This window comes from Streptomyces apocyni (assembly GCF_009739465.1).
Lineage (GTDB): Bacteria > Actinomycetota > Actinomycetes > Streptomycetales > Streptomycetaceae > Streptomyces > Streptomyces apocyni.
In genome coordinates this window covers 238,541-342,607 of sequence record NZ_WHOM01000040.1, presented here as the reverse complement: position 1 = coordinate 342,607, position 104,067 = coordinate 238,541, and the positions used below count along the sequence as shown (strand labels likewise).

Sequence of the window (104,067 nt, the reverse complement as noted above, 5' to 3'; positions counted from 1 at the left end):
GTGACCGGCGCGCACGAGGGGCGGGGTGGTCCGACACCGGCTCAGCGACTGCGGCGGGTGGGGGTGACCGGCGCGCACGAGGGGCGGGGTGGTGCAACACCGGCTCAGCGACTGCGGGCGGTGGGGGTGACCGGCGCGCACGAAGAGGTGGGGTGGTGCAACACCGGCTCAGCGACTGCGGCGGGTGGGGGTGACCGGTGCGCACGAAGGGGTGGGGTGGTTCGACACCGGCTCAGCGACCGCAGGCCGTGGGGGCCAGGGTGTGCACGAAGGGATGGGCGCGTGCTCGCCCCGGCTCGGCGGCTGCGGGCCGTGGGGTGATCCGAGCGCGCCAAGGCCGGGTCGGAGTGTGGTGCCGGCTTGGCGGCTGCGGGCTGGTGGGGTGACCGGGCGCGCGAGCGGCGCGTGGGAGTGGCGCCCGGCCTGGCGGCCACCGGCCGGTGGGGCGGGAGGGTACGTCTGGGGCTGGTGGGATCAGGTCGGGGAGGGAAGTGCGACTTTGGGACACCAAAAGCCGGGCAAAAGGGGCGGCCTGGTGTCCCAAAGTCTCCTTTTACCTCCGACAGGGGTGGGATGGGGCCGCCGAGCAGCCCCCAGCTCGACTCACCGTCCCTGACCCCTGCCCCCGGGCCTCGCTCAGCGTCACGCTGGGCGTGGGCGATGGCCGGTAGCAGACCACCACCCCCTGCCGACCTCCAGTCGGGGCCGCAGACACCGACACCGACAGGCCACACCCCACCACTTGCGCCCCGCAACCAACCGCAGCCGCTTCACCGGGGCAACACCACCTGGCAGGTCGTGGCCCGCGTCGTGGCCGGGGCGTGGATACAGCCGGTCGCCTGAAGTGTCACCGCTGGGTGCATCGCCAGCGCCCTCACCTGGTACCGCCGCTACGCCAACTGTGGCGACCCCTTATTGGCTTGCCGTCGGCGAGCCCGGCCAGATAGGAAGCTTGCATGCTAAAGGGCAGCAAGGTCGGGCTCAGGGCCCGGCACGAGGACGACATTCCGATCCTGCGGACCGAGCTCTACGACGACGTCGTCAACGGCTCGCGGGCCGAAGGCGGGCCATGGCGGCCGATCACGCCCGGCTCGAAGGATCCACGGCTCGTGGTGGACGACACGAACCAGGGGAGCGTCCCGTTCTCGGTGGTGGAGTTGGACGGCGGGACGCTGGTCGGCACCGCGACTCTGTGGGGCATCGACAACCACCACCGGGCCGCGCACATCGGGCTTGGACTGCTGCCGTCCGCCCGCGGCAAGGGCTACGGCACCGACGTGGTCGCGGTGCTGTGCTACTACGGTTTCATCGTGCGCGGCCTACAGCGGCTGCAGATCGAGACGCTGTCGGACAACGCCGCGATGCTGCGCTCCGCCGAGCGCAACGGCTTCGTCCGCGAGGGCGTGCTGCGCTCCTCGGCCTGGGTGCTGGGCGAGTTCCAGGACGAGGTACTACTCGGGCTCCTCGCCCAGGACTGGAAGCCGGACTCGAAGGCCTAGGCTGCCGCCGACACTCGAGGGGGCAGCCGAGGAGCCGACACATCTACGACCGAGCGCCGCGTGGGAGTGGCGACCGGCCTGGCGACCACCGCCGGGTGCGGGCGCGCACGTCTGGGGCTGGTGGGGTCAGGTCGAGGCGCAAAGGTGCGACTTGAGACACCCGAAGTCAGGTAACAGGGACAGCCAACCGTCTCAAAGTCTCCTCTCCGGCGGGACGCCACCCCCTCTGGTTGGGGAGCCACAGGTGCCGACAGGGGCAGGCCGCACCCCACCGCAGCGCGCAGCGACCGCCCCGCTACCGCACTGCCCCCACCCACCGCAGACGCTGAGCCGGTGTCGCACCACCCCGCGCCCCTTTCGCGCGCACCCTTGCCCCCCACCGCCCGCAGCCGCTGAGCCGGCGTCGGACCAACCCGCCCCACTCGTGCGCCCCAACGACCGGTCCGCACCCGGCACTCAAACGCTCACCGCCCCCTACCCGTCCCGCTGCCCTGCTTTCTGGGCCGCCCGGTGTACCTCGCCCTCGCGGGTCCGGGACGGGTGTCAAGGGTGGAGCGACAGCGAAATCGGCGCAGCCGACGCGACCAAAGGGAGCGCCCTTTACACCCGGCCCGGACCCGCCACCATCCGACGAACCGGGCGGCCACCGGCAACCCTCCGGTACTGGCCCACCACAACGCAGCCCCGCCCCGCCAACCCCAACCAACCCGGGGTTCAGAACTGGCGACCTGTAGGCTAGCTACTAGTCGGCCGTCGTCGGCTTCATACACGACGGGCAGCGCATCCTCACACGGGTGCGGAAGTCTCCAGTTGTCAGGAGAACTGCCCTGTCTACCGTCACAGATCCGGCGTCCCGGCACAAGCGTGCACAAAATGGCATGCCCGCACTGTCGGGTTGGCCACGCGGTGCCGCAGCGACCGGCCCGTTCGCATTGGCCATGGCAGGTACTCCCTGGTGGGCGGTGGCGATCTGCCTGGTCCTTACAGTCCTCGTCCCCGCTGCCGTCTTGCTGGTTCAGAATCTCGTCCCGGAGGAGTCCGAGCACAGACTGAATCTGTGGCGTGAAGTCCTTCGCCACCGGGAGCGCAAGCAGGGTCGTCGCCGAGGCGGTCGACGCCGGGCGGGGTGAAGCTGGGCGCCTGGCTGTTGCGCGAGTTCGACGACGCCCACAGCACCAGCGCGGGCAAGCACCCGCCGTTCGCGGACGAGTGGCACACTGTCGGCGGCCGCCGCCCGTACGCCCGCCAGGAGTACCTGGCCTGGACTACCGGACGGACCGCCACGGTAGCGCCCGCGCAATCGGATCGAGTGAAGGTAGGCAGTGTGATCACCGTGTTCGTCTGCACCGGGCAGCACCGGGGTGAGCCCCACAAGAGCCGACGGGTCGGCCGGATGAAGATCATTAATGACCATCACCTCGGCGTGGGTCTCGGAGGCCCTCGTACGAAACTGTGGCGCAGAGTGTCGGACACATCGGCGACCTACATCTTCCGCTGCCCGACGTGCAGGCTCGACATCCGCAAGAGCGGACCATGGATGAAGGCCAAGCTGGTCGGAGGCGTGTCCCGCATCGACATATCCGAACTCCTGTAGGGGCCAGCCGGAGTACGGCGGAAACGTGCCGTTGGGCAAGGGCCCGCAGGCCAGGGAGTGGTGAGCCAGTGTCAGGCTGTCGCGGTAGACCGTGCATTTACCGCGACATCGGTCGTGACGACCCACCGCTACCCTGGCCAGAGGACCCTCACCTCAGGAGAGAGCATCGTGAGACGTGCACTGCACGCATCGCCCGCCCTCAGCCCAGCGGACCGACAAAACCGTGATCAGCTGATTAAGCGTTTTCGTCGTGAGCAAGCGCGCCTCCAGTGGGAGTTCCTACAGGAGCGCAGACCTGCAGCGCCCCCAGGCTGTCGGCCGAACCCGACCGAGGAAGCCACACGGATCTGGCACCTGGAACCCACCGACAAGTCGAAGCCCATGATGCTCATGAAGCTCCTGTGCGGAGAGTGCCCGACTACACGGGCGCGACCTCCAGTCGGCGAGGTCTTCGCGACGGCTCACGGATCGTTGCTGGTGGCGATCTACGGCGGCCCCAACTCGAAAGGGACCGAGTGGTCCGGGAGCCTGCGGAGATTCCGGACGGGTCAATGGCTCGACTGCCCGCCCCGGGCTTTCGCGGCCAGGTGCGGCCGCTGCGGCCGCACCTGCATCGACAGCACAGGACGCCTCGTCGCTGAGGTCAGAGACCGGGTGGACCGGATCAGGCAGGGTGAGAAGGACAAGAAGCTCTGGGTGGTCGATGGGCGGTACTATCTCCGGAAAATGGAAACGCCTGGGCTGTAAGCCAACGCCTCGGACATTGGCACCCCGAGATCGAGCCTCATGAAAGGGGCTGGTCTCCTGTGCCCGAAAACAAGCTGGGCTGCCCGACGCGCACCGCTGTTCCGCAGCCTGCATCCGTAACAGCGGTCACGCGCCTACTGCGCTGGGTTCTGTCCACCTGGAGCCGCACTTTCCGGGTATGCCTCCTCGTCCTCGTCCTGGTCGTCCCAGTCTTGGCTTTCATTGCGTTCATGCCGGTCAAGCTGACACCCGCCGGTCTCGCCCTAGTCGGCGGGATCGGATGGCTCGCGCAGCGGCATCGCCGTGCCAAATAGAGATCAGCCGGAATACGGCCGGAACAGGCAACCGCAGTAAACGCGGACATCTGATCTTGCGAGGGAGACGCGTTCCCGCAGGTCGTCACGACCGGTGTCGCGGTGAATGCGCGGCATACCGCGACAGCCTGACACCGGCCTTGGGGACCATCGGTACAGCGGTTGGCGCCAACCGCTGTACCGATCCAGTAAGTTCCAGGGGTCTAGTCACGCCCCTGGGGCCTCCGCCCTTCTGGTATGTCATCACTCGCAGCCGACGCCGTCATTATCCGCATCCAAGTGTGGTCCGTAACCCGGGTCGCCCCTCCGCACGGGTGCTGCACCAGCCGCACGGGCTTCATCGCAGTTCTCGTAGAAGAAGGTGGCCTCACTCTCCGGGGCGGTCTGCGTCACTGTCTCGGTCACGGTGGCCGCTGGCACTGCCGGCGCGGTCCGTGTCACCGTCGCGGTTGCTGTGGGCGCAGTTGTGCGAGTCACTGTTGCCGTGGCGGTGGCTGTAGGCACCGGCTCGCCCCCATCGGGTTCCTCGTCCTGCCCCGCGAGTCCGATGCCTACACCGATGAACAGGATCGCGAGGCCACCCAGGATGGCCAGCGAAATCTTGAGGGGGCGCGGTGTGTGACGCCGTGGCTCTGGTTCGAGCCGCGGCTGCTGCGGTGGCCAGTCCGGCATGGTGGCCTCCCGGCGTTTGCGGGCAGTACGCCGTTCCCAGCGTGCGGCGGGATGGCTAAGACCGCCATTCGGCAGGAGGGACCTGGGGGCCGATACTCCGCTGGTGATCACAGACGGTCACTGGCAGGCTGGGCTCCGGGGGGAATTGGCGACAGTTGAATACACGAGCTCACCACTATCACACCCCACCCCAACCCCGCCCCACCTCGTCAAGCAGCTTCGCCACGGCGGCGCTTCGCGTAGGTGATGGTCAGGGCGGCGAGTAGAGGGCCCCACAGGAGTAGTGGGGTGTAGCAGATGTGGAACCAGGTGGCCTGCCAACCACCTGTCTCAGTGGGGAAGTTGTCTGGGAGTTGGTCGCCTGTGATCGTTGTACCCATGACCTGAGTGATGGAGGTCAAGACGGTCCACAGGAAGGTGAGAAGTGCGGCTCCGATCGCCGACGGGATGACCACCGCCCTCGTCGGGATATGACGGCCGCGCAGGATCGGCACCCAGCGCGGGAACACCTCGCCCCAGCGTGCGATCAGGCCGACCGCGGTGAAGGCGAGGACCTCGGACAGGACCGACAGGAGGACGACGTACACCTTCTCGCCGATCCCGATCCCGGCCTCGCCGTCGAACACGATGGGAAGGCGCCAGATGCTGGACGGCAGTACGGCCAACGGCACGGCATAGGCGATGAGTTGCGTACGCCGGGACACTCCGGCAACGGGTTCGTGGGCCGACCGCCACGCGGCGCGCAGGCGGGCGGCGGCCGGGGCGCTGGGCTTGGTCGGCTGTTCCGTGTGCAGGGGCGGCGGGTGCATGGGACGTCCTCGGCGTTGATCGCGGCAACTGTGGGCGGTGGGCGCCTTGGTGCCTTGTCCCTACGAAGATCGCAGCCGCCGGGTACCAGCGGATCACACCGTGGGCTGAACTCGCTCCTCCGTAGGGCTGGTGGGCCGTGCGACCGAAGGAGGAAGGGGGAGAGAGGAGAGGAGGGTGGAAGACTTCGCTTTACGCGGGTGGCGTGCGTGGTTCGTCTGGGTGTAGCGCTTCGAGGATCAGGGTCAGGCCGTAGGGGAACTCGTCGGCGTAGTCGTAGCCGGGCTTGAGGGCGTGCTCGGTGGCGAGTTCGGTGAGGTGCGGGTAGGCGTCGGCGGGCATGTCGTTCAGGATGGCGGTCGCGACCTCTTCCAGTTCCGCACCGCCCTTGAACGGCAGGCTCAGCTCCTGGAGTACGAAGCCGTACAGGTAGCTGTCGATCAGCGAGACGGCGTGCGCGGCCATCGGGACGGAGAACCCTGCGCCACGCAACGCGCCGATGACGGCGTCGTGGTGGCGCAAGGTCGCCGGGCCGGGTCGGGTGCGGGAGTCCATCAGGGCGACGGCCCACGGGTGGCGGCGGATTGCGGCACGGGCGGAGTCCGCGCGGTGGCGCATGGCGCTCCTCCAGTCCGTGTCGCGCGGCGGCAGGTCGATCTCGGCGAACACCGCGTCCACCATGCCGTCGAGGATGTCCTCCCGGCCCGCGACGTGGTGGTACAGCGACATCGCTTCGACGCCCAGCGGTTCGGCGATGGCCCGCATGGTCAGCGCGGCCGATCCCTTCTCGTCCGCCACCGCCACCGCCGTACGAATCACGCGCTCGCGACTCAGCGGTGCGCGGGCCTTGCCTGCCTGGCTCATCTGGCTCATCTGGGGCTCCCTCCGGTTCGCTCCCCTTGACCGCCTTACAGCATAAGGTTAGCTTCTTACCTACCTGGCCTTACAAAGTAAGGTCAGGTAGGTAAGTGTCAGTGTCAGTGTCAGCATTCCGGCGAAGGGGCTGCGCAAATGAGCACGGATCGCGCGAAGAAGGTCTGCATCATCGGGGCTTCGGGGAAGCTCGGGCAGTACATGGTCCGGCACGCGCTCGAACGCGGGTACGAGGTCGTCGGCGTGTGCCGGGAGCGCAGCGTGCCGAAGCTGGCCGCGTACGAAGACCGGATGACCATCGTCCCCGGACCCACGAACGACCCGGACGTGATCCGGCGCGCGGTCGACGGATGCGACGGGGTGCTGACGGTGTTGGTGCCCTGGGGTGTGCGGCAGTACGCGTCGGGCACGGCGCAGGCGGTACTCGACCATGCGCGGCCGGGCGCACGGCTGGTCTTCTCCTGCGGCTGGCACATCACGCGTGACGGCGGGGATACGTACTCGCGGATGTTCCGGGCGGGCGTCTGGCTCGCCGCGCGGCTGGGCAAGCTGGTCCGCGCCGTTGAGATCGACGACCAAGTGGAGGCGTGCCGCAGGGTGTTCGCTAGCGACACCCGGTGGACCGTGGTGCGGGGCAGCAGTCTGGAGGAGGGGGCGAGTCAGGGCCTGCCCGTGTGGAGCCGACGTGTGGGCGACCCGGTGCTAGCCAGCGATCTGACTCGGCGTGTGGACTTCGCGCTGTTCATGGTGGAGGCGCTCACCGACGACTCGCTCGTCCAGGAGGCCCCAGCGATCGTCGGCTGCCGCACTCCCAGCGCCCTCGCCCACGGCCACGGCCACGGCCATACGCACGGCCACAGCCACAGCCACGGCCACGCCGAGTCGCACACTCACACCACGGAATGACTGCGTCCGCACGGGCGTACGAGGCAAGCTCCAGGTGGGCAGGACGGGGCCCCCGCCTGTTCTTCCTCCCTCCTCCCTCCTTTTCTCCTGGAGCGTCCGGTGTCGTTGCGAGAAGTCCCCCTCCCCCTCACCCCGCAAGAGGCTGCCTCCGGCACCGTCCGCAACGTCTCGCTAGGGAGCGGCGACACCACGAAGGTCCGTATCCCGCCCGTCCGGCACGGGCAACTCATCCGCGCTCACGTCGGCGGCACCGAGGTGCTCCTGCGCATACAGATCCCCGAGGTCCCGGCCCCGCCGCGCCAGAACGCGGCCGCGGCCTCGCCCCAGGGGACGCAGCGGACACAACAGACGCAGCGGACGCAGAAGAAGGGGTCACGCTTAGCTGGTGTCGGCGGATGCCTGCTGGTGCTGGGAGTTTTCGGCGGCCTGATCTACGGCCTCGTGCAGCTGACCAGCTCGGACAGCTCCACCACCGGCAGCTCGGCACCCTCCGTTACCGGCAGCTCGGCACCCTCCACCACCGAGCCCGCCGACCCAACGGAGACGACGGAACCCACCGACCCCGGCCTCTCCTCCCCCGAGAGCAGCGCGGAAGCCCCCGTCCCAGACGCCCCCGCCCCGGACGCCCCCGCCCCCGACACCTCCAGCGCCGACACCTCCAGCGAGGCGCCCAGCCCCTACGACCAGGGCACCTGCCTCAACGGAAGGCTGCCGGACTCGACGACAGCGCAGAGCGTCAGCGGCGTCGACGAAGTCCCCTGCTCGGCGTCCGACGCGCACTACCGGGTGATCAAGACCTTCCCTCTGACCTCGGACCTGAGCCGCTGCCGGGCCGTCCCCAACACGCAGTACGCGTTCTCGCACCGCTACACCCTCAACGGAGCGACCATCAACGAGTACGTGTACTGCCTAGTCGGCCTCGGCTCCTACGCGCGCTAGCGCTAGCCTTCCAGCGCGCCCAGTTGCCGCATCAGGCCCATGGTGTCCAGGTTCCACCAGCTCTCGGCAATCAGTCCGCCCTCGCAGCGGAAGGTCGCCTGGGCGGGTCCTGTGACGTCCCGGTTGGTGGCCGCGATGCCCTGGAAGTCGCCGGTGTGCTTGCCCTTCAAGGAAAGCCGCACGCACACGAGGTCGCCCTCGGCGATCATGCTCTCGACTGTGGCCTGGGGCGCGAAGGCCCGCAGCGCCTCCTCTCGCTCCGGCTTGACCTGTTCGAGACTGAGGTCGTACGACGACAGGGACGGGTCGTGCTCGCGGTAGTCCGCCGTACACAGCGCGTCCGCGGCGTCCACGTTGCCGCCGTTCAGGACCTCGTCGAAGAACCGCTGCACCATTTCCTTGTTGAGCTGCTCGTCCCGTACGACATCCAGATCCGTGAAGGACGGCATCTCGTCACACAGCGCCACCATCTCTTGGAAGTACCGGTCGGTCTCCGGAAGGTTCGAGTTCCGCATCGCCTCCTCGTACGAGGGGAACTCCACGATCTCCACCACATGCGACATGTCGCTACGGTCCTGGCCCATGATCGCGTGGGTGGCGGTGCGCTTGCCCTTGGTGGCCTCCGCCCAGCTGTCGAGCACACGGTTCAGCTCGTCGAGGCGGCTTGTCTTGCAGTCGATGACCTGCACGAATGTCATGACGCTCATCTCCCATAGTGCTGGAGCGTCCCCGCACTCCTTCAGGCTATGCCCGTCCCTACGCCGTGTCGCGGCGCGGATCAGCGCGGATCAGCGCGGACCGGCCGAGGTGCCTCCGAGGCGGCAGTCGGCTCGTAGGAGCTGGTGCGGTAGCGGCTGCGGAACTCGGCCAGGAGCTCGTCGGTCGCCTCGGCGCCCGCGCTCACGGCGGCGTGGACGTCACGGAAGTAGTCCTCGTAGCCAGCGGGTGTGTAGAGGCAGAGCGCGCGTGCGGGGGCCTGGCCCGCGTTGCGGAAGCCGTGTGGGGTGCCGCGCGTGGCGGCCAGCAGGTGACCGGGACCAGCTGTGATCTCGCCGTCTCCGGTGTGCAGCGTCAACTCGCCCTCAAGGACGTAGAAGTACTCATCGTGTCCGTCGTGCACATGCGGTCTGGCGCCTATGGTGCCGGGCGCGAGGGTGAACTCCTCGAAGGCGAAGTGGCCGCCCGTGTGCTCGCCGGTGAGCCGGAAGAAGTGCTCGACTCCGGCGACGTCGATGAATTCGCCGTCCCCGGGGCGCCGCAGCAGTGGACGGACGGGCTTCTGGGCCTGAGTCTGGGCCTGGGCCTGGGCCTGGACCTGAGTACGGCTACGGGTCTGGGGTTGATCAGTCATGGCCGCATTGTGGCCCAACCCGCCGGGACCACACCCGCAAGAAAGCCAACCCCACAAGCCCCAGAAAGGGTGACATAGAGGGACCATTTAGGTGGGATGGCGCCGTGGGGGTACGGCCAGCGCACGTGCGAGGTAGGGATGCGCTAGCCAGCCATCCCGCCGATCTTGGTCGGCACCCCTCTCTTCACGCGGACGTGCTGCGATGACAGCGACAGCCAAACCCAAACGCAAACCCAAAGCGACAGCGACAGCGAGCAGAACCGAGAAGCGGCCCCGCCACCGGGCCCTCGCCCCCGCCCTCGCCGCAGCGTGCGCGCTCGCCCTCGGCGCGGCGGCGGGTTGCGGCGGCGGCCAGCCACCGGGGACACCCGGCCCGGAGGCGTCAGAGGCGCCGGAGGCCTCGGAGCCAAGGTCACCAGGCCCGAGCACACCAAGCACACCGACCACACCGAAGACGCCCCAGCCGAAAACGACAGAAGAGCCCAGCACACCAGACAAGGCAACGACAAAGACGTCCCCCTTCACGGGCCTGCCCGGCACCCCAGGCCAGGTCCTAGCCGTCAAGTTCGACAACGCGTCCAAGGCCCGACCCCACACCGGCCTCGACAAGGCCGACATCGTCTACGTCGAGAAGGTCGAGTACGGCCTGAGCCGCCTCATGGGCGTGTACGCGACCGGGGCCGAGGCCGAGCGCCCCGCGTCCGTCGGCCCAGTGCGCAGCGTCCGGGAGTCCGACGTGGAGCTGCTCCGCCAGTTCGGGCGGCCCGCGCTCGCCTACTCCGGGGTCCGTAGCGCCTTGAAGGAGTTCCTCAGCAAGGCCCCGATCGAGGCCCGCCCGAACGGCGAGACCCGAGGCGCCTACTTCCGCGACACCAGTCGCCCCGCTCCGCACAACCTCTACGTCCGCCCCGACGCGGTCCTGAAGTCCGCGCCGAACGCCAGCCGCGCCGCCGACATCGGCTTCTGCTTCGACGACGAGGCGCCGGAGGGCGGCACCCCGGCCGCCGAGCGCACGGTGCGCTACCGCTCGGCCAGCCATACGTTCCGGTGGGCGCCGTCCACCGAGCGCTGGCAGGTGTCGTTCGACGGGGCCCCGGCCCGGGACACGGGCGGCAAGCAGCTGAGCGCCCCCACCATCGTGATCCAGCACGTGGACATGCCGCTGTCCAAGTACAAGGACGTCAACGGCGAAGCGACGCCGTACATCAACACCGTAGGCAGCGGCGACGCGACGGTGCTGCGCGACGGCAAGGCGTACGAGACAAAGTGGCAGCGGCCGACGGCGGAGTCCGGCACGACGTTCACGCAGCGGAACAACGGCGAGCGGATGCCGTTCGCGCCCGGCCAGGTGTGGGTGGTGTACGCGGACCGCTGACCCCCGCGCGCACACGAATGCGCCCCACGCACACACGAATGACCCCGCGCACACACGAAGGGGCTGGGCGGCAACGGAAGTCACGGCCCAGCCCCTCTAGCGGCGGCGGCGAGGCCGCGTCACGCGACGGCGGTCCCCTCCAGCTCGACCATCAGGCTGGGGACCGCCAGCCGTGACACCCCGAGCACCGTGCTGGCGGGCCTCACCCCGGCGGCGCCCAACCGCGCCCCCAGCACGCCGTAGTGCTGGAAGAGCAGATCGACGTCGGTGGTGTAGACGTTGAGCCGGACGAGGTTCGCCAGCGACATACCGGCCTCGCCGAGCACGGCCTCCAGGTTGTCCAGGCTCAGCGCCAACTGCGCCGCCATGTCGCCGTCATGCTGGGGTTTGCCGTCGCCGCTGGTCGCGGTCTGCCCGGCGCAGTACAGGGTCCGGGTCTGCCCGGAGACGACCTCACCCTGGTTGAAGCCAAACTCCTCCGACCACGACCACGGGTTGACCGTCGTTCGCTCCACAGCCACATCAGCTCCATTCGATTCATCGACAGCACGCACGTACGCACGTACGCACGTCCATCGGCTCGCTAGCCGTCGATCTTGACGTCGTAGGGAGAGCCTGCCAACAAAGCACGACACCCTCTGTCACGTATTCCGCTAGGGTTTTTGTGTGCGTGCCGACCGGTTGGTCTCCCTGGTGCTGTTGCTGCGCCAGCGCGGGCGGCTGTCCGCGGCCACGCTGGCCCGCGAGTTGGAGGTTTCCACCCGCACCGTGCTGCGCGACATCGAGGCGCTGTCCGCGGCCGGGGTCCCGGTCTACACCGAACGCGGACGGCACGGCGGTTTCGCGTTGTTGCCCGGTTTCCAGACCGAGCTGACCGGGCTGAGCCACGATGAGGCGCTCGCGCTGCTGGTCGCCGGATCGCGGCGCGGCGCGCAGGTGTTCGGCCTTGGCTCGGCGCTCGCTTCGGCCATGCTCAAGGTGGTGGACGCGCTGCCCGAAGGCAATCGGCACACGGCGGCGGGTGCGGCCCAGCGACTCCTCATCGACCCGGAGATCGACCTCCTCTCGCGCCGCGTGGTCGCTGAGGAGGTACCCGACGCGATCGTGGCCGAGGTTCGGCGCGCGGTGTTCACCGGACGCAAGCTGCGCATCCACTACGCGGCCGTGGACCAGACCCCGAAGTGGCGCACGGTAGACCCGATCGGCCTGGTCACCGTACGAGACCAGGGCTACTTGCTGGCTACGAGGTCCGGCGCGGACCGCACCTACCGTCTGTCCCGGGTGCTGGCCGCAAAGGAACTCGACGAACCCGCACAGCGACCGGACCAGGTCGACCTGGACCGGGCCTGGCAGGAACGCAGCACGCGATTTCGGAACGGCGGCGACCAAGTCGCCGTGGTCGTACGGGTGAACCCGGTGCGGCGGCAGGAACTGGCGGGCACTGCACTGGCCGTCCTCGTCGAAGAACCCGAAGAACCCGAAGAAGGCGAAGAAGCCGGGAACGTCGACGCGGACGGCTGGCTGCGGATGCAGGTGACCTTCCAGGATGCACGTCACGCCGAAGGGGTGCTGTGGCAGCTCGCCACGGACGCGGAGGCCCTGGCCCCGCAGTGGTTGCGCGCCGCCCTGCGCGACCGAGCCGCCGCGATCGCCGCCCGCTACGGAGTGCCGTCCTGAGAGAGTCGTCGCCTGGTGCGGACGGACCCCCGCCCCGGGATACCTCCAGCACCGGCCCAGCACCGGCCCAGCACCGGCCCAGCGCCAGGATGACCGTTGGCCGCCGTCAGCAGGTCAGGTCCCTGCCGCGGAGGCTGCGCCACGTCTGCGGGCCGATGATGCCGTCGGCCTTCAGCCTGGCACTGTGCTGGTACATCGTGGTCGCGCCCATCGACCTCTTGCCGAAGATGCCGTCGACCTTCCCGACGGGGCACCTGCGGGCGGACAGCAGGCACTGGGCTTCCCGGGCCGCCGAACCCGTCGACCCGTAGGTGACGGTGGCCGTCATGGTCTTGGTGTAGCCGAACGTCACGAACGGCTTCTTGCTGACGGTGAAGAGGCGAGGCTTGCAGGAACCGGGGCTGGCGCCGTTCGCCAGCACCCGGAGCTCGTCCAGCTCATCGGACGTCGGCTCGCTCGCCTCCCCAGCCGGCTGCTCGGACGTCTTGGTCTTGGCCTTGTCCTCGGCCTTGTCGGCCGCCGTGTCCGCATCGCCGCCGCACCCGGCCAGCACGGCTCCGAGCATGGCAGCGCTCGCGGTGGCGAGTCCGGCGCGCTTGAGTGTGTTGTTCATGAGTCCCCCGAGGTGTGAGATGTGGCCAAGCTGGTTGAACCTTGCATGAACGCATCAACGAAGGTGCCAGCAGGGCCGGTTCACTGGCAAGGGGCAGCAGTCACGCACAACGCAACAGTGACCGCCGTGACGGCCTCGTGACGCCTCGGCGGTCCTCAGTGACGGGTGTCGGAGGTCTCGCGTGCCGCGAGTACCTCGGTGATGTGCTCCTCGGCCCAGTCACCCGAAGTTCACCTCGGTGCGCCTCGGTGCGCCTCGGCGGCAGCACCAACGGGGACCACGCGGACCACATCCAGCTCAGCGAGGGCGACGGCGCGTGGTGGGTCGCCCCTGACAACGCCGACGAGGGCTCCGGGACCGGCGCCCCCACCTCGGACACGAGCAGGCCGTCCTCAAGTCGCCCAGCTCACTTCCGGCCACGCCCTGCCCCCTGCGTGTCACGCCCGGAAAGGACGACCGCTCGCTGTAGCCCGTAGCGGAGTCCAGTGGGGCGGTGCGGCATCAAGGTCCCGTTGGCACGGCCGACGGTTGCCACTCCCGCCTGATCAACCCGAACACCCAGGTGTCGGATACCTCGCCGTTCACGACGCACTCTTCCCGCAACGTCCCTTCACGCAGGAATCCGAGCTTCTCCAGCACCCGGGCAGATGCCCCGTTGCGCGTATCCGTCTCGGCCTGGACTCGATTCAGGTCCAGTGTGGTAAATGCCCACCGCAGCAAGGCATGCGCGGCCTCGGTCGCGTAGCCGTGGCCCCACAGCGCATCGTCGAGGCAGTAGCCCAACGATGCGCTGCGGTAGACCGGGTCCCAGCTGGTCAGACCGCACCAGCCGACGAAGGCCCCGTCAGAAGCACGGTCGATGGCCACCCGCGCCCCGGTGCCTTCGTCCGCCATCTTCCGGCACATCGCGACGAAGCGATCGGCGCGGGCCCGCTCCTTCCACGGCGGGGAGTCCCAGTAGCGCATCACGTAAGCGCCGCTGTGCAGCGCGAACAGGGGGTCCGCGTCGGCGTCGGTGAAGGGGCGCAGGCGCAGGCGAGCGGTGTGCAGTACGGGGGTGGCCAAGGTCATGCACACCATCTTGTGTCCTCATGGACGGGCGGAGCACCGAATATCCGATCCCGGTCCGGTCCGGCATGCACGCGTGTGTCCCGTACGGGCGATCCCCCGTACGGGACACACGACCAAGCCAACCGCCACCCATACCTGAGGGACCTGCCACGGGACGACCGGCGGCCAAGCCCCATACGGGTGGCGGCAGCTGGCTGACGGCCGGATCCCTCCGGGCCAGCCTCCTACGCGTCGGCCGGGCGGTGCGGGGCGCGGCGCATCGCCCACACCGTCGGGCCACCTCCGGGCAGTTGTACCTCCGCGAGCACGGTGAAGCCGAAGTGCTCGTAGACGGGGACGTTGGACGGCTTGGAGGACTCCAGGTACGTGGGCAGACCCGCCGCGTCCGCCTTGGCCAGTCCCGAGCGCAGCAGGGCGGCCCCTTGCCCCTGGCCCTGGACGGCGGGGTCGGCGCCGATGACCGCGAGGTACCAGTGCGGTTCCTGCGGTGCGTGCTTGGCCGCCTCCTGCACGGTGTCCCGGAACAGCTGAGCCCGCTCGCCGAGGATGCTCTGAAGCTCCTGGAGGGTCTCCGCGTCGGGCACGGCCTTGTCCCCAGCCCCCGGGGGTACCCAGAACGCCGCCGCGTCGTCGGTGCGCTCGCACACGCCGTGATGGACGTACTGCCGGGCGAAGATGGTGCTGAAGTAGCGGCCCAACGCGGCCTCGCGCGAGGCGTCGTCGGGGAAGAACCAGCGCATCATCAGGTCGTCGTCGAAGGCGCGGGCCAGGATCTGGCTAACCAGTGGAGCGTCATCGACCGTTGTTGCTATCGGCATCGACATACGCGTCATTCTGCACCCGACGATCTTGAACGGCGGGGCAGGGGGTATCAGACCGCCTCAGTCCACTTCAGTCCACGTCAGTCGAGGAAACGAAGCAGCACGGCAGCCTCCGCGCGCAGCCGCGCGACTCGATCAGCGTGCGCGGGCGAACTCAACTGCCGTGCCGCGTCCAGCCGTTCGGTGGCCTCGGCGCGCACGATCTCCGCCACACCGCACTCGCTCAGCTCACGTCGCGCCGCCTCGGTGGCACCGGCGCCGACCGGTGACTCTTCGAGGGCCACGCCGCGCGACTCGGCTTCACCCACGGGCGCCGCCTCCGCGTTGTCCAGCGCGGCAAGCGTCGCGCGCAGGGCGCTCACCGCGGCCTTGTCGCGGGCGCGCATCGCTTCCGGGAGTGCTTGACGCATACGGACACGTAGGGACATGCCCGGACCCTACGGCCGTACCCCAGGCTCCACAACGGGATATCCCTCCAGCACCAGGTCGCACCAGGGCGCACCAGGGCGCACCCGGTTGGTCACCGCCGGACAGCACGTGAGCTGTGTCGCTTTGACACCGACACCAGCGCCCCCTTCTCCGCCTCCACCCACCATTGGGTCGATCTCCCGGACGGTTCCCTTCTCGACCGGAACCGCACGCTCCGCAACTTGATCAGGTCAAGTGGCCCATGGCTTTCAGACAGCGACGAACCAACACGGCTGTCCGTACATCACCACGTGTAGACACGATCACAACCAGCCGCTCGTCCACCGAAGGAAGCACATGCCCAGACGCATGTTCCGCTTACAGGCCATAGGTGCCGTAGCACTGGCATTCACAGTCGCAGCCATCTCGGCTCCAGCCACCCAGGCGGAAGAGTCCGTAGCGGGGCCATCGGCTTCTGACGTCGCAGAGTTCGCGGAGATCGCGGACACTTATCTACAAAAGCGCGCCGACGCCGTGACCGCAGTCGGCACGAAACGTCGCGTACTCTCCGCACCAACCGACGTCACGAGGTCTCTGACTGAAGAGCTGGAGGACGACTTCACCTCCTTAGCCGATCAGGGCAGAGGTCGACCCCTCTGGTCCCGCCCCGACCACACAGCTCACCGAGCCCATCAATGAGGCTGCGCCGGATTCGGAAGACGAAGGCGGAAAGGAACCTTCGGCTCACACCACTCCCGGTTCTGGGTCGGCGCATGAGATAAAGGCCGACGCCTCGTACAACTACGGCAAGATGGCCGCGTACGCGGACAAGCACTGGAAGAAGTCCAATTCCTCCTACCGCGTATACGGGAATGACTGCACCAATTTCATCTCGCAGGCTATGCGCGCCGGCGGGTGGAAGATGACATCCGGGAGCTTCTCATCCCGCAAGAGCAACAAGAAATGGTTCTACGCAAGCAAGACATGGACGACTAGCTATACCTGGGCTGGGGCAGAGAACTGGTACTGGTTCGCAGTCAAGCATTCCAAACGGACCAAGCCCCTCAACAACGTCTGGAAGCTGCTCAAAGCCGACGTCCTCCAGGCGGACTGGAAGAAGGACGGTACGCACACCGCACATGACCTCCACCAAGGGAGATAAGGCCATGAAGGAGAAGTCTCTTCTCTTGTCTGCGGTGGGGGCCTGTGTTCTGCTTGCAGGCTGCTCCCAGGGCGACACCTCCACTGGCTCCCGCACGGAGCAGGACACTGCCAAGGCGTACGTAGCGGCTCTGAACGCCAGTGACGTTGACGCTCTCGCGAAGCTCGCCCCGACTGGACATCAGGGCGCCACAAGAGAGGCCCAGGAGATCATCGCCGCCGACAGCGGACGGGACCTGAAGATCGAGAGCGTCCGCGTGTCACACGACTTCGGGCCCAATGTGGCAAGCACCCACGTCACCGCCACCGACCATCAGGGCAAACCCTTCAGCACGTACATCCAGATGTCCCGTGACGACGACAATTGGGTCATCGTGCTGGGGCAGGCACCAGGTTTCGGCGAGGACGGCAAGAGCCCCTCATCCACCGACAAGCGGGGGTAGGGCCGGGCCCCCACGGGTCTCCACTCTGGTCAGCCTGACGAGCGCTCCGAACCCGCGAGGTTCGGAGCGCTCACGAGGCGACGTCGCCTCACACGACGGGCATCCTGCCAAGTGGTACGCGCACCGCGTCTGACCGAGAGGAAGAATGGCCCGTGATTCACCGGACCGGGCGGCTCCGCGCCGCCGCTGCACTGACCCTGGTGCTGGGCGGTGCCCTCCTGGTTGGCGCGTGCTCCTCCGGGGACGACGCCCCCTCCGGGGCGAAGTCGCCGCGCGCGGCGGCGGTCGCGTACGTCAAGGCGGTCAACGAGAAGGACGAGAAGGCGCTGCGGGATCTCTACGCCCCCCAGCATTCCAAGGACAGCCGCACCAAGAAGGCGAAGCGCCTGGTCGGCTCCCTCGGTGACGACGTCCAACTGAAGGTCGTCGACGTCAAGCAGGACGTCAGTCCGAAATTCGCCTCGGTGCGCCTCGGCGGCAGCACCAGCGGGGACCCCTACGCGGAGTACATCCAGCTCAGCGAGGGCGACGGCGCGTGGTGGGTCGTCCCGGACAACGCCGGCGAGGGGCTCCGACACCGGCGCCCCTACCTCGGACACGAGCAGGCCGTCCTCCTGACCTGACACAGCGATCGCGGGCTGCCCTGGGGATCTCTCCCAGAGCGGCCCGCTCCGTTTTGCCTGCGTGCGGGACGAGCGCACGGGCTCCGCCCTGGCCCGCATCGGTCCAGGAGCGTGGGCACCTGGCCTGGGCGCGACCTGCCCTTGCCGTACGTGCGGTGGTCCAGCTTGGCGGCCTCGCCCAGGCCGTCGAGCCTGGTCGTCGCCTCACCCCGTGCTCCCCGGAACGCCGCCGCAGGGGCGGACTCGAACTCTGCGGCGACACCGTGCGGTGCGTGGGCGTCTGACCTGTACGCAACGTGCTGCCGGTCCGCCTGAGCCGAGCCCGCTCAGCGATCGGTTGCCCGCTGCTCCTGGGTGAGCTCGTCGCCGCGGCTCCCGTATGGGGCGGAGATGTCCCAGGGCGGCCAAGCCCTGGGGCAACGTTGTTCAGCCTTCGGTGGAGTCGCCGAGATGCTTGATCTTCTCGAACGGGTAGGCCCCTACCGTCACTACGACCAGGCCATAGAGCGCGAGGCCCACGAGCCCCCAGGTGGAGACCGACTTACCGCCACCGCTCAGGATGACGCTCCCGATCGGGACCAGCGGAGCGAAGCTGAGTGCTGCGGCTCCGGCGCACCAGAAGGCCACCAGGCTGTTCGCCCGCTTCCGCAGGGCGGGGTCGGACTTCACTTCCCCGGGGACCTCGTACCCGTCGGACCTGTCGCACACCGCACCCCGGTACCCCACGCGAGCAGCCAGCGAACTGACCACGCCCAGGAGGAGGAAGCAGCCGAAAATGAACATGTAGGCCATGCTTACCCCATGCGCTCGTCGTGCCGGGTGATCCTAACGGGCGTACTTGATGATGGAGGCGATCACCATGTTGATGGCCTTGTTCTTCCCCCGGCCCGGCTGGCCAGCGCCCCCTTCGCGCGCCATGCGGCAGCGCCGGTGCCAGCCGCGGCGATCGGGAACGCACGGGCCTGGATATACCTCCGGAGGGATTCTGGCTCATGGCCTTCTGGAGCTCAGCGAGAGCCTCCGGGCCCATCTCCGCCTCGATGAACTGACGCTGCTCCGGAGTGAGTGCTGGAGCCTGCGACTCAGCCGCGATGGCCACGGCAGTGGTGTCCCCGTCCCCCCGAGTGCGCTCGCCAGCCATGGCGCTGGGAGCCACGGTGGCGAGCAGGGCCGCGCTGGCGACGGCGGCGGTTCCGCCCAGCGATAAGCGGCGCGTGATGCTCTCACGCACGTTGAATCCGCTTGTGGTCGGTACCTCGCCTCCAGGTCAGGGAGATGATCGCGCCCGATACGTACGGACCTCCCGTGATACGCAGCAGGACGAGGGTTGGTCGTCCGTCGGCCATGCGCATGCGCTGTAGGGATGTCGCCCTGGGCGTGACGTCGGTACGTGGGCGGGGACCGGGCCGGGCCGTGAGCGATTCGCGTCCCGGCCTTCGGCGTTGGGGGCCGTCAGGCGGCGGTGTAGGTGGGGGTGTGGGGGAGGGTCGCCCACATGCGGGTTCCGGTGGTGGGGGGTGGGGCGGGGGCGTAGCCCCAGTTGCCCGCGCAGGTGCGGACGAGGCAGCCGAGGAGGCGGAGTTGGGAGCGGCGGCGGGCCTGGCAGTGGTCGGCGAGGCGGGGGTTGGTGTGGGTGGGGTGGTCGTCGTAGACGGTGATGCGGAGTGCGTCGTCGCGGTAGCGGAGGGAGAGGTAGATCTCGGTGCTGTGGGTGGTGAACCTGCAGGCGGTGGCGGTGAGTTCGCCGATGGCCTGGACGGCGGGTGCGGTGAGGTCCTCCAGGCCGTGGGCCTGGAGGAGGGCGCGGGCGCAGGTTCGGGCGAGGGCGGGGGTGGCGAGGGCTGCGGGGAGGGTGAGGCTGTAGGCGAGGGTTTCGGGGGTGGGGGTGGAGGAGTCGGGCGGGGGCGGCGGACAGGGGACGGGCGCGCCGGTCACGCCGGGGCTGGGGGCGAGGGTGAGCGGAAAGGGGGTGGGGGTGGTGAACACGGCAGACTCCCGTGGGGTGAGGGGTTGTTGAGGGTTCGCCCACGCGGTGATGGTGAGGACGGTGGTGATGTGGTGGTGGTCGGTGTGCCTGTCTCCCCGGCGCGGGCCCGCCCCTCCCGGGGAGAGAGGTTCCGGGCAGGCTCGCGCGATGCGCTTCCGGTCACTGGATGCGTGAGCGTTGCGTTACTCACCGTAGAGCGCGGAGAGTCACAGTGTCCACACCTCCGGAGATAATTACCCCCACCGAGGATGGACCGGTGAGACTCGCAGCGGCAGACTGAGCCCACCACCGCACACGAAGGGTCAGCATGGCGACCAGAAGCACGCCCACCGCACGCCAGAAACGGATCGGCGCCGAGCTCCGCAAGATGCGCCTCGCGGCCGACGCGACGACCGAGTACGCCGCTGGCCTCCTGGGCGTCGACCGGACCAGGCTCTCCAACATGGAGTCCGGCATCCGCCCGATCTCACCTGAGCGAATCCGTACGCTGGCCTCCAACTTCAGCTGCACCGACGAGTGTTACGTCGAAGCACTGGTGGCCATGGCGGCGAGCCGGGAACGCGGCTGGTGGGAGGACCAACGAGGCACCCTGTCGGCCGGGCTCCTGGACATCGCCGAGCTGGAGTGGCACGCCGCGCGGGTCCGCACCGCCCAAGTCGCCCATGTTCCGGGTCTCTTGCAGACCGAGGAGTACGCCCGAGCCGTCTTCAGCTCCGTCCTGCCGCCCCTGACCCGACTCGAAGTCGAACTGCGCGTGGCCCACCGAATGGAGCGCCAGCAGGTCTTCACGCGACCGAACCCGTTGCCGTACGTCGCGTACGTCCACGAGACCGCCCTGTACATGCGCTTCGGCGGGCCTGACGTGATGCGGCAGCAGCTCAACCACCTCTGCGCGGCCACCGAGCGCGACACCACCGACGTGCGGGTCATCTCCGCCGAAGTCGACGGATTTCCTGGAGCCGGGCACGCCCTCCTGTACGCCGACGGGGTTGTCCCGCAACTGGACACTGTGCAACTGGACTCGGCCCACGGCCCGGAGTTCACTCACGCCGAAGCACAACTCACCAAGTACCAAGCCCACCTGGGGTGGATGGAGAAGGCGTCGCTCTCGCCCAAGGCATCGCGGGACTTCATCCACAAGCTCGCCCGCACGCTTTAGAGGAGGCCACCATGACCAGCATCACTTGGGAAGAACCGTTCTGCGGCGAAGGCAACAACTGCTTCCGGCTCGGGACCGACGACGACGGCAACGGCTACATCGCCGTAGCCGGACAAGAGGACCGCCACCTCACCGACACCCACGAAGCCCTCCGCACCCTGATCCGCGACATCAAGGCCGGAAAGGCCGACCACCTGCTGTAGCCCGCCCGCAACAGGGACCGCCAACACCGATGCGAAGCCAAGCCCGCCCCTCGCCTGGGCACCGGCCCAGAGGGGCGTCTACGGAAAGCACGCCCATGTGACGGGTAGCGCGATCCACGTAATAGCCTGACGTGGTCCAGTACTGGGGGATGGGACGATGCTTGGTCTACTGGCTCTCGCCCTGGGTGGGACTGCGGCCATCGGCGTGCTCGTCGCTCTCTGCGCCCTCCTTGCCTTGGCGCTACCAGGCCGTCCCCGCCCGTGGACGGCGCACCTCCGGCGCCGGTTGGCGATGCTGGCCGCTTGCCTGGCCGCGGCCGTCTACTTCACGGGCGTGTTCTGGCTTGAGGTCGCGGTGAACGAGTCCAGTCACGGGGCCGGGTCCTCCCCTTCACCTTCGTGCCGCGCGGACGCGCCCGACGGCGACATCTCGCGCATTGCCAGCTACCGGGTCTCGCATCTGCCCTTGCAGTTCGAATGCGTCCTCGATGACGGCACCACCTACGCGAGCAGCGAGTTCCCCGGCTCGCTCACCGCGTTCCCAGCGATCCTCGCCGTGAGCGCCGCTCTGCTCACGGCCAGTGCGCGCTCAGATCAGCCAATCCGGCACCGAACACATAGCCCGAACCGCCAGTTCGACCCGTGACGTCACCACTGGGTTGTCAGAGCACAGCACCGCGTCCGTCATCTACGCCCGCGCGGCCGCAGGGATGGAGAGAGCATCGCTCCCGCCCAGAGCCTCGCGGGAGCTCATCCACAAGCTCGCCCGCACCCTTTGGAGGAGACCACCTTGACCAGCATCACCTGGGAAGAGCCCTTCTGCGGAGAAGGCGCGAACTGCTTCCGGCTCGGGACCGACGACAACGGCAACGGCTACATCGCCATCGCCGGACAAGAGGACCGCCACCTCACCGACACCCACGAAGCCCTCCGCACCCTGATCCGCGACATCAAGGCCGGAAAAGCCGACCACCTGCTGTAGCTCCAGCCCACGGCCCCCGCCAGTCCCTTTCACTCGTACGGGCGAGCACCGCCCGTACGGGACACACCGGGGTATACCTGCTTACGATGATGCTCTCGACACCAGCCACCAGGAGGCCCGCCATGTCTGCCACCGCAGTCGAGCACCCCTGTGACCGCGAGCCGCTGACCTTGCTCGAAGAGGCCAACAAGCTCATGGAACAGAACCCTGGCCACCGCGTCGAGATCATCGGAGGCCTGCTCCTCGTGACCCCGCCACCCGACAACCCACACGCCCGTGCGCTGACGAAGATCATGCGCCCCTTCGTCGCAGCGGGCTTGGACGATGACGACGGGGAGACGGAAATCGTGCAGGGGGTCGGCCTCTGGCTTCCCGACGGCCCGGAGGACTACGCCGTACCCGACTTCGCCGTGGTCGACGCCGACATCGACGAGCACCTCATCGAGAACAACTGCTACGACCCGGCAACCTTCCGGCTAGTCCTGGAAGTCACCTCTAGCAACTACCAGCAGGACCTACGCGCCAAGGTCGCCGCATACGCCATCGCCAAGATCCCGGTCTACGTCATCCTCGACCGCAAGCACCAGCGCCTGCACGTCCTCACCGACCCCATCGCCAACGAATACGACACCCACCGCGTCCACGCGCCAGGCGAGCTAGTCACGCTCCCCGAGTCCATCGGCGCCAAGGTCACCCTCGACGTGACCGCCCTCCTCAAAGCCGGACAACCCCGCACCTGACCCAGACATACGAAGCGGATGCGTCCAATCCAGGGCGAGGGGCACCACCACGACCGAGTACGACCCGAACGGCCCGGCCCCGTCGATCTCCATCCGCATCCCAGCGGCTCACCCACACCCGCCCCGCACGGTCGAGGCGGCTCACCCACCCGCAGGCGCCGCGTCAGGCGGACTCGAAGCCAGGTGCGGACGGCCCGCTGCTAGCCTTCTCGCCTGATCATCGCGGGCTCAGGGAGGGGCAACAAGTGGGCTTCAAGCGGCTGTTCGGGATCGGTGATCCGGACGAGGCGATCGAGGTGGACACAAACATCCTGGGGCCGGTGTTTCCGGGCGGAAATGTGGAGGGCGAGGTCTTCCTCAGAGGTGGGGCGCGCGACACGCCCATACAGGGGATCTATCTGAACTTCACCGTCCAGTGCACGAGCTACAACGGTGAGGAGCGGGACTACGAGTTCGAGAGCTCCGTTGCCGACCCCTCGTACTTCACGCTGCGTAAAGGCGAGGAACAGCGGCTCACCTTCTCCGAACGGCTTTCCTGGGAAGTCCCCGTGAGCGAACTCGGCGGCCGTGCTCTGGGTGTCGTGCTCTCAGTGAAGAGCAGCCTCCGCCGGGACTGGAACGACGACGGCACCGAAATGGACAACGACCTGCTCCACATATCGGCCCTGCCCCTGCACGAGGCCGTCCTGGACGCGTTCGTGGAGGAGGGATATCACTGTGACTCCGCGAATGTCATCGACTCCTACGTTCCGAACATGGAGCAGCACTGGGGCTTCTACCAGAACTTCTACCTCACCAACCGCTCAGCCGGTCCCGGGCAGCCGGAACAGCTCGAAGTGGTCTTCCACATGAACGCCGTTGGGGCTTTGGTCCATGTGCGACGTGCCGTTCCCAGTGTGCGTGACTGGGACAGCAAGCCCCCCGGCCGCCGCTTCCCCGCCGCCCATCACGAGGTCGGCCACGTCGACTGGCGTCCGCAGGTACGCAAGGCTTTGGACGAGCTCGCACTGCTCGACGACCTCTGAGGGAACCACGGCTCCATGGCGGAGCACGGCACGGACGAGGGCCCCGTCCAGTAGGTCTGCGTCTCTATGCCTGCCGGTCGCATCGGGGCGGTCAGGTCAGGTCGCGAAGGAGGCCGAGCCGTGAGGGACTCGCGGCCCGGCTCTCGGGGTGTGGGGCGGCCCGGGGGTCAGGGGTCGGGGTCCGGGGGTCCGGGGGTCAGGTGGACTCGTCGCTGGAGCTGGAGTCGGAGCCGGAGTTGGAGCCGGAGTTGGAGTTGGACTCGTCGCGGGGGAAGGAGATCTCCACTCGGCGGTTCTTTCGACGGCCTTCTTCCGTGGAGTTGTCCGCGATCGGGTAGTCCTCGCTGTAGCCGCGCACCTCGTACGTGACCGACGGGCCGAGGCTCTTCGACAGTTGCTTGTGCACGGTGTCGGCCCGCTGCTTGGAGAGCTTCAGTCCGTGCTGGTACGTGCCGAGGTTGTCCGTGAAGCCGAACACCCGGACCTTGGTGCCGCCCTGGGACTCGATCTCTTCGGCGATCTCCTTGATGCGGGCGTTGGCGGAGGGGTTCAGCTTGGAGCTGTCCTTCGGGAAGAGGACTTCGGCCTGGAGGGAGAACTTGACGTTCTCGTTGGTGTCCTCGCGGCGTTCCTCGCCGCCGAGGTCTTCGACGACCGACTTGATGTCGAGGACTTTGGCGGGGGCGAGGGTGGCGCCGTCGGCCAGTTTCAGGCCGGGGGAGTTGGCGTCCACCTTGGGCGGGGCGCTGGTTGTTGTTGAGCCGGGGGGCGCGCTTGGGTCGTCGTCGGCGTGAGCCATGCCGGTGGTGAGGGTTGCCAGCAGGGCTACGGCTGTGGCGGTGGTTACGGCTAGACCTGTTGGTCGGCGGTGGCGAGGGAGGGTGGTTTGGTGCATGGGTCACTCACCCTCGGAGATCTCGATGGCGGCTGGGGGCATGTCGGCGATCTGGAAGTCGACCTTGTTGGTGCCTTCGGGCGGGGCCGGGAATTGAGCGAAGAAGGGCCGCTCCTCCCCTGCGTTGATCCCACCCTTGAACTGCGTACAGAGGCAGCGCCCCTGGGTGTCGCGCAGAATGAGGTATCGCTTCTTGCTCGCCTTGTCGATTAGGTTGGCGCCAGCCAGCGAAGCCCCGTTCGCCTGCAACTCCTTCTCGTCACCACGCCACGACGTGAAGAGGACCCGCTTAGCCCCACCGTTCTTGACCTTCCCTGTGACAGTGAGAAACCCACCGTCATCACGCACCGCAGAGTTGAACGTCAACGTGACGTTGTCGCCGCCCGTCACCTCGGCTAGGACCTCATCCTCCGCTGGCGTCTGGCTCCCTCCCGACCTGTCCTCGCCCCCCTCCTGGTCCTCCGTAGTGGAGGGAGACGAGGTGGAGCCCGTGTTCTCCTTGTCGCTCTTGTCGTCGTCACCCCCGGAGCATCCGGCTACCGTGAGGGCCAAGCCAGTCGTGATCGCCACTGCGGTCAGTGCCCTTCGGGCCTTCAAGGTGTGCCGCATCCCCATCGTGCTTCCTTCTGTTGTCGTCGCTCGTCACTCAGCGAGTTGCACTGAGAACAGATCCTTGGCCTCCGGGAGATCGAGAGGATCAAGGTCTTCCGGATCAAAGTCCTCTAGATCAATCTCCCAGGAACCGCCGCCATCGCAGCTGAACTTCACGAACTCCGTGGGATCGACGGAAAGGTCGACCTCGCAGCGAGGTTCGATCACTGCCGTCGCGCTAGCGTTGGCCTGCATGTCCTCGGTGCCGGGAACAAGGGAGTCACCCACGGCGTAGTTGGTTTGGATGCTGGCAGTGAAGGACAGCTTCCCGTTGACTTGGCCCTCGTTGAGGCCCTGCAAGGTCGAGTCGTTCGCCGCAGCGAGTGAGGCTGCGGCGGCGAACGGGTCGGACTCCCAAGTCCCGTTGCCCTCAATCCAGTTGACCCAGCCGCCGTCTTGGATGCCGTCCATCAGGCCGTCCACGAACTGGTCCCGGACGTCCTGCGCAGCAGCGAGGGCCGCGGCGTCGGCAGCGGACTGAGCTCCGCTGCGCGCCACGGCCCCTTTGGCGAAGACGAAGAAGACGAACCCAACAAAGAGCAGAATCCCTACCAGCCAGATGTACAGCGGGAGAGTCTGCCCTCTGTCGTCACGCAAGCGAAGAGGCATCAGCCGCCAGTGATCTCGGCAACTGCCCCGTCGATGGCGCCGGAGATGGTGGCGTCCAGCCCCAACGCCACCACAGCCGTAACGATCGCCGCGATCAGCACCAACAACCCCGCGTACTCCACAAACCCCGCGCCCTCGTCCGCCTTCTTGCCCCGCATCCGCGAGACGATGGTGTTCTTCCAGGTGCGGATGCTGCTGTTGTTGCGGTTCGTCATGATGGTGTTCCCCTCCGGGTCCGGTGCCGCTAGCGACCCGAGGAACGTACGTCCGGCCGTGGCTCCTCGCCGAGGGTCCGTGGGCCCAAGCTCGGGCCCAAACCCTGGGGTGCTCACTCATGACTCCCCCGCCCCCGCGCCGTACCCAGCCACACCGCGATGGCTTCGCTGCGGCTGGCGCTGTGCAGTTTTGCGAAGATCCGGTTGATGTGGTTCTTGACGGTCTTCTCGCTGATGAAACAGGTGGCGGCGATTTGCTGGTTGCTCATGCCTGCGGCGATGAGATCCATGACCTCCACCTCCCTCGAACTCAGCCCGAATTCCCGGCGGTTGCGCGCCCCGTGTGGTGCGGGTGCTTGGTGAGCCTGTAACGACTGTCCCATAGCTGATTGCAGATGCGAAGCAGCTGCCGAGCCGAACGGCGAATCCGAGACATCTGGCCCTGGATTGGCGCCCATCGGATGCTGTGCAGTCGCATCCACCCCGGGGTGCGGGACGCCCGTCTCAGCCCCAGCACCCGACCCAGCACGCGACCCACTCCCGAGCCCAGGCCCCGCCCCAGGCCTCGACCTCACCTGCTCCAGCAAGGCCCCCTGCGCGCTGGCCGACAGATACGCGCGGCCCTCCTGTATGTCCCGTACGGCCGCGACGAGTTGCTCCGCCGTGAACTCGCCGTGGACCAGGTAGCCACGGGCGCCCAGTCGTAGGGCTTCCTGGACGATGGCGTTCTCGCGGCTGTAGGTCAGCATCATCACGGGAGCGAGCGGCAGCAGGTACGGCAGGGCGGAGATGCCGTCGACGCCGGGCATGCGGACGTCCAGCAGGACGACGTCCGGGCGGTGTTGCTCGGTTGCCGCCAAGGCCTGGCGACCGTCGCGGGCCTCCGCGACGACCGTGATGTCGTGGCGGCCGTTGAGGAGGGCGCAGAGGCCTGCCCGGACGACGGGGTTGTCGTCGGCGACGACCACGCGCAGGACGCGTAGGGAAGGCTGGGCGGGCGGGGCGGGCAGGGGGGTGTGGGTGCCGCCGTCGTGGTTGGCGTACGGCCTCGGGCTCGGGCTTGAGCTCGGGCCTGGGCTTGGGCTTGGGCTTCGTCTCGGGCTCCGGCTTGGCCTCGGGGTCGGGGTCGGGCCTGCGCTGGGGCTTGGTCTCGGGGTCTGATGTGGCATGGGGGGCCTCTCAGGGAGACGGGAGGGCAGGGGCGGCGGTGGGGGCGGGCCGTAGCGTGGGCTGGCCGTTGCTGCTCGCTGCCGACAGGGGGAGGTCGAGCCGTACTTCTGTGCCGGTCGCGTTGCGGCCCCGGCCGATGCAGATGCGGGCGCCGACGGTCGCGGCGCGTTCGACCATGCCCACCAGGCCGAAGTGTCCGGCCGCTCGGAGGGCTTCCAGGTCGGTGCCGGGGGGCAGGCCCCGGCCGTTGTCGCGGATGCTGATCCGGAGCAGGTCGCCCACGGGCAGCGCGCCCAGGGCAGTGCCGGGTACGACGCTCGCCTCCACCGTGACCTCGGTGGCCTGGGCGTGGCGGTGGGCGTTTTCCAGGGCCTCGGTGGTGATGGTCAGCAGCTGGCGGGCCACGGCGTGCGGGAGTTCCGGGAGGGGGGCCGCCGCCGGGTCGGGGGGCGTGAAGTGGGTGGTGGGGGCGAGTTCGGAACCGGGGCCGGGGCCACAGCCGGGGCCGGGGCGGGGGCCAGGGCGGGGTTCGGGCTCCGGGGCGCCGTCAGTGCTGTGCCGCCCGTACCGCTGGGCCGAGAAGTCCCCTACCCGTGCTGCCAGTTCGGCGGACAGGTCCACTCCCCCGCCCCCCAGGTCCGCCTGTCGCCGCAGGTCCGCCAGGATCTCCCGCGACTCGGCCGCCGCCTTACGCGCGCTCCGCGCCACCAGACCCGCCTGGTGCTTGACCCGTACCGGGTCCATGCGGTCGGCGCCCTCCGCGAGGCCGTCCGCCGCCAGGGCCACGCCGTGCAGGGTCTTGGCCACGGAGTCGTGCATCTCGCGTGCCAGGCGGGCGCGCTCCTGCTCGACCGCGTCGGCCACGGCGAGGCGGGCGGTCGCCTCGGAGAGGGCCTGGGTCGCCGTACCGAAGCGGAACATGAGGTTGCGGAGGGTCACGCCGATGATGCCCGCCGCCACGCAGAAGCCGGTGATCAGGAGCGTACTGGCGGGGCCGCGCATGCTGTCCTGCCAGGCCGTGTACGCGGCGGCCAGCAGCGCGATCTGGATGGCCGTGTAGATCCCGGCGCCGCGCCAGCCGTACAGCAGGCCCGCGAGCAGCGGGGTGCAGACGGCCGCGTAGCCGAGGGTCGAGTCCGGGGACGCGGTGAGCAGGAGGACCGCGCCGAAGAGCAGGTCTACGCCCATCAGCCAGCGGTGCTTGAGGACGAGCGGGCCCAGGGTCTCCCAGTCGCGCAGCATCGCGTACGAGCCCATCAGGCTGAACACGACGGCCGCGCCGACCAGCCAGCTGCCGAGGGTGCCGTCGGCGCGGTTCAGGGCGAAGGGGGCGCCGATGACGATCATCGCGAGGCGGAGGCCGAAGACCTGGCGGCAGAGGGCCTGGAGGGCGCTGAGCTGGATGGGGAGGCTGGGGGCGGGGGCGTCGTCGGCGAGCGCGGATGCGGGCTCGGTGTCCGGGGGCGGGGCTCCGCCGTGCAGCACGCTCTGCACGGGGTGCGCCATGCGGGGCCCGGGCGCGCCCGTGGGCCCCGGCCGCGCGGGGCCCGGGGAGCGCGGGGTGTTGCGCGCGGGGCGGAAGTGGCTCAGGGCGGCCGGAGCTGGGGCCTCGGGGTAAGTGCGGGTGGGTGGGGGTTGAGGTTCGGACAGCTCCCCCACCCCGCCCCTTCCCGAAAGTCCTCGCCGGACGGGCTCAAAAGATGGCCTCAAACGCCGGCCGGGCTGATGCATGTCAGCCTCCCAGGATGGAGCCGAAGTCCGTGTCCGAGCCCAGGAACATGCCGCAGACGATCAGGATCAGGGTCGCGGGAACCATGAAGATGAGCGTGACCATCGTCGTCTTGGGGATGGTCTTGGCGGCTCGGCGGCGGGCGTTCTGGGCGTCGGTGCGGCGCATGTCGTTGGCGATCTGGATCAGGGTCTCGGCGATCGGGGCGCCGAGTTCCTCGCCCTGCTGGAGTGCCGTGACGAACTGCGACACCTGCTCGCTGGAGTTGCGGCGGCGGAGTTCCTCGAACGCCTGACGGCGGGACACGCCCATGTCCATCTGGCGCAGGGTGATGCGGAGTTCGTCGGACCACGGGCCCGTATAGCGCTCCGATACGCGGTCCAGGGCCTGGCGGAAGCCGAGGCCCGCCGAGACCACGACCGCCAGCACGTCCAGGAAGTCGGGCAGGGTGCGTTCGATCTGCTCCTTCCGCTCCTTCATGGCCTGCCAGATCAGGGCGTCCGCCGCGAACGCCCCGAAGGCGAGGGCGAAGAGGGAGAAGAGCGGTACGCCGCCCGCGATCATCGTCACCGCTGATACGAGGCCGAAGACGCCGTAGACGGCGCGGCGGGCGGCGTAGCGGTCGATGGTGAGGCCGCCGGGGTTGCCCGCCTGGTCGATCTTGCGGCGCTTCTCGTCGACCCTCTTGGGCCCCATCAGGCGCAGCACCGTCGGCGCGAAGCGCATGCCGAGGCGGTCGATCGCGGAGGCGGGGGCGGAGACGCGGGTGGCGCCGACCTCCAGGGCCAGGGCGAGGTCGCCGGGGAGTTCGGCGTCGGCGCGGTACATCCGTATGCCGTGGAAGGCGCCCGCGATCGAGAGGGCGAGGAGGAGCGCGAGGGCGAGGCTCAGCATGGGGGCGGGGGCTCCTCTCGGACGTCGGCGATCATCAGACGTCGATCTTGCCGAGGCGGCGGATGACGACGAACCCGGCCGCGTACAGGCCGAGCGAGATCAGGATCAGGGCCTGGCCGAGGGGGGTGCCGGTGACGCGGGACAAAGCGCCGTCGTTCATGGTGTTGAGCATGAGCATGGCGCCTACGCCCAGGCAGGGGATGGTGAAGGCGGTGGCGTTGACCTCGGAGAGCATGGTGCGGACCTCGCGGCGGGTCTCCTTGCGCTCTTCGAGGGTCTCGGTGAGGTTGCGCAGCGAGCTGACGATGGCGCCGCCCGCGCGGTTGGCCAGGATCAGGGTGGTGACCAGGACGACGAGTTCGCGGGACGGGAGGCGTTCGGCGAGTTCGTCCAGCGCGTCCTCCAGGGAGCGGCCTACGGCCAATTGTGCGGAGACTCTTGCCAGTTCGTCGCCCGCCGGGGCTTCGAGTTCGTCGGCGGCCATGGACAGTGACGTACGCAGGGCCAGGCCCGCCGATGTGCCGTTGGCGAGGAGGCGTGCGAGGTCGGGGAGTTGGTTGATGAACGCCTCGATGCGTTTCTGGCGCTGCCAGTTGAGGAACGCGTTGGCGCTCCAGACGCCCACCAGGCCCGCGATCGGGCCGAAGAACGGCGCGAGGACGTTGGCGGCGATCAGCCAGAGCGCGACGACCGACGCGGCCATGTAGACGAAGAATTCGCCGGGGGTCAGGTCCAGGCCGGTCGCGGCCAGCTTGAGCTGGACGCGCTTGCCCAGGCGGGTGGTGCGGACGCGGCGGTCGACGGCGGTGAAACGGCGGTGGCGGCCGAGGGTGTGGGGGCCGGTCGCGGAGAGGCGGTCCTCCAGGGCCCGGCGTTGGGCCTTGCCGGAGAGGTAGACGTGCAGGCCCGCCAGGGCGAAGACGGCGCAGAGGAGGGTGCCGCCCAGGGCGAGGAGGGTGGGGCTCCTCAGGCCTGCCGGGTCCGTGATGTCTGTCAGGCCCGTCAGGTCCACCAGGCGCGTCAGGTCCACCAGGCGTGTGAGGTGCGTCAGGTCCGTCAGATCGACCAGGTGCGTCAGGTGCGTCAGAGCCATCAGCCCTCCGCCTCTCGGGTGTTGCCCATCAGCAGTTCCGCGCCGTTGCCGACGCGGTCGTCGAAGACGCCGAAGGCGGCGGGGATCGGTTCGTTCGCCAGGTAGAGGCGGTCGGCGATCCGGCGCGGCAGCGGGAGGTGGCGGAAGTCGCCCCGTACGACGCGATCGGCCGCCATCGGCTGGGCCTGGAAGGCGGACACCGTGGTGATCTTGAAGCGGTCGCGGCCGTGCGAGACGAGGAGCGCGATCTCGGTGATCTTGCGGGTGCCGTCGGCGAAACGGGACAGCTGGACGACGACGTCCACGGCCGAGTTGATCTGGTCGCGCAGGGCCTCGAAGGGGATCATGACCTCGGACATCGAGCCGAGGGTCTGCAGGCGCATCAACGCGTCCTCGGCGGTGTTCGCGTGGACGGTGGCGAGGGAGCCGTCGTGGCCCGTCGACATCGCCTGGAGCATGTCGAGCGTCTCGCCGCCGCGGACCTCACCGACCACGATGCGGTCGGGGCGCATGCGCAGGGAGTTGCGGACCAGGTCGCGGATGGTGATCTGGCCCTTGCCCTCGACGTTCGGGGGGCGGGACTCGAGGCGGATGACGTGGGCTTGCTGGAGCTGGAGTTCGGCGGAGTCCTCGATGGTGATGATGCGCTCGTTGTCGGGGATGAGCGCGGAGAGGGCGTTGAGGAGGGTGGTCTTTCCGGTGCCCGTACCGCCGGAGACGATGACGTTGAAGCGGGCGCGGACGAAACCGGAGAGCAGCATCAGCATCTGCTCGTCGAGCGAGCCGAGACGGATCAGTTCGTCCAGCTTGTACGGCTTGGGGAAGCGGCGGATCGTGAGGGTCGCGCCGGTCAGGCTGAGCGGGGGGATGATGACGTTCACGCGCTCGCCTGAGGGGAGGCGGGCGTCGACCATGGGGGTCGACTCGTCCACGCGGCGGTTGACGGTGGAGACGATGCGCTCGATGGTCTGCATGAGCTGGTCGTTCGACGCGAAGCGGAGCGGGAGTTGCTCGACGCGGCCGCCGCGCTCTACGAAGATCGCGTCGGGGCCGTTGACCATGATTTCGGTGATGCTGGCGTCTTCGAGGAGCGGTTCGAGTACGCCGAGGCCGAGGGCCTCGTCCACGACGCGGCGGATCAGCTGGGAGCGCTGGGATGTGCTGAGTACGGGGCCTTCGCGGCTGATGATGTGGCCGAGTACGCGCTCCAGGCGGGCCCGGCGCTCGGCCGCGGCGAGGCTCGACATCTCGGCGAGGTCGATCTCCTCTAGGAGCTTGGCGCGGTAGACGGCGACGGTGTGGTCGTCTTCGCGTCCGGGGCCGCCGTGGGATTGGTCCTCGGGGGCGGCGATTCGGGCCCGGAGGCTCATGTCTTGTCTTCGCTCCTCGGTTGGGCGGGCGTTCGGTTGGGCGGGCGGTCGGTTGGGCGGGCGGTCGGTTGGGCGGGCGGTTGGATGGGCGGGCGGTTAGTCGTCGCTGGGCATGGTGACAGTGCGGGTGGCTTCCCAGCCGGTGTCGACGAAGGGGATCAGGGTGGGGATCTCGACGGTCACCGTCGCCGTGACGAGGTCGCCGCCGCCCGGGTCCACGTCCGCGTTCAGCCAGTCGCTCATCGCGGCCGTACCGGCGCCCTCGCCCGTGCCGGGTTCCAGGGACTCGGCGCGGGCCGCCGCGCGGGCGCCTGAGCCCGCCTGCTCGAAGGCGTAGCCGACTAGGCCCAGTTGGATGACGGCGAGTCCTACGAGGAGCAGGATCGGCAGGAAGCCGGTGAACTCAAGGATCGCCGAGCCTCGGTCGCCCCGGAGACGACGCCTGGTGCGGGTGGGTGGGGGCTTGGGTTCAGACCTGTCCCCCACCCCGCCCCTTCCCGAAAGGCCTCGCCGGCCAGGCTTAAAAATGGCCTCAGACGCCGGCCGGGCTGAAATTTGGCCACGCGGCTGCCGCGCCCGCACAGGATCTGCCATCACTCGTCGCCCTCCTGCGCCGCGCCCGCGCTGCCGTCGACCGTCCACCCCGCGTTGAATCCCGGGAAGAACAGCGGAACGTCGACGCTCACGTTCGCCTGATAGACCGCGCCCGCCGGACCGCAGTCCACCGAGAAGCCGCCCGCCCAGGCCCCGGGCAGCCGCTGCTCCGCGGCCGCGTCGCACTCGGCGGCCGGGTCCGCGCCCCGTACCGCCGCCACCGCACCCGCCCGCGCCCCCTCGTCCGCCGCGTTTCCGGCGAGCGAGTAGGTGTACCCGTACAGCACGCACTGCCACAGGATCGCGATCACCGCGAAGATCAGGGGGGCCATCCCGGCGAACTCCAAGGTGATCGCGCCCCGGTCGCCACCCCGGTCGCCACCGCGGTCGCCGACGCCCCGGTCGTCGCCGCCTCGTCCGCGGCGGCGGAAGCCGATCGCGCCCCGGTCGCCCGCCAGCCGTCGGCCGCCGCCCGTCTTCGCGGCGGAGTCGCCGTCCGGTGACTTCACCAGGCCCAGCTCCCCCGCCAGGCGCCACAGCGCCTGCTTGACCGTGCCGCGGCTGTCGAGGTCCTGCATACGGCCCGCGTCCACGGCGGACTGGAGTTCCTTGAAGTTGGCCGGGATGGCGGTGCGGGCGACCCTGGTGCCGGTGATCCGTTCGACCAACGGGGGCTGTATCTCCGTATTGCGGGTGAGGCGGTTGACGACGGTGACCGTCTCCTCCGCCTTACGGATCTGGAGGCGGTCCCACATACGGACCATGCGTTTGGCGGCGCGTACGGCCACGACATCCGGCGTGACCAGGAGCACCGCCTGGTCCGCCATCTCGATCGCCGCCGCGTTCGCACTGGTCATCTGGGTGCCGCAGTCGACCACCACCACCTCGTAGCGGTTGCGCAGGGCGCTGACCGCCTGGCGGGCGACCCGGTCGGTGACCTCCTCGCCGCGCTCACCCTCGCCCGGCGCCAGGAGCAGGCCGATGCCGGTAGGGTGCGCGAAGACCGCGTCCTGGAGGACGCGGGGGGAGATGTCGCTGATTCCGGCCAGGTCGACGATGGAGCGGCGGAACTGGACGTCCAGGTACGAGGCGACGTCGCCGGACTGGAGGTTCAGGTCGAGCAGCGCCACCGAGCGGCCGGAGGCCTTCGCCGCCAGGGCGAGTTGGACGGAGGTGAGGGTTGCGCCCACGCCGCCCTTCGCGCCGGTGACCGTCACGACCGTACCGCCGGGGCCGGAGAACACGTCGGCGCCGCTGGTGAGATGGCGTCGTACGCCGATGGACCAGGCGGCCGCCGTCTGGACGCGGGCCGCCAACTCCTCGTAGCTGAGCGGGAGTCCGATCAAGCCGCGGGCTCCGGAGTCCATGGCGGCGGTGAACAGGCCGGGGCTCGCGTCCACGGTGATCAGGACAACGCCCACGGCCGGGAAGCGGAGGGCGACCTCCCGGATCAGTTCCAGGGCGGGAACCGGGCCGATGCGCTCATGGACCAGGACCACCTCCGGCAGCTCGTCGACCGACTCGCTCGCCAGCCGCGCGAGGGTGTCGAGCAGCGCCGTGGAGTCGGTGACGGGGAGTGCGGGCTCCGCGTCCGGGAGCTGGCTGAGGAGGGTGGTCAGGGAGCGGGCCGCGTCCAGGTCACCTACGGCGGGGAGTATGCGGGTGGTCACCGGGTCCCTCACTCACTTGTCGTCGTCGAGGGTGTAGCTGCGATCACCCGGGCTGACCGGGGTGTCGCCGCCTTGGGCGATCAGGGCTAGACGTACGTGAGTGGCGAACGACTCGGCGTACGCGACGCGTTGGGCGTCGAGGGTGTTCAGGGCGAAGGTGATCGGGACGGCGTCGGTGGGGCGGGCGCGGCGGTTGCTGTTCTTGGGCTCGAGTGGGGTGAGCTTGCCTACGTCCAGGACCTTGGCGTTCTGGACGATGACCTTGGACTGGTCCTCGGCGCCCTTGTTGTCGCCCTTGTAGGTGGCGAAGATGTTGACCGTCGCGCCGGGGGTGATCTTGCCTGCCACGCCCGTCGACGCGTCGATCATGATGGCGATCTCCTGTTCGCCGTCGCCGAGTTCGGGGCGATTGACGATCATGTCGCTCTGGAGGAGCGAGCCCTTACGGAGCTGGGTGACGGCGATCTTGCCGCGGATCTCGGCGAGGTCGGTGACGGCGTTGTCCGAGAGCCAGCGCTCGGGCATCTCGATCTTCTCGAACTGCTTCGCGCTGAGCTCCTTGTACGGCGCCACGTCGCTCTTGAGGCGGTACGCCGAGACCTCGGGGCCGACCTTGGAGTTCACGTCGCGGATCACCGAGATCACTCCGGCGAACGCGCCGATGGCGCAGATGACGGAGACGAGCAGCAGGATGATGCCGCGGCGCTGGCGTGAGTTCATCGGTTCGGGCAACCTCGATCAGGGACGTTAGGGACGCTTGACGCTTGCGGGTCGAGCTGTGCGCTGTGCCGTTCACGATCACGTTCACGTTCGTGCGTAGCTGTCGAGCTTGTTGAGCTTGTCTGGCTTGTTGAACCGGTGTCACGTTCCTGTGGTGAGGGCCTTACGAGAGTTCGCCGCCTGCAGGCGTTTCTCGGGTGGCGGCAGCAGCGGTGCGGAGCAGAAGCCGCAGCGATCGCCTATCAACTCCAGCCCGCACCACCGGCATTCCTCTCGGCGCACGGAGGAGACGAGCTGGTAGAGCACCGTGATGTCAGGGATCGCGGCGACGAACTCGACCAGCTTTCCGGTGGCCCACCAACGCGCCGACTCGGCGGGCAGCGGCACCTCGCCGATGCCCTGCACCTGCCAGGACGGGGCGAGGATCTGGGTGACCCAGTCGCTCTGCAAGTGTCCGTGTGCGGTGAGCAGGTGCGTACTGAAGTCGGGGCCGGTGAGCTCCGCCTCCTGATTGCCGTTTCCGCTGCCGCCGCTGCCGCCGCCCAGCTTCGTGAGCTGCGGCTCAGGGGTGGCCAGTACGGCGAACTGGGTGCCCGGAACCCAGGACTTGGCGTGCGTCTTCAGGCTCACCGGGACCCGGTCCAGCTTGGTGACGGAGCCCAGTACGGCACCCGCGTAGATGTAGTGCGACAGAAGCCGGGCCGCCGAGGCGAGCACGCCGGGGCTGAAGTCGCAGATGGAGAGCTGGCGGAGCTGGAGCGCGAGCGCGGCGACGCCGAGTGGCGGCAGATCCAGGCCGAGCAGGGCGATGCGGTCGGACTCCAGGACGGAGCGGACCGCGTGCAGGCGGTGGACGGCGGCGGCCGGGAGCGAGGCGGGGTAGAGCGTGATGACGTAGCCGTGCTGCTCCAGCAGGCCGTACATCTCGGAGAGTGACTGCTCGAGCGTGCAACCGCCGGGCGACGCCAGGTCCTTGGCTTTGGCCTTGGCCGCTGAATGAGCGCGCTTGTCGGACCTGGGTGAGCGCAGGACGACGGACTGCGGGGTCTGGCGGTCGGGGGACGGCAGGGCCAGCCCGCCCCCGGTGACGGCTATCGCGGTGGGCACGCTGCGCACCTCCTGCATCGCTCTGCCTGCGTCGCTCTGCCTCTGCACCATATCCACGTCGTGCCCCACTCAACACTGGATCGGAGTAACTCCCGGTGTCTTCTTGATCAGTGGAGAGTGAGCGAGGGTGGCCGCGAACCCTTGACAAGACGATTGGCCTAGACCAAATTACAGCGGCACACCCTCCATTACCGCCACCCCCCACATCTGGAGGCAGCCGTGCACCACCACCGCTTCTCCCCCACTCTCAGAAGACCGTGGCCCAGCGCACTGGCCGCCATGGGCACCGCGACGGCACTCATCCTCACTGGCCTGGCAACGGACGCCCGGTCAGCCGCCCCCGTCTCGAAGGCCAACACCAACACCACCGCCTCCGCCTCCGCCTCCGCCGACATCAACGTCGTAAAGAACGCGGGCTTCGAAGCAGGCCTCGCACACTGGACCTGCGCCGGGGGCAGCGGAGCCACCGCCACCTCCCCCGTACACGGAGGCGCCACCGCGCTGAAGGCCACCCCGTCCGGGCAGCAGAACGCCGAGTGCACCCAGACCGTCGCCGTCCAGCCCAACTCCACGTACGCGATGAGCGCCTGGGTCCAGGGCGGCTACGCCTATCTGGGCGCGCGGGGCACCGGAACGACGGACGTGTCCACCTGGACCCCCGACTCCGGGACCTGGAAGCAGCTCACCACGTCCTTCACCACCGGCCCGTCCACCACCTCGGTCACGGTCTACCTGCACGGCTGGTACGCCCAGCCCGCCTACTTCGCTGACGACGTCTCCGTGTTCGGCCCGGACGGCGGAGGCGGCGGAGACGACGACCCGGAGATCCCGGCCACCCCCACCAACCTCACGGCGGGCTCCACCACGACCACCTCAATCGACCTGTCCTGGACGCCAGTCGCCCACGCGACCGCATACCACCTCTACCAGGACGGCACCAGGGTCCTCACCGCGACCGGAGCGTCGGCGACCGCGACCGGCCTGGCCGCCGACACCTCGTACGCCTTCCAGGTCAGCGCGGTCAACGCGGCGGGCGAGTCCGCCAAGTCAGCACCGCTGACCGCACGGACACGTCCGTCGGGTGGCGGCGACGGCGGCCCCGTACCCAAGCACGCCGTAACCGGCTACTGGCACAACTTCGACAACGGCGCGACCATCCAGAAGATCCGAGACGTCCAGGACGCGTACGACATCATCGCGGTGTCCTTCGCCGACTCAACGGCCACACCAGGCGAGATCACCTTCAACCTCGACCCCGCCATCGGCTACGGCTCCGTCGCCGACTTCAAGTCGGACATCCAGGCGAAGCGGAACGCGGGCAAGGCCGTGATCATCTCGGTGGGCGGCGAAAGGGGCAACGTCACCATCAACAGCGACGCCTCCGCCACCGCCTTCGCGACGAGCACGCACGCCCTGATGCGCGAGTACGGCTTCGACGGAGTCGACATCGACCTGGAACACGGCATCAACTCCACCTACCTCACCAAGGCCCTGCGCCAACTGTCCAACCTGGCAGGCCCCGACCTCGTCCTGACGATGGCCCCCCAGACCCTCGACATGCAGTCCACATCAACGGAGTACTTCAAGACGGCACTCAACGTGAAGGACATCCTGACCGTCGTCAACATGCAGTACTACAACAGCGGTTCGATGCTCGGCTGCGACGGCAAGGTCTACTCCCAGGGCTCGGTGGACTTCCTCACCGCTCTGGCCTGCATCCAACTGGAAGGCGGCCTGGACGCCTCCCAGGTAGGCCTCGGCACCCCGGCCTCAACGCGCGGCGCGGGCAGCGGCTACGTCGACCCGTCGGTGGTAACCGCGGCCCTCGACTGCCTCACCAAGGGCACCCGCTGCGGCACCTTCAAACCCTCCCGCACCTACCCCGACCTCCGAGGCGCCATGACCTGGTCCACCAACTGGGACGCCACGGCGGGCAACGCCTGGTCCCGCACAGTAGGCCCCCACGTCCACAACCTCCCCTAACCCCACCCCCCAACCCCACCCTCCAATCCCGCAGCGCCGCCGCTCCCCCGGCGGCGCTGCGCGCACGAGGTCAGGAGGCAGGGCACGCACCGTCATCGACGGAGATATCGACGAAGTCGTAACCCAGCGCCCGCTCACGCTTCATGGCGTACACGCCAAGGCAGAAGGCGTCATCGGTCCCCTCCGCGGTGACCGTGTAGTCAGCCTGCTCGGAACCTCCGTCGTACCCGGCTGACTCCGGCCGCTCCGAGGCAAGCCTGACGGTCAACCTGTCTTTGGCACCACCGTCACCGTGTGCCGCGATGCTGGACCGCAGGATGCCTTCGTAGCCCCCGATGGCACCGGGACCGAACATCGCCTCGCGCGACAGCTCATCGGTCGCCGCAGACACGGCGGACCGCAGTTCACCGCCGTCCCACTCCTTCGAGCGGTCGAGGAGGTCCGGGTGGTGGAGCAAGTACATCCCACCGGCGACGAACAGCAGCGTGCCCACAATGAGAGCAAGGCCGATGGGGTTCGCGGGGTTGTACTTCCCGTGCTTGAAAACCGGCTCGTAATCGTCACCACCTATGTCATTCACCAGCCAGACCCTACGACCTCGCCCCACGCCCCTCGCCCCTCGCCTCCCGCGGGGCAGGTGGAGTGCGCCGGCGAGACCCCCGTGCTCGCCGACGCCTGGCTAGCTTCCGACGCTCTCAGCTGCACATCGACCTGTTTCGGCGTAGCCCGAAAGACGGCGGACCAGCGAGAATCCGGAACTGTGACGCTCCGCATCCACTTCACCGCGCAGGACCTGGCCCGTACCCGGATAGCCAAAGACCCCAGGCCGCTGATGGAGTTGGGGGTCGCGATCCGGTTGCTTCAGGAGCGCAGTCATCCCGCGCGTTTCGGTGCCTGGAGGCGTACGGCGCTGTCGCGGCTGTCCCCGAACACCCGGATGCTCTTCCCGCTGATCCCCTCGACGGGCTGGTCGGTGGACTTCCTCACGCCCGTGGACCAGGGCGATCCGGAGGTCCTGCTCGACAAGATGCGCGCCACCCCCACTTGGCAGATTCGCGAGGAGCTCAGCCTCTGGGCCGCCCACCAGAAGTCCGTTCCAGCGTGGACACGCCACCTGGAGAGCGATGAGGACCTACGGCGACGGGTCATCGACACCGTCGAGAGGGCGCACCGCGAGGTGATCGCCCCGTACTGGTCCGAGATCGTCTCACTGGCCGACGCCGACCACGCGCTGCGGGTACGTCACCTCGCCGAGGGCGGCATGGATCAGGCGCTGGCCGCACTCAACCCCCGGTACATCCGCTGGAACGCGCCGACACTCGAACTGACCATGGCGTCCTGCATCAGCGGCGACCTGCACCTGAACGGACGCGGGCTTCTCCTGATCCCCACCCTCTTCGGCTCCGAGTGCCCCGTGATCCACGACTCCGCCGAGCCGCAGCCGTGGCTGACGTACCCGATCCGGATCGACGACCGTCAGGTACTGACCCCGGTGACGACGGCCTCCACCCTCACGACCGCCCCGCGCTCACTCTCCGCGCTGCTCGGCAAGACCCGCGCGACGGTCCTCTGCGTCATCACCGACCGCCCCGGCTGCACCACCACGGAGCTCGCCGAGTACGTCGGCATCTCCCCGGCCAGCGCCAGCGAACACGCCACGGTCCTCCGCTCAGCCAACCTCATCAGCACAGCCCGCCACCGCAACACGGCGCTGCACACGCCGACGCCGGCGGGGATGACGCTGCTGAACTCAGCTCACGCGGGCGTCAAGTAGTAGCCGATCACCGGGGCTATCTCGGTGAGCCACTCGTGCAGCTGGTCCTGCCGCGTGGCGCGCACCCGGCACTCGTAAAACCTGCCGTCGGTGTGCATGACGCCCACCAGGAGCCAGCCGAACTGCCCGGTGTAGTGGATGGTGCGGATCTCCGCCCAGGTGAAGTCGATGGACAGCCCACGCTGCTCGAGACGCGCACCGTCCTCATCGATGACGACCGCGCTGTGCCGGTCGGAGGCCAAGAAGTCCGGGAAGGGTGCCGGGCCCGCGCCCAGGTCAGGGAGGTACGGGGCGGGGGCCTGGGCGTCTGGCACGTACGAGGGTGGGGGCGGGGGCGTGAAGCCGGGCGGTGGGGGGCCGAAGCCTGGGCTGGGCGGGGGGTGGTGCTGGTCCATGGCGGGACATCGTACGGGGGTGGTGGGACGGTTCGCGTCTACGAAGTCCCGTAGTCGCGACCGCCGCTCAGCGGGCGCGGCCGTCCCCTCCCCGTCCGCACACATGTGCGCGGTGATCGCACGTACGCATTGCCGAACGCAATGTCAGTCGAGCACGGCCAACGCGTCGATCTCGATCAGGAGGCCTGCGGGCAGGCCCACATAGACCGTGGTGCGGGCGGAGGCTGGCGCCTTGAGGTTCTGGGCGGCGAGGTACTCGTCGTAGATCTGGTTCAGCTCTGCGAAGTGGGCGGTGTCGGTGAGGTAGATGCGCACCATCATCACGTCGTCCCACGTCGCGCCGCCCTCTTCGAGGATCGCCTTGACGTTGGCGAGCGTCTGGAGGGTTTGCTCGCGCAGGGTCGGGCCCGCGGGGGTGGGGGGCTGGCCCTCGGTTGCGGGCAGGAAGCCGACCTGGCCCGCTACCTGGAGGATGTTGCCCTTGCGCACGCCGTGGGAGAACTTCGCGGGTGGGGTGGTGTGGGTGGGGGGTGTGAGGGCCGTCTTGGGGGTGGGGGCGGAGTTGGGCGTGGGGGTCGTGTTGGGGGTGGTCATGGTGGTGGGGGCTCCTTTGGCTAGGCGGCAGGTGGGGTCGTGGTGCCCGCGTACTCGCGGGTGATGGCCTCGGCGGTGCGGCGTACCAGCGGGAGGAGGGTGAGGAGTTCCTCCGCCGTGACGACGACATTGGGCGCGGAGACCGAGAGCGCGGCTATCGACCTGCCGTCGGTGCCGCGGATCGGGGCGCCGACGCAGTTGATCGACTCCTCATGGCCGCCCAGGTCGGTGGCCCAGCCCTGTTCCCGTACGGTCGCCAGCTCCTTGAGATACGCCTCGGCGTTCGGGGTCGAACGGGGCGTGTAGCGGGGGTAGTCGAGGCGTTCGGCGATGGCGCGGCGTTCGGGTTCGGAGAGGTCGGCGAGGAGGAGTTTGGCTACCGCTGCGACCGTGATCGCTACCGGTTTGCCGATGCGCGAGTACATGCGTACCGGGTAGCGGCTCTCCACCTTGTCGATGTAGAGGACCTCGTTGTCCTCGTGGATGGCGAGGTGCACCGTGTGGCCGCAGGCCTCGTTGAGGGCGACCAGGTGGGGGTGGGCGATCTCGCGTACGTCCAGGTGCTCGGCGGCCTCCTGGGCGAGGGCGAAGAGGCGGGCGCCCAGGCGGTAGCGCTGGTCGGACTGGCGGTAGACCAGGCCGTGGTCGTGCAGGGTGCGGAGGAGACGGAGGGCTGTTGATTTATGTACGTCGAGGCGCGTGGCGACCTGGCCGAGGTCGGCGGGGCCCTCGGCGAGCAGGGGGAGGATGCTCAGGGCGCGGTCTACGGTCTGGCTCATCGTGGGGCCTTTGCCTTTGCCTTTGCCTTCGTCCAGCCGGGTGTGAGGTGCAGGGCGCGCCAACGGTCGGGTGGGAGCGCGGCCAGGCGGTCCGCGGTGGCGCGGGTGGGCGGGACGGCCAGGTCGCCGGGGACGGTGAGGGCGGCGGCGGCCGTCAGGTGGCCGTGGCGTAGGCGCTGGCGGGCGGGGAGGCCGCGCAGGGTGGCGGAGAGGTAGCCCGCGGCGAAGGCGTCGCCCGCGCCGACCGAGGCGACGACGTCGACGCGCGGGGCGGGTTCGTGTATCGGGCCGTCCGCGTCGCGAGTGAAGAGGGTCGCGCCTGCCGCCGACTGTTTCACGACGAGGGACGCGGGTTCGGGGAGTGCCGCTCGGATGGCCTCGGGGCCGCCGGTGATGCCCCAGGCCGCTTTCGCCTCGTCCTCGCCCACGAAGACGAGGTCGCTGGCGCGCGCGAGGGTGAGCAGGACGGTGGGGTCGGGCTGGCCCGAACTCCACAGAGATGGGCGGTAGTTGACGTCGAAAGAGAGGTGGGGGCGGCGGCGGTGCGGGCCCGCACCGGGGTGGTGGTGGGTGGTGAGGGTCCGCAGCAGGTTCAGGCAGTCGGCGGAGAGGGCGGCCGTGATGCCGGTGAGGTGGAGTACGTGGCCGTCGGCGGGGCCTGCGGGGGCCATGTTCGTCGGGGACATGGCGGACGCGGCGGAGCCCGCGCGGTAGTAGGCGACCTCGGAGAGGGGCTCGGCGCTGTGTTCGGCGCGGGGCTCGGCCTGAGGTTCGGCCTGGGGCTCTCGCGCGCCTGGGGTGCGGAAGTAGATGCCGGTGGGGCGGGTGGGGTCGCGGCTGACGCGGGAGGTGTCGACACCGCACGCGGCGATCTCGGCGAGCAGGTGGTCACCGAAGGCATCCGCGCCCACCCGGCTCAGCCACCGCACCCGGTGCCCGGCGCGGGCGAGGGTGCAGGCGACGTTCGACTCGGCGCCGCCGATGCCGCGTACGAAGGACTCCACGTCAGCCAGACGGCCCGGCCAGCCCACCTCGCCCACCGGCGCGGGGTGGAACGCGACCATCGACTCGCCGAGTGCGACGACCTCGACCAGGTCGGGAGACGACAGTGGTGACAGTGGTTCTAGCGGGGGCGCGGTCACGGTCGGCTGACTCCTCGTGGGTGCGCGGTGCGGCGGCGAGGGTCCGTTGACCCGGCGTTGGGGCGGATGTTAGACACGGGTCAGCGACAGGCGCAATGAGTGTTGCACAGAACGCAACGGGTGCGCAGGGCGGCACGAGGAGGCCCCATGGCAGCAGCAGAGGTATTCCCGGAACTCGCCAGTGAGCGCGTCGACTTCCGCTTCAAGGGGCTGCCACCGGACGCCGACGGACTGACTGTCGGCGAGCTGGCCGCGCAGCGCCGCAACCTCTTCACCGGCGGCTTCACCACGCCCGTACTGGCCCTCTCCGCCGAGCGCGTCGAGCACAACCTGGCGCTCATGGAGACGTACTCCGAGCGGCACGGCCTCGCCTTCGCGCCGCACGGCAAGACCTCCATGGCGCCGCAGCTCTTCGACCGCCAGGTGCGGTACGGAGCCTGGGGGATCACGGTCGCCGTGCCGCATCAGGTACGGGTCGCCCGCGCGTTCGGTGTCGAACGGGTCTTCCTCGCCAACGAGTTGGTGGACGCGGTGGCGCTGCGCTGGCTCGCGGGTGAGCTCGCGGCCGATCCGGAGTTCCGGTTCATCTGTTACGTCGACTCGGTGCGGGGCGTGCGGCTGATGCACACCGCGCTGGCCGACGCCAAGGCGGTCCGTCCGGTCGACGTCGTGGTCGAGCTGGGCGCGGGCGACGGGGCGCGTACCGGAGTCCGTACGGAGGCCGAGTGCCTGGAGGTCGCGGCCGCCGTCGCGGCGGCGGACACGCTACGACTGGTCGGGGTCGCGGGGTACGAGGGCGAGGTGCCGAAGGCCGACCCGAAGCACCCGGAGCGGGTCGAGGCGTATCTGCGCCGCCTCACCGCGCTGGCCGTGGCGCTCGACAAGGAGGGGCGGTTCGCCGACCTCGGGGAGATCGTGGTCAGCGCGGGCGGCAGCGCGTGGTTCGACGCGGTCGCCGAGGTGTTCGCCGAGATCCCCGAACTCTCCGCGCCTGTACTGAAGTTGCTGCGCTCGGGGGCGTACGTCTCGCACGACGACGGTCAGTACCGCCGCCTCACCCCCTTCAACCGGGTGCCGTCGGAGGGCGCGTTGCAGCCCGCCTTCCGGCTCTGGGCGCAGGTCGTGTCCCGGCCCACGCCGGAGCAGGCGTTCGTCAACGCGGGCAAGCGGGACGCGGCCCACGATCTCGACCTGCCCGAGGCGCAAGTCGTACGGGATGCCCGTACGGGCGAGGTCCGCGAGGCGACGGGCGTCACCGTCACCGGGCTCTCCGATCAGCACGCGTGGCTCCGTACGGACCCGGGGGCCGATCTGGAGGTCGGGGACTGGGTGGGCCTTGGACTGTCCCACCCGTGTACGTCGTTCGACAAGTGGCAGATGATTCCGCTGGTGGAGGCGGACGGGACGGTCGCGGACTACATCCGTACGTACTTCTGAGAGCCTGTGACACCACCCATGGGCCTCACCGACCTCGTCATCCGCGATGTCCGCGTCATCGACGGCACCGGCGAGCCGTCGTACCGCGCGGACGTCGCCCTGGCGGGCGGCCGGATCGCCGAGCTCCGCCGGGAGGGCGACGGCCCCCGCCCCAGCGCGCCCGCGCGCCGCACGCTGGACGCCACCGGCCTCGCCCTCTCCCCCGGCTTCATCGACATGCACGCCCACAGCGACCTCGCTCTGCTCCGCGACCCGGAGCATCTCGCCAAGGTCGCCCAGGGCGTCACCCTGGAGGTCATCGGCCAGGACGGGCTCTCGTACGCCCCCGTGGACGACCGCACCCTCGCCCAGGTGCGCCAGACCATCACCGGCTGGAACGGCGACGGTTCTGACATCGACTTCGACTGGCGGACCGTCGGCGAGTACCTCGACCGACTGGACCGTGGCATCGCGGTCAACGCCGCGTACTTGATCCCGCAGGGCACCGTCCGGATGTACGCCATGGGGTGGGAGGACCGGCCCCCCAGCGGCCAGGAGCTGGACCGGATGCGGGAGTTGGTCGCCGACGGCATGGCGCAGGGCGCGGTGGGGCTTTCGTCGGGGCTGACGTACCCGCCGGGGATGTACGCGGGCGACGGCGAACTCGGCGAACTGTGCCGGGTGGTGGCGCGGTTCGGCGGGTTCTACAGCCCGCACCACCGGTCGTACGGCGCGGGCGCGTTGGAGGCGTACGCGGAGATGGTGCGCCTCACCCGCGACGCGGGGTGCGCGCTCCATCTCACCCACGCCACCATGAACTTCGGTGTGAACGAGGGGCGGGCTGGCGAGCTGCTCGCGCTGATCGACACCGCGCTCGACGACGGAGTCGACATCTCGCTCGACACCTACCCGTACACACCCGGCTGCACCACCCTTGTCGCGATGCTGCCCAGTTGGGCGAGCGAGGGCGGGCCGCAGGCGGTGCTGGCGCGGCTGCGGGACCGCGCGGTCGCCGAGCGCATCCGGTACGAGCTGGAGGTGACGGGCTCCGACGGCTGCCATGGAGTGCCGATCGAGTGGGACACCATCGAGGTGTCCGGTACGCAGCGCCCGGAGCTGGCTGCCGAGTGCGTCGGCGAGACCATCGCGCAAGCCGCCGCCCGGCGCGCCGAAGCGCCCTGGGACGTCGCGCGGCGCCTGTTGATCGAGGACCGCCTCGGCGTGACGATCCTCCAGCACGTCGGGCACGAGGAGAACGTGCGGGCGATCATGCGGCATCGCGTGCACACCGGCGGGTCGGACGGGATTCTGCGGGGCGCAAAACCACACCCCCGGGCGTACGGGACGTTCCCGCGCTATCTCGGCCGGTACGCGCGGGACCTGGGCGTGCTGTCGCTGGAGGAGACGGTCGCTCATCTGACCGGACGGCCCGCCGCCCGGCTGCGGCTGCCCGACCGGGGTCTCGTCCGGGAGGGGTACCGGGCCGATCTGGTGCTCTTCGACCCGGCCACGGTCGCGGCGGGAGCCACCTTCGACGCCCCGCGTACGGGGCCCGTCGGCATTCCGTACGTGCTGATCGACGGGCGGTTCGCGGTCGCGGACGGGCGGCGTACGGACGTCCTGGCGGGACGCGCGGTGCGCCGTACGCCGCCAAAGCACTGATCGCCGCCGCCGCCCGGCCGCCCAGCCCGGCCACCACACCCCCAGGTGGCGCACCTCACGTCGCCATCCGTCGCCGTCCGTCGCGTCGGCACTTCCAAGCTGGCGCACCATCCGCGCCTACGTTCCGCGTGCGAGCGCCGACGGCCGCATTGTGATGGAAGGCGCGGCCGGTACGAGGCGGCCCGGCGGGCGGCGCCACGGCACCCGTATGGCGATAAACACGGCGCGCCACCAGGAAACACGCCCGTAAAGTTGGCGTATGCAGGTGATCCAGTCAACGAAGCTCGCCAATGTCTGTTACGAGATCCGGGGCCCGGTCCTCGAGGAGGCAATGCGGCTTGAGGCAGCAGGTCATCGCATCCTCAAGCTGAACACCGGCAACCCCGCGGCCTTCGGCTTCGAGTGCCCGCCGGAGATCCTTGAGGACATGCTGCGCAACCTCGGGTCCGCGCACGGCTACGGCGACGCCAAGGGGCTGCTCGCGGCCCGGCGCGCGGTGGTCATGCACTACCAGACCCTGGGCGTGGAGTCGGACGTCGAGAACGTCTTCGTCGGCAACGGCGTGTCCGAGCTGATCGTGATGGCCATGCAGGGCCTGCTCGACGACGGTGACGAGGTGCTCGTACCGGCGCCGGACTATCCGCTGTGGACGGCGGCCGTGTCGCTGTCCGGCGGTACCGCCGTGCACTACCGCTGCGACGAGCAGTCGGACTGGATGCCGGACCTCGCCGATGTGGAGCGGAAGGTCACCGACCGCACCAAGGCGATCGTGATCATCAACCCGAACAACCCGACCGGTGCCGTCTACAGCGACGAGATGCTGCGCGGGCTGACCGACATCGCCCGCCGCCACAACCTCCTGGTCTGCTCCGACGAGATCTACGACAAGATCCTCTACGACGGTACGACGCACACCCCGACCGCCTCGCTGGCGCCGGACCTGCTCACGCTCACCTTCAACGGCATGTCGAAGGCGTACCGCGTCGCGGGCTACCGCTCCGGCTGGATGGTGATCTCCGGCCCGCGAGCCCGCGCCGCCTCGTACATCGAGGGGCTGACCGTCCTCGCCAATATGCGCTTGTGCGCGAACATGCCCGCCCAGCACGGGGTGGTCGCGGCGCTCACCGGCCGCCAGACGATCAACGATCTGGTGCTGCCCGGGGGGCGGCTGCTGGAGCAGCGGAACACCGCGTACGAGCTGCTGACCCAGATCCCGGGCGTGAGCTGCGTCAAGCCGAAGGGCGCGCTGTATCTCTTCCCGCGGCTCGACCCCAAGGTCTTCAAGGTCAAGGACGACCGGCAGCTGGTGCTCGACCTGCTGCGCGAGGAGAAGATCATGGTGGTGCACGGCACCGGGTTCAACTGGCCCGAGCCCGATCACTTCCGGATCGTGACGCTGCCCCAGGCCAGTGACCTCGCGGACGCGGTCACCCGGATCGGGACCTTCCTGGACGGGTACAGCCAGCCGTAGCGGTGCCGGTACACGGTGACGTCGGTGCGCGGGCGGGTGGGTCACTGCGGGACGACGGCCGCGGCGATCTCGTCGTAGGTCTCCTGGGTGACCAGGCCCGTCTCGTCCAGGACATTCTGGTGATCGAGCACGGTGATGTTGGCCTGGCTGGCGAATGCGCGGATCACCGAGTTCTTGGTGGTGGCGCGGACCTGCGCGATGACGGGGAACACCTTGCCGTGCGGGGCGCGCACCGCGTTGGCGAAGAGCTTGTCGAACTCAGCGCCGCTGGAGTTCTGTAGCTTGCGTACGAGGGCCAGTTGCTCGGGTGTCGCCTCGTCGGGGATGTCCACGTTCAGGGTCTGGGCGGCCTCGCGGACCATCGAGTCCAGCTTGCTGTGCCCCTCCATCAGGTGGACCCCGGCGCGTTTGACCGCTTCGCTCGACGCGTGGGTCTGGGCGAGGCGTCCGGCTGGCGCCTCCCAGAGGTTGGCCTGCCGCACCTTGCGCAACAGGGTCTTGTCCAGCTCGCTGATCTCTCCGGCCGTGGTCACCTCCCCACCGGGTGCGACGGGCGGTGCGCTGGGGAAGTTGGAGCCTATGGGCTCCGCCGCGTTGGCGCTGCCGCGCGTGGCCCACAGGGACGCGGCGGCGAGTGCGGTGACGAGTGCCAGTAGGGCGGCGATGATCAGACTGCGTGGATACCGGGAAGTGAGGCTTCGCGCATGTGAGTTCATGGTGTGACGTACGTGCGCGGCGCGACGCGTGTTCACTGAAGTTCCGTAAAGTTCCGTGAAGTTCAGTGAAGTGAAGTGCAGCGCAGTGAAGATGGCACCCGGTCCGCGCGGCTACGAGGCCAGCGCGGACCGGAGCCGCTCAGTGGGCGCCGGTGAGTTCCCTCGCCGAGCCGATGGCCGCCTCGTGCGCGTCCATCCGTTCGGCCGCGAGGATCGCGGCGGAGGTGTCCGCGCGGGACGCGGCGACGACCAGGGCCCGGCCCGCGAGTGCGTGGGCACGCTGGTGCAGGGACGCGATGTGCGGCTCGTGGACGGCGGCGGCGACGGCCGCCCGTACGGGAGGCACTCCGCCGCGCAGCCGGGCGACCTGCTGGGCCAGCCGCTCGACGGCGGCAGTCAGGTCCGCGGCGCGGTCGGCGTCCGTGGTGAGGGTGCGCAGCTCGTCGGTGAGGGCGAGCAGAGCGGAGAGGTGACCGGCGAGCTGGATGTCCAGCTCCTCCTCGCGGGAGCGGTGCGGATAGGCGCCGGTCGCCTTGTGGACCGACTTGGTGCGGATCGGTTCGTACATGGGACGGCCTCCTGATGATGCGATGAGGCCATCCTACATTAGATTTGGTCTAAAGTTGAGTCGGGTCCGGTAGTGCGTCCGCGCCCGCCCCCATCTACTGATGCGGGCGGGCGCGGATCTCGCGGGCTCAGCCCAGACGCTTCACCAGCGCGCGGTACTCGTCCCACAGCTCCGTCGGCGTGTGGTCACCGAACGTGTTGAGGTGCTCGGGGACCAGGGCGGCCTCCTCGCGCCAGACCTCCTTGTCGACCGTCAGCAGGAAGTCCACGTCGGAGTCGGAGAGTTCCAGACCGTCCGTGTCGAGGGCCTCCTTGGTCGGCAGTACGCCGATGGGGGTCTCGACGCCCTCGGCGCGGCCGTCCAGGCGCTCGACGATCCACTTCAGGACGCGGCTGTTCTCACCGAAGCCGGGCCAGACGAACTCACCCGCGTCGTTCTTGCGGAACCAGTTGACGTAGTAGATCTTCGGGAGCTTGGACTGGTCCCCCTTGGATGTCGCCGTGGCCCCTACCTTGATCCAGTGGGCCATGTAGTCGCCCATGTTGTAGCCGCAGAACGGCAGCATCGCGAACGGGTCCCGGCGCAGCTCACCGACCTTGCCTTCGGCGGCCGCGGTCTTCTCGCTGGCCACGTTGGCGCCGAGGAAGACGCCGTGGTTCCAGTCGAAGGACTCGGTGACCAGCGGGACGGCGGAGGCGCGACGCCCACCGAAGAGGATCGCGGAGATCGGGACGCCCTTGGGGTCCTCCCACTCGGGCGCGATGATCGGGCACTGCGAGGCGGGGACGGCGAAGCGCGCGTTCGGGTGGGCGGCCGGGGTGCCGGACTCGGGAGTCCAGTCGTTGCCCTTCCAGTCCGTGAGGTGCGCGGGCTTCTCCTTGGTCATGCCCTCCCACCAGACGTCGCCGTCGTCGGTGAGCGCGACATTGGTGAAGACGGAGTTGCCCCACAGGGTTTTCATGGCGTTGGCGTTAGTGTCCTCGCCGGTGCCGGGCGCGACGCCGAAGAAGCCCGCCTCGGGGTTGATCGCGTACAGACGGCCGTCCTCGCCGAAGCGCATCCAGGCGATGTCGTCGCCGATGGTCTCGACCGTCCAGCCAGAGATGGTCGGCTCCAGCATGGCGAGGTTGGTCTTGCCGCAGGCGGAGGGGAAGGCCGCGGCGACGTACTTCGACTCACCCTGCGGCGGCGTCAGCTTCAGGATCAGCATGTGCTCGGCCAGCCAGCCCTCGTCGCGGGCCATGACCGAGGCGATCCGCAGCGCGTAGCACTTCTTGCCCAGCAGGGCATTGCCGCCGTAGCCGGAGCCGTACGACCAGATCTCGCGCGACTCGGGGAAGTGCGAGATGTACTTGGTGGTGTTGCACGGCCACGGGACGTCCGCCTCACCTTCGGCGAGCGGGGCGCCGAGGGAGTGGACGGCCTTGACGAAGAAGCCGTCACTGCCCAGCTCGTCCAGGACCGCCTGGCCCATCCGGGTCATGGTGCGCATCGAGACGGCGACGTACGCGGAGTCGGTGATCTCGACGCCGATCGCGGAGAGCGGGGAGCCGACCGGGCCCATGCAGAACGGGACGACGTACATCGTGCGGCCGCGCATCGACCCGCGGAAGACGCCGCCCTGCCCGTCCCTGCCCGTAAAGATGGCCCGCATCTCGGCGGGGGCCTTCCAGTGGTTGGTCGGGCCCGCGTCCTCCTCCTTCTCGGAGCAGATGAAGGTACGGTCCTCGACGCGCGCCACATCGGACGGGTCGGACGCCGCGTAATAGGAGTTCGGGCGCTTGATCGGGTCCAGCTTCTTGAAGGTGCCCTTGGCGACCAGCTCGTCGGCCAGGCGCTCATACTCCGCCTCCGAGCCGTCACACCAGACCACGCGGTCCGGCTGAGTGAGCTCGGCGATCTCGTTGACCCAGGAGATCAGCTCTTGGTGGTGGGTGGGAAGCACAGCGTCGCGCGCCACGATCGCTCCTGTATGAGGGTGTGTTGGACGGACAGCCTGTCCACGCTGTTCACGTTGTCCATGATGTCCGTATCTACTGACGGGTGCCCCATGGGGGCCGCGACCCGGATGCTTCGCTGCGGTGCTTCAGGGCGCTCATCCGGTGTCGACCTCACTCATTTGATCATCCGACGGCCGCGCCCATCTGTCCAGGGGGCATCACATGTGAGCGTAGCCACTTACGTCCCGTGACCTACGGAGCCGTAGCTACCATTAGCGCCATGACTTCTCGCGAGGCCGATGTCCCGACCGTCGCGGCCGAGGCACCTTCCCCACTTTCCCCACCTTCCTCAAGCCCGGCCCCGCACTTCGTCAAACCCCGGCTGAGGGGGTGGCTGCACGCCGGGATGTTCCCCGCGGTGCTGGTCTCAGGGCTGGCCCTGATCGTCTTCACGGACTCCACCCGGGCCCGGATAGCCTGCGGGATCTACGTCCTGACCGCATGCCTGCTCTTCGGTATCAGCGCGATCTACCATCGCGGCACCTGGGGCCCGCGCGGTGAGGCCGTGCTGCGTCGGCTCGACCATGCCAATATCTTCCTGATCATCGCGGGCACTTATACCCCGCTGACGCTGCTCCTTCTCCCCGATTCCACCGGACGAGTACTGCTGTGGGCGGTCTGGGCGGCAGCGGTGGCCGGAATCGCGTTCCGGGTCTTCTGGGTCGGCGCGCCGCGCTGGCTCTACACGCCCTGCTATATCGCGATGGGCTGGGCCGCGGTCTTCTTCCTGCCCGACTTCCTTCGGGTCGGCGGGGTCGCCGTACTCGTCTGCGTGATCGTCGGCGGGTTGCTCTACAGCGCGGGCGGGGTGATCTACGGGCTCAAGAAGCCGAACCCGTCGCCGCGGTGGTTCGGCTTCCATGAGGTGTTCCACTCGTTCACGCTCGCCGCGTTCATCGTGCACTACGTGGGGATCTCGCTGGTGGCGTACCAGCACGCCTGAGCCGCGGCGCTCGGGCCGCGGCTCAGGTGATGGTGCCTGTACTGGCTAGCGCGTATTGACTAGCGCGTGCGCTCCTTCTCTGGCTTCTCTGGCTTCTCTGGCTTCCCCGGCTTCTGTGGCTTCTCCGGCTTCTGCTTCAGGTCGGCCTTCGTGCAGGCCTTGCCGTCGCCATTCGGGTCCAGCTTCAGCGGGTCCTCCTTGCCGTTGACCTTCAAGCGCCCGTAGTCGTGCTTGTCGAGCCACTCACAGCGCGCCGCCGTCGTCGCGGCGACGGACTTCGGGAAGGCCGTCGGTACGCAGACGTTGGCGGTCCCGTAGTGCCGGTCGCACCCCGAGAGCGTCGGACTCACCGGCGCCGACTCGCGCTTCTCCGGCAGCGTCTTCGCCGACATCTCCGGGGACCCCGCGAAGTCGTGGACGTGCGACGAGGACACCTCCAGGGCCGCCGGGCCACCCAGCTTGACCCACTCCGCCACGGACGGGACACCGTTCGCGTCCACCGCGAAGAGCATGTACCAGCCGGGCGGGGCGATGTTCGGGTTCGTCGTCACGTTCAGGTCGATGTTGTTGCCGTCGACCGTGAGCGGCAGGTCCACGTAGCGCTGGTTGGGGTCGGAGGAATGCGTCACGGCCGCGGGCTTGATCAGCGACGCCTTGACGATGGGCCGGTCGACCGTGATGCGCTGGGTGTCGCCGTACTTCCACTCGTTGTTGATGAGTGAGGTGATCTCCGGGCGGTCGCCCTTGAGGAGGTACGGCGGGGTGTAGACGGACACGTTGTGGTTCCAGGAGCCGTTGCCCGGGTTGTCGCCGTTGGTCATCACCCGGCCGTCGGGCAGCAGGAACGCCGAGGAGTGGTAGCCGCGCGGCTCCGGGTCGGCGGGCACCTTCGCGAAGGTCTCCGTCTGCGGGTCGAAGAGCGAGGCCGAGTAGACCGGGTCGGCGCGGTCGTGCAGGGCGCCACCGGTCTCCAGGACGTTACCGTCGGGCAGCAGCACCGCCGACACGTACATCTTGCCCTGGTCACCGCTCTGAGCCACCGGGCCGTCGCCCTGGTCGACCTTGCCCTGCGGGAGCAACGGGCCGTTGCGGTAGGCGGGGTTGGCTTCCTTCAGGTCGATGATGTCGGTCAGCCGGTTAGCCTCGGGGTTGCTCGCGTTGTTGCCGCCCCCCATGATCATGACCTTCTGGTCCTGCGCCGGAGGCAGCAGCACGCTCGCCGACTGGTCCCGCTCGTCCTTGCGCTGGAGGCCGGGTACGTCGGTGATGGTGTTCGCGTCGTAGTCGTAGATGGACGCGCCGGTGCCCGGGAGGCCGTTGCCGAAAACGTGGCTGCCCGAGTAGAAGAGCCGCCCGTCCTGCATCAGGTGCATCGCCGGGTACAGGCCCCAGAACGACCACGTCTGGTTGACCTCGTTCATCGACAGCCAGCGGTTCTCCTCCGCCGACCAGCGATCGGCCGTCACCGAGCCCGACGAGTCCTCCCGCAGACCGCCGAAGGACAGCACGTCACCGTTGCCCATGAGGGTGGCCGACGGATACCAGTGGCCGTCGTTCATGTCGTTGGTCTTGGTGTAGGCCTCGGTCTCCGGGTCGAAGATGTACGAGTCCTTGTAGCCCTGGTATCCCACGCCGGTGCCGGGCTCCTCGTAGCCCTTGGTACCGCTCATCACCAGCACCTTGCCGTCGGACAACTGCACATGGCCCGCGCAGAACATGTCGGCCGGTGTGTCCACGTCCGTGTACGAGCCGTCCTCGGGGTCATACACCACCGTGTCGAAGGTGCCCGCCTCGAAGCGCGTCGGGTCGTTGCCCGAGCCCGCGATCAGCAGGACCTTGCCGTTGTGCAGCACGACCGAGTGCATGGAGCGCACCGGGTTCTTGATGGGCAGCACCTCCCAGGTGCCGCCCGCGCACTCCTCGGGGGTCTCGTCACAGTCGACCGGGGGCGCGGGTGCCTCGACCTCCTCCATCACGTAGTCGTCCGTGGTGACGGAGCCGATGCCGTAGACCGAGACGCCCCAGGTGATTTGGGTGGTGCCGGGGGGAATCGGCGGCGTACGCACCGAGGTCTCGGCGTAACCCTCGCTCAGGGGCAGGGTCTTGAGGTCCGTCCAGTAACCCCAGCCGTCCGTCGCGTCCTTACGGAAGAGGGTGACCGAGGTGTCCGGGGTCGTCGACTTGTACCAGAGGGACAGGTCGTACTGGACGTCCTCGGTCACCTGCGGCGCACACGCTTCGGAGCCCGTGATCATCGCCTTGCGGTCGCCGTCAACGCGGCGGGTCAACTCGACCTTCATGGCCTTGGTGCCGGAGTGCGCGTCCTCGACGACGGCGAAGTCGAAGTCGTTGTCGCCCCAGCCCTCCTGGGACCAGCACTCGGGCATGTCACCGGCGTCGGCCCCGGGGGTCTCGAAGCCGGGGTTCTTGATGAGGTTCGGGGCGGCTGCCGCCTGCTGCTGCGGTACGGAGATCAGCAGGCCACCGGTCAGTACGGCGACCGCGAGCAGGGCGGTGCGGAACCTACTTCGAGATCGTCGAGGTATGGGGCGTTGGGGTGCGCGGCTCGGACTCACTGGGTGTTACCCCCCTTGTGGTGCGCGTTACGTCTTTCTTCTTGCTGCTGTAGCGGGGACTGCGGATGCAGCCGCTGTGACGGGTGTAGCTGGTGTTGCGCTCGTGGTGCCACGGCGGCTCTTACGGCGCGTGCGCGGCAGGTAGATCAGCGCCTCCGTCGCCGCGAACCGCAGCACGAAGGTGGTGAGCAGGGCGATCGCCGTCGCGGGCAGTACGGAGATTCCCCACACCCCGACCAGCAGGGCGATCAGCGGGAGGCGCAGGACGAGATCGGCGTTGGCGAGGAGCGCGAAGCGCGCGGTCCGGTCCGCCCAGTGCCGGTGCCGACGCCGGTCGCGGAACAGCAGGATCTCGATCAGCAGGAAGTTCCAGGCCACGCCCAGTTGGTTGGCGAGCAACTCGGCCGGGAGGTAGTGCATCCCGGCCTGGGTGAGCGCGTAGAGCGCGGCCAGGTTCGGTACGAAGCCGGTGACGCCGATCAGTCCGAAGGCCACCATGCGGGCGAGCGGCGACGCCGTCCGCAGCTCCACCAGGTGGCGGAGGAAGCGCAGGCCTTCCTTCGCGGTTGACTTGGACTCGCCCGCGTACCGGTCCTGGAAGACGAAGGGCACCTCGGCGACCGCGCCGGGGCGGCAGCGCACGGCGAGTTCCAGCAGGATCTTGTAGCCCAGGGGCTTGAGCGCGTCGGCGGTCACCACGCCCCGGCGGATCGCGAAGAAGCCGCTCATCGGGTCGCTGATGCCGCGCAGCGCGCGCGGGAAGAGGCTTTTGGTGAGGTACGTGGCCCCGCGCGAGACCGCGATGCGGTAGCCGCCCGCCAGTCCGGCCCGGCTGCCGCCCTTGGTGTAGCGGCTGGCGACGACGAGATCGGCACCGCGTTCCTCGCCGGTCGCCACCAACTCCGGTACCAGGGACGGCGGATGCTGGAGATCGGCGTCCATCACGACGATCCACTCGGAGGTCGCCGCCTTCAGCCCCTCCACGACCGCGCCGCCGAGCCCGCCTTCGGGGTGCTCCCGGTGGATGACGGTGACGGGGAACGGGCAGGTACGGGCGGCCTCCTGAACGCGCTGCGGGGTGTCGTCCGTGGAGTCGTCGACGAAGACGACCTCACAGGGCAGCCGGGCCGGGACGGACTCGGTGATCTGGCGGAGCAGCTCCGCGACGTTCGCTGACTCGTTGAAGGTGGGGATGATCACGGTGACGGCGCCGGGTTCGGGTACGTCCGGCAGCGTCGCGTCCGGTAGCGCGCCGAGCGCGTTCTCCGCGGGCGTGGGCACGATGGTCATCGGCGTCCCTCGGTCTCGTCGTCGACCTTCTGGGTTTCGACCTTCCGGATCTCTATGCGGTCCGGGCCCTCGCCGAAGACCGCGACGGGCGTGGAGTGCTTGAGCGCGGCGCTGACCGTGGCCAGATCGGGCGAGTCACGTCGTACGGTCGGCGACGACACGACGTAGTCGATGTCCCGCCAGCCGCGCGGCAGCGTCTTGGTCACCGCCGGGTCGAGGTCCGCCTTGTAGAACCAGATCGCGCCGGGTCCTGGCTCGTAGCCCGCGTGCACCAGGTCGAGCCAGAGCGCGTCGTCGACGAGCACCCGCGTGTCGGCCGGGTCCTCGACCTCGGTCTCCATCCAGGCGGCGGCCGCGCGGTAGGGGCCGTTGGCGTCCACGGTCATCGCGGTGCGGTTGCCGTCGTACCAGCGCGGCGCCGCGTACACGAGCGCGAGGCCCGCCAGGGACAGCGCGAGGGCCCAGCGCAGGCCGGTGAACCAGCGCCGTTCGCCGGGGGCGCGCAGCCGTCGCAGGATGCCGTGCGACACGCTGGCGGCGGCACCGGCCAGCACCAGCGCGAGGAACGGCAGCGCCTGGATGATGTACATCGCGGGCAGATAGCCCGAGGGGCGCATCGCGACCAGCGCCAGCACCGCCACCACGAGCGCGGGCCCGGCCAGCGCCCGCGCGGTGACCGACCAGCGCAGTGCGAGCAGCAGGAGCAGCGCCCCGGCGAGTCCGCCCAGTGGCAGGATGCGGTCGTAGTACAGCCAGGCGTCCAGGACGCCGTGCGAGCCGGAGCCCTCGTCCAGGATGAAGCCCGATCCGGGCCGGGTCATCTGGTACGTGATGCCGTCCCACAGGGAGACATGCCCGTCGCCCGACCACAACTCGCCGTTGAGCAGGGCGTACAGCGGATAGCCGATGCCGATGAGCGCGCACGACGTGATCGCGCCGGTGACGGCGAACTTCCTGGTGTCGTGGTGGCTGTGCCGCCACATGGTCACCAGGAGCGCGGGCAGCACGATCAGCATGGTCTCTTTGGTGAGCACGCTGACCGCGGCGACCATTCCGGCCGCGATGTGGTGCCACAGGTGCCGGTTAGGCGAGGCCGCGAGGCAGAACGCCAGCAGCATCCACATCACGGCGATGTTGTCGAGGAAGATCTCGCGCTGTAGCACGACGGCGAGCGGCGAGAGCCCGAAGAGCGCCATGGCCAGGCCCGCCGCCCAGCGCGGCAGCCACAGCCTGCGCGCCAGGACATACAGCAGGACCGCGCTGGCGGCGCTGACCAGCAGCATCGCGATCCGCATGGTGCCGACGGTCATCAGGTCGGGCGAGAGCTGCGCGGGTATCCAGGTGAGGAACGCGATCTGTATCCAGCCGAGCGGCGGATGGTCGTACCAGTACGTGTAGTGGGCGAGCCCCTCGCCCTGCTGGACGGCCCAGGCCTGGGCGAGGTAGGTGCCCTCGTCGTCGCTCAGGGTGGGGTAGGCGGCGATGTTCCAGCCCTGGACGAGGAGGATCGCGGCGACCAGGACGGCGCAGAGCAGCAGGTCGGGGGGTGAGCTTCGGAAGCGTATGACGGGGCGTGAGGTGAGGACGCGCTTGGCTGCCCTGGCGGACTTGCCCGGGGGTCGCTCGGCGGGTGAGGGCGGCTCGCCGGGCCTCAGTGACGCTTCGTGGGTCGGGCTGTCGTGGGACGGACTGTCGTGGGACGGCTTCCGCTGCCGCGGGGGCGCCGGCTGTTCGGGCGCACGCGTACGCTGCCCTGCGGCACCGGAAGTACCCGCCGCGGGAAAGGTGGAAGTCACCTAACGGTCTCCTCGTGACTGAGATGTGCCCCTACATGGCTGGTCAGCTCCCACTCGCTGCGGCCTCGCTGCTCCCGCCAGACCGCGCGGATCGCCGCGCCGGCCAGGAGCACCTGATAGAAGGGGCCGCCGATGATGAGCTTCAGGTAGTGCACGAACCGGACGCGGAGTCCGTACTGCTTGCCGAAGTCGTGGAGTCCGACCACCTCGAAGACGAAGGTGATGATGGCGGTGACCAGCGGCAGGAAGGTGAAGAAGGCGATGCCCACGGGAACGTCGAGGAAGAGGGCGATCGCGATGTTGAATGGGATGATCACGCCCGTGAACGCCTGGAGAAACGGCGTCATCAGGGTGTAGCGGGCCAGCATCCGCTGGCCGCGGCCGGGGAGTTGTTTCCAGTCGTGCTTGCGGTAGACCTGAAGGAAGCCCTGGTTCCAGCGGGTTCGCTGTTTGAGCAGGGATATCAGGCTGCCGGGTGTCTCCTCCCGGGTGACCATGTCACTGTCGTACGCGACGACGACGCGCTTGCCCGTGCTGGACAGCCGTACGCCCAAGTCGCAGTCCTCGGCGAGGCAGTTGGGGTCCCAGCCATCGGCTTCCCTGAGTACGTCCGTACGGACGAAGACGGTGTTGCCGCCGAGCGGGATGAACCCCTTCTGGGCGTGCAGGTGCAGCCGGGAGCGGAACCAGAAGAAATACTCCAGGCAGTTGCGCAGGCTGTACCAGCTGGAGTGGAAGTTGATCAACTGCACCCCGCCCTGGACGACATGGGCGCCGGTGGAGCGGAAGGCGTGGTCCACATGGGTGAGCAGCTCGGGGTGGACCTGGTCCTCGGCGTCGAAGACGCCGACGATGTCGCCCCGGCACTCGGGCAGCGCGGTGTTGAGCGCTTTGGGTTTGTTCTTGATGTCATGGGTGTCGGTGACGACCCGGACCCGTGGGTCGCGGCCCGCCGCGTCGAAGGCGACGGCGGCGGTCTCCGGGTCGTCGTGACCGACGATGACGATGATCTCGAACGCGGCGTGGCTGGACTCCAGCAGCCGCTGGATCGTGTGGTCGAGTACGGCCTGCTCGTGCCGGGCCGGTACGAGCAGCGAGAACGAGAGGCCGACGCCTCCCCTGGGCGGTTCGAAGCGGGTCGCCGCCAGCGTCTCGGGCGTACGCCAGGCATGCATCTGCCACCAGAGCGTGAAAGCCGCCATCCAGAACAGCGTCAGCGAAACGCAAATAATCAGTACGGACGTGAACAACCGAGTCCCCCCAGACCCAGACCCCTGATGCGCGGCCGGACGGCCGCGCCACCCCCATCACTGCACCGATGGTAGGGGGATCATGTGACACACAGACCGCATTCAGAGAAATGCCACGTTTCGCCGTGACACCTGCTAAGCCCCCTCGGCGCGCGTATCAGACTACGACCGGCCCTCTCCCGCGCCCTTAGGGTTGCGCCAGCCGGTCTGTGAGGTGCGCCACACTTGTTACGGGTGCGTCGCAGGTGAAGTTGCGGCATACGTAGGCGGTGGGCCGGTCGTCCACCAGCGGGCGGTCCACGGTCAACGGCAGTTCCCTGTCGCCTGGTTCGCCGACCGCCACCACCGCGCCGGGCGCCGTGGCCAGCAGCGCCGCGCGGTGCAGAGTGCGGGTGGCGGGGTCGTCGGCGTGGCCCACGACGGCGATCTCACGGGGGCCGTCAAGCAGCGCCTCGGCCACCGCCAGGCCGTGGCCGATGAACCGGGGGACGCGCGGCCCGAGCGCGGCCACGACGCCCAGCGCCCGCTCGGCGGCGGTGCGGTGGGGTTCGGCGCCGGTGTGCGCGGCGTACGTCAACAGGGCTCCGGCGGCGGCGCACCAGCCGGAGGGGGCCGCGTTGTCCGTCGGGTCCTGCGGGCGGCGGATCAACTGCTCGGCATCGCGGGCGGTGTCGTACAGCGTCCCGTGCTCCCCCACGAACTGGTCGAGCACGATGTCCAGCAGGAACCCGGCGAACTCCAGCCAGACCCCCTCCCCGGTGACCGAGGCCAGCGCCAGGAACCCCTCGGCGACGTCCGCGTAGTCCTCCAGCACGCCCGCGTTGGCGCCGGTGCGCCCGTCCTTGGAGGTACGGGACAGCCGGGCGTCAGGACCCATGTGCAGCCGTACCAGCAGGTCGGCCGCGGTCAGCGAGGCGTCGATAAGATCCGGCCGCTCGAAGTAGGCGCCCACCTCGGCGAGCGCCGCGATCGCCAGCCCGTTCCAGGCGGCGACCACCTTGTCATCCCGCTCGGGCCGCGGCCGCTCCGCACGCGCGGCGAGCAGCGCGCCCCGTACGCGCGCGAACCGCTCACCGTCCAAGTCCCCCTCACCGTCCGCGAGTTCCGGAAGTTGCAGAACCGAGGCACCCTCCTCAAAGGTCCCTTCCTCGGTCACCTGGAAGCAGGCGGCGGCGAACTCGGCGTCCGCGTCCCCCAGTACGGCCCGCAGTTGCTCCGGCGTCCAGACGTAGTAGGCGCCTTCGACGTGCTTGCCGGTGGCCGGGTCCGTACTGTCGGCGTCCAGCGCGGAGGCGAAGCCGCCCTCGTTCGTGCGCAGCTCCCGCACCATGAAGTCGGCCGTCTCCAGGGCGACCCGCTTGGCGAGCTCACTGCCGGTGGCCCGCCAGAGATGGGCATAGGCCCGGCAGAGCAGGGCGTTGTCGTACAGCATCTTCTCGAAGTGCGGCACGGTCCACTCACGGTCCACGGAGTACCGCGCGAACCCGCCGCCCAGCTGGTCATAGATGCCGCCGCGCGCCATCCGCTCACAGGTGTCCCGCGCCATCTCCAACGCGCCCTCGGCCCCCGTACGGGCATGGTGGCGCAGCAGGAACTCCACGACCATCGACGGCGGAAACTTCGGCGCGCCCCCGAACCCGCCCCGGGCCTCGTCGTACTCCCGCGCCAGCCCCAGCAACGCCTGCGCCAACTCCTCCTCACCCGGCACCTTGGCGTCCCCGTACGCCAGTTCTCGCCCGGCCAGGTCTCGCACGATCTTCCCGGCGACCTCGGCGACCTCGTCCCGCCGATCGGCCCAGGCGGTGTGCACACCCCCGAGCACCTGCCGGAAGGAGGGCATGCCGTGCCGCGGCTCGGGCGGGAAGTAGGTGCCGAAGTAGAAGGGCTCGGCGTCGGGCGTGAGGAAGACGGTCATCGGCCAGCCGCCCTGTCCGGTGGCGGCCTGGACGGCCTCCATATAGACGGCGTCCACATCGGGCCGCTCTTCGCGGTCGACCTTGATGCTGACGAAGTGGTCGTTCATCAGTGCCGCGGTCTGCTCGTCCTCGAAGGACTCGTGCGCCATGACATGACACCAGTGGCACGCTGAGTAGCCGACGGACAGCAGAACGGGTACATCACGCCGTCGCGCTTCCTCGAAAGCCTCCGGCGTCCAGGGCCACCAGTCGACAGGATTGTCAGCGTGCTGAAGCAGATAAGGCGAGGTCACACCAGCCAGCCGGTTCATACGACTCAGCCTCTCACAATGCCCAACCCAGTCGGCGAGGCCCGCACAGGCTCTGCCTCGCTTGGCCGAGCTGCACTTGTGTGCCAAGCACCCCGCCCAGCGAGCCATGTGTGGGGGCTGTGCCTGGGGCGAGACGGGCACGGGCCGAGCACCAAGAACCAAGCGGTGTCGACAAAGGACCCGCGTCGGGGGCCCCGCGCGGCCGCAGGCGTTCCACCAGCCGTGGAGAGTTGTCCCACAGGTGGGTGAAAGACCTGATGGGAGGCGGTGCGTCGGGCCGGGAAGCCATCGGAGCGATTGTATGACGTTCTTACTGGGGCTGGTCGAATACGGCATACACGGCATATACGGCGCACGCCCCGCCGATCCCCGAGCCGTAAGGAGCCCTCCGTCGTGTACCGCCCTCGTTCTCTGTTCGCCTTCCTGACCGTGGCAGTCAGCCGACGACGAAGAGCACTGGTCCCGCTGCTGCTCGCGCCGGTCCTCATGGTCACCCCTCTCGGAGCGGCCTCCGCCGCCACTGCCGACCCGGCGACCATCGCCCCCGCGGCCGTCGTACCCTCGACTGTCGCCCCCGCGACCGTCGTCCCCGCGGCCCGGGCCGGGTCCACCCACACGGCCGACGGCGCTCAGGCGGCCGCTCCTCGGGCAGCCCCCCTGCGGATCGCTCTGAACGGCCAGCGGCTCACCCTGCCGGACATGCTGCACATCGTGCGCGGCGATCCGGTCGAGTTGTCGCTCGCTCCCTCCGCCGCCCGGGCGATGCGCCAGGCCCGGGACGGTGCACTGGCCGCACTCGACGGAGGGCAACGGGTCTACGGCTGGAACCAGGCTCTCGGGCCGCTCAAGGACGAGCCGCTCAGCGACGACCAGCAGCGGGAGTTCCAACGCCGGATTCTCCTCTCCCACGCCGCCGGGGTGGGAGACGACGCCCCGGACGGGGAAGCTCTCCTGGCCCTCGTGCTGCGGGCCAACTCGATGGCGCGCGGCCACATGGGGACACGGCCGGAACTGGTCGAGCGGATGCTCGCGCTGGTCAACGCCGGGGTAGCGCCGGTGCTGCCGCAGGTCGGCTCGCTGGGCACCGGTGACCTCCAGCCGATGGCCGCCGCCGGGCTCGTACTGACCGGAGAGAAGGGACAGGCCCGCTACCGGGGTCGTACGGGGCCGGCGCGCAGAATCCTGGCGGAGGCGAAGCTGCCGGTGTCCTTCCCCCTGGAGGCGGGCGAGGCGCTGCCGATCATCAGCGGGAGCGGGCTGCTGACAGCCCGCTATGTCCATGCCATCGCCCGTGGCACGTCGATGGCCACCCAGTTCGAGTCCGCGTTCGCGCTGTTCCTGGAGGCCACCCGGGCGGAGGCGAGTTCGCTCGACGCCCGTACGCACGCCGAACGGCGCATCCCCGCCGAGGAAGCCGTCGCCAGGCGCCTGCGCGAGCTGGTGAAGGGCAGCGAGTGGATGACGGACGAGGGTCGCGCCCGTCTGGACGAGCACAAGCCGCGTGTCCAGGACGCGGTATCCGTGCGCGCCACGCCGCACATCGTCGGCACCCTGTGGCAGACGCTGGACGAGGCACGCCAGATCGTCGAGCGTGAGGCGAACGCCTCCACCTCCAACCCGCTGCTCTTCCCCCATGGCGGGGGCAGCGGCTACGAGTTCGTGATGGGCGGCAACTGGGACGGCGCCCAGATCGGGCACGCCCTGGACACCCTCAACGCGCAGATCACCGACCTGGCCGTGCTCTCCCACGAGCTGTCCGCGCGGCTGCTGTCCCCGAAGTGGAGCTACGGGCTGCCCGCCAACCTCGCCTCACCGCCGGTGGGTCTCAACTCCGGGATGGTCCAGGTGCAGACCGTGGCGGCGGCGCTCATTCCCGAGATGCAGACCCGAGCCATGCCGTCAGGTGTGCTCTCCCGGCCCGAGAAGGACGGCCAGGAGGACCACAACACCATGGCGATGGCCTCGGCCCGCAATCTGCACGCGAATCTGGACCGGTTCGAGACGGTCCTGGCCGTTCAGCTGCTGATGAGCGCTCAGGGCATCGACCTGATCCGGTCCGACATGGACGGACTGCCGCTCGGGCAGGGAACCGAGCGCATCCACTCGGCCGTCCGGGCGGTGATCCCCCGGCTGACCGACGACCGTCATATGACTCCCGACCTGGAGGAGATGACCAGCCTGGTGCGCGCGGACGCACTCCTGAGTGTGGGCTGACACGCCCATGGATGCCCGTGCCGGGCGGCGGCCGTCCGCCGCCCGGCACGAGCATCACTCACCTCAGGCCGCTCTCGGACTCAACGGGGCAGTGTGGTGGCGTTCTCGAGGAACGGCATGCTGGGTACGAAGAAGTACTCGCCGCCCCGCATGGTCACCGACTCCGCGATGCTCGCCGAGAACGTGGCGCCAGGCACTCCGTACTTCCTGGGCCAGCGAGGCTCGGTGGCGGACTTGCCCTGGCCGACGACCGGGTCCTGGCCCGTCTTGGGTTCGCCCGCCTTCTCGCCGACGACGAAGTCGACGTTGTTGCACCAGCTCTCCTGCATGAACTCGAACTGGTCGAGGATGTTCCGCTGGGCGCACAGGAACAGCAGCCCCACCTTCTTCTCGCCCGTGCCGGTCTTCTGCTCGTAACTGATGGCGCGGCGGGTGATCCGGCGGAGCCGCTCCTTCTCCAGAGGATTTCCGAACCGCCAGCCGGTGTCGCCACGGGGATTGGTCTTACGGGTGTGCGACTGGAACGGGCACAGCGCGCCCTTCTTGTCGTGCAGGTAGTCGAAGTCATTGGGGATCGGGTCGTCGACTCCGTGCGCGTTCGCCGGTTCGCTCACCGGCATGCCGTTGCGGAAGCGGCCGACCATGTACGCACCGGCGAGTTCGAGGTCGCCCTCGTGGGTCTTGTTGCGGCCCTCCTCCTTGGCGATCTGCTCCGCCAGCCGGAGGCGTTGCTGGTTAAAGCGGGCGAGGTCCTGCTCCAGCTTGCGGTAGACGACGTACGTGCCGAAGCCGGTCATCCCGTCGCCCGCGAGGTCGAACGGTCCCTCCTTCGGGGCCACCGGGTCCTTGGCCAGGATGAGCTTGAGCGGAGCGGCCGGGTCCCATCTGCTGGTCCCCTCCTTCTCCTTGGCCTTCTTGATGTCCTTGGTGAGGAAGAGTGGCTCGCTGACGCCGTCGGCGAAGCCGAAGTGCTCGCGCACCGGGCCGTCGGGTCGGAGCCGGAGCACCTTCCCGATCTCCTCGTGCGCGACCTTTCCGCACGGGTCGAGGCCCGTCTCCACGCTTTCGCGGATCGTCTTCGCCATGGCCTCCGCGACTTTGGGACTGTCGTCGGCGATGATGACCAGCGCGTGCAGGTCCTCCTGGAACCCCTTCTCCCACGCCTTCGCGGGCGGGTCACCGAGCTTCTTGCGGATGTCCTCGTCTCTCGTACCGGCCTTGAAGGAAACGTCGGCGGACTGCATCTGGTAGCCGAGGATCTTGTAGCCCTGGTAGGACAGCATCAGGCCGATGAAGGGCGGGCTGGGGTTCGCGGCCAGTTCGAGGCTCAGATACGCCTCAGGGTCCGGCTGCTGGCGCGCGGCGGCGAAGATGCTGGCACGCGTGGCGGACTGGTCCCACTGGGTCTTGGCCGAGGTCACCTTGCCGCTCATGGCCTTCAGCCAGTTCCTGCCCGCCTCCGCTTTCCCCTGGTGGAACCGGATGAAGAGATGGCGACTGTGGTCCCGTCCGTGGCTCTTGAGGATGTTGCCCTGTAGCTCCCGCAGGAACTTGTCTTCCTCGGGGCTGAACTCTCCGCCCCGTTCCTCGGGTCCGATCCCGGTTTCCTTGTGGAAGTCGATCGGGGCGAGTTGCGTGGTCACGCGGCCTCCCTGGCTGTTCGAGATGGGTTGGCGTAGCGCCACCATCTTTCGCCACCCGATCGAGCGATCGACGCTTCACACGTTCGAATTCACTCGACCGCGAGGTCGAGCCACTCGCACGGCTCCCTAGCAGAGAGTTAATACGCCCGGGAAAGTGCACGAAAAGCGGGTCGCGAAACTCCCCTTACCGCACTCCCGACTCGCCGAAAATGCGCGGAAACGTTTCTTGCCGCCACTCGATACGAATATGCGGAAACCTCTCTGACATGCGGTTTCGGCACTGTCACGCGCTCTCCCATTCCCCTGCTAGAGCGCAGCCGAGGACACCGTGAAAACCTGACCGGAGTGCGAGGTTCGCGATGCCACATTCATCTCTGCTGCCCGAAGAGAATCCCCACGACGAAATTCCGGAGACGAGTCCGGTAGGGCGGCGCGTCCTGCTGGCCGGAGCGCTGTCCGTCACGGCCTCCGGGCTGCTTATCGGAGCCGTACCCCAGGCAGCCGCCGCCAGGTCGTTCGAACCCGTCGACGCCGACGGGCCGCAAGCCCTCCTGGGGCGGCGCTGGGTCCACCTGAAGCTGGACGAGAACGGGCGGGGCGCACCCGTACGCGTACCCCTGCGCGTCTCCGGGTCCGCGAGGGCCGAGGCGGCCGAGATCCGGGTCACCAGCACCACCGGGCTCACCCGGATCGGCACCGAAAGGGACAAGCCCGAGGACGGCGGGGTCACCCTGCGCGCCACCCCGGGCAGCCCGACTGAGCTCTGGGTCACCCCACACAAGCTCGGCTCCCCCGGGGTACCCGCCGACCGGCTGGAGATCCGCACCCGCCAGGCCACCACGATGGTGGACGTCTGGATCGAACCGGCCGGGGGACGCTGGCTCGGCGCGGCCCGCGACCACCAGCTCCTGGACCTGGAGATCGTCGCCGTACACGCCGCACTGGTCCGCGAGGGCGACGGCGTCGAGGTCATCATGTGGTCCCCGTCCCGCGAGATGGACGCGGCCGGCAACCCGATCCCGCACCCCGACCGGCCGGACAAGTGGGTGTGGAAGCCGTTCCACATGGGCGCCCTCGAAGCCCGCGCTCTCGACATCGACACCCTGAAGACCCGCAAACGGCCCATGACCGGCGACGACCTGACACCGAAGAACATCTTCTGCGGAGGCCACGCCCACCTGCCGGACGGAAGACTCCTCGTCGCCGGAGGGCACGTCGATCCGAGCCACCAGGGCCTCGAAGACGGCCAGGGCGTGCACCTGTACGACGCCAATGGCGCGAACGGCTGGAGCAAGGGCCCCCAGATGGGCGTCAACCGCTGGTACCCGACCGTCACGACGATGCCCGACGGCCGGATGCTGATCGCCGGCGGAAACCGCACGAACCCCGCCCGCAGGAAGTCCAAGGACAACGCACGGGACGGCTACTGGAACAGCTTCAACAACAACTACCAGGTCTACGACCCCGCGAGCGGCAGCCTGACCCCCCTGGCCCAGGCCAATGAGCTGATCGACCCCACGCTGCTCAAGCAGGACGAACGACTGGCCACCTACCCCAACATCTTCGTCCTCCCCGGCAGGACGACGGCGTCGTTGCCGGTGGTCGCCGTGGTCGAGAGCAACCGTGCCTGGCTCTACCAGTACGACGAGACCATGGACGACACCGTGCTGGTCCCGGAGCGCGTCGTCTACCCCATGCGCGGGAAGGGCTCCCGCAGCTATCCCACCTACGGCTCGAATGTCCTGCTCCCCCTGCGGCCGGGGGCGCCCCGGCACCGGATTCTGGTGGTCGGCGGCCAGCACGAGGAGCAGACGGACCATCGCCTCCTCACCTTCGAGCAGAAGAGCACGGCGACCGCGGAGGTCCTGGACATCGATGTGCACCAGCCCCTGGGCCGCCAGAAGGGCTGGCGGCGGGTCGGCGGTATGAGCCATCCTCGGCAGCTGTGCGACTCGACGCTCATGGCCGACGGCACCGTGCTGGTGAGCGGAGGGTCCGAGGAGGGCTGGGGCGACATGAACCGGCTCCCGGTCCTCGACTCCGAGATCTTCGACCCGGACACCGAGACGTTCAGGCCCGCCGCATCCGCGCTCACTGAACGGCGCTACCACTCGACGGCGCTGCTCCAGCCCGACGGGACCGTGCTCAAGGCCGGCAGCACAGGCGGGTTCGCCGGCGACCCCGACACCGGGGAGTCCCTGGTCGACGAGCACACCACCGCCGAGCGCTACTACCCGCCGTACCTCTGGCGCGGCCCCCGCCCCACCATCACCGCGGTGGCCGACGCCGACACCCCATGGTTCACCCTCGGCTACAACCAGACGATCGGCCTCCAGGTCAGAGGCCCCGGTCTCGACGCCCGGTCCAGGGTGGCGCTCATCCGGTTCGGTTCGACCACCCACGGCAACAACATGGACCAGCGCTACGTGTGGCTGCGCACCCTGGCACAGGACCCCGACGCGTACGAGCGCTGGACCATCCAGTTCCGTACCCCTGAGACCCCCGCGGTGGCCCCACTCGGCAACTACATGCTCGTCGTGGTCGACAGCAACGGCGTCCCGTCTCCAGCACGCTTCGTCCAACTGGCGCACGGCGGCACGCAGTAGCCTCGCGCCGCAGGGCGGCCCCTGGCACCGCACGCGCCCCACGCGCCCCACGCGCCCTCTGTGACCCTCGCGTAAGCACCAAGTCCCTCGCAAACTCGCCCGCGCCGCAGGACACTTGAGTGTGCGACAGGACTCTCAGAGGGGGCGCGCTATGCGGGACAGCCATCGGAGCGAGGCCGAGCGGCTGTTGGTACGGGCGGTGGAGGAGGAGGTACGGCGCTCGGGCGGACAGGTCGACGGGCAGGCGCTGCTGGTCCGGGCCCGCGGGGCGCTGGACTCGATCGGGCGGGCCGCGGGTGAGGAGTACGAGGCGTACACGCGGGCCGTGGACGAGGGCGCTGCGACGGCGCGGTCGTTCGGTGAGCGGCTGGCCGCTGAGCGCGGGACGGCGCTGTCGGTGACGGCGGTCGCGGCCGCGGCGGCGGTCGTCGCGGATGTGGTGCTCGGTACGGGCGCGGGGACCGCGCTCGGTGCCGGGGCCGTCGTGGCGACGGCGGGCGCGCTGGCGGCCGTGGGCCGGGTGGCCGCGGTGCACTGGCCCGCCGCGCATCGGCGGGCCGCGGCGCTGAGTCAGCCCGGCGGGCCCGAGCAGTTGAGGCTCCAGTGGCTCACGGCGCTTGAGGTGCGGGGCATCCGGCCGTTCCTCGACCAGCAGCGGGTGGTGGCCGCGGCGACGGGCTCCGGCGCCAAGCGTCCCCAGCGGCGTACGGACAAGAGCGCGGCGGCCCGGCGGCGGAACGTCCTGGAGAAGTCGTTCGGGCAACTCCCGGAGCCGAGCGGCCCGTTCGCCGGGCGGCGGCAGGAGATGGCGCGGATCGCGCAGTGGGTGCACGCGGCGCGGGCGTCCACCCAGACCCGGGCGACGGTGGTGGTGCTGCACGGGGCGCCGGGATCAGGGCGTACGGCGCTGGCGGTGCGGGCGGCGCGGGAGCTGCGGGACCAGTTCCGGGGTGCCTGTGTGGTGGATATGCGCGGCGGTGACCAGGCGGAGCGGCCACGCTCCACGCGGGACACGCTGCTGCATCTGCTGAACCGGCTCGGTGCGCCGCGCGAGCAGTTGCTGTTCCGGGACCGCTCGTCGAAGGATCAGCAGCTGAAGCGGCTGGTCGAGCTCTACCACCAGCACCTGACGGGCCTGCCGGTGATCGTCGTACTGGATGACGTGAGCGACGCGGCGCAGGTGCGGGCGCTGGTGCCGGAGCGGTCGGACAGCCTGATCCTGGTGACGGCGGCGGAGGCACTGGAGCTGCCGGACGACCTTCCGGCGTGGGTGCACCAGCTGCCGGTCGAGCCGCTGGACTCGGCGGGCGCCGAAGAGCTGCTGCGGGAGGTCGCCCAAGACCCGAGCGGCCCGTATGACGCCGAAGCGTGCGACGAGGTACGGGAGTTGTGCGGCGGGCTGCCGCTGGCGCTGCGCGCGGCGGGGTCCTCACTCGGGCCCCGTACGCCCCGGCAGCTGGCCGGTGATCTGGCGGCGTACGGTCCGGTGGACCCGGTCGAGCGGGTGCTGTGGCTGCGCTACACCGACCAGAGTGAGGCGGCACGGCGGCTGCTCAGGCGGCTCGCGCTGGCGGGCCGGGCCTCGCTGGGGGCGCCCGCGGCCGGGGCGCTGCTGGCCGCGGATGAGGGGGAGGCGGGGCGGCTGCTGTCGGCGCTGGCCGCGGCCGGTCTCGTGATGCCGGTCCAAGGCCACCGCTACCGGCTGCATGACACGGTCCGTGCCTTCGTCCAGGCCCGCCTGCGGGATGAGGAGGACCCCCAGGAACGTACCGCCGCGCAGGAACGCCTGATCGCCCACTACGCGGAGCTCGCGGACTCGGTGATCCGGCTGGTCGACGGCAAGACCTCGACCCGCGCCGACCAGGTGGGCCCGCACGGCTTCACCTCGCTGGACGCGGCGCTGCGCTGGCTGGACGACGAGTCCAGCTTCATCACGGCGGCGCTGCGGCAGGCAGAGGGGGTGCGGCAGCAGACCGTACTGGATCTGCTGGGCGCGCTGTGTGACTACTGCCTGCTGCGCGGCGACCTGTACCGGCTCGGCGAGCTCAGCGAGCTGTCGCAGGCCGTCGGCGAGGGGCTGCTCGGCCGGTCCGTGCAGTGGCGTACGGGCATCGCGGCCCGGCAGCTCGGCGAACTGGACAAGGCGCGGACGTCACTGGCGTCGGTGGTGGACCTGTACTTCGAGGCGCACCACGAGGCGGGGGCGGCCCGCGCGCTGTGCTCGCTGGGGATCACGCTGCACCACCAGGGGCAGTTGTCGCAGGCCGCGGCGAAGCTGAGTGAGGCGCTGGACCTCCAGGCGGCGGAGGAGCTGGCCGGGGACCGGGCGTGGACGCTGCACGCGCTGGGCGCGGTCGAACGCGACCGGGGGCAGGTGGCCGAGGCGCTGAGCCTGCTGGAGAACGCGCTGGTGCTGCACCGCGAGAGCGAGTCGGTACACGGCCAGGCGTGGGCGCACTTCCAGCTCGGGCAGGTGTGCCTGCGGATGGACGACGTACGGCGGGCGGAGGGCGAGCTGCGGCACGCCCTGGAGCTGTACGGGCGGACCCATGACGCCCGGGGCGAGGCGTGGGCGGGGACGCAGCTGGCGCGGGCCCGGCTGGTCGCGGGTGATCCGGGTCCCGCGGCGGACGGGCTGCGGCAGGCGCTGACCCGGCACCGGGACAACGAGGACGCGCGCGGCGAGGCGTGGACCCACTACTACCTGGGCCAGGCCCTGGAGGAGACCGGCGTCCTGGACCACGCGGTACGGGCGCTGGAGCGGGCCCGGACGATGTTCTCGCGGATGCGGGACGTCTACGGTCTGGCCTGCGCCCGGCACCACTCGGGCCGGGTGACCCGGGACCAGAGCGCCGCCCGTACGGGCTCGCTGCGCAACTCCGGGTTCGCCCGGCAGCTCCTGGTCGACGCCCGCGCCGACTTCCAGCGCGTCGGCGTCGCGCACGGCGAGGCGTGGACGTGCCTGGAGCTGGCCGTGGTGGACGCCGGGAACAACCGCTCGCAGCAGGCGCTGACGCTGTGCGACGAGGCGGTGGCGCTGTTCGCCGGGTACGGCGACCGGCGCGGTGAGGACTGGGCCCGGTTCCTGCGCTGCACGCTGCTGCCGTACGCGTCGCCGGGCGGGTCCGAGGTCGGCACGGCCGTCGCGCAGGAGGAGCTCTCCCGGCTCGCCAAGGCCGCGCACGCCGCGCGCGACACCAAGCTGACCTCGCACCTGGCCACGTACCGGCTGGTCCTGGAGCGCGGCATCGACCTGCCCGCGGGATGGCAGGCCTGGCGGCTCGGGCTGGTGCCGGACCGGCACGCCCGCGAGGTCATGGGCGTACGGACCGGGGGCCCGGTGCGCGCGAGGTGAGCGGCGCGCGCGGTCGCCGGGCGCTGGGTGGCCGGCGCTGGGTGGCCGGCGCTGGGGGTGGCCGGGCGCTGGGTGAGCGGGCGCTCACCCAGCGCGTCAGCCCTGCCGCGGCTCGGCGGCGGCGCCCTTCGCGGGCTGGTCGTCACCAGACGCGGACGGAGAGCCGGACGCGGAACCGGACGCGGCGGGGGTCTCCTCGAAGGAGACCCTGCCCATGTGGCGGCTCATCGACTTCATCAGCAGCCACACGCCGCCCGCGAGCGCCGCGAAGACGACAAAGCCGAGGACGCCCGGGGTCACCTTGTTCTTGTCGAACTCCTCGGCGAGTGGGACAAGCTGCGTAAGTGCCAGATTTACGTTCACGCTAGGCATTGTCGCGGATGCCCGCGAAGAGGTCGTCCTCGGGGAGGGAAGTGTCCACGAGCGACTTCGCGAGCTCGTACTCTTCCGTCGGCCAGACCTTCTTCTGGAGGTCCATCGGCACCCGGAACCATCCGCCGTCGGGGTCGATCTGGGTGGCGTGCGCGATCAGCGCCTTGTCGCGGACCTCGAAGAAGTCGCTGCACGGCACATGCGTCGTCAGGGTGCGCTCGACGCGCTCGAACTCGTCCCAGCGCTTGAGCCAGTCCCCGTACGGCGACTCCATACCCTCGTCCAGGAGCGCCTTGTGCAGGGCCTCGGTGCGCGGGCGGTTGAAGCCCTGGTTGTAGTAGAGCTTCTGCGGCTGGAACACCGGGCCGAACTCCGACTCGGGGTACTTCTCGGCGTCCGCCGCGCCGTCGAAGGCCACCATCGTGATCTCGTGGGTCATGATGTGGTCGGGGTGCGGGTAGCCGCCGTTCTCGTCGTACGTCGTGATGACCTGCGGCCGGAAGTCACGGATCAGCCGGACCAGCGCGCCCGCCGCCTTGTCGACGTCCTCCAGGGCGAAGCATCCCTCGGGCAGCGGCGGCAGCGGGTCGCCCTCGGGCAGCCCGGAGTCGACGAAGCCGAGCCACTCCTGCTTGACGCCGAGGATCTCGCGCGCCTCGTCCATCTCCTTGGCGCGGACCTCGTGGATGTTCTCCTCGATATAGGCGTCCCCCTGGAGCTTGGGGTTGAGGATGGAGCCACGCTCACCGCCCGTGCAGGTGGCGACCAGCACGTCCACCCCCTCGGACACGTACTTGGCCATGGTGGCCGCACCCTTGCTCGACTCGTCGTCGGGGTGGGCGTGTACGGCCATCAGTCGCAGCTGCTCAGTCAAGACTCGATCCTCGTATATCGGGCGCCTCGAGTGTGCCCCTCGGTGATTCGGCGCGTTTGGGCGACTCTTATAGTGACCGTAGTCAGGGGCGGATAATTCCCCTGAAGCCCCACCGGAGAGGAACGATCATGAGCGCCGTGCCTGATGGCCGTTACGGGCGCTCGGCCGAAGCCCGCGTCGACCGCAAGCTCAAGATCGTGGGCGCCGCGCTGGGGGTCCTGTTGCTCGGGTTCGTCGGCTGGATCGGGTACCACTACGTCTCGGCCGCCAACGCCTTCAGCGGCGAGATGATCACGTTCAAGGTGCTCTCGGAGGACGAGGTCCAGGCCCGCCTGGAGATCCGCAAGGACCCCGAGACGCCGGGCGTGTGCACCCTGCGCGCGATCGCCGAGAGCGGCGCCGAGGTCGGCCGTAAGGACTTCTCGGTCGACGACCGTGCGTCTCTGGTGGTCGCGGACCTCACCATGCGCACGACCGACGAGGCGACCAGCGTCGAGCTCGTCGCGTGTAACGCCGTCTGACCTGCGTTAACGCGAAAGCAGCGGCTTACCTCCTCCCCCTTTTGCACCGGAATTGTTAGGCTCGTGGTTTCGCCCACCCGTGAGGGAACATCCTTGGGGGTAGGGCGATGCTTGTATTTCCCAGTACCGACGAGGAGCACCTGTGACCCAGACCAGCGACAACGTCACCTGGCTGACCCAGGAGGCGTACAACCAGCTCAAGGCCGAGCTGGAGTATCTGTCTGGTCCTGCTCGCACCGAGATCGCCACGAAGATCGCGGAGGCGCGCGAGGAGGGCGACCTGCGGGAGAACGGCGGGTACCACGCGGCCAAAGAGGAGCAGGGCAAGCAGGAGCTCCGTGTGCGCCAGCTCACACAGATGCTCGAGCATGCCAAGGTAGGCCAGGCACCGGCGGCCGATGGCACGGTCGCCCCCGGCATGGTCGTGACGATCGCCTTCGACGGCGACGAGGACGACACCACGCAGTTTCTGCTGGCCTCCCGTGAGTACGCGTCCGAGGACATCGCGACCTACTCGCCGCAGTCCCCGCTCGGCTCGGGTGTGAACGGCCAGAAGGTCGGCTCGACCGCCGAGTACGAACTGCCGAACGGCAAGATGGCCTCGGTGAAGATCCTCGACGCCAAGCCGTATCAGGGCTGAGGCGCGCAGCGCACGACATGAAGGGGCCCCAGCCGTTCCCGGCCGGGGGCCCCTTCATGTCTGGTCGTGCCGCGTCAGGCTGTGGCGTTGCGGTACTTACGGACCGCCAGAGTCCGGAAGATCACGATGATGGCGACCGAGTAGAGCACCGAGGCGATGACCGGGTGCTCCATCGGCCAGGCGCCGGAGTCTGAGACACCGGGGTTGCCGAAGAGCTCCCGGCAGGCCTGGACCGTGGCGCTGAAGGGGTTCCAGTCGGCGACATGGCGCAGCCAGGGGGTCATCTTGCTGGAGTCCACGAAGGCGTTCGAGACGAAGGTGACCGGGAACAGCCAGATCAGTCCGCCTGAGGTCGCCGCCTCCGGGGTACGGACCGAGAGGCCGATCAGTGCGCCGACCCAGGTGAAGGCGTATCCCAGCAGGAGCAGCAGCCCGAAGGCGGCGAGCACCTCCACGATGCTGGTGTGGGTGCGCCAGCCGACGAGCAGGGCGACCAGGGCCAGGACGAACAGGGTCAGCGCCGTCTGCACCAGGTCAGCGAGGGTGCGGCCGGTCAGGACCGCGCCACGCGCCATGGGCAGCGACCGGAAGCGGTCGATCAGGCCCTTGTGCATGTCGTCGGCGATGCCCGCACCGGCACCGGCGGTGGCGAAGGTGACGGTCTGGGCGAAGATGCCCGCCATCAGGAACTCCTTGTACACGCCGGGGTCGGTGGTGCCGCCGATGTTCATCGAGCCACCGAACACGTACGTGAACAGGATGACGAACATGACCGGCTGGATGAGCCCGAAGATGACCATCTCGGGGATGCGGCTCATGCGAATCAGATTGCGCTTGGCGACGACGAGCGAGTCCCGGACCGACTGGCTGACTCCGCCGCTGGCCACGGGGGTCCGGGGCTTCACGGCTTCGGTTACGGCACTCACTTGGCCTCCTCCTTCGTCTTCTTGCCCGGCCGGGGCTTCGCGTCCTGGACGAGCCCGCCCGCCTCGGTGTCTTCCTCCGCCGTCTCGGCCGTGTGGCCGGTGAGCGAGATGAAGACGTCGTCGAGGGTCGGGCGGCGCAGTCCGATGTCGTCTATCTCGATGCCGCGGGCGTCCAGCTCCCGGATCACCTCGGCCAGCAGCTTGGCGCCACCGGTGACCGGAACGGTCAGCTTGCGGGTGTGCTCCTCGACGGTGGTGGCGCCCTTGCCGAAGCCGCGCAGCACCTCGTCGGCGGGCGCGATCTGCTCGCGCTCGTGCACGACGACCTCGACGCGTTCGCCGCCCGTCTGGGACTTGAGCTGGTCGGATGTGCCGCGGGCGATGACCCGGCCGTGGTCGATGACGCAGATGTCGTGCGCCAGGTGGTCGGCCTCTTCGAGGTACTGGGTGGTCAGCAGCAGGGTCGTACCGCCGCCGACCAGCTCCCGGATGACGTCCCACAGCGCCTGGCGGTTGCGGGGGTCGAGTCCGGTGGTCGGCTCGTCCATGAACATCACCGGTGGTGAGACCACGAGGGCGGCCGCGAGGTCGAGCCTGCGGCGCATACCGCCCGAGTACGTCTTGGAGGGGCGGTCGGCGGCGTCCGCGAGGTTGAACCGGTCCAGCAGCTCCCCCGCCCGCTTCTTCGCGTCCCGTGCGCTCATCTGGTAGAGCTGGCCGACCATCTGAAGGTTCTCGCGGCCGGTCAGGTACTCGTCGACGGCGGCGAATTGGCCGGACAGGCCGATGGAGTGCCGTACTTCGTTGGGGTGCTTGAGGACGTCGATGCCCGCCACGACCGCCTTGCCGCTGTCCGGCGTGAGCAGCGTCGTGAGGCAGCGCACCGTGGTGGTCTTACCGGCACCGTTCGGCCCGAGGAGGCCGAGAACCGTGCCTTCGGGGACATCGATATCGACGCCGTCCAGAGCCTTTACGTCGCCGAAGTGCTTGACCAGCCCTTCGGCGTAGATGGCGCCTGGCATGTGAGTTCTCCCAGTGTTTCGGGTGAGTCTGCGTAGATCCTAGGTGTGACGGACGTGCTCCGCCTGGTGGAACAGCGACACCCACCCAGCCTAACGCGATACATCGCGTCATGCCGGGTAGTTGCGCAGGTCGCGTCGGGTGGTCTCGCGTCAGGTCATGACCGTGTAGCCCGCCTCCCGCAGCGCCGCGCTCACCTCGGCGCAGTGCTCCGGCCCCTTCGTCTCCAGATGCAACTCCACCTCCGCCTCGGTGAGCCCAAGCCGTGGGTCGGTGCGTACGTGGCTCACGTCCAACACATTGGCATCCACCACTGACAACGCCCCCAGGAGCGTGGCCAGCACCCCCGGCCGGTCGGTAAGACGCAGCCGCAGGGACAGATACCTGCCCGCCGCCGCCATGCCGTGCCGCAGAATCCGCTGCATCAACAGCGGATCGACATTGCCACCCGACAGCACCGCGACCACCGGACCCTCGAAGGACTCCGGCTCGCCGAGCAGCGCCGCCACGGGACTCGCGCCCGCTGGTTCGACCACCAGCTTGGCCCGCTCCAGGCAGAGCAACAGCGCGCTGGAGAGCGCGTCCTCGGAGACCGTACGGACTTCGTCCACCAGTCCGCCAATGATTTTGAACGGAACGTCGCCGGGACGGCCGACCTTGATGCCGTCCGCCATCGTCACCGGGTTCTCGATCGCCACCGGGCGCCCGGCCGCCAGCGACGGCGGATAGGCGGCCGCGCCCGCCGCCTGCACCCCGACCACCCGCACATCGGGGCGGAGCGCCTTGACCGCCACCGCGATCCCGGCCGCGAGACCGCCGCCGCCGATGCCGACCACGACCGTGCGCACCTCGGGGCACTGCTCCAGGATCTCCAGGCCGACCGTGCCCTGGCCCGCGATGATGTCGGCGTGGTCGAAGGGGTGGATGAACACGGCGCCGGTCTTACGGGCGTACTCCTCGGCCGCGGCCAGCGTCTCGTCAACGACGTGCCCGTGCAGCCGCACTTCCGCGCCGTAGTCGCGGGTGGCCGCGATCTTCGGCAGCGGGGCCCCGGCGGGCATGAAGACCGTGGACCGTACGCCGAGCAGCGAGGAGGCCAGCGCGACGCCCTGGGCGTGGTTGCCCGCGCTCGCCGCGACCACCCCGGCCGCGCGCTGCTCCGGGCTCAGAGCGGCGATCCGCACATAGGCGCCACGCAGCTTGAAGGAGCCCGTGCGCTGGAGGTTCTCGCACTTGAAGTGGACCGGGGAGCCCACCAGTTGGGTCAGGTGCCGACTGCCTTCCATGGCGGTCACCCGCGCGACCCCGGAGAGCATCTTCTGCGCCTCGCGCACATCGTCGAGGGTCACCGCCTGAACGGGACTGGGGGCGGGACTCGGGGCGGCGTCCGGCGTGGCGTCCGGGGTGACGTCCGGGGTGGGAAGGGAGTCAGGCGTGCCGTAGCTCATGACGCAAGTCTGGCACCGGACGGCTCGCGTGGCGCAGGGGCCAGAAGGGAGCCCCACGGGTTTGGCCCGCGCAGGTACGGGCAAGGCGCGAGCCGCGTACTCTGTCCCCCATCCTCCGTCCTCCCGCCCCTCGCATGAAGTGAGCCCCCGGCCATGCCCACACCTTCGGACATGACGACCGCCGGCAGCCCCGGCCTCCTCGACAGCCTGCAACACGAGGTTGCCGTCTTCGCGCGCCGTGCCGAACAGACCCGGCTCGGTGGAGTCGGTCAGGTGCGCAACTCCATGGACCGCGCGGCGTATCTGCTGCTCAACCGACTCGACACCGAGGGCCCGATGGGCGTCAAGGCGCTCGCGGCCAGCATGGGGATCGACTCGTCGACGGTCACCCGGCAGGTCGCCCCGCTGGTGGAGAGCGGCCTGGTGAACCGCGCCTCGCACCCCGACGACGGCCGCGCCGTGGTCCTGCAGCTCTCGCCGCGCGGGCAGGCCAGGCTGGAGGAGGTGCGGTCCTCGCGACGTGAGCTGATGGCGCAGCTGACCGAGGACTGGGCCCCCAGCGAGCGCGAGGCGTTCTGCACGCTGCTCACCCGCTTCAACTCCGCGCTCTCGGCGCGGCAAGCGGCGGCGTCGACATCGGACGAGCCGTCGTCGGACGCGCCAACGCCGGACGCGTCAACGCCGGACGGGTCGACGCCGGACAGGTCGTCCTCCTAGCCCGCTCGGAGCCGGGTGGTGCCTGCCTCTTGACCTGGGGCCGCTGTCTGGCCTGATGATGAGGTTGGGCCCCGGTACGCGGTTGTCGCGGGCCCGTTGGAGGCTCGGTGCGACAGCGGCAGGCGACTCAGGACGCCCGCCGTGCCCGGGAGTTCGAGGCATTCGTCGCGGGCGCGGCAGGGCGGCTGCTGCATGCCGCGACCCTGCTGACGGCCGAGCCACCGGACGACAGCCCCCGCGCGCGGCGCCTGCTGACCGCCGCGCTGGCCCACACGTACGCCTGCTGGGACCGGCTGCGCGGCGACGACCCGTACGAACACGCCCGCCAGGAGCTGGCCACCCGCTTCGCCCGGGGCGGCTGGCACGCGGAGCTCGCCGCGTCGCTGCGGCGCCGTGGCGGCGGTACGGGGGTGCTGGCGCGGCTGAGTCCGCAGGAGCGGCTGGTCCTGGTGCTGCGGTTCTACGAGGGCGTCGCCGAGGAGCAGACCGCCGCCCAGCTCGGGCTGCCCAGAGAGCGGGTCCGCGCGCTCACCCTGCGAGGGATGTCGGCCCTGCTCAGCGGGCGGCGCTCGGGCCCGCCCGGGCCCGGGGCCGCGGTGCGGATGGCGTCATGAGCCCGCCGGACCGCAAGGAGGTCCAGATCCGGCGCATCCTGGACGGCCCGCCGCCCGCCGTACCGCCCCGGATGTACGCGGACGCGGTACGGCGCGGCGGGCGCCTGCTGCGGCGCAGACGCTGGACACGGCGGCTGGCCTGGGTGCTGTTCACCCTGGCGCTGCTGGCCCTCGTGATCTGGGCGTCGCTCGAACAACCCTGGGTGGTGCCGCCCTCGGAGACGACCCCACCCCTGACGGGCTGGTGAGCGCTCACGCGTACGCGTCAGCCGAGTCGGGTGTCAGCCGGGTTGCGCGTCAGCCGAGCGCCTGCCGCAGGTCAGCCAGCAGGTCGTCGGCGGACTCGATGCCCACCGACAGGCGGATCAGGTCGGCCGGCACCTCCAGCGCCGAACCCGCCACCGAGGCGTGCGTCATCCGCCCCGGGTGTTCGATCAGGGACTCGACGCCGCCCAGCGACTCACCCAGCGTGAAGAGCTTCGCGCGGTCGCAGACCGCGACCGCCGCCTCCTCGCCGCCGGCGACCTGGAAGGACACCATCCCGCCGAAGGCTTTCATCTGCTTGGCCGCGGTCTCGTGCCCCGGGTGCTCCGGCAGCCCGGGGTAGTGAATGCGCGTCACGCGCGCGTGGCTGCTCAGCATGTCGACGATCCGCGCCGCGTTCTCGCTGTGCCGGTCCATGCGGACCGCGAGGGTCTTGATGCCGCGCAGCACCAGCCACGCGTCGAAGGGCCCGGCCACCGCGCCCATCGCGTTCTGGTGGTAGGCCAGCTCCTCGCCCAACTCCGCGTCGCTGACAACGAGCGCGCCGCCGACGACGTCCGAGTGGCCGCCCATGTACTTGGTCGTGGAGTGCACGACGATGTCCGCGCCGAGCGCGAGCGGCTGCTGCAGGTACGGGCTGGCGAAGGTGTTGTCCACGACCAGGCGGACCCCCGCCGTGCGGGCGACGGCCGCCAGCGCGGCGATGTCCGTGATGCCGAGCAGCGGGTTGGACGGGGTCTCGACCCAGATCAGCTTCGTACGGTCGGTCAGCGCGGCCCGTACCGAGGCCGGGTCGCTGGTGTCGGCGACCGAGAAGTCGATGCCCCAGCGCGAGACGACCTTGGCGAAGAGCCGGAAGGTGCCGCCGTAGGCGTCGTTCGGGATCACGACGTGGTCGCCGGGGGTCAGCAGCGTACGCAGCAGGCAGTCCTCGGCGGCGAGCCCGGACGCGAAGGCGAGGCCGCGTCGGCCGCCCTCCAGGGCGGCGAGGTTCTCCTCCAGGGCGGTCCTGGTCGGGTTGGCGCTGCGGCTGTACTCGTATCCGCCGCGCAGCCCGCCCACGCCGTCCTGCTTGTAGGTCGAGACCTGGTAGATGGGCGGTACGACGGCGCCCGTCAGGGGGTCCGCGGTGTTGCCCGAGTGGATGGCGAGCGTCTCGAAACTCTGCCCGCTGTGGCTTTCAGTGGTGTGCCTGTCGCTCATACGCCCCGAGCGTAGTCGTGCTCGGACCCACTCGGGTTCGCCGATTGTCGTAGGCGTCTGGTTCGCTTGGGGGTATGGAGATTCTCTGGGCCCTGATGGCCGCGATGATGCTGGCGGCCGTCCTGACGATGATTCTGCGCAGGCGCGGGGCGGGCGGCATCAAGCTGGCCGCTCCCGGCGCGCCGGATGCCGCCGATCCGTCCGACTACGGCTTCGTACGCCAGGAGGAGCTGGACATCCGGATGCCGGGCCCGGACCAGGATCTGCTGGACGTACTGGACGTGGTGCAGCGCACCCAGGACTGGCGGGCCGCGTCGCAGTTGCTGGCCGGTACGGCGCGGGAGGGCGAACCGCGCTGGCAGCGCGTCCAGGCCTTCGCCGGTGCCGCGTCGCTTGAGCTGGCCGAGCGGCCGGGTGGCGGTCTGGAGAAGGCGGGCGGCCAGTGGCTGCGGAAGTGGCGGTCCGAGGCCCCGGATGACGCGGGCGGCGCGGCGGTGCACGCGGAGTTCCTGGTACAGCAGGCGTTCCGCACGACGACGCCCGGCACCGACGCGTACCGGATCATCCTGGAGGAGGCCCGCGCGGCCTGCGCCGAGGCGGCGCGGCTGGCTCCGGACGATCCCATCCCGTACATCACCGAGCTGGCGATCGCCCGGGGACTGGCCTACTCGCGCGCGGACTTCGACCAGCTCTGGCTGAGAATTCTGGACCGCGCGCCGCAGCACATGGGCGCGCATCTGGCCGCGCTGCCGTATGTGAGCGAGAAGTGGCACGGCTCGCGCGCCCAGGCCTACGAGTTCGCCGAGGCCGCGGCGGCCCGCGCCCCGCAAGGCTCACTCCTCGCCGCCCTCCCCCTCTTCGCGGTGTACGACCACCTCCCCGAGGTGAACCTGGTGCGCGGCTTCTGGGAGAGCGCGGTGGTGCGGGACGCGGTGCAGGGCGCGCAGTTCGCCGTCCACTCCGCCCGCCCGGACGACCCGATGCTGGCTCACGTACGCCACCTGCTGGTCTTCTTCCTGGTCAGCTCCGAGCGCTGGGGCGAGGCCATGGAGCAGCTGGTGGCGGTGGACGGCCATGTGGGCGCGGTCCCGTGGACCCTCTCTTCGGACCCGGCCGCCATGTACACGGTCCACCGCGCGCTGGCGGTAGCGGGCTACGAGGCGAACGGCGGCAGCCCGGCCACGCTGCCGCACTGAGCGGCCCCGAGGGGCGCGGAATCTCCGCCCCCTCGTCGGCGTTGTACGCATACCCGTGCTCACCCGCCCCCATGAGGAGACCCCATGCTGTTCGGCCGCACCCCCGTCCTCCCCACCCCGGAGGAGGCCCTGAGCGGGCGCGCCGAGCCCGCGTTCTCCGTCCCGGACCGCCACACGGTCCTGGGCAACCCCCTCGTGGGCCCCTACCCGCCGCAGCTGGAGGTGGCCGACTTCGCGCTGGGCTGCTTCTGGGGCGCCGAGCGCAAGTTCTGGCAGACCGAGGGCGTCTGGACGACGCTGGTCGGCTACCAGGGCGGCCACACCCCGAACCCGACGTACGACGAGGCCTGCTCGGGCATGACCGGCCACACGGAAGCCGTCCGCGTCGTCTTCGACCCGGCCACGGTCTCCTACACCAGCCTCCTGAAGCTCTTCTGGGAGTCCCACAACCCCACCCAGGGCTTCCGCCAGGGCAACGACGTAGGCACCCAGTACCGCTCAGCGATCTACACCCACACCCCCGAACAGGCCACGGCGGCAGCCGCCTCCCGCGACGCCTACCAGCAGGTCCTGACCGCCTCCGGCCACGGCACGATCACCACGGAGATCCTCCCCGCGGAGGGCCGCCCCTTCTACCCGGCCGAGGCCTACCACCAGCAGTACCTGGACAAAAACCCGGGCGGCTACTGCGGCATCGGCGGCACGGGCGTCAAGCTGACCACCCCGTTCGAGACGAACTGGGGTGCCTCCTGCCCGACTGGCGTCGCACCCGCGCCGGAGGGATGAAGCCGCGAGCGCCCTTCCTCACTCGTTTGAGCGGAGGGAGAGTACTCCTGGTCGATACGCTGACGCATGGGACCAGAATCACGCCCATGGGAGTAACCATGACCACCTCCGCCGCCGGGCAGTCGCTCATCCCCCAGCCTCCTGCCACGGTTGCCGCGCTGCGGCAGGCCATCCGTCAGATCGCGCCTGCCGCGCTACCGGCCTTCACCCGGGAGTTGGACCAGGCGGCCGACCAGTCACGGCAGGGCTCCGATCTGGCACCGCTCCAGCGGTTTATCGCCCAGTGGGCCGTCTACGTGCACATCCAGCGACAGCCAGACCTGGCAGCAGACCTCCGCCGCTGGGAAGACACCGCCGAGGCGGGTGACGCTGCCGAGGCACGGCGGGCCGCCTCTGCGATCGGTCAGATCCTGGACGAAGCGCACGCGGCCGTCGGCCTCCCGAGCCGGTGAGCACGGACGGCTGGCGTTGGGAGTACGACCCCGACCGGGATCATGTGGCGGGTGGTATCCCCCCTCGCGTCGTGACGGAAGTGGAACGTCTGGCCGACCAGCTCGTAGCCCTTGCCGGTATGGACATCGACATCAGCGACCTCGGCAATGGCCCCCGACCGGGCGGTCTGCGCCGCATGGATGCCGCTGGCGGCTGGTTCTACTTTCTGGTGGCACCACGTGACCCACTGATCATCGTTGTCCGCATCGTGCCCCCTTTCGACGCGCTGTAGCCGTAGCCTCAGTTCGCTGTCGGCGGCGCCTCCCGCTCGAAGCCGCTCCTGGTCGGCACCGTCCTGTGGCGTCTCCTAGGCGAATAGGCGAATAGGCGAATAGCGAACCACTGTCCGAAAGTCGTGCGTCACGTCGTGGTGGCCGGACATCGCCCTAGGCGAGGGGCGGGGCGGTCCGTAGCATTCTGCTCGATCCGTTGTGTGTTGGCATGCGCATGCCGTCGCAGTTGCACGAGGCACAGGTAACACCCCCCACCTCAACGCAAGCGATGGGAGACCCCATGTACGGCGGAATTCTCACGAGCGGTGCGGCCATCGGGCTGTTCGCCACGATGCTCGCGCCGCAAGGCACCCCGGTGATCACCGACCCGCCCCCCGACAAGATCGTGATCGAGATCGCGACCGTGAACGGGTCGGGATGCCGCGAGGGAACGGCCGCGATCGCCGTCTCGCCGGACAACACCGCGTTCACCGTGACGTACAGCGACTACCTCGCCCGGGTCGGCGGCAACTCCGACCCGGTCGACTTCCGGAAGAACTGCCAGCTCAACCTGATCGTGCACGTCCCGCACGGCTTCACCTACGCCGTCGCCAGCGCCGACTACCGCGGGTTCGCGTCACTTCAGCCCGGCGCCAAGAGCCAGCAGAAGGCCTCGTACTACTTCCAGGGGTCCCCGGACACGGCGACCCGAACCCACCCGTTCGCGGGGCCGTTCAACGACAGCTGGCAGGCCACCGACGAGACCGACTGGGGGCAACTGGTCTGGGCGCCCTGCGGCGTGAAGCGGAACTTCAACATCAACACGGAGCTGCGCGTCGATCCCGGTACGTCGGACCACACGAAGACCAGCTTCATGACCATGGACTCCACAGACGGTGACATCAACACCATCTACCGGCTCGCCTGGAAGGAGTGCAAGAAGGGCTAAGTCGCGCGCGTCTTCACCGTCCGTGACTGGGTACGGCGAACAATGCCCGCATGTCAGCCTCAATCTCGACCTCAGTCACAGCCTCAGTCACAGAACGTACGCGGGTAGCGGTAACCGTAGAGGGAGCGGCGGCTCGGCGTACGGCTGAGCCGCCGCTACTCGCCGTACTCGCCGCCCTCCTCGTCCTCCTCGCCGCCCTGGGCGGCGCTCTCGCCTCACCGGCCACCGCCGCCACCACCGCCACGTACGGGCCGCGCGCGGTGGCGGCTGCCGCGCCCTGTACCAGCCCCGACCCCGCCGTCTGCCTGATCCGGGAGATGACTCCCGAGGAGCGCGAGAAGGCGCGCGAGGTGCGGATTCGGTACCACGGGCTCCTCGACCAGATGAAGGAGGTGGAAGCCGAGATGCGCGCGCGGTGCCAGTCCGACGAGGAGATCGCCCGGGTGGTGGTCCGGATGCGCAACGAAGCGAAGGACATCACCCGCGCCGGGATGTCCCCGGAGGCGATCGAGGCGCTGGAACAGCGCAACATCGAGAAGTACGGCAACCCCCTGGGCCCGACGGCCGACCAGTTGTTCGCCAAGTACGGGAGCTGGGCGGCGGTCATCGAGGCCGCGGGCCGCAGCAATCCAGCCGTCGACCGCGAACTCGGCCTCGAACCGCACAGCAGTTGAGCCGATGAGTGGTTGAGTGGCGTGGTGTGGGTTCGGGACTATGAGCGGTATGACGTCGTGTGGGACTTGGAGCCGTCGTCGGGGCGTGTCTCGCCGCCCGCCACCGAGCCCGGGCGGCGACGACCGTGCCACGGGTTCGTGTCACTCCCTGGCGATCGGCAGCGGCCCCTGGCCGCCCTCTACGCCGACGCCGGGCGGCTGTGGTTCCAGTACGGGGCGCTGCGCTGGGACTGCGACGCCATGGACGTGGAGGACGTGCGCGTCCGGTGGTCCGAAGGGCCCGACGGGACCGGGCTGTTCACGGTGGACGGGCCGCGCGGCCGGGAGCTCGCCGTCGTCGGCTCCGCGGCCGCGCTGGGGCCGTTCGATCCCGCTGACGACTGGATCGACGCCCTGGAGCGCGACTTCCTGCGATGGGCGGCGGAGCGACTGTCCGATCCCGCCGGTCGGCGCGCCCTGCGCGAGCTTTACCTGCGGGGCTTCGGCTAGGAGCCGCCGCTGCCGTACGGTCGCGTGAAGATCTCCATGGCGTGGCCGTTCGGGTCCTTGAAGTACGTTCCCCGGCCGCCGTCATGCGTGTTGATCTCACCGGCACGCCGGAACCACGGATCGGCGTAGTACGGGATATCCGCCGCCTGGATACGGGCGAAGGCGGCGTCGAACTCCTCCTCCGAGATCAGGAAGGCGTAGTGCTGCGCGGCGATCGGTCCCGGACCGCTGTCGGCGTAGTCGAGGGTGACGCCGTTCTCGGCCTCGACCGGGACGAACGGCCCGTAGGGTTTGCCGACTTCGAGACCCAGCACACCGGCCAGGAACTCGGCGGACGCCTGCTTGTCGTGGGCGTAGACGATGGTGTGGTTGAGATCGATGGACATGGTGCTGCCCCCTCGGCGTATCAGGTCTGGACTGGTCTGGTCCGGTCTGTTCCAGTCCAGTACGGTCCGGTCCGGTCCGGTCCCTTACGACGCTATGCCGCGGCGCCCCTCCACACCATCGCCCTTCCGGCCTAGGACGGCCTAGGACGGGCCTAGGACCAGTCCTAGATCGTGGCCGCGTCGATCACGAAGCGGTAGCGGACATCGCTCGCCACGACCCGCTCGTACGCCTCGTTCACCTGGTCCGCGCTGATCAGCTCGATCTCCGAGCCAAGCCCGTGCGCCGCGCAGAAGTCGAGCATCTCCTGAGTCTCCGCGATGCCGCCGATCATCGACCCGGCGAGCGTCTTACGGCCGCCGATCAGCGAGCCCATGTTGAGCGAGTTCGGCTCCTCGGGCGCGCCCACGTTCACGAAGACGCCGTCCGTCTTGAGGAGCGACAGAAACGCGTCCATGTCCAGCGGCGCGGAAACCGTCGAGACGATCAGGTCGAAGGACGAGGCGAGCCGCTCGAACGTCGCCGGGTCGCTGGTCGCGTAGTAGTGGTCGGCCCCCAGCCGCAGCCCGTCGTCCTTCTTGCGCAGCGACTGGCTCAGTACGGTCACCTCGGCGCCCAGGGCGTCCGCGATCTTGACGCCCATGTGGCCGAGGCCGCCCAGGCCAAGGATCGCGACCTTCTTGCCGGGGCCCGCGTTCCAGTGCCGCAGCGGCGAGTAGAGGGTGATCCCGGCGCACAGCAGCGGCGCCGCGACGTCCAGCGCGAGGGCGTCCGGAATGCGGACGGTGTAGTTCTCGTCGACCACGATGTGCGTGGAGTACCCGCCGTAGGTCGGCTCGCCGTTCTTGTCGAGGGCGTTGTAGGTGCCGGTCATGCCCTTGACGCAGAACTGCTCCAGGCCCTGCTCGCAGTACTCACACGTACGGCAGGAGTCGACAAAGCAGCCGACGCCCACCCGGTCACCCACGGCGAACCGGGTGACCCCGGGGCCGACCTCGCTGACCAGACCGGCGATCTCGTGGCCAGGCACCATCGGGTAGATGCCCTCGCCCCAGCCGTCGCGGGCCTGATGGATGTCGGAGTGGCAGATTCCGGCGTACTTGATGTCGATCAGGACGTCGAACTCGCCGACCGGACGACGCTCGACGGTGGTGCGCTCCAGCGGAGCCTTGGCGGCGGGAGCGGCGTAGGCGGCGACGGTGCTCATGGGGATAGTTCTCCTTTGATCGCCTCAGTTGATCGCCTCAGTTCGGCGTGCCCCAGCCTGCCGCCCGGCGGCCCGGTCACCCAGCCCTCTGCTGTGCCTACGTCTGGCGTGCGTACTACTGGCGGGGTCAGGCTCACCCGCGTACGTCCATCGGCGAGGCGGGATACTGGGTCCATGGACGGTCAGTCGGCGCAGGCCCAGCTAGTCGAGTTCCTGCGCACCCGCAGGGCGCGGCTGAAGCCCGAGGACGTGGGGCTGCCCGATTACGGGCGCCGCCGCCGCGTGCCAGGGCTACGCCGCGAGGAGCTGGCGCAGCTGGCCGGGGTGTCGGTGGCGTACTACACCCGGCTGGAACAGGGCAACGGCCACAACGTGTCCGCCGAGGTGCTGGACTCGATCGCCCGCGCGCTGCGCCTGACAGACGCCGAGCACGAACATCTGACGCGGTTGGCGAAGCCGAGGCAGACCCAGAAGAAGAAGCAGCGCCACGCGGGCAGGTCCCAGCAGGTGCGGGTGCAGGTGCGGCAGCTGATCGACGCGATGGAGGGGGTTCCGGCGTACGTGATCGGGCGGCGGCTCGACGTCATCGCGTGGAACCGCATGGCGTCCGCGCTGTTCGGCGACTTCGCGGCCGTGCCGCCCGAGGAGCGGAACGTGGCGCGGCACACGTTCCTCGACCCCGCCGCGCGCGACTTCTACCTGGACTGGGAGTGCAAGGCGATCGAGGTGGTAAGCGTGCTGCGGCTGGAGGCGGGCTGCTACCCGGACGAACCGCGGCTCGCGGCGCTCGTCGGTGAACTGTCGGTGAAGAGCGAGGACTTCCGGCGGCTGTGGGCGGCGCACACCGTGCAGGAGAAGGGCCACGGGACGAAGCGGCTGCGGCATCCGCTGGTGGGAGAGCTGACCCTCGCGTACGAGACGCTGAAGCTGCCCGACTGCCACGAACACTCGCTGATCGCCTTCCACGCGGAACCCGACTCCGCGGCCCAGGAGTCGCTGCGCCTGCTGGCGAGCTGGGGCACGGACGCGGCCCAGGCACAGGCCCAGGCGCAGGTTCAGGGGACCAGGCTCAACTCGTAGCGCGTGGGTCTGCCGCGACGAACGGCCCGCTGGAGCAGACGCTCCAGCGGGCCGTTTCGCCGAGTGCCCGGCGGCTCAGACGGCGGAGCCCGCCTTCCACTTGGACCAGCTCATGTTCCAGCCGTTGAGGCCGTTGTACGGCGCGATGGTCTCGTCGCCGGTGTTCTTGACGATGACTACGTCGCCGACCATCGAGTTCTCGTAGAACCACGCACCCGGCGTGTCCGGGTCGTCGGCGCCCTGCTTGTCCGACAGGCCGATGCAGCCGTGGCTGGTGTTGACGGAACCGAAGATGGACTTCGCGCCCCAGTAGTTGCCATGGATGAAGGTTCCCGACGTGGACAGGCGCATCGCGTGCGGCACGTCCTTGATGTCGTACTCGCCCTCACCGTCGTCGTCGGTGAAGCCGACCGTCGCGCCGTTCATCCGGGTCTCCTCGAACATCTCGGAGATCACCATCTGACCCTCGTAGGTCTTGTTCTCCGGGGCGCCCGCCGAGATCGGGATGGTCTTCAGCGTCTTGCCGTCCCGGACGACCGTCATCTGCTTGGTCTTGGCGTCGACCGTGGAGACCTGGCTGCGGCCGATCTTGAAGCTGACCGTCTTCTGCTGGACGCCGAACACGCCGTCGGCGCCCTCGACGCCATCCAGCTTCAGTTTCAGGGTCACGGTGGAGTTGGCCGCCCAGTACTCCTCAGGGCGGAAGTCCAGGCGCTTGTCGTTGAACCAGTGGCCGACGACCTCCTGGCCGCTGCTGGAGGACACCGTGATCCCGGACTGCACGGCCTTCCTGTCGCTGATCGGCTTGTCGAAGTTGATCGACACCGGCATGCCCGACCCGACCGTGGAGCCGTCCTCGGGGGTGAAGTTCCCGATGAAGCTGTTGTCCGGCGAGACGGTGGTGAAGGAGGTGTTCTCGTGGGACTTACGCCCCTGGGAGTCCTCCGCCTCGGCCGTGATCTGGTACGAGGTGGCCCGCTCGAGCTGGCCGTCGGGCTGCCAGGTCTTCTTGTCGGCGGAGAGCGTGCCGGGGACTTCGGTGCCCTCGGAGGTCTTCATGGAGACGCTGGTGAGGGTGCCGTCGGACACCGCGACCTTGGTGTCGTTGTTGATGCTGGCGCCCTGGACGCCGTTCTTGGGCGTGATCTTTATTCGGGCATCGGAGGAGTCCTTGGCGGCCGCCTCGTCGGCCTGGGACTGTGACTGCGCCTGCGGCTTCTTCGCAGCATCGGAGCCCTTGTCGTCGCCGTCGCCGGTGTCGCCGCTGCAAGCAGAGAGCACCAACACGCCACCGAGCAGTGCGGACACGGCCGTGAGGCCTCTGCGCCGCTTGCTGTCCGTTATCACACGCTTCTCCATCGTTGCCGATTCCCCAAGAATGCCCGTTGGCGGGCGCTGCCGGTCCCCGAGCCGACACCTCCCGCCAACACCTACAACTCACTTACCGGTTCGTCCGGTTCCACTTCTGGCTGGGATGTGGGGTACGACACGCTGTCCGCGTGGGGGCGGACGCCGAGCCTACGCCCTGCTCTCGACGGGCTCCCCGTCGAGGTCATCGTCGTGGTCTTCGTCGAGGTCACCGTCGACGTCGTCGTCCAGGTCGCCGTCGAGGTCGTCGTTCCAGTCCGGGGCGTCCGGATCGTAGTCGACCGGCTCACTGCTCCACGAGGCCTGCGCGAGGTCCACCCCCGGCACCTCGCTGACCAGGTCGAAGGGGTCCACCAGATACGCGAGTGCCTCGGCCGAGTCTTCACGGACGGCGGAGTCGGCGTGGGCGCGTTCGGTGTCCGGCATCGCCTCGTCCTGCGCGATGCGGCCCAGCGCGGCGTCGGTCAGTTCACCGGAGTCCGTCACCTCCAGCACCAGTTCGACACGAAGTCGGACATAACGGGATGTCTCAGGAGTGCTCATATGACGGAGCGTACGGCGCTTGGCCGCCGCGACTTTCCCACGACCCGCGCCTTTCACTAGCATCGCCCCACACGGCCAAATCGCCAGTTCCGCAAGGGGGATCGATTCCGTGTCCGTAGCACGTCGTCCGTTGCTCACGTCCGCCGCAGCGGCAGCTGTGCTGGGCGCCCTGTGGTTTGTGCCATCCGCCAACGCGACGATGGAAGAGCCGCAGACAGCGCCTGGCGCGAAGTCCGCGGCCACCGGGCCCCGCCTCGCCGAAACCGGCTCCGTGGACACCACGCCGTACGTGGTCGGCGGGGCGGCGTCCCTCGCGGCGGGAGTGGGCTTGGTCGTGTACGCGGTACGCCGCGAGGCCGGTGCGGGCGGAGGGGCTTAGTCCCCCACCCCGCCCCTTCCCGCAACTGGGGGCAAGCCCCCAGACCCCGGATCGCCCTTCGGGCTCGTCCTCAAGCGTCGGACGGGCTGAAGATTTCAGCCCATCCGGGCGAAGTCCCAGCCTGGTCGGCGCTTGAGGCCATCTTTTAAGGGAAGAGTCCCTGGCCTCAGGCCAGCGGGCCCGTTACCGACTCCGCCGCCTCAAGCAGCCCCCCACCCCGTACGAACGCCTCCGCCGCCGCCAGGTCGGGCGCCAGGAAGCGGTCGGGGCCCGGCCCCTGGACGCCCGCCGCGCGCGCCGCCGCGATGACGGCCTGGGACGCCGGGGCGGGCGTGAGACCCTCCCGCAGCTCGATGCCGCGCGTCGCCGCGTACAGCTCGACCGCGACGATCCGGGTGAGGTTGTCGACCGCTGTGCGCAGCTTGCGGGCTGCGGACCAGCCCATCGAGACGTGGTCCTCCTGCATCGCCGACGACGGGATGGAGTCGGCCGAGGCCGGAACGGCCAGCCGCTTCAGCTCGCTGACCAGCGCGGCCTGGGTGTACTGGGCGATCATCAGGCCGGAGTCGACGCCCGCGTCGTCGGCGAGGAACGGCGGCAGCCCGTGCGAGCGGTTCTTGTCGAGGAGGCGGTCGGTGCGGCGTTCGGCGATCGAGCCGAGGTCCGCCACGGCGATCGCCAGGAAGTCCAGAACGTACGCGACCGGGGCGCCATGGAAGTTGCCGTTGGACTCGACGCGCCCGTCGGGCAGCACGACGGGGTTGTCGACGGCGGCGGCGAGTTCGCGGTCGGCCACTACGCGCGCGTGGGCGAGGGTGTCCCGCCCGGCGCCCGCGACCTGCGGGGCGCACCGCACCGAGTAGGCGTCCTGGACGCGCGGCGAGTCGTCCTGGTGGTGGCCGGTGAGGCCGGAGCCCGCCAGTACCTTGAGCATGTTCGCGGCGGCCGCGGCCTGCCCGGGGTGCGGGCGGATGGCGTGCAGTTCGGCGGCGAGGACCTTGTCGGTGCCGAGCAGGGCCTCCAGCGAGAGGGCGGCCGTGACGTCGGCGCTGCGGTAGATCCGTTCCAGGTCAGCGAGGGCCATCACCAGCATGCCGAGCATGCCGTCGGTGCCGTTGAGGAGGGCGAGCCCCTCCTTCTCGCGGAGTTCCACGGGCCGGATGCCGTGCTCGGCGAGCAGCTCACCGGCCGGGCGCAGGGTGCCGTCGGGGCCCTCGGCGTCGCCCTCGCCGAGCAGTGTCAGGGCGCAGTGGCTGAGCGGCGCCAGGTCGCCCGAGCAGCCGAGCGAGCCGTACTCGTGCACCGCGGGGGTGATGCCCGCGTTCAGGATGTCCGCCATGGTCTGGGCGACCTCGGGGCGTACGCCGGTGTGGCCCGAGCAGACCGTCTTGAGGCGCAGGAACATCAGCGCGCGGACGACCTCGCGCTCCACGCGCGGGCCCATTCCGGCCGCGTGGGAGCGGACGATGTTGCGCTGCAGCTGGGCGCGGAGGTCGGGGCTGATGTGCCGGGTCGCGAGCGCGCCGAAGCCGGTCGAGACGCCGTAGACGGGGTCGGGCTTGGCGGCCAGCGCGTCCACGATCTCGCGGGACGCCGCGAGGGCGGACTTGGCCTCGGCGGAGAGTTCGATCCGCGCGTTGTCGCGGGCTACCGCGACAACGTCGGCAGCGGTCGTCCCGAAGGTCCCCAGCACCACAGTTTGCATATCCATATTCAGCACCCTACGGATTGAATCGCCAGGTGTCACGAGGCGATTTTCCCGCCGTACGCGTGGCGTCCGGCGTCATCTACGGAAGCGGCGGCGCTCCGGCGATGGCGGCGGCGGTACGGGGGCGTCCGCGAGCCGTACGACCGGATCGTCCGGCCCCTCCCGCCCGGCCACCACCGGCTTCGCCGCCTGCGCCGCCTTCGCCCGGTACTGGGCCGCGTCCGCGAGGCGGAACAGCCGCCGGGCCGAACGCACCTGGCCGATCGGGTCACCGGTCGAGGCGACCCCGCAGGCCACGCCGTCGCCAGGCTCCAGTTCGGCGGCGCGTACGCAGAGCTCATCGGCGACCCGTACGACGTCGTCGGCCGTCGGGCCCACCGACACCAGGCAGAACTCGTCACCGCCGAGCCGGGCCGCGAGCGCGCCCGGGAGCATCGCGCCGCAGAGCGAGAGCACCGAGCCGAAGCGTTCGAGCAGGCGGTCGCCGACGGCGTGCCCGAGGGTGTCGTTGACCCGCTTGAGGCCGTTCAGGTCGCAGACGACCAGGGAGACCACGGTGCCGTCGGCGCGGTGCAGCTCCACGGCCTCGTCCAGCCGGGCGTCGACCGCGCGGCGGTTGGCGAGCCCGGTCAGCGCGTCCGTGAACGCCAGACGGCGGGCCTCCTCCAGCCGCTCGGTCTGGGCGATCCCGGCGGCGACGACGGCGGCCAGTACGGTGGCGAAGTCCGCGTCAGCCCGGTCGAAGACCGGCGCGCCGACCGGGCGGGCGACGTACAGCTCTCCCCAGGCGCGGCCATGCAGCACGATGGGCGCGACCACGCAGCTGCCGCGGCCGCGGCGGCGCAGGGCGGCGACCCGCTGATGGCAGTAGCCGCCGTCGCCCGCGTCGCCGGGGGCCGGGCCCTCGGCCGTCTCGACCCAGGCGTCTGGTTCGCCGCCGCCCGCCCACCGCTCGTGCAGGAACTCGGTGATCTCCGGGAACTGGTGCACCGGGTAGGCCTCGTCCTCGGGGAACTCCTCCTCCCCTGGCGCGCGCTCCCCCGCGTTGACCAGCACGCGCAGCCGGCTGCGCTCGCGCTCCCATACCGACAGCGCGGCGAAGCTGCCCGCGAGGGCGCGTCTAGCACCCTGCGCGGCGGCCGACCAGGACTCACGCGGGGTGTGCGTCGCGGCCATGGCCTGCGCCAGGGTGACCACGGCGCGCAGCCGGTCTTCCTCAGCCATTCACTTAGGTTAGGGACATTCCCCCCACTTTGGGACATTGATGGGGCGAACAGGGTGTGCGGCGGGGGCGCCGGGAGCGACAGGAGTGCTTCTACTCGCCCGGCCAGTTCGGGGTGCGCTTCTCGTTGAAGGCGGCCACGCCCTCCGCCCGGTCCCCGGAGAACGCCACCGAGCGCCACGCCGCGTCCTCGACCTCAAGCCCGGCCCGCAGATCCAGGCCCTGGCCGAGCCGCAGGGCCCGCTTGGCGGCGCGCAGGCCGACCGGCGAGTTCTTCGCGATCGTCGCCGCGAGCTCCAGCGCGCCGGTGCGGGCGTCGTCGGCGATCTGGTCCACCAGGCCCAGCTCCCTCGCCTCGTCCGCCGCCACCCGGCGCGCCGAGAACACCAGCTCGGCGGCCCGGGCCGCGCCCACCCGCCGCGGCAGCAGTTGCGTACCGCCGCCGCCGGGGATCACGCCGACGGACACCTCGGGCAGGCCGACCACGGCCGTACCGTCCGCCACGATCAGGTCGCAGGCGAGCGCCAGCTCGAAGCCACCGCCGAGTGCGAAGCCGTGCACGGCGGCGATGGTGGGCATCGGCAGGTCCAGTACGCCGGTGTAGGCGGCCCGCGCGGTCGGGCGCTGGCGCACCAGCTCCGCGTCCGAGAACGAGTTCCGCTCCTTCAGGTCGGCGCCGACGCAGAAGGCACGGTCATTGCTGGAGGTCAGGACTACGACGCGGATGTCACGGTCCTGGGCCAGCGCGTCACAGGCGGCGCCGATGGAGCGGGCCATCTCCGTCGAGACGGCGTTCATGGCCTTCGGCCGGTCGAGGACGAACTCGGCGACGTGCCCGGGCCCCTCGCCATGCCGCCGTACGGCGATGAACTCCCCGAAGCGCTGCTCCGTCATGTGCCCCTCCACGCTCTTGGTTAACGACCGTTATCCGGATCATGCCAGGGGGGTGGGGACTGAGGCCAGAGAAGTGTCCCCCACCCCGCCCCTTCCCGTAACTGGGGGCAAGCCCCCAGACCCCCGGATTGCCCTCCGGGCTTGTCCTCAAGCGCCGGACGGGCTGCATTCTCAGCCCGTCCGGCGCTTGAGGACCGGGGTCTGGGGCGGAGCCCCAGTTACGGGAAGGGGCGGGGTGGGGGAGAAATCTGTGAGCTACACCCGACGCGAGAGCATCCACGGTTCGATGACGCCCAGGCCGCGGACCGGGCGCTGCCACATCGGCTGGAGGCCGAAGCGGTACGAGGGAGGTTCCTCGCCCGCCTCCGCCGCCTTCTCGGCCTGTGCCGCCGCCTCCGCCTCGGAGACCGGCGCGTCACCCGTACGGGAGAGCTCCTCGGCGAGCGCGCTGTCGACCAGGACCGCGTCCTTGGGCGCTATCGAGGTGAGCCGACTCGCCAGGTTCACCGTCGTACCGAAGACGTCGCCCATCCGCGTGGTGACCGTCCCGAAGGCGATCCCGACCCGTAGCTCGGGCATCGTCTCGTCGCTCGCCATCGTCTCGATGAGGCGCAGCGAGATCTCCGCGGCGGTTCCCGCGTCGTCCGCCGCGAACAGGACCTCGTCGCCAAGGGTCTTGATCAGGCGCCCGCCGTGCGCGGCGACCAAATCGGCCGCGGTGGTCTCGAAGGCCTCGACCAGCTCGCCGAGTTCCTCCTCCTCCATGCGCCGTGTCAGGCGGGTGAAGCCGACGAGATCGGCGAAGCCGACCGCGAGCCTGCGGTCGACCATCTCCTCGTCGTCGGCGACCTGGACCACCCGCAGGGTCCCGGCCGCGAGCTGGCGGCGCCAGACGTAGACCAGGAACTCCTCCAGCTCGGGCAGCAGGAGTTCGACCAGCGGGTACGTGACCTCGGTGCGGGTCATGCCGGGCTCGGGGGGCTCGGTGAGGCCCTCCAGGAACGAGTCGATCTGCCAGTCGGCGAGGCGGGCCGTGGTCTGGCCGGTGGAGCGGGCCACCTGTACGGCCATCGCCTCACTCAGCAGTCCCGCCTCGACCAGACCCGCCAGGCGGCGCAGCGCGAGCACGTCCGCCTCGGTCAGCGCCTTGGCCTGGCCGATGTCGGGGAACCCCATGGCCCGCCAGAACCGCGACGCCAGCTCCATGGACACACCCGCGGTCCGGGCCGCCTGAAAGGCGGTGTAGCGGCGCTCGGCCCCCAGGATGAGCTGCTCCAGCCGGAGCGCGAGCGGGTCGTCGGCCCGCTCACCCGGCGCGTCGTCAACCTCCCGGGATGCCAGATCCCCACCCCTGGGAGCCGGATCGGTCCCCCCACCCGGGTCGGACGGGGCACCCCCGGAAGCGGGCGCGGGCGGCGGGGAGTCGTCGTGGGGCGTGCCCTCGGCGGGCTGGGAGGCGGAGGGGTGGGAGGCAGCGGCGTCGGCATGCCGGGAGGCAGGGGGTGTGCCCGTGCCGGAGCCCGTGTCGTCGACGGTCACTGCGTATTGCCCTTCCGATCTGCCACGGTCTGCTATCGACCGGGCCCCACGATACGACAGGTGTGCCCTGGCTCACGTATGCCGCTTCCGGCCTCGTCCACCAGGTGGACACCCGGGTGGCCGCCTGGTGGACACGGGCGGCCGAGCAGGCAGGAAAGCGGGCGGGAAGCGGGTGGGAAAGCGGGCGGCCAAGCAGGTGGTAAGGCGGGGGAAAGCTCAGGTCCCGGCTCCCCGTAGGTGCACCACATCCCCGGCCCCGACCGGCTCCCGTACGCCCTCCGCCGTGCCGATGATCAGGCGCCCCTCGCCGTCCACGGCCAGCGCCTCACCCGTCAGCGTCCGCCCCCCGGGCAGCTCCGCCCGCACCTGGCGGCCCAGCGTCGCGCAGCCCGCGACGTACGTCTCCTGGAGCCGGGACGCCGCCGGGTCGCCGCCCGCGTCGCGCCACGTCCCGTACCAGGTCTCCAGCTCGCGCAGGATGGCCCGCAGCAGCGGATCCCGGTGCGTCTCCTTGGCGCCCGCGAGCGCCAGCGAGCCCGCCTCCGGCACCGGCAACTCGTCGTCGCGCAGCGATACGTTGACCCCGATGCCGAGCACCACCGCGTCGTCGCCCGCGCGTTCGGCGAGGATGCCGCCGACCTTGCGCTCCTGCCCGTCGACCATCGCCAGCAGGTCGTTGGGCCACTTCAGTGACAGGTCCGTGCCGATGACCCGGGCCAGCCCCGTCGCGGTGGCCACCCCGGCGAGCAGCGGCAGCCACCCCCACCGCTCGACGGGTACCCCGGTCGGCCTCAGAAGTACGGAGAAGAACAGCCCGGAGCGCGCGGGCGCCGTCCAGCTCCGGTCCAGGCGCCCACGCCCGGCCGTCTGCTCCTCAGCGACCAGCACGGCGCCTTCAGCAGCGCCTTCGGCGGCACCCTCAGCGGCGCCTCCAGCCGTACCCTCGGCCCCAGTGGTCGCGCGCGCGGCCAGGTCGGCGTTGGTGGAGCCCGTGGTGGGCAGGACGTCGAGCGTGGTCCACAACCCGTCGGGCCTGATCAGTGCGCGGCGCAGCGCGGCCGCGTCCAGCGGGGGCCGGTCGAGGTCGGACCAGCGGTTGCCGTACGGCTCTGGTGTCGTCATGCAAGACAGCCTAGGTGTGGCAAACGCCGCACTGCCGAGCCTCGTCCGCGCCATTACGCTACGCACCAGTAGCTCAGCGTTTACCGTCCCCCTTCACACCCCCTCATCGACCCGTGACCAGGCAGGGAGCCGCATCCCGATGGCCGAGCGAGACGCCATGGCAGCAATTGACATTCACACGACCGCAGGGAAGATCGCGGATCTGCGACGCCGCATTGACGAGGCGACCCACGCCGGTTCCGCACGCGCGGTGGAAAAGCAGCACGCCAAGGGCAAACTGACGGCGCGTGAGCGGATCGGCCTGCTGCTCGACGAGGGCTCCTTCGTCGAGCTGGACGAGTTCGCCCGGCACCGCTCGACGGACTTCGGCCTGGAGCAGAACCGCCCGTACGGCGACGGCGTCGTCACCGGCTACGGCACGGTCGACGGCCGCCCGGTGGCCGTGTTCTCGCAGGACTTCACGGTCTTCGGCGGTGCGCTCGGCGAGGTGTACGGCCAGAAGATCATGAAGGTGATGGACTTCGCGCTGAAGACCGGCTGCCCGGTGGTCGGCATCAACGACTCCGGCGGCGCCCGCATCCAGGAGGGCGTCAGCGCGCTCGGTATGTACGGCGAGATCTTCCGCCGTAACACCCATGCGTCCGGGGTGATTCCGCAGATCAGCCTGGTCGTCGGGCCGTGCGCGGGCGGCGCGGTCTACTCCCCCGCGATCACCGACTTCACGGTGATGGTCGACCAGACCTCGCATATGTTCATCACCGGACCGGACGTCATCAAGACGGTCACCGGCGAGGACGTCGGCTTCGAGGACCTCGGCGGCGCCCGCACCCACAACGCCACCTCGGGCGTGGCGCACCACATGGCGGGTGACGAGAAGGACGCCATCGAGTACGTCAAGTCCCTCCTGTCGTACCTCCCGTCGAACAACCTCAGCGAGCCGCCCGCCTTCCCCGAGGAGGCCGACCTCGAAGTCTCCGCCGAGGACCTTGAGCTGGACACGCTGATCCCGGACAGCGCCAACCAGCCGTACGACATGCACACGGTCATCGAGCACGTCCTGGACGACGCGGAGTTCTTCGAGACGCAGTCCCTGTTCGCGCCGAACATCGTCACCGGCTTCGGCCGGGTCGAGGGCCGCCCGGTGGGCATCGTCGCCAACCAGCCGATGCAGTTCGCGGGCTGCCTGGACATCGACGCCTCCGAGAAGGCGGCGCGCTTCGTCCGCACCTGCGACGCCTTCAACGTGCCGGTGATCACCTTCGTCGACGTGCCGGGCTTCCTGCCCGGTGTCGACCAGGAGTACGGCGGCATCATCCGCCGCGGCGCCAAGCTGATCTACGCCTACGCCGAGGCCACCGTCCCGCTGATCACGATCATCACGCGCAAGGCCTTCGGTGGCGCGTACGACGTGATGGGCTCCAAGCACCTGGGCGCCGACCTCAACATCGCCTGGCCGACGGCCCAGATCGCGGTGATGGGCGCGCAGGGCGCGGTGAACATCCTGCACCGCCGCACCATCGCGGCCGCCCCCGAGAACGAGCTGGAGGCCGTACGCGCCCAGCTCATCCAGGAGTACGAGGACACCCTCCTCAACCCCTACACCGCCGCCGAGCGCGGCTACATCGACGCGGTGGTCATGCCCTCCGAGACCCGCCGCCAGGTGGTACGGGGCCTGCGGCAGCTCCGCACCAAGCGCGAGTCCCTCCCGCCGAAGAAGCACGGCAACATCCCCCTGTAAGGAGCCGCTGTGACGATCAAGGTCGTACGGGGCAACCCGACCCCCGAGGAGCTGGCCGCCGCACTGGCGGTGGTCAGAGCACGCGCCGCGGCCGCCGCATCGGCGGAGCCGGGCGCGCCCCGCATCGCCGACGCCTGGTCCGACCCGGCCCGGGTGGCCCGGCACCGGCTGCCCGCGCCAGGTCCGGGCAGCTGGGGCCGTACGTACTGGCCGGGCTAGGCCGGGTCCGCATAGTCCCGAACTGGCACAACCGGGTGGGGCACTTGAGTACGCGTACTCAGGTGCCCCACCCGTCGCGCGCGGCACCATCGAGGGATGCTCTGGTCCGACCCCAAGGATGACGACGGCCCGCCCAAACACCTGCGGGACACCCAGGCCATGCTGCGCCGCGCCAGCGTGGTGCTGGCCCTGGCGATGATCCTGGCGATGCTCGTACTCGGCGCACACTGAGCGCACACTGACGGGGAACTGACCGGGCACGGAGCGAGCACGGACCGGCGGCTGGTTACGCTGGACCTCATGCCTGAGCCCCGCCGCCTCATCCTCGCCTCCCAGTCGCCCGCCCGCCTCGGGCTGCTCCGCCAGGCCGGGCTCGCGCCCGAGGTCGTCGTCAGCGGGGTCGACGAGGACGCGCTGACCGCGCCCACGCCCGGCGAACTCGCCCGCGTACTGGCCGAGGCGAAGGCCTCCGTGGTGGCCGCCCGCGACGAGGCTGCGGACGCACTGGTCGTCGGCTGTGACTCGGTGCTGGAACTGGACGGCCAGGCGCTGGGCAAGCCCGCCGACGCCGAAGAGGCCACCGCCCGCTGGAAGTCCATGCGCGGCCGCGCGGGCGTGCTGCGGACCGGGCACTGCGTCATCGACACCGCGTCCGGACGGTCCGTATCCGCCACCGCGTCCACGACGGTGAACTTCGGTGAGCCGTCGGACGCGGAGGTCGCCGCCTACGTGGCGTCTGGCGAACCGCTGTACGTCGCCGGGGCCTTCACCCTGGACGGGCGCTCGGCACCGTTCATCGACTCCATCGAGGGCGACCACGGCAACGTCATCGGGATCTCCCTGCCGCTGCTGCGCCGCCTGCTCGCCGAGCTGGATGTGTCGATCACCGAGCTGTGGGCTACCACCTCCGCCGAGTAGCCGGGCACACCCGTCAGGTCGGACCCGACCAGTCGAAGGGGATGTGCTTGCTGGACTGGCCTTCCCGGCTCCACTTGAAGCCGAAGGCGTCGGCACGGTCCGCTGTCGCGCGGCCCCAGGTCGCGACCTGGCCCGGGCCGGTCTCCGAGCCCGGCAGGTTGGTCGACTGCACGCGCGCGCCCTCGGGCGTCGTCGGTCCGGTGAGAGCCGTCGCGCTGGCCTCGACCCGGCCCGGAACGGTGGCCCTCCAGCCGCCGAGGTCCTCGTCGACCTGAATGTCGATGGGGGCGAAGTCCATGCCCCGCATCTCGCCGTCGAACAACTTGTTGAACTCAGCGGGCCAGCTGCCGGCCGCACCGCCGAAGATCATCTGGAGAGCCTCGCGCTGCGCCGCGTCGGCCGTCTCGTCAAGGAAGACCGCCCCGTACGAATCGGAGTGCTCGGCCCACACGTTGCCAACGAACGAGGCGACCATCAGCACGTTGAGCCCGTCCAGCGACACATCGCCGTAGCGCCCCTCGCGAATGTGCCAGGCCAGCACTCCCTCGCAGTCACCGTAGGTGGGCTTCTGCGCGAACGAGCACGGGCACGGCACGTCGCACTTACAGGTGTCGAACCAGTCCCCGGTCACATGCCACTTCGGAACGGTCTTCGCTGTCTCAGCTGTCTCAGTCATGTCCTCGCCTCCTCGCGGTCCGCACCACCGGGTGGATCTGGTGGGGGGCGGCGATCTCGCGGGAGACACAACACCGTGGGACACCGCGTCCGCTCCGCTCGGTGACACGGGTCATCACGTCCCATTCTCCCCGTGTTGCCGCAAGGGGCCAAGGTGTCCAGGTCAAACGGCTGCCCGCGCGACCGGCCGCCTTCTGTGGTGGCCTGGAGGGGTGTTCCGCAGCCGACCGCCCCTCTCCGCGCCCCTGCGGCCGGGCAATCTGCTCCCGGCCCGGGCGATGGCCGTCGCCTGGTCGTTCATGCTGCTGCTGGCCGTGCTCGCGTGGGTCCTCGTCGTCGGACAGGCCAGCCCCGACGACGACATGGGCATGGAGCCAGGGACCATGGGTCTCACCCTGCCGTTGTTCCTGCTCTTCTGGGTGATCATGATGATCGCCATGATGTTCCCGTCCGTGGCGCCAGTGGCCGTCACCTGGGTCCGGGGCATCGGCCGTCAGTCGTCGTCCGGTGTGGTCCGCGCGGCTCGGACCACACAGTTCGTGGGCGGCTATCTGATCGCTTGGGCGACATTCGGACTCTTCGTGTACGGGGTCCTCGCCGTAGCGGGCAACCTGGTCGACGGTCACCCCGAAGCCGGGCGCTGGATCGGCGCGGGCGCCTTCCTGCTCGCCGGACTGCACCAGCTCAGTCCGCTCAAGAACATGTGCCTGCGCCACTGCCGAAGCCCCATGGGCCAGCTCGCGCACTACGCCGGCTACCGGTCGGGCGGCGCCCGTGACCTGCGCGTCGGAGTCCATCACGGGCTCTACTGCGTCGGCTGCTGCTGGGGGCTCATGATTGTCCTCATCCCGCTGGGCATGATGAACATCGCGGCGATGGCCGCACTCGCGGGCGTCATCTTCCTCGAGAAGTTGTGGCGGCTGGGACCGCTGCTCAGTACCGCGGTCGGTGTGATCTTCCTGGTCCTGGCCGCGCTGGCCCCGTTCCAGAGCTGGCTGCTGCCGGGCCTGGAGCAGCACACAGGGATGTAGGGACGCAGCGATGCAGGGATGTAAGAGGCCAGAACGGTAAAATCACCCACATGGTGGCGTGGTCACCGCTGGTGGGCCGGGCGGCCGAGAGGGCGATCCTGGAAACGGCCCTCGCGCGGTGCCGGGCCGGTACAGGCGGACTTGTCCTGGTACGTGGGGACGCGGGCGTCGGCAAGAGCCGACTCGTGCGGGACGTCCTCGCTGACTGGGACGGCCGACTGCTGCGGGGCACCGCCACCCCGGGCGCCGGGACGTACGCGCCCCTGTCGGACGTGTTGCGCACCGTCGCCGATGAGCTGGGGGACGACGTGCTGCCGCAGGGCGTCACCGCGCTGCTGACGCCACGAAGCACGGCAGCCGACCACGCGGCCCTGGTAGCGGACATCACGCGGACCCTCCGAGACCTCGGGCGGCGCCGGGAGACCGTGATCGTCCTTGAGGACCTGCACTGGGCCGACGCCGCGGCCGTCGAGCTCCTTCCCACGCTCGCGGCGGCGCTGGCGGCCGAGCGAGTGCTGCTGCTCGCCACGTACCGCGCCGACGGGCTGCCGCGCGCCCACCCCATCCGTCACCTGCGCAGCGAAGTACGCCGCTCGGGACACTTCGCGGAAGTCGCGCTCCGCCCGCTGACCGCCGACGAGACCGGGGAACTCCTGGCCGGGCTCCTGGACGGGACGCCTTCCCCGGATCTGGTCGCGCGGGTGCACGAGCGGGCCGGAGGGCTGCCCTTCTTCATCGAGGAACTCACCGCGGCACTGGCCGAGTCCGGCGCCCTACGCCGCACCGGAACCGGAACGGGAACCAGCACGGGCACAGGCGTAACCCTCGCGTCGGACGCCGTGCTCTCCGTCCCCGACAGCGTCATGGACGCCGTCCTGGTCCGTACCGAAGGGCTGAGACGGCGACACCGGCCGGTGGTGGAACTCGCCGCGGTCCTCGGCATACGGGTCGATCTCCCCGTACTGGCCGCCCTGGTGGAGCCGGAGGGTGCGCAGGGGCTGGAGGGCATCGACGCGTTGCTCGAGTCCGGTCTGCTGGAGGAGGAGGCGGCGCAGGAGCCGGAGGCGGAGGCGGAGGGCCACGGATCGGCGGTGTTCCGGCACGCGCTCGTGCGGGACGCGCTGTACCGGGCCATTCCCTGGGCCCGCCGCCGCGCCCACCACCAGCGGGCTGCCACGACGCTCGAAGCCCGTGGCGCGCCGCCCGAGACCGTCGCCGCGCACTGGAGCGCCGCACACGAACACCAGCGTGCGAGACCGCTGTTGCTCGCCGCGGCCGAGCGGCTCTGCGCGGTGCACGCCTACCGGGACGCCGCGGCGCTCGCCCGGCAGGCCCTGGAGAGCTGGCCCGAAGACGTCGACTCCGAGCGCCGGGTCGTCACGCTGGAGCGCCTGGCGGAGTGCGCCGAGCTCTGCGGGGAACCGGCAGCGGCCGTGACCGGATGGGCCGACGTGGCGGCAATACGGTTCTCGCGGGGCGAGCTCGCCGGCGCGGGGGTCGCGCGGCGGAGGCTGGCCAACGCCGCCGGTCTGACCGGCGACCGGCCGCGCGTGGCCGCCGCGCGGGAGGCCGCGGCCGAGGCGTTCACGGCGGCGGGACGGCCCGACGAGGCGGCGGTGGAGCGTCTCGCCCTGGCCGAGCAGTGGAAGTCGGCGGGGTACCTCACCAAGGCCCTCGACCAGGTGAGCGCGGCGGCAGTGGACGCCGAGGCGGCGGGCCGCACCGACCTGAGGGCCCACGCACTGGCCCTGCAAGGCGCGCTGATCGCGGCGCGGGGAGACGGGCGGCGGGGCGTCGCCCTCGCCCGGTCCGGGCTGGCACTCGCCCTGACCGGCCAGCCGGGGGCGTCGACAGGCGAGACGTACTACGAGTTGGCGGAGGCCCTGGAGTACGCGGCCGACTACGCGGCGGCGGCAGGCGCCTACGAGGCGGCCTTCGAGCTGTGCCGTGACCAGGAAGCCGCCGACCTGGCGCGAGTCTGCTTCACCTGCACATCGCCGGTGGTGCGGCTCATGGGCGACTGGGACCGTTCGCTGGCCATCTGCGCCGAGACCCTCGCCGACGAGCAGGCCACCGAGTTGCTGCACATGGTGGCGCGGGAGGAGTCGGGACTGATCCGCGCACTGCGGGGGGACCGGCGGCGGGCGCGGGGGCCGCTGCGGCGCGCCGCCCTCTTCGGCCACGCGGAGGAGGTCTTCGGCCTGGAGGTGGGCGCGGTCTGGGGCCTGGCCCTGGTCGCCCGCCTCGACGGAGACGAGCCGGGTGCCCGCGCATCCGTGGCGGCCCTGCTGGAACGCTGCCGCGTCAAGGAGGACCTGCACTACGCGCTGCCGGCGCTCCGCTGGAGCGCCACGTTCCTGGCCGAGCGGGGTGCCCGCGACGGCCTGGCGCGCTGCCACCGGGTGCTCGCCGCCGCCGCGACGCGGAACAGCTCGTCCAAGGTCCTCGCGGCCCTGGCCCACGCGGGCGGAGAGCTGGCCCTGGCGGACGGCGACGCGGGGCAGGCGGCGGAGCAGTTCGGCCGGGCCGTGGAGCTCCTGCGCGGCGTTCCGGCGCCGTACGAGAAGGCGCTCAGCCAGCTGCGCCGGGGCACGGCCTTGGCCGCGTCAGGCGATCGGGAGACCGCGGTCTCGCTGCTGACCAGCGCCTATCGCATCGCCCGCAGGCTAGGTGCCAAGCCGCTGGAACGCGACTGCGCGACCGCGCTGGCGGCGATGGGCGAGCGGGTCGACCAGCGGCTCGGCCGCCTCGCCGCCCGCTCGCTTGAGCCCGCCGGGCTCACCCGCCGGGAGAAAGAGGTGCTGCGCCTGCTGGCCAGTGGCCTGACCAACCGCGCGATCGCCGAGGAGCTGTTCATCAGCCCTCGTACGGTCGACATGCATGTCCGTCATCTGCTCGAGAAGCTCGACTGTCCCTCCCGGACGGCGGCCGCCCGCCGCGCCACGGAACTCGGCCTGGCCGAAGAAGTACGGCCATAGCCCGCCAGGAATACGGCAGCACCACGCATGTTCCCCTCCTCCCCGCTCCCTAGCGTGGGAAGCGCTTAGCCGGTACGGGGCGGGGAGAGGAGACAACGGTCATGGAGAAGCTGGCCATCGTCGTCCGGGACGACGCCTACGACAAGATGCTCACCCCACTGACCTTCGCCTGGCTCTACGCGGAGAAGGGCGTTCAGGTCGACATGCTCTTCGTGCTCTGGGCGGTGCGCGCCCTCACCAAGGAGGGAGCCGCCACGCTGGAGATGGAGGGACGGCACGCCGCGGACGCCGACGCGCTGAAGGCCAAGATGACCAAGGACGGCGAGCCCACCGAGATCATCGACTACCTCACCTACCTCAAGGGCACCGGCAACGTGAACCTCTACGCCTGCCGGATCGCCGCGGGCTCGTTCGACGTCGACGCGTCGAACCTGATCCCGGAGGCCGAAGGCATCGTGGACGCCACCTGGTTCCTTGAGGAGAAGGCGACCAAGGCAGACCACTGCCAGTACTTCTGAACTTTCCGACCACGCGTACGGCCCTGGAGCGCCGTGGCGT

The 104,067-nt window shown here is 69.8% G+C and carries 100 protein-coding genes; 45 read left to right on the top strand and 55 right to left on the bottom strand.

Features of this window, described 5'->3' with window-relative positions; genetic code table 11:
- The first annotated feature begins 956 nt into the window (after positions 1-956).
- Positions 957-1,499, top strand: coding sequence for a GNAT family N-acetyltransferase (locus GCN81_RS08905; RefSeq protein WP_156723407.1), 543 nt, complete (start codon positions 957-959; stop codon positions 1,497-1,499).
- Positions 1,500-2,625: 1,126 nt separating this feature from the next.
- Positions 2,626-3,093, top strand: coding sequence for a hypothetical protein (locus tag GCN81_RS08900; RefSeq protein WP_156723405.1), 468 nt, complete (start codon positions 2,626-2,628; stop codon positions 3,091-3,093).
- 1,304 nt (positions 3,094-4,397) lie between these two features.
- Here the strand turns inward: GCN81_RS08900 and GCN81_RS08895 are convergent.
- The 3 genes from GCN81_RS08895 to GCN81_RS08885 form a co-directional block, all read right to left on the bottom strand.
- Positions 4,398-4,826 (bottom strand): excalibur calcium-binding domain-containing protein, encoded by a 429-nt coding sequence (locus GCN81_RS08895; RefSeq protein ID WP_156723403.1) that lies wholly within the window; start codon positions 4,824-4,826, stop codon positions 4,398-4,400.
- A 209-nt stretch (positions 4,827-5,035) separates the two neighbouring features.
- Positions 5,036-5,635, bottom strand: coding sequence for a hypothetical protein (locus tag GCN81_RS08890; RefSeq protein WP_156723401.1), 600 nt, complete (start codon positions 5,633-5,635; stop codon positions 5,036-5,038).
- Between the two features lie 190 nt (positions 5,636-5,825).
- On the bottom strand, positions 5,826-6,506 hold the full coding sequence (locus tag GCN81_RS08885; RefSeq protein WP_407697952.1) for a TetR/AcrR family transcriptional regulator: 681 nt from the start codon (positions 6,504-6,506) through the stop codon (positions 5,826-5,828).
- 138 nt (positions 6,507-6,644) lie between these two features.
- Between GCN81_RS08885 and GCN81_RS08880 the strand changes: the two genes are divergently transcribed.
- Both GCN81_RS08880 and GCN81_RS08875 read left to right on the top strand, forming a co-directional pair.
- Positions 6,645-7,412, top strand: coding sequence for an NAD(P)-dependent oxidoreductase (locus GCN81_RS08880; RefSeq protein ID WP_156723399.1), 768 nt, complete (start codon positions 6,645-6,647; stop codon positions 7,410-7,412).
- 99 nt (positions 7,413-7,511) lie between these two features.
- Positions 7,512-8,351: an LppU/SCO3897 family protein gene (locus tag GCN81_RS08875; protein WP_156723397.1), complete on the top strand. Its 840-nt coding sequence runs from the start codon at positions 7,512-7,514 to the stop codon at positions 8,349-8,351.
- A 2-nt stretch (positions 8,352-8,353) separates the two neighbouring features.
- Here GCN81_RS08875 and GCN81_RS08870 read toward each other — a convergent pair whose 3' ends face one another.
- The gene (locus GCN81_RS08870; protein WP_156723395.1) at positions 8,354-9,049 is read right to left on the bottom strand and encodes an ester cyclase; all 696 of its coding nucleotides are present in this window, start codon (positions 9,047-9,049) and stop codon (positions 8,354-8,356) included.
- Positions 9,050-9,129: 80 nt separating this feature from the next.
- Positions 9,130-9,702 (bottom strand): cupin domain-containing protein, encoded by a 573-nt coding sequence (locus tag GCN81_RS08865; protein WP_197287534.1) that lies wholly within the window; start codon positions 9,700-9,702, stop codon positions 9,130-9,132.
- A 202-nt stretch (positions 9,703-9,904) separates the two neighbouring features.
- On the opposite strand from GCN81_RS08865, the gene GCN81_RS08860 reads away from it, so the two are divergent.
- Entirely contained in the window at positions 9,905-11,077 is a 1,173-nt protein-coding gene (locus GCN81_RS08860) for a DUF3048 domain-containing protein (protein ID WP_156723391.1), read from the top strand.
- A 119-nt stretch (positions 11,078-11,196) separates the two neighbouring features.
- Here GCN81_RS08860 and GCN81_RS08855 read toward each other — a convergent pair whose 3' ends face one another.
- Entirely contained in the window at positions 11,197-11,592 is a 396-nt protein-coding gene (locus GCN81_RS08855; RefSeq protein ID WP_156723456.1) for a RidA family protein, read from the bottom strand.
- Between the two features lie 151 nt (positions 11,593-11,743).
- Between GCN81_RS08855 and GCN81_RS08850 the strand changes: the two genes are divergently transcribed.
- A complete protein-coding gene (locus GCN81_RS08850; protein ID WP_156723389.1) occupies positions 11,744-12,754 on the top strand; it encodes a helix-turn-helix transcriptional regulator in 1,011 nt (336 codons plus the stop codon).
- Positions 12,755-12,860: 106 nt separating this feature from the next.
- Here the strand turns inward: GCN81_RS08850 and GCN81_RS08845 are convergent, their stop codons facing one another.
- The 4 genes from GCN81_RS08845 to GCN81_RS08830 form a co-directional block, all read right to left on the bottom strand.
- Positions 12,861-13,367, bottom strand: a complete 507-nt coding sequence (locus tag GCN81_RS08845; protein ID WP_156723387.1) for a peptidoglycan-binding domain-containing protein — start codon at positions 13,365-13,367, stop codon at positions 12,861-12,863.
- A 501-nt stretch (positions 13,368-13,868) separates the two neighbouring features.
- Positions 13,869-14,438 (bottom strand): GNAT family N-acetyltransferase, encoded by a 570-nt coding sequence (locus tag GCN81_RS08840; RefSeq protein ID WP_156723386.1) that lies wholly within the window; start codon positions 14,436-14,438, stop codon positions 13,869-13,871.
- 224 nt (positions 14,439-14,662) lie between these two features.
- The gene (locus GCN81_RS08835) at positions 14,663-15,271 is read right to left on the bottom strand and encodes a GNAT family N-acetyltransferase (RefSeq protein ID WP_156723384.1); all 609 of its coding nucleotides are present in this window, start codon (positions 15,269-15,271) and stop codon (positions 14,663-14,665) included.
- 68 nt (positions 15,272-15,339) lie between these two features.
- Positions 15,340-15,645, bottom strand: coding sequence for a GatB/YqeY domain-containing protein (locus tag GCN81_RS08830; protein WP_156723454.1), 306 nt, complete (start codon positions 15,643-15,645; stop codon positions 15,340-15,342).
- A 656-nt stretch (positions 15,646-16,301) separates the two neighbouring features.
- Between GCN81_RS08830 and GCN81_RS32955 the strand changes: the two genes are divergently transcribed.
- The 3 genes from GCN81_RS32955 (at position 16,302) to GCN81_RS08815 (ending at position 17,894) form a co-directional block, all read left to right on the top strand.
- Positions 16,302-16,829 carry an amidase domain-containing protein gene (locus GCN81_RS32955; RefSeq protein ID WP_407697953.1) on the top strand — a complete coding sequence of 176 codons (528 nt, stop codon included), beginning with the start codon at positions 16,302-16,304 and terminating at the stop codon, positions 16,827-16,829.
- Positions 16,807-17,271: a nuclear transport factor 2 family protein gene (locus tag GCN81_RS08820; RefSeq protein ID WP_156723380.1), complete on the top strand. Its 465-nt coding sequence runs from the start codon at positions 16,807-16,809 to the stop codon at positions 17,269-17,271. Before GCN81_RS32955 ends, GCN81_RS08820 begins: the two co-directional genes overlap by 23 nt.
- 152 nt (positions 17,272-17,423) lie before the next feature.
- Complete coding sequence (locus tag GCN81_RS08815; RefSeq protein WP_156723379.1) at positions 17,424-17,894, top strand: hypothetical protein; 471 nt, start codon at positions 17,424-17,426, stop codon at positions 17,892-17,894.
- A gap of 426 nt (positions 17,895-18,320) precedes the next feature.
- Here GCN81_RS08815 and GCN81_RS08810 read toward each other — a convergent pair whose 3' ends face one another.
- Both GCN81_RS08810 and GCN81_RS08800 read right to left on the bottom strand, forming a co-directional pair.
- A complete protein-coding gene (locus GCN81_RS08810; RefSeq protein ID WP_156723377.1) occupies positions 18,321-18,686 on the bottom strand; it encodes a hypothetical protein in 366 nt (121 codons plus the stop codon).
- 660 nt (positions 18,687-19,346) lie between these two features.
- Positions 19,347-19,880 (bottom strand): ATP-binding protein, encoded by a 534-nt coding sequence (locus GCN81_RS08800; protein WP_325065097.1) that lies wholly within the window; start codon positions 19,878-19,880, stop codon positions 19,347-19,349.
- A gap of 308 nt (positions 19,881-20,188) precedes the next feature.
- On the opposite strand from GCN81_RS08800, the gene GCN81_RS08795 reads away from it, so the two are divergent.
- From GCN81_RS08795 to GCN81_RS08770, 6 genes are all read left to right on the top strand, one after another.
- Positions 20,189-21,040 carry a helix-turn-helix domain-containing protein gene (locus GCN81_RS08795; RefSeq protein WP_156723375.1) on the top strand — a complete coding sequence of 284 codons (852 nt, stop codon included), beginning with the start codon at positions 20,189-20,191 and terminating at the stop codon, positions 21,038-21,040.
- Between the two features lie 11 nt (positions 21,041-21,051).
- Entirely contained in the window at positions 21,052-21,243 is a 192-nt protein-coding gene (locus tag GCN81_RS08790; RefSeq protein ID WP_156723373.1) for a hypothetical protein, read from the top strand.
- 286 nt (positions 21,244-21,529) lie between these two features.
- The gene (locus GCN81_RS08785; protein WP_156723372.1) at positions 21,530-21,889 is read left to right on the top strand and encodes a hypothetical protein; all 360 of its coding nucleotides are present in this window, start codon (positions 21,530-21,532) and stop codon (positions 21,887-21,889) included.
- A 144-nt stretch (positions 21,890-22,033) separates the two neighbouring features.
- On the top strand, positions 22,034-22,225 hold the full coding sequence (locus GCN81_RS08780) for a hypothetical protein (RefSeq protein ID WP_156723370.1): 192 nt from the start codon (positions 22,034-22,036) through the stop codon (positions 22,223-22,225).
- Between the two features lie 122 nt (positions 22,226-22,347).
- Positions 22,348-22,965 carry a Uma2 family endonuclease gene (locus GCN81_RS08775; RefSeq protein ID WP_156723368.1) on the top strand — a complete coding sequence of 206 codons (618 nt, stop codon included), beginning with the start codon at positions 22,348-22,350 and terminating at the stop codon, positions 22,963-22,965.
- 245 nt (positions 22,966-23,210) lie between these two features.
- The gene (locus GCN81_RS08770) at positions 23,211-23,990 is read left to right on the top strand and encodes a sporulation protein (protein ID WP_197287533.1); all 780 of its coding nucleotides are present in this window, start codon (positions 23,211-23,213) and stop codon (positions 23,988-23,990) included.
- Between the two features lie 196 nt (positions 23,991-24,186).
- On the opposite strand, the gene GCN81_RS08765 is transcribed toward GCN81_RS08770, so the two are convergent.
- From GCN81_RS08765 to GCN81_RS08705, 13 genes are all read right to left on the bottom strand, one after another.
- Complete coding sequence (locus GCN81_RS08765; RefSeq protein WP_156723365.1) at positions 24,187-24,885, bottom strand: OmpA family protein; 699 nt, start codon at positions 24,883-24,885, stop codon at positions 24,187-24,189.
- 3 nt (positions 24,886-24,888) lie between these two features.
- On the bottom strand, positions 24,889-25,500 hold the full coding sequence (locus GCN81_RS08760) for a copper resistance CopC family protein (protein ID WP_156723363.1): 612 nt from the start codon (positions 25,498-25,500) through the stop codon (positions 24,889-24,891).
- Positions 25,501-25,527: 27 nt separating this feature from the next.
- On the bottom strand, positions 25,528-26,133 hold the full coding sequence (locus GCN81_RS08755; RefSeq protein WP_231626509.1) for a pilus assembly protein TadG-related protein: 606 nt from the start codon (positions 26,131-26,133) through the stop codon (positions 25,528-25,530).
- Positions 26,134-26,144: 11 nt separating this feature from the next.
- The gene (locus GCN81_RS08750) at positions 26,145-26,360 is read right to left on the bottom strand and encodes a hypothetical protein (RefSeq protein ID WP_156723359.1); all 216 of its coding nucleotides are present in this window, start codon (positions 26,358-26,360) and stop codon (positions 26,145-26,147) included.
- Positions 26,361-26,473: 113 nt separating this feature from the next.
- The gene (locus GCN81_RS08745) at positions 26,474-27,529 is read right to left on the bottom strand and encodes a response regulator (RefSeq protein WP_156723357.1); all 1,056 of its coding nucleotides are present in this window, start codon (positions 27,527-27,529) and stop codon (positions 26,474-26,476) included.
- 10 nt (positions 27,530-27,539) lie between these two features.
- Complete coding sequence (locus GCN81_RS08740) at positions 27,540-29,036, bottom strand: sensor histidine kinase (RefSeq protein ID WP_156723355.1); 1,497 nt, start codon at positions 29,034-29,036, stop codon at positions 27,540-27,542.
- A 226-nt stretch (positions 29,037-29,262) separates the two neighbouring features.
- A complete protein-coding gene (locus GCN81_RS08735; RefSeq protein ID WP_156723353.1) occupies positions 29,263-30,153 on the bottom strand; it encodes a DUF5936 domain-containing protein in 891 nt (296 codons plus the stop codon).
- Between the two features lie 34 nt (positions 30,154-30,187).
- Entirely contained in the window at positions 30,188-31,123 is a 936-nt protein-coding gene (locus GCN81_RS08730; RefSeq protein ID WP_197287540.1) for a type II secretion system F family protein, read from the bottom strand.
- 122 nt (positions 31,124-31,245) lie between these two features.
- Positions 31,246-32,616: a CpaF family protein gene (locus tag GCN81_RS08725; protein WP_156723349.1), complete on the bottom strand. Its 1,371-nt coding sequence runs from the start codon at positions 32,614-32,616 to the stop codon at positions 31,246-31,248.
- Between the two features lie 96 nt (positions 32,617-32,712).
- Positions 32,713-33,102 carry a TadE family protein gene (locus GCN81_RS08720; protein ID WP_231626507.1) on the bottom strand — a complete coding sequence of 130 codons (390 nt, stop codon included), beginning with the start codon at positions 33,100-33,102 and terminating at the stop codon, positions 32,713-32,715.
- 107 nt (positions 33,103-33,209) lie between these two features.
- Positions 33,210-34,880, bottom strand: coding sequence for an AAA family ATPase (locus GCN81_RS08715; RefSeq protein ID WP_156723346.1), 1,671 nt, complete (start codon positions 34,878-34,880; stop codon positions 33,210-33,212).
- Between the two features lie 12 nt (positions 34,881-34,892).
- Positions 34,893-35,600 (bottom strand): Flp pilus assembly protein CpaB, encoded by a 708-nt coding sequence (gene cpaB / locus GCN81_RS08710; RefSeq protein ID WP_156723344.1) that lies wholly within the window; start codon positions 35,598-35,600, stop codon positions 34,893-34,895.
- A gap of 141 nt (positions 35,601-35,741) precedes the next feature.
- The gene (locus GCN81_RS08705) at positions 35,742-36,758 is read right to left on the bottom strand and encodes a hypothetical protein (protein ID WP_407697951.1); all 1,017 of its coding nucleotides are present in this window, start codon (positions 36,756-36,758) and stop codon (positions 35,742-35,744) included.
- A 228-nt stretch (positions 36,759-36,986) separates the two neighbouring features.
- Between GCN81_RS08705 and GCN81_RS08700 the strand changes: the two genes are divergently transcribed.
- A complete protein-coding gene (locus tag GCN81_RS08700; RefSeq protein WP_156723342.1) occupies positions 36,987-38,690 on the top strand; it encodes a chitinase in 1,704 nt (567 codons plus the stop codon).
- Positions 38,691-38,760: 70 nt separating this feature from the next.
- On the opposite strand, the gene GCN81_RS08695 is transcribed toward GCN81_RS08700, so the two are convergent.
- Positions 38,761-39,297 carry a hypothetical protein gene (locus tag GCN81_RS08695; protein ID WP_197287532.1) on the bottom strand — a complete coding sequence of 179 codons (537 nt, stop codon included), beginning with the start codon at positions 39,295-39,297 and terminating at the stop codon, positions 38,761-38,763.
- A 153-nt stretch (positions 39,298-39,450) separates the two neighbouring features.
- On the opposite strand from GCN81_RS08695, the gene GCN81_RS08690 reads away from it, so the two are divergent.
- Positions 39,451-40,464 (top strand): ArsR/SmtB family transcription factor, encoded by a 1,014-nt coding sequence (locus GCN81_RS08690; RefSeq protein ID WP_156723338.1) that lies wholly within the window; start codon positions 39,451-39,453, stop codon positions 40,462-40,464.
- Here GCN81_RS08690 and GCN81_RS08685 read toward each other — a convergent pair.
- From GCN81_RS08685 to GCN81_RS08670, 4 genes are all read right to left on the bottom strand, one after another.
- The gene (locus GCN81_RS08685; RefSeq protein WP_156723337.1) at positions 40,446-40,859 is read right to left on the bottom strand and encodes a hypothetical protein; all 414 of its coding nucleotides are present in this window, start codon (positions 40,857-40,859) and stop codon (positions 40,446-40,448) included. The two genes, GCN81_RS08690 and GCN81_RS08685, sit on opposite strands and share 19 nt — an antisense overlap.
- A 144-nt stretch (positions 40,860-41,003) precedes the next feature.
- Positions 41,004-41,453, bottom strand: a complete 450-nt coding sequence (locus GCN81_RS08680; RefSeq protein WP_156723335.1) for a RidA family protein — start codon at positions 41,451-41,453, stop codon at positions 41,004-41,006.
- Positions 41,454-41,473: 20 nt separating this feature from the next.
- Complete coding sequence (locus tag GCN81_RS08675; RefSeq protein ID WP_156723333.1) at positions 41,474-42,232, bottom strand: IclR family transcriptional regulator; 759 nt, start codon at positions 42,230-42,232, stop codon at positions 41,474-41,476.
- On the bottom strand, positions 42,229-43,374 hold the full coding sequence (locus GCN81_RS08670; RefSeq protein ID WP_267904568.1) for a sugar kinase: 1,146 nt from the start codon (positions 43,372-43,374) through the stop codon (positions 42,229-42,231). The genes GCN81_RS08675 and GCN81_RS08670 overlap by 4 nt, the downstream gene beginning before the upstream one ends.
- Before the next feature lie 147 nt (positions 43,375-43,521).
- Between GCN81_RS08670 and GCN81_RS08665 the strand changes: the two genes are divergently transcribed.
- From GCN81_RS08665 to GCN81_RS08655, 3 genes are all read left to right on the top strand, one after another.
- Positions 43,522-44,811, top strand: a complete 1,290-nt coding sequence (locus tag GCN81_RS08665; protein WP_156723332.1) for an amino acid deaminase — start codon at positions 43,522-43,524, stop codon at positions 44,809-44,811.
- An 18-nt stretch (positions 44,812-44,829) separates the two neighbouring features.
- Positions 44,830-46,452, top strand: coding sequence for an N-acyl-D-amino-acid deacylase family protein (locus GCN81_RS08660; protein ID WP_156723331.1), 1,623 nt, complete (start codon positions 44,830-44,832; stop codon positions 46,450-46,452).
- A 259-nt stretch (positions 46,453-46,711) separates the two neighbouring features.
- Positions 46,712-47,923 (top strand): pyridoxal phosphate-dependent aminotransferase, encoded by a 1,212-nt coding sequence (locus GCN81_RS08655; protein ID WP_156723329.1) that lies wholly within the window; start codon positions 46,712-46,714, stop codon positions 47,921-47,923.
- Positions 47,924-47,964: 41 nt separating this feature from the next.
- On the opposite strand, the gene GCN81_RS08650 is transcribed toward GCN81_RS08655, so the two are convergent.
- From GCN81_RS08650 to GCN81_RS08640, 3 genes are all read right to left on the bottom strand, one after another.
- Entirely contained in the window at positions 47,965-48,639 is a 675-nt protein-coding gene (locus tag GCN81_RS08650; RefSeq protein ID WP_156723327.1) for a DUF4142 domain-containing protein, read from the bottom strand.
- A 139-nt stretch (positions 48,640-48,778) separates the two neighbouring features.
- Positions 48,779-49,207 carry an SCO4983 family protein gene (locus GCN81_RS08645; RefSeq protein ID WP_156723325.1) on the bottom strand — a complete coding sequence of 143 codons (429 nt, stop codon included), beginning with the start codon at positions 49,205-49,207 and terminating at the stop codon, positions 48,779-48,781.
- Between the two features lie 127 nt (positions 49,208-49,334).
- Positions 49,335-51,167 (bottom strand): phosphoenolpyruvate carboxykinase (GTP), encoded by a 1,833-nt coding sequence (locus GCN81_RS08640; protein ID WP_197287531.1) that lies wholly within the window; start codon positions 51,165-51,167, stop codon positions 49,335-49,337.
- 260 nt (positions 51,168-51,427) lie between these two features.
- Here GCN81_RS08640 and trhA point away from each other — a divergent pair, with 260 nt between their 5' ends.
- The gene (gene trhA / locus GCN81_RS08635; RefSeq protein ID WP_267904567.1) at positions 51,428-52,150 is read left to right on the top strand and encodes a PAQR family membrane homeostasis protein TrhA; all 723 of its coding nucleotides are present in this window, start codon (positions 51,428-51,430) and stop codon (positions 52,148-52,150) included.
- A 59-nt stretch (positions 52,151-52,209) separates the two neighbouring features.
- Here the strand turns inward: trhA and GCN81_RS08630 are convergent, their stop codons facing one another.
- The 5 genes from GCN81_RS08630 to GCN81_RS08610 form a co-directional block, all read right to left on the bottom strand.
- Complete coding sequence (locus GCN81_RS08630; protein WP_156723445.1) at positions 52,210-54,642, bottom strand: glyoxal oxidase; 2,433 nt, start codon at positions 54,640-54,642, stop codon at positions 52,210-52,212.
- Positions 54,643-54,753: 111 nt separating this feature from the next.
- Complete coding sequence (locus GCN81_RS08625; RefSeq protein WP_156723321.1) at positions 54,754-56,016, bottom strand: glycosyltransferase; 1,263 nt, start codon at positions 56,014-56,016, stop codon at positions 54,754-54,756.
- Complete coding sequence (locus tag GCN81_RS08620) at positions 56,013-57,671, bottom strand: ArnT family glycosyltransferase (protein WP_156723444.1); 1,659 nt, start codon at positions 57,669-57,671, stop codon at positions 56,013-56,015. The genes GCN81_RS08625 and GCN81_RS08620 overlap by 4 nt, the downstream gene beginning before the upstream one ends.
- Positions 57,672-57,808: 137 nt before the next feature.
- Positions 57,809-59,062: a glycosyltransferase gene (locus GCN81_RS08615; protein ID WP_156723319.1), complete on the bottom strand. Its 1,254-nt coding sequence runs from the start codon at positions 59,060-59,062 to the stop codon at positions 57,809-57,811.
- 187 nt (positions 59,063-59,249) lie between these two features.
- Positions 59,250-61,289, bottom strand: coding sequence for a thioredoxin domain-containing protein (locus GCN81_RS08610; protein WP_156723317.1), 2,040 nt, complete (start codon positions 61,287-61,289; stop codon positions 59,250-59,252).
- A gap of 393 nt (positions 61,290-61,682) precedes the next feature.
- Between GCN81_RS08610 and GCN81_RS08605 the strand changes: the two genes are divergently transcribed.
- Positions 61,683-63,503: an HAL/PAL/TAL family ammonia-lyase gene (locus GCN81_RS08605; protein ID WP_197287530.1), complete on the top strand. Its 1,821-nt coding sequence runs from the start codon at positions 61,683-61,685 to the stop codon at positions 63,501-63,503.
- Between the two features lie 80 nt (positions 63,504-63,583).
- On the opposite strand, the gene GCN81_RS08600 is transcribed toward GCN81_RS08605, so the two are convergent.
- Positions 63,584-65,146, bottom strand: coding sequence for a Dyp-type peroxidase (locus GCN81_RS08600; protein WP_197287529.1), 1,563 nt, complete (start codon positions 65,144-65,146; stop codon positions 63,584-63,586).
- A gap of 359 nt (positions 65,147-65,505) precedes the next feature.
- Here GCN81_RS08600 and GCN81_RS08595 point away from each other — a divergent pair, with 359 nt between their 5' ends.
- Both GCN81_RS08595 and GCN81_RS08590 read left to right on the top strand, forming a co-directional pair.
- Positions 65,506-67,752 carry a glyoxal oxidase gene (locus tag GCN81_RS08595; RefSeq protein ID WP_156723313.1) on the top strand — a complete coding sequence of 749 codons (2,247 nt, stop codon included), beginning with the start codon at positions 65,506-65,508 and terminating at the stop codon, positions 67,750-67,752.
- A 151-nt stretch (positions 67,753-67,903) separates the two neighbouring features.
- Complete coding sequence (locus GCN81_RS08590) at positions 67,904-71,107, top strand: tetratricopeptide repeat protein (protein ID WP_156723311.1); 3,204 nt, start codon at positions 67,904-67,906, stop codon at positions 71,105-71,107.
- A 96-nt stretch (positions 71,108-71,203) separates the two neighbouring features.
- Here GCN81_RS08590 and GCN81_RS08585 read toward each other — a convergent pair whose 3' ends face one another.
- Positions 71,204-71,479 carry a hypothetical protein gene (locus tag GCN81_RS08585; RefSeq protein ID WP_156723309.1) on the bottom strand — a complete coding sequence of 92 codons (276 nt, stop codon included), beginning with the start codon at positions 71,477-71,479 and terminating at the stop codon, positions 71,204-71,206.
- Positions 71,472-72,353, bottom strand: coding sequence for a mycothiol conjugate amidase Mca (mca, locus tag GCN81_RS08580; RefSeq protein WP_156723307.1), 882 nt, complete (start codon positions 72,351-72,353; stop codon positions 71,472-71,474). Before mca ends, GCN81_RS08585 begins: the two co-directional genes overlap by 8 nt.
- A gap of 128 nt (positions 72,354-72,481) precedes the next feature.
- Here mca and GCN81_RS08575 point away from each other — a divergent pair, with 128 nt between their 5' ends.
- Together GCN81_RS08575 and greA are read left to right on the top strand one after the other, a co-directional pair.
- Positions 72,482-72,874: a DUF4307 domain-containing protein gene (locus tag GCN81_RS08575; protein ID WP_156723305.1), complete on the top strand. Its 393-nt coding sequence runs from the start codon at positions 72,482-72,484 to the stop codon at positions 72,872-72,874.
- Positions 72,875-73,016: 142 nt separating this feature from the next.
- Positions 73,017-73,514: a transcription elongation factor GreA gene (greA, locus tag GCN81_RS08570; RefSeq protein WP_156723303.1), complete on the top strand. Its 498-nt coding sequence runs from the start codon at positions 73,017-73,019 to the stop codon at positions 73,512-73,514.
- 74 nt (positions 73,515-73,588) lie between these two features.
- Here the strand turns inward: greA and GCN81_RS08565 are convergent, their stop codons facing one another.
- From GCN81_RS08565 to ilvA, 3 genes are all read right to left on the bottom strand, one after another.
- Entirely contained in the window at positions 73,589-74,440 is an 852-nt protein-coding gene (locus tag GCN81_RS08565; RefSeq protein WP_156723301.1) for an ABC transporter permease, read from the bottom strand.
- Complete coding sequence (locus GCN81_RS08560) at positions 74,437-75,462, bottom strand: ATP-binding cassette domain-containing protein (protein WP_156723299.1); 1,026 nt, start codon at positions 75,460-75,462, stop codon at positions 74,437-74,439. Before GCN81_RS08560 ends, GCN81_RS08565 begins: the two co-directional genes overlap by 4 nt.
- Positions 75,463-75,612: 150 nt before the next feature.
- Entirely contained in the window at positions 75,613-76,776 is a 1,164-nt protein-coding gene (gene ilvA / locus GCN81_RS08555) for a threonine ammonia-lyase (RefSeq protein WP_231626534.1), read from the bottom strand.
- A gap of 285 nt (positions 76,777-77,061) precedes the next feature.
- Between ilvA and GCN81_RS08550 the strand changes: the two genes are divergently transcribed.
- The 3 genes from GCN81_RS08550 to GCN81_RS08540 all read left to right on the top strand — a co-directional run bounded on the left by GCN81_RS08550 (position 77,062) and on the right by GCN81_RS08540 (position 78,487).
- Positions 77,062-77,625 carry a MarR family winged helix-turn-helix transcriptional regulator gene (locus GCN81_RS08550; RefSeq protein ID WP_231626505.1) on the top strand — a complete coding sequence of 188 codons (564 nt, stop codon included), beginning with the start codon at positions 77,062-77,064 and terminating at the stop codon, positions 77,623-77,625.
- A gap of 107 nt (positions 77,626-77,732) precedes the next feature.
- Positions 77,733-78,239: a sigma factor-like helix-turn-helix DNA-binding protein gene (locus GCN81_RS08545; RefSeq protein ID WP_156723297.1), complete on the top strand. Its 507-nt coding sequence runs from the start codon at positions 77,733-77,735 to the stop codon at positions 78,237-78,239.
- Positions 78,236-78,487: a hypothetical protein gene (locus GCN81_RS08540; RefSeq protein WP_156723295.1), complete on the top strand. Its 252-nt coding sequence runs from the start codon at positions 78,236-78,238 to the stop codon at positions 78,485-78,487. The genes GCN81_RS08545 and GCN81_RS08540 overlap by 4 nt, the downstream gene beginning before the upstream one ends.
- Positions 78,488-78,536: 49 nt before the next feature.
- On the opposite strand, the gene GCN81_RS08535 is transcribed toward GCN81_RS08540, so the two are convergent.
- On the bottom strand, positions 78,537-79,706 hold the full coding sequence (locus GCN81_RS08535; protein ID WP_156723293.1) for a cystathionine gamma-synthase: 1,170 nt from the start codon (positions 79,704-79,706) through the stop codon (positions 78,537-78,539).
- A 74-nt stretch (positions 79,707-79,780) separates the two neighbouring features.
- Between GCN81_RS08535 and GCN81_RS08530 the strand changes: the two genes are divergently transcribed.
- The 7 genes from GCN81_RS08530 to GCN81_RS08500 all read left to right on the top strand — a co-directional run bounded on the left by GCN81_RS08530 (position 79,781) and on the right by GCN81_RS08500 (position 84,504).
- Positions 79,781-80,902 carry a hypothetical protein gene (locus GCN81_RS08530; protein WP_156723291.1) on the top strand — a complete coding sequence of 374 codons (1,122 nt, stop codon included), beginning with the start codon at positions 79,781-79,783 and terminating at the stop codon, positions 80,900-80,902.
- Positions 80,903-80,986: 84 nt separating this feature from the next.
- On the top strand, positions 80,987-81,688 hold the full coding sequence (gene msrA / locus GCN81_RS08525; RefSeq protein ID WP_156723289.1) for a peptide-methionine (S)-S-oxide reductase MsrA: 702 nt from the start codon (positions 80,987-80,989) through the stop codon (positions 81,686-81,688).
- A 98-nt stretch (positions 81,689-81,786) separates the two neighbouring features.
- Positions 81,787-82,140 (top strand): DUF6247 family protein, encoded by a 354-nt coding sequence (locus tag GCN81_RS08520; protein WP_156723287.1) that lies wholly within the window; start codon positions 81,787-81,789, stop codon positions 82,138-82,140.
- A 71-nt stretch (positions 82,141-82,211) separates the two neighbouring features.
- Positions 82,212-82,412 (top strand): hypothetical protein, encoded by a 201-nt coding sequence (locus tag GCN81_RS08515; protein WP_325065096.1) that lies wholly within the window; start codon positions 82,212-82,214, stop codon positions 82,410-82,412.
- A gap of 281 nt (positions 82,413-82,693) precedes the next feature.
- Positions 82,694-83,341 carry a DUF4360 domain-containing protein gene (locus tag GCN81_RS08510; RefSeq protein ID WP_156723283.1) on the top strand — a complete coding sequence of 216 codons (648 nt, stop codon included), beginning with the start codon at positions 82,694-82,696 and terminating at the stop codon, positions 83,339-83,341.
- A gap of 50 nt (positions 83,342-83,391) precedes the next feature.
- On the top strand, positions 83,392-84,015 hold the full coding sequence (locus GCN81_RS08505; RefSeq protein WP_231626502.1) for a hypothetical protein: 624 nt from the start codon (positions 83,392-83,394) through the stop codon (positions 84,013-84,015).
- Positions 84,016-84,153: 138 nt separating this feature from the next.
- The gene (locus GCN81_RS08500) at positions 84,154-84,504 is read left to right on the top strand and encodes a hypothetical protein (RefSeq protein ID WP_156723281.1); all 351 of its coding nucleotides are present in this window, start codon (positions 84,154-84,156) and stop codon (positions 84,502-84,504) included.
- Here the strand turns inward: GCN81_RS08500 and GCN81_RS08495 are convergent.
- Together GCN81_RS08495 and GCN81_RS08490 are read right to left on the bottom strand one after the other, a co-directional pair.
- Positions 84,501-84,890 carry a VOC family protein gene (locus GCN81_RS08495; protein WP_156723279.1) on the bottom strand — a complete coding sequence of 130 codons (390 nt, stop codon included), beginning with the start codon at positions 84,888-84,890 and terminating at the stop codon, positions 84,501-84,503. The two genes, GCN81_RS08500 and GCN81_RS08495, sit on opposite strands and share 4 nt — an antisense overlap.
- 164 nt (positions 84,891-85,054) lie before the next feature.
- Entirely contained in the window at positions 85,055-86,095 is a 1,041-nt protein-coding gene (locus GCN81_RS08490) for an NAD(P)-dependent alcohol dehydrogenase (protein ID WP_156723277.1), read from the bottom strand.
- 174 nt (positions 86,096-86,269) lie between these two features.
- On the opposite strand from GCN81_RS08490, the gene GCN81_RS08485 reads away from it, so the two are divergent.
- A complete protein-coding gene (locus GCN81_RS08485) occupies positions 86,270-87,175 on the top strand; it encodes a helix-turn-helix transcriptional regulator (protein ID WP_156723275.1) in 906 nt (301 codons plus the stop codon).
- Between the two features lie 75 nt (positions 87,176-87,250).
- Here GCN81_RS08485 and GCN81_RS08480 read toward each other — a convergent pair whose 3' ends face one another.
- Together GCN81_RS08480 and GCN81_RS08475 are read right to left on the bottom strand one after the other, a co-directional pair.
- Complete coding sequence (locus GCN81_RS08480) at positions 87,251-88,534, bottom strand: L,D-transpeptidase (protein ID WP_156723273.1); 1,284 nt, start codon at positions 88,532-88,534, stop codon at positions 87,251-87,253.
- A gap of 159 nt (positions 88,535-88,693) precedes the next feature.
- Positions 88,694-89,086 (bottom strand): hypothetical protein, encoded by a 393-nt coding sequence (locus tag GCN81_RS08475; RefSeq protein ID WP_156723272.1) that lies wholly within the window; start codon positions 89,084-89,086, stop codon positions 88,694-88,696.
- A 109-nt stretch (positions 89,087-89,195) separates the two neighbouring features.
- Between GCN81_RS08475 and GCN81_RS08470 the strand changes: the two genes are divergently transcribed.
- Complete coding sequence (locus tag GCN81_RS08470; protein WP_156723270.1) at positions 89,196-89,465, top strand: LAETG motif-containing sortase-dependent surface protein; 270 nt, start codon at positions 89,196-89,198, stop codon at positions 89,463-89,465.
- A gap of 166 nt (positions 89,466-89,631) precedes the next feature.
- On the opposite strand, the gene hutH is transcribed toward GCN81_RS08470, so the two are convergent.
- From hutH to GCN81_RS08445, 5 genes are all read right to left on the bottom strand, one after another.
- Positions 89,632-91,170, bottom strand: a complete 1,539-nt coding sequence (hutH, locus tag GCN81_RS08465; protein WP_156723436.1) for a histidine ammonia-lyase — start codon at positions 91,168-91,170, stop codon at positions 89,632-89,634.
- 78 nt (positions 91,171-91,248) lie between these two features.
- The gene (locus tag GCN81_RS08460; RefSeq protein WP_156723268.1) at positions 91,249-92,397 is read right to left on the bottom strand and encodes a GGDEF domain-containing protein; all 1,149 of its coding nucleotides are present in this window, start codon (positions 92,395-92,397) and stop codon (positions 91,249-91,251) included.
- Positions 92,398-92,488: 91 nt separating this feature from the next.
- The gene (locus GCN81_RS08455; RefSeq protein WP_156723266.1) at positions 92,489-93,289 is read right to left on the bottom strand and encodes an enoyl-CoA hydratase/isomerase family protein; all 801 of its coding nucleotides are present in this window, start codon (positions 93,287-93,289) and stop codon (positions 92,489-92,491) included.
- A 255-nt stretch (positions 93,290-93,544) separates the two neighbouring features.
- Entirely contained in the window at positions 93,545-94,828 is a 1,284-nt protein-coding gene (locus tag GCN81_RS08450; RefSeq protein WP_156723264.1) for an adenylate/guanylate cyclase domain-containing protein, read from the bottom strand.
- A gap of 216 nt (positions 94,829-95,044) precedes the next feature.
- Positions 95,045-95,950: a biotin--[acetyl-CoA-carboxylase] ligase gene (locus tag GCN81_RS08445; protein WP_231626499.1), complete on the bottom strand. Its 906-nt coding sequence runs from the start codon at positions 95,948-95,950 to the stop codon at positions 95,045-95,047.
- A gap of 139 nt (positions 95,951-96,089) precedes the next feature.
- Here GCN81_RS08445 and GCN81_RS08440 point away from each other — a divergent pair, with 139 nt between their 5' ends.
- From GCN81_RS08440 to GCN81_RS08425, 4 genes are all read left to right on the top strand, one after another.
- Positions 96,090-97,688 carry an acyl-CoA carboxylase subunit beta gene (locus GCN81_RS08440; protein WP_156723259.1) on the top strand — a complete coding sequence of 533 codons (1,599 nt, stop codon included), beginning with the start codon at positions 96,090-96,092 and terminating at the stop codon, positions 97,686-97,688.
- A gap of 9 nt (positions 97,689-97,697) precedes the next feature.
- A complete protein-coding gene (locus tag GCN81_RS08435) occupies positions 97,698-97,907 on the top strand; it encodes an acyl-CoA carboxylase subunit epsilon (RefSeq protein WP_156723257.1) in 210 nt (69 codons plus the stop codon).
- A 96-nt stretch (positions 97,908-98,003) separates the two neighbouring features.
- Positions 98,004-98,138 (top strand): morphogenic membrane protein MmpB, encoded by a 135-nt coding sequence (mmpB, locus tag GCN81_RS32690; protein WP_156723256.1) that lies wholly within the window; start codon positions 98,004-98,006, stop codon positions 98,136-98,138.
- Positions 98,139-98,207: 69 nt separating this feature from the next.
- Positions 98,208-98,825 carry a Maf family protein gene (locus tag GCN81_RS08425; protein ID WP_156723254.1) on the top strand — a complete coding sequence of 206 codons (618 nt, stop codon included), beginning with the start codon at positions 98,208-98,210 and terminating at the stop codon, positions 98,823-98,825.
- A gap of 13 nt (positions 98,826-98,838) precedes the next feature.
- Here the strand turns inward: GCN81_RS08425 and GCN81_RS08420 are convergent, their stop codons facing one another.
- Entirely contained in the window at positions 98,839-99,501 is a 663-nt protein-coding gene (locus GCN81_RS08420) for a DUF1326 domain-containing protein (protein WP_156723252.1), read from the bottom strand.
- A gap of 277 nt (positions 99,502-99,778) precedes the next feature.
- Between GCN81_RS08420 and GCN81_RS08415 the strand changes: the two genes are divergently transcribed.
- The 3 genes from GCN81_RS08415 (at position 99,779) to GCN81_RS08405 (ending at position 104,027) form a co-directional block, all read left to right on the top strand.
- Positions 99,779-100,531, top strand: a complete 753-nt coding sequence (locus GCN81_RS08415) for a DUF2182 domain-containing protein (RefSeq protein ID WP_156723434.1) — start codon at positions 99,779-99,781, stop codon at positions 100,529-100,531.
- A gap of 50 nt (positions 100,532-100,581) precedes the next feature.
- Positions 100,582-103,509, top strand: coding sequence for a helix-turn-helix transcriptional regulator (locus GCN81_RS32855; RefSeq protein WP_156723250.1), 2,928 nt, complete (start codon positions 100,582-100,584; stop codon positions 103,507-103,509).
- A 101-nt stretch (positions 103,510-103,610) separates the two neighbouring features.
- Complete coding sequence (locus tag GCN81_RS08405) at positions 103,611-104,027, top strand: DsrE family protein (RefSeq protein WP_156723248.1); 417 nt, start codon at positions 103,611-103,613, stop codon at positions 104,025-104,027.
- Positions 104,028-104,067: the final 40 nt, after the last annotated feature.

Excerpts from the sequence above, each read along its gene's own strand:
- GCN81_RS08905 (WP_156723407.1), top strand. The coding sequence starts at position 957 with ATGCTAAAGGGCAGCAAGGTCGGGCTCAGGGCCCGGCACGAGGACGAC.
- GCN81_RS08895 (WP_156723403.1), bottom strand. The coding sequence starts at position 4,826 with ATGCCGGACTGGCCACCGCAGCAGCCGCGGCTCGAACCAGAGCCACGG.
- GCN81_RS08890 (WP_156723401.1), bottom strand. The coding sequence starts at position 5,635 with ATGCACCCGCCGCCCCTGCACACGGAACAGCCGACCAAGCCCAGCGCC.
- GCN81_RS08885 (WP_407697952.1), bottom strand. The coding sequence starts at position 6,506 with ATGAGCCAGATGAGCCAGGCAGGCAAGGCCCGCGCACCGCTGAGTCGC.
- GCN81_RS08880 (WP_156723399.1), top strand. The coding sequence starts at position 6,645 with ATGAGCACGGATCGCGCGAAGAAGGTCTGCATCATCGGGGCTTCGGGG.
- GCN81_RS08870 (WP_156723395.1), bottom strand. The coding sequence starts at position 9,049 with ATGACATTCGTGCAGGTCATCGACTGCAAGACAAGCCGCCTCGACGAG.
- GCN81_RS08865 (WP_197287534.1), bottom strand. The coding sequence starts at position 9,702 with ATGACTGATCAACCCCAGACCCGTAGCCGTACTCAGGTCCAGGCCCAG.
- GCN81_RS08860 (WP_156723391.1), top strand. The coding sequence starts at position 9,905 with ATGACAGCGACAGCCAAACCCAAACGCAAACCCAAAGCGACAGCGACA.
- GCN81_RS08845 (WP_156723387.1), bottom strand. The coding sequence starts at position 13,367 with ATGAACAACACACTCAAGCGCGCCGGACTCGCCACCGCGAGCGCTGCC.
- GCN81_RS08840 (WP_156723386.1), bottom strand. The coding sequence starts at position 14,438 with ATGACCTTGGCCACCCCCGTACTGCACACCGCTCGCCTGCGCCTGCGC.
- GCN81_RS08835 (WP_156723384.1), bottom strand. The coding sequence starts at position 15,271 with ATGACGCGTATGTCGATGCCGATAGCAACAACGGTCGATGACGCTCCA.
- GCN81_RS08830 (WP_156723454.1), bottom strand. The coding sequence starts at position 15,645 with ATGCGCGCCCGCGACAAGGCCGCGGTGAGCGCCCTGCGCGCGACGCTT.
- GCN81_RS08820 (WP_156723380.1), top strand. The coding sequence starts at position 16,807 with ATGACCTCCACCAAGGGAGATAAGGCCATGAAGGAGAAGTCTCTTCTC.
- GCN81_RS08810 (WP_156723377.1), bottom strand. The coding sequence starts at position 18,686 with ATGGCCTACATGTTCATTTTCGGCTGCTTCCTCCTCCTGGGCGTGGTC.
- GCN81_RS08795 (WP_156723375.1), top strand. The coding sequence starts at position 20,189 with ATGGCGACCAGAAGCACGCCCACCGCACGCCAGAAACGGATCGGCGCC.
- GCN81_RS08790 (WP_156723373.1), top strand. The coding sequence starts at position 21,052 with ATGACCAGCATCACTTGGGAAGAACCGTTCTGCGGCGAAGGCAACAAC.
- GCN81_RS08775 (WP_156723368.1), top strand. The coding sequence starts at position 22,348 with ATGTCTGCCACCGCAGTCGAGCACCCCTGTGACCGCGAGCCGCTGACC.
- GCN81_RS08765 (WP_156723365.1), bottom strand. The coding sequence starts at position 24,885 with ATGCACCAAACCACCCTCCCTCGCCACCGCCGACCAACAGGTCTAGCC.
- GCN81_RS08760 (WP_156723363.1), bottom strand. The coding sequence starts at position 25,500 with ATGGGGATGCGGCACACCTTGAAGGCCCGAAGGGCACTGACCGCAGTG.
- GCN81_RS08750 (WP_156723359.1), bottom strand. The coding sequence starts at position 26,360 with ATGACGAACCGCAACAACAGCAGCATCCGCACCTGGAAGAACACCATC.
- GCN81_RS08745 (WP_156723357.1), bottom strand. The coding sequence starts at position 27,529 with ATGCCACATCAGACCCCGAGACCAAGCCCCAGCGCAGGCCCGACCCCG.
- GCN81_RS08740 (WP_156723355.1), bottom strand. The coding sequence starts at position 29,036 with ATGGCGCACCCCGTGCAGAGCGTGCTGCACGGCGGAGCCCCGCCCCCG.
- GCN81_RS08735 (WP_156723353.1), bottom strand. The coding sequence starts at position 30,153 with ATGCTGAGCCTCGCCCTCGCGCTCCTCCTCGCCCTCTCGATCGCGGGC.
- GCN81_RS08725 (WP_156723349.1), bottom strand. The coding sequence starts at position 32,616 with ATGAGCCTCCGGGCCCGAATCGCCGCCCCCGAGGACCAATCCCACGGC.
- cpaB (WP_156723344.1), bottom strand. The coding sequence starts at position 35,600 with ATGAACTCACGCCAGCGCCGCGGCATCATCCTGCTGCTCGTCTCCGTC.
- GCN81_RS08705 (WP_407697951.1), bottom strand. The coding sequence starts at position 36,758 with ATGGTGCAGAGGCAGAGCGACGCAGGCAGAGCGATGCAGGAGGTGCGC.
- GCN81_RS08700 (WP_156723342.1), top strand. The coding sequence starts at position 36,987 with ATGGGCACCGCGACGGCACTCATCCTCACTGGCCTGGCAACGGACGCC.
- GCN81_RS08685 (WP_156723337.1), bottom strand. The coding sequence starts at position 40,859 with ATGGACCAGCACCACCCCCCGCCCAGCCCAGGCTTCGGCCCCCCACCG.
- GCN81_RS08680 (WP_156723335.1), bottom strand. The coding sequence starts at position 41,453 with ATGACCACCCCCAACACGACCCCCACGCCCAACTCCGCCCCCACCCCC.
- GCN81_RS08675 (WP_156723333.1), bottom strand. The coding sequence starts at position 42,232 with ATGAGCCAGACCGTAGACCGCGCCCTGAGCATCCTCCCCCTGCTCGCC.
- GCN81_RS08665 (WP_156723332.1), top strand. The coding sequence starts at position 43,522 with ATGGCAGCAGCAGAGGTATTCCCGGAACTCGCCAGTGAGCGCGTCGAC.
- GCN81_RS08660 (WP_156723331.1), top strand. The coding sequence starts at position 44,830 with ATGGGCCTCACCGACCTCGTCATCCGCGATGTCCGCGTCATCGACGGC.
- GCN81_RS08655 (WP_156723329.1), top strand. The coding sequence starts at position 46,712 with ATGCAGGTGATCCAGTCAACGAAGCTCGCCAATGTCTGTTACGAGATC.
- GCN81_RS08650 (WP_156723327.1), bottom strand. The coding sequence starts at position 48,639 with ATGAACTCACATGCGCGAAGCCTCACTTCCCGGTATCCACGCAGTCTG.
- GCN81_RS08645 (WP_156723325.1), bottom strand. The coding sequence starts at position 49,207 with ATGTACGAACCGATCCGCACCAAGTCGGTCCACAAGGCGACCGGCGCC.
- trhA (WP_267904567.1), top strand. The coding sequence starts at position 51,428 with ATGACTTCTCGCGAGGCCGATGTCCCGACCGTCGCGGCCGAGGCACCT.
- GCN81_RS08625 (WP_156723321.1), bottom strand. The coding sequence starts at position 56,016 with ATGACCATCGTGCCCACGCCCGCGGAGAACGCGCTCGGCGCGCTACCG.
- GCN81_RS08610 (WP_156723317.1), bottom strand. The coding sequence starts at position 61,289 with ATGAACCGGCTGGCTGGTGTGACCTCGCCTTATCTGCTTCAGCACGCT.
- GCN81_RS08595 (WP_156723313.1), top strand. The coding sequence starts at position 65,506 with ATGCCACATTCATCTCTGCTGCCCGAAGAGAATCCCCACGACGAAATT.
- GCN81_RS08590 (WP_156723311.1), top strand. The coding sequence starts at position 67,904 with ATGCGGGACAGCCATCGGAGCGAGGCCGAGCGGCTGTTGGTACGGGCG.
- GCN81_RS08585 (WP_156723309.1), bottom strand. The coding sequence starts at position 71,479 with ATGCCTAGCGTGAACGTAAATCTGGCACTTACGCAGCTTGTCCCACTC.
- GCN81_RS08575 (WP_156723305.1), top strand. The coding sequence starts at position 72,482 with ATGAGCGCCGTGCCTGATGGCCGTTACGGGCGCTCGGCCGAAGCCCGC.
- GCN81_RS08560 (WP_156723299.1), bottom strand. The coding sequence starts at position 75,462 with ATGCCAGGCGCCATCTACGCCGAAGGGCTGGTCAAGCACTTCGGCGAC.
- ilvA (WP_231626534.1), bottom strand. The coding sequence starts at position 76,776 with ATGCTCTCCGGGGTCGCGCGGGTGACCGCCATGGAAGGCAGTCGGCAC.
- GCN81_RS08550 (WP_231626505.1), top strand. The coding sequence starts at position 77,062 with ATGCCCACACCTTCGGACATGACGACCGCCGGCAGCCCCGGCCTCCTC.
- GCN81_RS08540 (WP_156723295.1), top strand. The coding sequence starts at position 78,236 with ATGAGCCCGCCGGACCGCAAGGAGGTCCAGATCCGGCGCATCCTGGAC.
- GCN81_RS08535 (WP_156723293.1), bottom strand. The coding sequence starts at position 79,706 with ATGAGCGACAGGCACACCACTGAAAGCCACAGCGGGCAGAGTTTCGAG.
- GCN81_RS08530 (WP_156723291.1), top strand. The coding sequence starts at position 79,781 with ATGGAGATTCTCTGGGCCCTGATGGCCGCGATGATGCTGGCGGCCGTC.
- msrA (WP_156723289.1), top strand. The coding sequence starts at position 80,987 with ATGCTGTTCGGCCGCACCCCCGTCCTCCCCACCCCGGAGGAGGCCCTG.
- GCN81_RS08520 (WP_156723287.1), top strand. The coding sequence starts at position 81,787 with ATGACCACCTCCGCCGCCGGGCAGTCGCTCATCCCCCAGCCTCCTGCC.
- GCN81_RS08510 (WP_156723283.1), top strand. The coding sequence starts at position 82,694 with ATGTACGGCGGAATTCTCACGAGCGGTGCGGCCATCGGGCTGTTCGCC.
- GCN81_RS08505 (WP_231626502.1), top strand. The coding sequence starts at position 83,392 with ATGTCAGCCTCAATCTCGACCTCAGTCACAGCCTCAGTCACAGAACGT.
- GCN81_RS08495 (WP_156723279.1), bottom strand. The coding sequence starts at position 84,890 with ATGTCCATCGATCTCAACCACACCATCGTCTACGCCCACGACAAGCAG.
- GCN81_RS08490 (WP_156723277.1), bottom strand. The coding sequence starts at position 86,095 with ATGAGCACCGTCGCCGCCTACGCCGCTCCCGCCGCCAAGGCTCCGCTG.
- GCN81_RS08485 (WP_156723275.1), top strand. The coding sequence starts at position 86,270 with ATGGACGGTCAGTCGGCGCAGGCCCAGCTAGTCGAGTTCCTGCGCACC.
- GCN81_RS08480 (WP_156723273.1), bottom strand. The coding sequence starts at position 88,534 with ATGGAGAAGCGTGTGATAACGGACAGCAAGCGGCGCAGAGGCCTCACG.
- GCN81_RS08475 (WP_156723272.1), bottom strand. The coding sequence starts at position 89,086 with ATGAGCACTCCTGAGACATCCCGTTATGTCCGACTTCGTGTCGAACTG.
- hutH (WP_156723436.1), bottom strand. The coding sequence starts at position 91,170 with ATGCAAACTGTGGTGCTGGGGACCTTCGGGACGACCGCTGCCGACGTT.
- GCN81_RS08460 (WP_156723268.1), bottom strand. The coding sequence starts at position 92,397 with ATGGCTGAGGAAGACCGGCTGCGCGCCGTGGTCACCCTGGCGCAGGCC.
- GCN81_RS08455 (WP_156723266.1), bottom strand. The coding sequence starts at position 93,289 with ATGACGGAGCAGCGCTTCGGGGAGTTCATCGCCGTACGGCGGCATGGC.
- GCN81_RS08445 (WP_231626499.1), bottom strand. The coding sequence starts at position 95,950 with ATGACGACACCAGAGCCGTACGGCAACCGCTGGTCCGACCTCGACCGG.
- GCN81_RS08440 (WP_156723259.1), top strand. The coding sequence starts at position 96,090 with ATGGCCGAGCGAGACGCCATGGCAGCAATTGACATTCACACGACCGCA.
- mmpB (WP_156723256.1), top strand. The coding sequence starts at position 98,004 with ATGCTCTGGTCCGACCCCAAGGATGACGACGGCCCGCCCAAACACCTG.
- GCN81_RS08425 (WP_156723254.1), top strand. The coding sequence starts at position 98,208 with ATGCCTGAGCCCCGCCGCCTCATCCTCGCCTCCCAGTCGCCCGCCCGC.
- GCN81_RS08420 (WP_156723252.1), bottom strand. The coding sequence starts at position 99,501 with ATGACTGAGACAGCTGAGACAGCGAAGACCGTTCCGAAGTGGCATGTG.
- GCN81_RS08415 (WP_156723434.1), top strand. The coding sequence starts at position 99,779 with ATGGCCGTCGCCTGGTCGTTCATGCTGCTGCTGGCCGTGCTCGCGTGG.
- GCN81_RS32855 (WP_156723250.1), top strand. The coding sequence starts at position 100,582 with ATGGTGGCGTGGTCACCGCTGGTGGGCCGGGCGGCCGAGAGGGCGATC.
- GCN81_RS08405 (WP_156723248.1), top strand. The coding sequence starts at position 103,611 with ATGGAGAAGCTGGCCATCGTCGTCCGGGACGACGCCTACGACAAGATG.